The organism is Moritella viscosa, assembly GCF_900120065.1.
Taxonomy (GTDB): domain Bacteria; phylum Pseudomonadota; class Gammaproteobacteria; order Enterobacterales; family Moritellaceae; genus Moritella; species Moritella viscosa.
This window is the reverse complement of the sequence record NZ_FPLG01000047.1, coordinates 57,672-142,545: the sequence shown is the minus strand read 5'-3', so window position 1 is coordinate 142,545 and position 84,874 is coordinate 57,672. Positions and strand designations below refer to the sequence as shown.

Genomic DNA, 84,874 nt, shown 5'->3' with positions numbered 1-84,874 from the left:
GCACCACCACAGCGGTTTTCGACGTCTGACATAAGAAAAACCAATTCGCGTACAGCTTGTTGTGCCTTTCTAACAATTGCGTCTTTCTTATGGCGCGTAAGGCGGCGATCTGATTCAGCTTCTAAGATGTGGCGACTAATATCACCGGTCTGAATTGCTACGCTCATAGCGCTAAGCGTTAACGGCTTTGACTCGCCCTGTTTTGGTAGGCGAACAGCAACTAATCCAATGTCTAAAATTGCACTGTTGATAATGTCGTGATTATCAGTAGCCTTAGTGATTTTGATTAACTCTGTAACTGTTAGTTGGTGGGGTTGGTTGGGATTCAATTTATTACGAAGCATCTGACCGCGCATGCCACAGTCGTTTGCAATTGACTCTACGTTTTCAATATCCGTAAAACGGATGCAAGCCGCGTCAATTACGCTTTGTTTACTATCATTAATTTCAAACATTGAACAAATTTCCCTATTTGAGATGATCAAACTACGCAGTCACGACAGCAAAGAAAAGATAACCAGTAAGAACCAGTTGAACGACCGAAGGCGCTATTAAGCTCAATTCTTGTCGGTACTTAGATATGAAGTTGATGATCAACATATTTAAACCTCTAATTTGAAATGTCTGTATCTACAAGGCGTAGATGTCTTTTGGAGTGCGAACATCCCAACCAGCGGCTTCTAATGAACTCATTACCATTTGGGCTTGGTTCACATAGATGGTGCTACTTTTACCCACTTGCATGGTAGGCAAGACACCGCGAGTGGCTTGAGCACGAACGGCGCTAAGTGATTGATCTGTACGGCGAGCGTAGACTTCTAACGTGATCGGCAACATATCTGGCTGAATGTTAATCACTAAATTTTCTTGGGTATCTGATTTCTTAGGCATTTGATGTATCCTCTATAGGTTTAACTAATGAATGCTGTGGTGTAACACAGCATTACCAATCATACGATTGGTAAAATATACCAATCATACGTGGGGTGTGTCAATGCTTTTTAAAAAAAGACTAAAAGCAATAATTAGAGAAGAAGGCATGAGCCAAAAAGTTTTTGCTGAAGAAATCGATGTCAGCCTAGGTGCTGTAGAGCAATATCTATCGGGAAAAAGGATTCCAGCTGGCGATGTAATAATGAAAATTGTCTCGCACGAGCAATTTAAAAAATACACAATGTGGCTGTTAACAGGGGACGTTGAAGAAGATTCAGACCAAGTTAGTCCAAAACCATCTACTCAAGAAAAATGCGGTTTAGTGTCTGATGATTCAGAGAAGGAAGCTTGATATGTCAGACTGGCAAGAAAATCATTGTCACTGGGTCGGACAAGATGGATTTAACGATGAGGGCGAAATATCACTCGAAGAAATGTTAGAAGAAAGAGCAAAAGAGGACAAACTGTACCTCCAGCGTAACCCTTTTTGTACTGCTCTGTTTCATTGTGAACACTGTGATAACAAATTCGAGGCTAGAGCATCTGAAAGACATCGATGCCCCTGTGATAATACTTCTTATGCCAAAGAACTATGGATACTCAAAGGTAAAAGAAAAGGCGCAAATAGTTATGCAAAAATTCGAGAGTAAGTGAACGTTACTGATTTACAGTTTGTCAGCAAACTGTAAATAAAATTCATAACAAAAACATGAAATCCGACAGCTAATACTGTCTCATTTTTTGCAATAAACAAAATGGGCAAAATCTGCACTAGTATGCAGCGTTATAGGACTCTCGATGCTTATCTTAAAAATCAAATCTTTAGTTGAGAAATACATCCCAAATAAAAATGACTTATTCACTATGGCAATCGAAGGGGCTGACTCTGAATATCAAATATTAGAAGTAAATGAAAAACAATTTTACGAAGCGTTGGTTTTGTTTACTTTACAAATCATAGGTGTGTTTTTGACTGCATGGTTTGTTAATTTTCTTGGTCATATTTTCATTATTAATTTTGATTCAAGTTTTCTTTTTGGTGTTTTAGTTTTACCTTTATTAGCTATTTTAAAGGAATTTCCCGAAGTATTTTCTGTTCTATTTATAAAGGTTGGGTTATCCAACCAAAGCATTGCTGTTAAAACAGGTTTTCATTTCGAGAGTCTTGATAAGCTCGACTTAGATACTATAGAAAATATAGAAATTGTAACGACTCCTTTAGGAAATAAATTAGGTTACGGAACGCTAGATATTTATAGTTATGGTAGCAGTATTAGGGTTCCCTATATTAACGAACCTTATAAAACCAAAAATATCATTGAAGCGTACGTTAAAGAAATAAAAAAGGTTAAGGCTTAATACGTTGCTAGGCGTTAGGAGTAAGTGTGGTAACTGTTAAAAGGATTCAGGCTGGTCAGTATTCTGTATCAGACGGGCGTTTTATTATAAAAAGTGGCTCAAGTTGGTATGTGGTAAATAGTGAGGGTGAGCCTAATTTTGGCCCAGTTCCTACGCTAGGTTCAGCTAAGAAATATGTAAATACGGGTTTAACACCAATTGGTCAGCATAACCTTGGCTCAAAGCACGGAAGACAACAAAGCAAAAAAGAGTTCAATGCTTATTTAGCCTCCGAGGCTAAAAATGGAAATAACGCTCCAGCAATTTTATGGACGATTGTTATGTTTGCTGTTTGTATATTTGTTTTAATTGTTCGCGGTTATTAAAATTCTACGTTTTATTAATGGAATATAATCACTATTCCTAAATTGGTATCTCAAACTCATTAATTTGTAAATAATTATAATACCCTTTTCGGGTGAATAATTTCATTCACTACAAATTAAAGGTGACAAGATGTCTTTTGATACGAGATTACGCGCTATTATTCAAGAAGAGCGGTATAGCAATCAACAACTCGCTAATGCGTTACGTTTTAATCTATCCGCAACAGCGAACTATGTTACTGGACAAAAGGAACCATGCTGCCAATTTTTAATGCAATTTAGCCAGCATGACTGTTTTAAAAAATACACAATATGGCTATTAACCGGAAATGTTGAGCCGCGTTCAGGTCAAGTTTGTCCGGTTTTCTCAACTCAAGAGCCATGCGTTTAAATCAAAAGGAGGTGGACTCAACTACAATAAAAACGTTAGCAATACAATTTTACCCTAGGGAGGACAACTAGATGTCTATTAAATCTATTCCTAACGGGTATGAGGTCGATTGTCGTCCGCAAGGACGAAGTGGTAAACGATACAGAAAGAAGTTTAAAACGAAAGGCGAAGCGCAACAGTATGAACGCTGGTTATTATCAACTCAGAATCAAAAAGGCTGGGTAGAGAAATCAGCAGACAAGCGGCCGTTACGCGATTTAATTGATCTTTGGTATCACTACCATGGTCAACAGTTAAAACGCCCTGAAAAAGAGCTAAAACACCTGTTATCTATTGATAAAGACTTAGGGCACCCAAGGGCAGACCAGGTAACTAAACAGCGCGTTATGCAATTCCGAGCCGACAAAATGGCTATAGGGAATAAAGCAACAACGATCAATAGGAGCCAAGTCAGGCTAAGTGGTGTTTTTACTGTATTGATAAAAGCTGGTGAGTTTCATAACGAACACCCATTAAAAGGGATCGGCAAACTCAAGATACGCGCAACTGAAATGGGGTTTTTGAATAAAAAAGAAATCATTCAGTTGCTAGATAATCTTAGTGGCGATGAACTTAATATCGCTAAGTTGTGTTTATCGACAGGTGCGCGTTGGAGTGAAGCAGCAGAACTACGGGGAAATGATATTATTCATGGGCGAGTTACATTCAATGATACCAAAAATGGTAAAAATAGAACTGTACCTATAACGTCAGAATTAATGAATGATATCTACAAAGGAAAAACAGGTCGGTTGTTTAATGGTTCATACATGGAGTTTTATGATGTGCTGAAAGCGCAGGGCTTTGATTTACCTAAAGGTCAGGCAACGCATGTTTTACGGCATACTTTTGCGAGTCATTTTATGATGAACGGGGGCAATATTTTAACGTTGCAAAAAATCCTAGGTCATTCAACGATTATGCAAACAATGACTTATGCTCACCTTGCTCCGGATTATTTGAATGAAGCGATGACGCTAAACCCAATGTCCACATTGTGACCAAACTCGTAGTATATGATACATATCGCAGTATCAATCTAAATAGTTAAAGCTATGTTTTAAATAGAAAAACCACCTTAGAGCAACTTGTAGTAAGTCGCCCGAAGGTGGCTTTATTTTAAAAAAACAGCTGTTAACCTAATTTAGCTCGTAAAGCAGAACCAATATCAGCTAATGAACGTACCGTTGCTACACCAGCATCTTCTAGTGCCGCAAATTTCTCGTCTGCAGTACCTTTACCGCCAGCGATAATTGCGCCTGCATGACCCATTCGCTTACCTGCTGGCGCTGTAACGCCGGCAATGTAAGAAACAACAGGTTTAGTTACATTCGCTTTAATATAAGCTGCTGCTTCTTCTTCTGCCGTACCACCGATTTCACCAATCATTACAATTGCTTCAGTTTGTGGGTCATTTTCGAATAACTCAAGTACGTCAATAAAGTTGGTACCAGGGATCGGATCACCACCGATGCCAACACATGTTGATTGACCGTAACCTTCATCAGTAGTTTGTTTTACTGCTTCGTACGTAAGCGTACCAGAGCGTGAAACAATACCGATTTTGCCCGGCTTGTGAATGTGACCAGGCATAATACCAATTTTACATTCACCAGGAGTGATAACACCTGGACAGTTAGGACCGATCATACGAACATTTTGCTGATCAAGTTTAACTTTAACTTCGATCATATCTACAGTCGGTATACCTTCTGTAATACAAACGATAAGTTCGATACCTGCATCAATTGCTTCTAAGATAGCATCTTTACAGAACGGTGCTGGTACATAGATAACTGACGCAGTTGCGCCAGTTGTTTCTACTGCATCACGTACTGTGTTAAATACAGGCAAACCTAAATGTGTCGTGCCACCTTTACCAGGAGAAACACCACCAACCATTTGAGTTCCGTAATCAATAGCTTGCTCTGAGTGGAAAGTACCTTGACCACCAGTGAAACCTTGACAGATCACTTTCGTATCTTTATTAATTAAAACGCTCATTTATTTGCCCTCCGCTGCTGCAACAACTTGTTGCGCTGCATCCGTTAGGCTAGATGCTGCAATAATATTTAAGTCAGATTTAGCTAAAACTGCACGGCCTAATTCTGCATTGTTACCTTCAAGACGTACAACAACTGGCACTTGTACGCCAACTTCTTGTACTGCGCCAATAATACCTTCAGCGATCATATCGCAACGAACGATACCACCGAAAATATTAACAAGTACGGCTTTAACATTGTCATCAGAAAGAATGATTTTGAATGCTTCAGCAACTCGTTCTTTTGTTGCACCGCCGCCTACGTCAAGGAAGTTAGCTGGTTTGCCGCCATGGATGTTAACAATATCCATAGTGCCCATCGCTAGACCTGCGCCGTTTACCATACAACCAATGCTACCGTCTAATGCAACATAGTTTAACTCAAATTTAGCAGCGTGAGCTTCACGTGCATCTTCTTGAGTAATATCTTGCATAGTACGAAGTTTAGGTTGGCGATAAAGCGCATTCGAATCGATAGTAATTTTACCATCTAAACAAACAAGGTCACCTGCGCCAGTAATAATAAGCGGGTTGATTTCAAGTAACGCCATATCAGAATCAGTGAACATTTTAGCTAGACCCATAAAGATCTGTGTAAACTGTTTGATTTGAGCGCCTTGTAAACCAAGTTTGAATGCAAGCTCACGCGCTTGGAAAGGTTGTGCACCAACAAGTGGATCAATCGTTGCTTTGTGAATTAACTCAGGAGTTTGTTCAGCAACAGTCTCAATATCAACGCCACCTTCGGTTGATGCCATAAATACAACTTTACGCGAACCACGGTCGATAACAGCACCAAGGTAAAGTTCATTTGCGATATCACCCGCAGCTTCAACAAGAATTTGTGAAACCGGTTGACCATTTGCATCAGTTTGATAAGTAACTAAGTTCTTACCTAACCAATGCTCAGCAAATGCTGTAATTTCATCTTTAGAAGTTACAAGCTTAACACCACCTGCTTTACCACGCCCGCCGGCGTGAACTTGACACTTAACAACCCATTTATCGCCACCAATTTTGTCAGCGAAAGCTGCCGCTTCATGAGGTACGTTTGTTGCGTAACCTTCAGGAACTGGCAAACCATATTCAGCAAAAAGTTGTTTTGCCTGGTACTCATGCAGATTCATGCTCGTATATCCATGTTAATAGCCACAAGGGCTTGTCCCGAGAACCTACGCCTCAAGATAAGGCGTAAGCAACTAAATAAAACTAAATATTACACATCTAAAAGAAGACGAGTTGGGTCTTCTAATAATTCTTTGATTGTTACTAAGAAACCAACAGACTCTTTACCATCAACAATACGGTGATCGTAAGAAAGAGCAAGATACATCATAGGTAAGATAACAACGTTACCATCAACAGCCATTGGACGATCTTGGATTTTATGCATACCCAAAATTGCACTTTGTGGCGGGTTGATGATTGGCGTTGACATTAATGAACCAAATACACCACCGTTAGTGACAGTGAAGTTACCGCCAGTCAGATCTTCAATTGATAATTTTCCATCACGACCTTTTAGTGCTAATTCACGAATGTTCTTCTCGATATCAGCAAGACTCATCGTATCGCAATCACGTAATACAGGTGTTACTAAACCACGAGGCGTTGAGATAGCGATGCTTACATCAAAGTAGTTATGATAAACAATATCGGTACCATCAAGTGATGCATTCACTTCTGGGTAACGTTTTAACGCTTCAACTACTGCTTTAACGTAGAAAGACATGAAACCTAAACGGATACCATGACGCTCTTCAAATACGTCTTTATACTGTTTACGAATATCCATGATAGGTTTCATGTTAATTTCGTTAAACGTGGTAAGCATTGCCGTTGAGTTTTTAGCTTCTAATAAACGTTCAGCAATACGCTTACGTAATCGAGTCATAGGAACACGTTTTTCACTACGGCCAGCTTGAAGTTCAACGACAGGTGCAACTACTGGTGCTTTTGCTACTGGTGCGGCAGGTGCTAATACTTTTTCAACATCTTCTTTTGTGATTAGGCCATTTTTTCCTGTACCAGTAATCTTAGAAGCATCTAAACCTTTTTCAGCAATAAGACGACGAACAGCAGGACTTGCGTCTACTGTTGCTTCACTTGCTTCTGCAGGCTTGTCTTTTGTTTCTTCACCAGCAACAGCGCCAACTTTCAATTTACCAATGACTTGCTGACCAAGAACGGTTGCACCGTCATCTTCAAGAATTTCTTCAAGCACACCAGATTCAACAGCTGGCACTTCTAAAATAACTTTGTCAGTTTCAATCTCTACAATAATTTCATCACGCTCAACGGCATCGCCTGGGCGTTTATGCCATGTTGCAATAGATGCATCTGCTACAGATTCTGGCAGTACAGGTACCAAAATTTCAATTGTCATTTTCATAATTCCTTTAATAAACTATTTCTGTGCAACAGTTAAAGCATCTTCAATAAGTGCTAGCTGTTGTTTTGTATGTACAGACATGTAACCGACTGCAGGAGATGCTGATGCAGCACGTCCTGCATAACTTAATTTCGCCCCTTGCGGGATTACGCCCCAGAAATTATGCTGACTTGAATACCAAGCGCCCTGATTCTGAGGTTCTTCTTGACACCAAACAAACTGTTCTACGTGTTGATACTCTGCAAATATAGCTGCAATTTCCGCATGAGGGAAAGGATAAAGCTGTTCAATACGTACAATAGCAACATCCGTCTGACCCAATTTACGACGCGTTTCTAGTAAATCGAAATATACTTTACCACTACACATAACAACACGTTTGACTTGTGCTGCGTCGAGAGTATCAATTTCACCGATTGCATTTTGGAACGTGCCATCTGCTAATTCAGATAAACTAGAAATAGCTAATGGGTGACGTAATAACGATTTAGGTGTCATCACGATCAATGGACGACGCATTGGGCGAACTGTTTGACGACGGAGCATATGGTAAACCTGCGCAGGTGTACTAGGTACACACACTTGCCAGTTATGCTCTGCGCACATTTGCATGTAACGTTCTAAACGTGCAGATGAATGCTCAGGACCTTGCCCTTCATAGCCATGTGGTAACAATACTGTTAGGCCACACATACGACCCCATTTCTGTTCACCAGAAGAAAGGAACTGATCAAATACAACTTGTGCGCCATTGGCGAAATCACCAAACTGTGCTTCCCAAATAGTTAAACCACTTGGTTCAGTTGTCGCATAACCGTATTCAAACGCTAATACTGCAGCTTCAGATAATACTGAGTCGTGAATAGTTAGCTCACCTTGTTCAGGTTTTAAATTAGCTAATGGCGTATATGTACTCGCGTTTTCTTGATTATGTACAACTGCATGGCGGTGGAAGAAAGTACCACGACCAACATCTTGCCCTGTTAGACGGACTTTATAGTTATCATCAAGTAATGTTGCATATGCAAGCGTTTCAGCAAAACCCCAATCACATGGTTTCTCACCGTTTGCCATTAAAACACGGTCTGAATAAATCTTCTGTACACGAGACTGGATCTTATGTCCTTCGGGTACAGCCGTCATTTTCAATGCAAGGTCAGATAATTTATCCTGAGCGACTTGTGATTGATAAGACATATCCCATTCGTGTTTTAAGTAAGGATTCCAATCAACAGAGTGCTGCTGCATCGGACGCCATTCTTTAACAACACATTCACCATGGTCAAGTTGATCACGATATTCGTTAATAAAACCCGTTGCTTCAGAGGCATCAATAACGCCTTCATTGACAAGTTGATCTGCATATATCTTACGCGGTGTTGGGTGCTTTTTGATTTTTTTATACATTAATGGCTGCGTTGCACTCGGCTCATCAGCTTCATTATGGCCATGACGACGATAACAAACTAAATCAATAACAACATCACGCTTAAATGTATTACGGAAATCAAGTGCGATTTGTGTCACCAATACAACAGCTTCAGGGTCATCTGCATTTACATGGAAGATGGGAGCCTGAACCATTTTTGCGATATCCGTACAGTATTCTGTAGAACGCATATCTTTTGGATTTGATGTTGTAAAACCAACTTGGTTATTCACAACAATCCGAATTGTACCGCCAATACCGTAAGCGCGTGTTTGTGACATATTAAATGTCTCAGCAACAACACCTTGACCAGTAATTGCAGAATCTCCATGAATTGTAATCGCCAGTACTTCATCACCATCAGTGCTGCCATGACGTTCTTGACGTGCACGAACAGAGCCCATGACTACTGGGTTAACAATTTCTAAATGCGATGGATTAAAAGCAAGAGCTAAATGTACATTACCGCCTGGAGTGTTAAAATCAGAACTGAAACCCTGATGATATTTAACATCGCCCGCGCCCCAAGCATCGCTATGTTTGCCAGCAAATTCATCAAATAAGTCTGTTGGTTTTTTACCCAATACATTCACTAACATATTTAGTCTGCCGCGATGCGCCATACCAATAACTGCTTCTTTGATACCTTGCTCACCACTACGACGAATTAATTCTTTCATCATTGGAATTAGTGCATCACCGCCCTCAAGCGAGAAACGTTTTGCACCTGGGAACTTAGCACCTAGATATTTTTCCAGACCTTCAGCCGCGGTTAAGTTATCTAAAAATCGTAATTTATCTTCTTTTTCAAACTCAGGCGTACTTTCAACTGATTCTAAACGGCTTTGGATCCAACGTTTTTCTTCAGTAGAAACGATATGCATATACTCAGCTGCAATTGAGCCGCAATAGGTTTTTTGTAACGAAGTATAAAGCTCACTGAGTTTCATGCTTTCTTGGCCAATTGCATATGAACCAACATTAAAGCTAGCATCAAAATCAGCATCAGAAAGGTTGTGATATACAGGGTCTAGGTCTTGTACACGATCACGTGTCCATAGGCCTAATGGATCTAAGTTAGCATGTTGATGACCTCGAAAACGGAAAGCATTGATTAACTGTAATACTTTAACCTGTTTCGCATCATTATGTGGGTCGCTTACTTGAGCAGCATATCGAGATGTATCTTTCGCAAGGCGAATGAAATAATCCTTTACAGGACCATGTGGAACTTCTTTAGTATTATCAACTTTAGGGAGCCCTAAAAATACAGTTTGCCATTCTTCGCCAACTGAATCTGGATCTGCCAAAAATTGCTCATATAGATCTTCAATATATGTCTGGTTCGCACCGGCTAGATGAGAGGATTCTAACCAGGCTTTCATGACGTTATTCTGCATTCTCTGCCCTTTTCACTTTAAATGTCCACCGCGCCAGAGATGGTAGCAAAGATTTTAAATTACTGGCCATTCCCAACGGAATGACCATTGTAACTAAAAACTAACAAAAAACATTGCTACACCGCACGTTGTAGTAACATAGATTTAATATTACCGATTGCTTTTGTAGGATTTAGACCTTTAGGACACACGTTTACACAGTTCATAATACCGTGACAACGGAATACACTAAACGCATCGTCTAATTCTGATAAACGTTGTTCAGTTGCTGAGTCACGACTATCGACTAAGAAACGGTAAGCCGCCAATAAGCCTGCAGGACCAACGAACTTGTCAGGATTCCACCAGAATGATGGGCATGACGTAGAACAACACGCACACAAGATACACTCATACAGTCCATCTAACTTCTCACGCTCTTCAGGAGACTGAAGGTTTTCGCGAGCAGGTGGAATAGCACTGTCGTCTGTAATTAAGAACGGTTTAATACGTGCGTAATTATCATAAAATTGCGACATATCAATAACGAGATCTCGGACCACTGGCAAACCAGGTAACGGTCGAATAACAATCGTTTTGTTCACATTTAAATCAGACAATGGTGTGATACATGCGAGGCCATTTTTACCATTCATGTTAACACCATCAGAGCCACATACACCTTCACGACAAGAACGACGGAAAGCTAATGTCGCATCTGTTTCTTTTAACAAGATAAGTGCGTCAAGAACCATCATATCTGAACCTTCAGGTACTTCAAGGTTCATTTCTTGCATTTTAGGTTTGCTATCAACATCAGGGTTATAGCGATAAATTGAAAATTTAACTTGCATCTTGATCCCTTATGTTTAGTAAACGCGTGCTTTAGGCACAAAGTGCTTCAGCTGTTCTTCAGTTAACAAGTTAGGTGATAAATTCACTTCACGAGTTGTCATTTCTTCATTTGTAGGTAAGTACAATGAATGACATAACCAATTCGCATCATCACGATCTGGGTAATCGAAACGACTGTGTGCACCACGACTTTCTGTACGGAAGTTAGCAGCATGTGCAGTTGCATATGCAGTTTCCATTAGATTATCGAGCTCTAGACATTCAATACGCTGTGTATTAAATTCTGTTGACGTATCGTCTAAGCGTGCATTTTGTAAACGTTTACGAATAGCACGTAATTGCTCCAGACCTTCTGCCATTGACTCACCTTCACGGAATACCGAGAAATTAAGCTGCATACATTCTTGTAAATCTTTACGAATTTGAACTGGATCTTCACCGTCTTTATTATTTTCCCAACGGTTTAAACGTTCAAGTGACGTATCAACATTTGCATCAGTTGCTTCTTTTGGCTCTGGGATAGTATCCAGCACTGTACCAAGGTAATTACCTGCAGCACGACCAAATACAACAAGATCCAGCAGTGAATTACCACCTAAGCGGTTTGCACCATGTACAGATACACAAGCGATTTCACCAACAGCAAATAAACCAGCAACAACTTCCATGCTACCGTCTTCTTTACGTGTTAATACTTCACCGTTAATATTCGCAGGTAAACCACCCATCATATAGTGACAAGTAGGAATTACTGGAATTGGTTCTTTCACTGGATCAACGTGAGCGAATGTACGAGATAATTCACAAATACCAGGTAGACGTGACTCAAGTACTTCTTCACCAAGATGATCGAGTTTTAGTTTGATGTGTGGACCCCAAGGACCATCACACGCACGGCCTTCACGGATTTCAGTCATCATTGAACGAGCTACAACGTCACGGCCCGCAAGATCTTTCGCGTTAGGTGCATAACGTTCCATGAAACGTTCGCCATCTTTGTTTAGAAGATAACCACCTTCACCACGACAACCTTCTGTTACAAGCACACCTGCGCCAGCAATACCTGTTGGGTGGAACTGCCACATTTCCATATCTTGTAATGGAATACCAGCACGAATTGCCATACCAACACCGTCGCCAGTATTGATGTGTGCATTCGTTGTAGAAGAGTAGATACGACCCGCGCCACCTGTAGCAAATACGGTTGCTTTTGATTTGAAGTAACAGATTTCACCTGTTTCAATATCAATCGCCGTACAACCAGTGATAATACCATCGTCATTTTTAACGAGGTCTAGTGCATACCATTCAGAAAATACTTTCGTTTCGTTCTTTACGTTTTGTTGATAAAGAAGGTGAAGTAATGCATGACCTGTACGATCGGCTGCAGCTGCTGTACGAGCCGCTTGTGCGCCACCGTATGCAAGCGACTGACCACCAAATGGACGTTGATAAATAGTACCATCTTCAAAACGAGAGAATGGTAGACCCATATGCTCAAGTTCTAAAATTGCTTCAGGACCCGTTTTGCACATAAATTCGATAGCGTCTTGATCACCGATATAATCAGAGCCTTTAACAGTATCGTACATGTGCCATGTCCAATCATCTTCGTGTGAATTACCTAAAGCAACGGTAATACCACCTTGAGCAGATACGGTATGTGAACGAGTTGGAAAAACTTTAGATAAAAGTGCACAACTTTTACCTGACTTAGATATTGATAGCGCAGCACGCATACCAGCACCACCGGCACCAATAACTACTGCGTCAAATTCGCGAACTGGAATACTCACTTATAACCCCCAAAGAACAACAAAACCAACAAGCGCATAAACAAATGCTGTGGTTGTTAGAACAAACTGTAATGCACCACGTAAACCGGTTGATTTAACATAGTCAGTTAATACCTGCCATACACCAATCCATGCATGAATTACGATAGCGATAAGGGTAAGAAGAGTGAATACTTTATTGCCAGTACTTGCAAAAAATTCAGCCCATACTTGAAAAGTAAGGTCGTTAAATGCAACGAAACCAACAAAATAAAATGTATATAGTGCCATGATGATGGCGGTTGCCCGGATCATGATAAAATCATGAGTACCACTGCGGCCATAACTTGCTGCGTTAGTTACCATACCATTATCCCCGCTAGGATTGATAAAACAACGGTTGCAACAAAAGATACTTTCGCACTTAATGCACCCGATTCAAGCTCTTCAAAATACCCCATGTCCATCAATAAATGACGGATACCACCAGCAATATGATATGCAAGTGCGGTTAGGATTCCCCAAAGAATGAATGTACCAAAGAAACCAGACACAATTTCTTGTGCATTTTGGAAACCTTGTTCAGAAGATAATGATTCAGTCAGTAACCATAAAAGAATACCCACTGCAAACAACATTATTACACCAGAGACTCGGTGTAGGATAGATGCGATTGCTGTGATTGGCATGCTTATAGTCTGCAGATCTAAATTTACAGGTCTTTGCTTTTTCACGATATCGCTCACTCAGCTCCATTGAGCATAGTTATTATTATATTGATGTGGATCACAGAAATTTATTATTTTCATAACAAATTCTTTTCAAATGAAAGCCCTTGTTTATTTCTTGTTCGAAACGTAAATAAAATAATGATTATAATCACTTACATATCATGAACAAAATTAAAAGAAGGACTCTTGATCCGTGAATAAGTATACCTACATCACAATTTATTTACAATTATAAAAGGCCTGATAGCAACATTTACATCGAAATTGAAACATTGGTTAACCTTTTAATGTTTTTTAATTGATTATTTTGTAACAAAATTGACATTACTAATTATTAAAGGTAGCTTTAGCTTCGAATTTCATGAAGAAATCTAATTATAAATAAGCAAAGGAGACGTGCTATGGCTAATCAAAAAGCCACGTTAAACCTACCCGGCCAAGAGCCAGTTGAACTTCCGATTTTATCTGGTACAGCTGGTCACGATGTTATCGACATTCGTACCCTAGGTAGTAAAGGATATTTCACCCATGATCCAGGTTTTATGGCAACGTCATCATGTGAGTCAAAAATTACTTATATTGATGGTGTAGAGGGTATCCTACTACATCGTGGTTACGCTATTGATGACTTAGCATTTAATGCGGATTATTTAGAAGTTTGTTATATTATTCTTTACGGTGATGCACCAACGAAAGAACAATATGAACAATTCAAAGCGACAGTACATAAACACACCATGGTGCACGAACAATTTGCATCTTTCTTCAAAGGTTTCCGCCGTGACTCTCATCCAATGGCGATCCTCTGTGGTGTATCGGGCGCACTTGCAGCCTTTTATCATGATTCGCTAGATGTGACGAATCAACGTCACCGAGAAGTTTCAGCATTTCGTTTATTATCTAAAATGCCGACAATTGCTGCGATGTGTTACAAATATTCAATTGGGCAACCTTTTGTATATCCAGACAACAGCCTTTCGTACGCAGGTAACTTCCTTAAAATGATGTTCTCAGTACCGTGTGAGACATATGAGGTTAACCCTGTTGTAGAAACGGCAATGGACCGTATCTTTACGTTGCATGCAGATCATGAACAAAATGCATCGACATCAACAGTTCGACTTGCAGGTTCATCTGGTGCTAACCCATTTGCATGTATCGCAGCAGGTATTGCGTCACTATGGGGCCCTGCTCACGGTGGTGCGAATGAAGCTTGTCTAACAATGCTTGAAGAAATTGGTAGTGTTGATCGTATTCCTGAGTTCATCGCTCGAGCGAAAGACAAAGAAGACCCGTTCCGCCTAATGGGCTTCGGTCATCGTGTTTACAAAAATAAAGATCCTCGTGCTACAGTAATGCGTAAGAGCTGTCACGAAGTACTAAAAGAACTAAACATTAATGATCCTCTATTAGATGTAGCGATGGAACTTGAGCGTATTGCGCTTGAAGACCCTTACTTCATTGAAAAGAAACTCTATCCAAATGTAGATTTCTATTCAGGTATTACATTACGTGCTATTGGCATCCCAGTTTCTATGTTTACGGTTATTTTTGCATTAGGCCGTACCGTTGGTTGGATCGCTCACTGGAACGAAATGTTAAGTCAACCTGGACAGAAAATTGGTCGTCCTCGTCAGTTATATACTGGTGAAGCACACCGTCCATTTAAAAAAATTGACGATAAAGATTAATCTAAACATTAGTTATTAATCTTAATAAACAAAAAGGCTTCTGATTTATCTCAGAAGCCTTTTTTAATATCCATCTGAAAGAGCATCGACAATATAGAACCAGAAAAAAATGCTATCTACTGACGAATAAATTGTATTTGCAGTGTTTCCGTTAATTGTGCGCTCATCATAGCTCTTAATGATGCAGGTTTAACTAACTTACGTAATAAACCAACTTTAGCCACCGCAGCTTTATCTTCAATCCCAATTTCCGTTGTCGCCGTAATAAGAATAGCGGGTATAACTGGGTTTATTTCTCTTAACGCTGAGATTAATGTTAGTCCATCCTCATCATTATCTAATTGATAATCGACCAACAAGATATCAAAGTCGCATTGTTTAAATAATGTCGTCGCACTCGCAATTGAACTGGCGCCATAAACTTCACAATCCCAACTGCTGATTAGCTCTAGCATACCTTCTAAAATAGCAGGATTGTTATCTATACATAACACAGCGGTTCCCGTCAGGTCCGTTGGCACAATAACCGGAGTGGTGCGTTCTTGTTGCAACGCTGTTGCTTCACAAAGTTGTAGACTAAACCGACACCCCCTACCTTCTACTGAATCAAGCGTCAACTGATGCTGTAATAATGCTGATAAACTAGTACAAATACTCAACCCTAACCCTAACCCATCATTCGAACCATTATTGGCCCTCAATTGGCTAAACTGTTCAAAAACACGTTCTTGATCTTTTTCAGCAATCCCCGGACCATTATCTAATAATTGAATACTTAACTGACCATTTTTTCGACGACAACCGAGTAATACGCGCCCAGGACTCGCATAGCGAAATGCATTACCAATTAAATTTTGTAATATACGACGTAGTAAATGTTTATCTGTATTGACCCAATGTGTTGTCGGCATAATGGTAAAACAAATCCCATGCTGTTTAGCCGCTGCAGAAAATTCATTCTCAAGTTGACTAAATAGCTCATTTAACGCGAATGTTTCGATATGGGGTTTAATACTACCGCTCTCGATTCGTGCAACTTCAGCTAAATTAACAATCATTTCGTTAGCCACTTTTAACGACAAGTCAATACTACTCACTTGTCTCTGCTGATTTTTATTTAGCTTAGATTGACTAGCCAGAGCCGATGTAAACAAACGCGCGGCTTCAAGCGGTTGTAACAAGTCATGACTACACACTTGTAAATAATGATTTTTTTTACTAAGTGCCTCATCTGCAACTACCCTCGCTTTTGCCAGTTCTTTATTTGCCTTTTCGAGCTTTTTAGTTCGCTCTGCGACTCGGGTTTCTAGATCTTGATTAGCTTCTTTTAATACCTGTTCTGCTTTCCGGAATGCGGTAATATCTGAAAATACCATTAAAAAACCACCGTCCGGTAATGGATTCCCTTCAATACGAATCACTTTGCCATCTTCACGTAGACGTTCAGAACTATGGCTCTGTCTTAAACGCAAAAAATCTAGGCGTTTTTGTACATGCTCTTCAATATTACCCGAACCACACAGGCCACGCTTAGCGTTAAAGCGTATTAATGACTCGACCGGACTGCCAACATGAAGGACATCATCAGGATAATTAAACAACATCGTATACTGTTTATTCCAAGCAACGAGTTCGAGTTCATCATTGATAATTGAAATCCCCTCTCTGGTATTTGCTATCGCACTTTTCAGCAAGTTTTGACTAAACTCTTGTCGATGACTGGATGCATTACCCACTAAGGTAGCAAGTTCATCTAGCGCAAAATCATGCCCGCCTAAAGCAGAATTAAGCACCAACCGTGCAGACGAAGACCCCATCACACTCGATAATACTTTCTCTGTATGATCAAGAGCATGCTCAACGGTCTCCTTAGCGGTATAACCTAACGTGATTGCCACCTGTTCAAATATTTTAAAACTTGCAGACGCTTTATCATCACCAACAAATTGCGCTGTTAGCAATAACAATTCATCGACAGATATGGATTGTCGTTTAGCTTTACCTTTATCTTTACCTTTACTTTCTACTAACGATTCGGATAACTGCCGCTTTAAAAACAACGCGCCCTGTATTCGTTCTTGAATACTCGTTCTGGTAACCAATGAAATAATTATCATTGATATGGCATTCATCGCAAGACACAGCAAATTAATTGCTGTTGAACTCGCAATACTCGTTCCTTCCAATGGGCTTTGGTAAAAACCAAGTTGGGGTAAAAAATTAATCAGCATCCACAATGAAAAACCGATACAGATCCCAGAAAACACCCCCTTTAATGTTGCGCGTCGCCAATAGAAAGCGGCTATCAATGCTGGGGTTAATTGCGCCAATGCGCCTAACGCTGTTACACCTAAGCTTGATAGCGTTGTTGGTGGTAGAAATAGAAACACAAGATAACTTAACAGGCTCACAAACAGGACTAATAGCTTTCGAATGTTAAGAAGTTTTAATCTAAACGCGTTGTATTGTGTCGGATGTTTATTCTTCTTGAATAGGATTGGGAATACGATTTCATTACTTAGCATCGTACTTAATGCGATTGTCGATACGATCACCATTGAACTTGCTGCTGAAATAGCGCCTAAAAACGCAAACAATGTCAGCCATGTTTGATCTTGCCTCCAAGGTAATACCAATACATACATATCTGCAGGAACACTATTACCCAGTAGTAAGTAACCAGCTAAACCTAAAGGCGCTGAGAAAAATGCAAATATAAGTAAATACAACGGGAAAATACGACGACTTAACCATGCATCTTGTTCGTCACGTAACTCCACAATCATGACATGAAATTGTCGTGGCAAAACAAAAAATGCAGCCATGACAATAATAAGCATACCAAACATAGCGCCGAAATCAGGGAACTCAAATGCACTTTCTAAGTCAACATTCGAACGAGCTTGCTGCCAAATGTCTTGTGGTGAATCAAAAACGATATAACAAATGAAAATACCAACACTAGCAAAAGCAATAATTTTTACCACGGCTTCAAATGCAATCGCGAGCATAATTCCCGGGTGACGTTCTGTCACATCAATATTACGAATACCGAACAAGATACTAAAACCAGCCAGAACAAAACTAGTGACTAAGCCAAGCTGCCAAGGCATAAAATCTTGCTGAATTTGTAACTGCTGAAAAGAATATACGATGGCTTTAATTTGCAATGCAATATAGGGCATTGTACCGAGTAACGAAACGGCCGTGACTAAAATAGCGAGTGCATGTGATTTACCAAAACGGGCAGCGAGTAAATCAGCAATTGATGTTAAGTTAAAAGTGATACTGGTTTGAATTATTCGTTGCAAAAAAGGCCAAGCGAAGAACAGCAACAATATCGGGCCTAAGTAAATAGGTAAGTACGAATAAACACTACTTGCAGCCTGTCCCGTTGTACCAAGAAAGCTCCACGAAGTACAATAAACAGAAACAGCAAAAGCATAAATTAGCGCTTGCCGTTTTCCTTGGATAAGATGACGATATTTATCACCCAAATACGCAATTAAAAATAACAATGCGATATAAAAAAAACTTAATAGCATTAGCTGCCAATTTTCGAACATACTATAACCTACCCAGCGACAACCTACTCAACTGTAACCTATCGAACTACGACTGAATTAACTTATTCAAGAACAGAGAAAGCACGATACCCAAGCCACTCAAAGTGGACAAATTAAAAACCACAAAAGAGATATTCAAAACATGACTTGGATATATACAAAACGACTAAAGCGAGGTTTCAAATTCGCTAATGTAATCGCCCCCTTTAATTGAGGCGATCAACCTTAATTTATAACTTTTCGAGGTACGGGCTAATTCACGCAGTGGTGTTTGTGCTTGCCAGTAATAATTACTTTGTACCTGAGATAGGGGAAATGCAGTCGCTGTATTATCTTCACCGACTAGGAATAGCACCGCTTCATCAAGAGGGAAAGTAGAATTAACGATAGTTGAACCCGCTTTATCAAACACGTTTATTTTAAAGTCACCACTTATCAACACACACCCTCCAGCAAGTACTTCACAAGAAGATTCTGGTATTAATGTGATTAACTTAGTTTTATCCGCATCACTTTCAATGAAATAATCAGATGCTATATAGCCCAATACAGCTAATAATGGTGCGACAAGCACTGCCACTTTAGTATGTTTATTCATGCACTTATTCCTTTAAGCTATTACTATACTCTACGACGTCCAACTGACCCAACATCATTGCAGCTTGTGTCCGATTCCGCACATTTAACTTACGGAAAATAGCACTCGCATGGGCTTTAACCGTCGCTTCAGCGACACAAAGCTTATCCCCAATTTGCTTATTAAGGAGTCCTTCAGAAAACATCATTAATATTCGATACTCTTGAACGGTTAAACTCGCAATCGCTTCATCGGCTGTGCTATTCGTTTCTTCTTTGATTCTTTCATATGATCCAGGAACCCATAACTGACCAGCTAAAACCTGACTAATAGCCGAAATTATTGTCGGTACGGATTCAGATTTTGGCACAAAACCCGATGCGCCATGCTGCATTGCTTTACTTATGATAGCCTCATCACTGTAAGCAGAAATCACAACCACAGGAATATTCGGGTATTGTTTTCTGATACGGATTAAGTGATCGAATCCATGTGCACCAGGTATGTTTAGGTCCAACAACAATAAATCAGTATTTTCGTTAGCAATAAGGCACTCACTAACACTTTCGACAGTTTCAGCTTCCAGCCAATGCGTCGTTTTAAATTGTTCTTTTAATGCAATCAATAATGCTTGACGAAATAGAGGGTGATCGTCAGCAATGATGATTTTTTCTGGCATTACGTGCATATTCATCCATGTGTTGCTACAAATAATTTCCCCCACTATACATGACGCCATGTAATCAAACTGTGACGAACTTAACTTGCTCAGTTAGAGCTAAACAACGACATAACTAGCTAACTAAAAGCAGTAGAGATCAAAGATTTAAGTTTTGTATTTCCTTTGTGCTCTGAATATTGCACTTTTGCCATAAATAGTTCCGCAGTGGCAATCGCATCGTTCAATGCATTGTGTGCAGGATAGTGTGGTAAGCCATATTCATCACGTAAATTACTGAGATGCAGTGTAGATGGCGCATAAGCTTGGCTGCATCTATCATGTCGTTTTTTGGCTAATACTAGCGTGTCAATTATAGGAAAAACAGGTGCCATCCCATAAAGTTTTATACAGGCTTGTTCGAGAAATGTTTTTTCAATTTGAGCATAATGGACCAGCATTGTTTTTCCGGCCAATGCGGTTAATAAGTCTTCGACCACACTGGCTAATGGCCGCCCACCAGCTTTCTCTTGATCTGTAATGGTATGTATCATGACATTCTTCTCTTCGAGTGCACAATGCGCAGCAACAATTTGGTGATAACAGCTACCCAACCTAATTTGGTTTCCTGATAATTCAACATAACCAATACTCAAAATATCATCATGTTTTGCATTTAGCCCTGTAGTTTCAAAGTCGACAGCTAAAATATCACTGTGCATGATAGGCTTATCAAGATCGATAATTGGGACACTCAAATACTGCTTCAACGCCCCTTCCGGCGCTTTAGTTAATAATCGCTTTCGCTGTTTTTCCAAGCTAAAGAAAGATTGTATAAGATTCATCACACATCCTTATTAGTTGACCTACTGCTAAACCATTTGGCGATAGTTTTGCATTGCTTTAACGACTTTAAACGCATCTTTTAAATGTTCGCGTTCTAATCGAGATATCTCTTTTGGTAACAAATAGCTATCAGCCTCTTCACCTTTTTCTATCTGCTTGGCTTGATGCTCTGCGCGCAACATACCTAACAATTCAAACGCATCAATTAAGTTAGCCGACTCAGTTCGACTTAATGATGGCGTACCCGCCGCTAATCTTAATCGCATGATCGTATTAACATCTTCAATCCCCTCAGCCAGCGCGTAAATGCGAGCCAAATTAATAATAGGAGCCAATCCATTATGCTTAAGGTCGAGACCTTTTTTGTTATTTCCATCATGAATAAGTACAAAATCACGAAAGAAACCTAATGGTGGTTTCTGTAATAAGGCATTCCGAGATAAATGTGCTAAAAATAAGGTGTTCTTTTGGGTTTGTATGAGCATATTACGACGAACATCTTGCAATAACGAACTATCACCATGCACAGTAGTGAGATCAAAAAACACGCAACTATTCAACAATGCTTGAGGTTCAGGTTGCGTCACCCAATCGGTAAAGTACCCTTGCCAAACTTGCTTTTTTTGTCGCCACAGCTGATTCGTCGCCATAATATTACCCGGACAATAAATATAACCACAGGCCGCCAAACCATCACAGATGAAATGGGCGAAAGCTTCAAACCAGCCTTCTTGTTCAGGGGTAGCATGATCAGCAATGATTAACGCATTATCTTGATCTGAATAAACAAGTTGTTCCTGCCGCGCTTGTGAACCCGCACACAACCAAGCATAACTTACCGGAGCTCCCCCTAATTTTTGTTCTGCTAATTCTATCAACCGGATAGTAAATGCCATCGTCAGTGCACTAATGTTTTTACCTAAATAATCTGCGCTAGCGCCCAGTTTAGCCATGCTTACTTGTAGTTTAGGTAACATCGAACTAAGTTCAACCAGAGCATCGACAGAACTTGCTTTATGGATCACAGAACTTAAATTTACTGCATGATGGCCTTCTTGATTCATTAAATCCGTAGCCGTTAACATCCCAACTAACACCCCATGACTTGTCACTGGCAAATGATGAATTCGCTGACTTATCATCAATGCTAAAGCGTCATGTCCACACAGGTTGATATCAATTGTCGCCATTTTCTCGGTCATAATTTCTGTAACAGGGTCTTGACTACTCAATCCTGTAGCAACACAACGTCGTCTAATGTCTTTATCTGTCACTATCCCCGCAGGGTAGCCATCAGCCATAATAACAAGACAAGATACATTTTTTTCTGTCATGTATTTTGCAACATTTTGAATACTTGCTTGGCTTGATATCGTAATTGCAGGACTATTGTAATAATCCATAATTGGCGCATTGGTCAGACTAGACGCAATCAATGCAGATTCACTTACCGCTCCCATTTTATTCTGTAAACGCTGCGGAGCCGTTTGTAATAAAAATTGTAACGCATTAGGGTAGTCAATCAGTAATTCCTGCAATACTTTGAAATCAATAGAGTAGATTAAACTATCTTCTTCAATCCGTAAGGTTATCTGTAATTCCTCTATATTTTCTTGGCATAATACACTACACAAATCACCCTCAGAAAACTTAGCCTGAAGTTCGTTTATCTCGTTGTAATAAGCCACAACGCCCTTTTTAACCAGATAAAGCATGACTTGATCGTCGCGCAGTGTTTCTAACTTTGATTGATTTCGGTAATAACCAATTGAAACGCGTTTAGCAATGAGGTGACAATCCTGATCACTCAACAAATTAAAAGGAGGAATGATTTTAATAAAATCAACCATATCGTTTAATGCTGCATTCATATCTCAATCCCTACCCGTTAATCAAAGAACGCTAATTAAAGTCTACCCACTCGCTTTATATGTTTAGTTTTAACCTATCTACCTCTAAATCGTCAACGCCCTGAAATAATATATAGACGAAAGTTGTATAGGGTTAATTTTTAAAGATTGATAGATTTACAACATGCTAGTTGCGAGCACCAACAATTTGTCATTCAAGTTAAGGACAACTTATTAAGGTGATCAACCACTATCTAATTTACTTACTAAGATTTAATCGTTTTTTTTGGGAGAAAGGATATGGAACAAGAAAACGCCTATTGGCAAGCTAATATACGACTCATATTAACGTGTTTAGTTATTTGGTTTGTCGTGTCATTTGGCTGCGGTATTTTATTCGTCGAGCAGTTGAATGAGTTTAGACTTGGCGGATATAAACTCGGTTTCTGGTTCGCGCAACAAGGTTCAATTTATACCTTTGTTGGTTTGGTATTTTGGTATGCAGTGCAGATGAATAAACTGGACAAAAAACATAACGTTGAGGAAGAATAAATGAGTGAATTAAAACTCTATACCTATATCGCCGTATTTGGTTCATTTACCATTTATTTTGCTATTGCTTGGTTTGCACGTGCTAAAACAACCAGTGATTTTTATGCTGCGGGTGGCGGCATTAGCCCATTACAAAACGGTATGGCGATTGGTGCCGACTGGATGAGTGCCGCATCATTCTTATCAATGGCAGGTCTTATTGCCTTCTTAGGTTACGGCGGTTCAGTCTTCTTAATGGGTTGGACGGGTGGTTTTGTACTCCTTGCTACCCTACTTGCTCCCTACATGCGTAAACATGGTAAGTTTACTGTGCCAGAATTCATTGCCGACCGTTATGATTCAAAGACAGCACGCATCGTTGCCATTGTCTGTTTAATTGTCGCGTCAGTAACCTATATTATCGGTCAAATGAAAGGGGTTGGTGTTGCTTTTTCTCGTTTCTTAGAAGTTGATTACGACCTAGGTTTAGGCATAGGGATGATTGTAGTATGGGTTTATGCGGTACTTGGCGGTATGAAAGGGATCACTTACACACAAATCGCGCAATATTGTGTACTTATCTTTGCTTATACTATCCCAGCAGTATTTATTTCATTACAACTGACAGGTAATCCAATTCCTCAACTCGGTTTAGGCAGTACCCTTGCTGACGGTAGTGGTGTGTATCTACTTGATAAAATCGATATGGTTGTTACCGAGCTTGGATTTAAACAATATACCACTGATAACATGGGGGGCACATTAAACATGTTCGCTTACACCATGTCACTTATGATCGGTACAGCTGGTTTACCCCATGTAATTATGCGCTTCTTTACTGTTCCAACGGTTAAAGATGCACGCGCTTCAGCAGGTTATGCATTAGTATTCATCGCCTTACTTTATACTGTAGCGCCTGCAGTAGGTGCAATGGCACGTTTCAATTTAATGAACACAATTGAACCAACGGCTGGTCAACCGCTTGAATATGAAAAGCGTCCACAATGGTTTAAAGATTGGGAAAAAACAGGATTATTGAAATTTGAAGATAAAAATGGTGATGGTAAAATCCAATATGTAGCTGACCCAGCTAAAAATGAAATGGTTAAAGTTGACCGTGACATTATGGTACTGGCAAATCCTGCCATTGCAAATTTACCAAACTGGGTGATAGCACTGGTTGCAGCAGGTGGCTTAGCGGCTGCACTATCAACGGCTGCGGGTCTGTTATTGGCTATTTCATCAGCGATATCTCACGATTTAATGAAAGGCATATTAGTCCCGAATTTATCGGAAAAAAGTGAGCTAAAAGCCAGCCGTATTGTCATGACAATGGCAGTCATTGTTGCAGGCTATCTCGGACTTAATCCGCCTGGGTTTGCCGCAGGAACAGTTGCCCTCGCCTTTGGTTTAGCTGGTTCCTCTCTGTTTCCAGCGCTAATGATGGGGATTTTCTCTAAGAAAATTAATGGCCAAGCAGCTGTTGCTGGTATGTGTTCCGGTTTAGGTGTCACTATGCTGTATGTATTCCAACATAAAGGTATTATGTTCATCCCTGGTACATCATTCCTCGGCGGTATGGAAGAAAACTGGTTCTTTGGCATTTCACCAAATGCATTTGGTGTAGTTGGTGCGATAGTTAACTTCTCAGTTGCTTTCATTGTTACCAAAGTCACAGGTGATGCACCGTTACATATTCAACAACTGGTTGATAACCTACGCTTCCCTCGTGGTGCAGGAGCCGCAGCAGACCATTAGCAGTTACTTTATTCTGATATCGCTAACGTTAATAATCTTAGCGATATCTTTAACAAATACCTAAAGAATGAATAAAGCCCTGGACGCGGAAGCATTCAGGGCTTTTTAAGTTCAGGTCAATCACTTGTACTGTTGAATAAGACTTAACACTAGAGAAAGGTTCAATCAAAAGGTAATACATTGGTTAAAATATCGCGATAAACAGCATGAGTTCGCCTCGCCACATTATCAGAATGATACAAATCTAGCGCTAATTCTTTAGACTTCGCAGCCATTGCTAATTGTAATTCTTTACTATCTAAAATCTCTCTCAACTTGTCCGCAATATGTTGTTCATTAAATGGGTTAACTAAGTAACCTGTTTCACCATTTTTTACCATATAAGGCATACCGCATCGATTTGAAGTAACAACAGGAACACCTGCCGCCATCGCTTCTTCAATACCCATTGGCGAGTTTTCTTCTAAAGAGGTCAATGCATAAATTGATGCACGACTTAGTTCTTTCATTACTTCTTCAGTAGATATTCTCCCCAGCAGATGAACATGTTCAGTAAGGTTATTATCTAATATCCATTTCTGCTGTTCTTTGGCGTAAAGACTATTGCCCACGCTACCTGCAATTCTAAGCTGCACATTATATCCAGCACCAACCAACAAGCCCACAGCTTTCACCAACTGTAATGTATTTTTACGTGAGCAGATCACGGCTGAGGTAAAAATAGTGCCTACTTTTTCACTACGAACTAAGGCAAAGAACTTGTCTGAAATTGGGTTATCAATATCATAGACCATAGCGGAAGAAACAGATGAAACTCTCTCTCTCACATAAGGACTAATTGAAATTATATTTGGTTGCTTTGCCCAACTCCCCTTCTCTATATATTCCCATAATTTTGATCTTAATCGTTTGAACCTGCCATTTGCGAGTAAAGTGTCAGCATAAATAAAACCATGTACAGTAAACACTTTAGGCATAGGTAATTCATTGATCATAATGCCATAAGTATCATGAGCATGGATTAAGTCAGGCCCTAACGTGTTCACATAATCAGCAATCAGCACCTTACTTTTAGTAACCGCATTAATTAACTCACTACCTTTAGGCCTAGGCAGGCGGTGAATTGTCACTTTCCCCCAGTTATTTTTCGTTATTTTCTTTGTTTTCGCACAAAGGGTCACAACCTGAATATCTAGATCAGAAAATGCTGATAGTGCGTGAACTAAGTTAACACTCACGGCTTCAACACCACCGAAAGGACGATTAGTATCAGCAGGGAATTGTGTAACAAATGCAAGTTTTAGTAACGCCATGAGAAAGCCATCTAAACTTGAGCTGCAAGGTTAATAAAGATCTTTTCAAACTCATCCATTACGTGATCAACAGAATGATTTTCTTGATAATACCGACGGGCGTTAAACGAATACTCTAGCCATAATGTACGTTCAGAACAAAGCTTACGAATACCTGAAACTAAATCATCTTTATTCGCAGCACTTATTCCAAGATTTCTTTCTTGTATTAGGTAGTCAGGATCAAATGTGGAAACAATTGGTAAGCCTTGGCTCCAAGCTTCTAAAAAGGTATTCGGAAAACCCTCATACTTAGAAGAGCAGCAAAATATAGTACTCGAACGATACAGTTCAGGCATATCAGCCCGTGCAACCATACCCAAATAAGTTACATTTTCCATTTTATTCATTGTATCCATTAACCTTTGTGAATATACATCTTCTTTACTCGGGCTTCCCCCGACAGTAAAATTATATTCAGATAATTCAGCTGCAACCTGCAATAAAACCTCTAGGCGCTTACTTTCATGAATCCGTGCAACCCAAAGTATAGTCGGCTTATCTGTATACCACTCTAGTGGTTGATAATCACTATCATCAGGGCATGGCATAGGCATAACCGAAGAGTCTAAATTAAAGCCTTTTTTCAATGAATTCATTTGTGTTTTAGTTTGCGCAATGATCTTATCAGCATTTAACAAGCCATACTTATACAGCCAGCGATCTCTTAACGTATGCATAATTGGAAAACTAGGATCGGCATCGGCATCGTTAGCCAATGAATAGATAAATTGCCTATTATTTGCTTTACACCACATCGCGACCTGTCCGGTAATATATTCCCCACAATTTTGGTAATAGACATCAGCATCAGCACGTCTCATCGCTCTAATTAACCCGGACCATCTCGGATGGAAAAAGCGAACGCCTGGCAAGCCTGAATCTTGAGGACAGATTTTTATCACACGAATACCATCGACGACTTCATCATCAACGCCCCCTTCAGTCCAAGTCAATAAAGCGACATTATGACCTTTTTCCACTAAGCATTTAGCCATCAGACTGGTTTGTCTTTCAACCCCCCCAATAGAACCTTGGCTCCCCCCTTTAACTGCACCGTATGCAAAATGCGCCACAAGACAAATATTAGCCATGATATTTTAACCTTGAATTAAGTAAGTAGTAATATATTCACTACTAAGTAAGTCATTAAATGGTGTCAATATCTAACGAATTCTATTTCAGTATTTCCTAAATATAGAATATGCCTAGCGATTAAGCTGATAAATAATTTCATATTCTGTTTTATTTGAGGGGAAATTAAAGCGATTTAATTTCATTAAATCATCCTCAGCCTTGCACAATCCAGTGTTTGTTGAGAACGCTGCGCGATAACCATTTTGTTTAAGCAGGCTAATCGAGAGACTATTATAATTACCATTAGGATAACAAAAATAGCGACAGTGTATGGATAACTCTTGCTCGATACGCATTTTTGATTTTTGTAATTGTGACAATATTTGTGATTCGGACAAACTATCTAGTCGCCAATGATCAGTAGTATGGCTAGCGATATCTAAGCTACCACTTTTTACAGCTTCTCTTAATAATGACCAAGAAACGATACCAGACCAATCATCTTTCGCACAGATATCACGTAGTGCTTTCCCTGAACGTAATTCCAGCATTTCAGATAGCGAATCGAATAACTGGTTCATTGCTATATCATCAGTAAATCTTTGCTTACAAGTGTCTCTAAATCGCTTAAAACTCGTTTGTAAATCTCGACGGGATCTTGCATCAAAAGTATAAATGTTCTCTTGATATTCAAGCGATATTAATTCGCCCATGTTTTGCTGCAATGCATAATCTAAACGATCAAACCAGAATGGAAGTCCTGAATCTATATGTCCAGTGGCAACAAATAACACAGGTTTAATACCAAACTGCTGACAAATAGGTAATGCATAATCAATACTGTTACGATAACCATCATCGAAGGTAATAAGTAGTGCATTATTAATTGATGGTATTTTCCCTTCTAACATATCGACGCATTGCTCTATGGTGATAAATTGATAATAACGAGAGAGAATTTGAAGTGTTCGCCGTAGTTCGTTTGGAGGCAGTTGAGGTCTTAGTGGATTCCAAGTAACTTTTTTATGGCTAGTCATAACACCATGTAACATTATTACTGTAATGTGATGACGATTTTTAAAGTGTAAATATCGTAACATCCCAAATAAATTAAGAAAATAGAGAATATATTTTTTTAATAACGATTTCACTATCACCCCTTTTTACTTTCAAGTACGACGTTTATGTGGTGAGCAATTATTGCCGCTGTTTTTTCCCAAGTATAATTCTCAAGAAAGTATGCATAACCCCGACTGCCAAACTCTTTACATTTGTGAGGTTCAGACAACAAGGTTATCAAACGCTGTGCTAATAGATCTGTATCATTACATCCAACCAAATAACCCGTCACGCCTTCTTGAACAATATCAGGAAGCGCACCTAAATCATTAGAAACAACAGGTAATTTATGAGCAAACGCCTCGAGAAACACAATCCCAAAAGGCTCTCTTCTTGTTGGTAAACAAAACAATGATGCTTGTAAGTAATAATCTTGCACCTCAGCCAACGGTACTGCGCCAACAATTTTACAATTTTCGACGTCAACATCAGGAGAACAACCAACAATGGTCAATCTAGCATCAGGATGGACCTTTAAAACAGACTTAAATGCTTCAATTAACCTAGGTCCTCCTTTTCGTTCCCAATCAACCCCGACAAACAGAATATTTTTCATTTCATAACGCTGCTCTAAATAGTCAACATTATCAGGGGGATTAATATGACTACCACATCGAGCCATTACAACATCATGCGGATCACACCTGTATTGCTCAACAATGGATGTTAAAACATGACGACTCATAGTAAAGTTAATCGTAGCATGATGATAAATCTGTTTTTCAGCGTTAGTCCAACTATCTCGATACAACTGCTTTGGATCAAATCCGGGGTAGAATAAATTAGCTAAATGGGTATGATCTGTATATAAGAAATGAGGAACTGAATCAGTACTTGCATCGAACAATGATTGAGTTTGAAAAGTAAATAAATATTGATCTTGTGCTAATCTTTTCAATATTTTCAGGCGAATTCTCTTCATATAAAAACTTGTACGCGTCCTACATTTCATTAATTCCTTATTACCAAATAAAATTTCCTTTTTGTATTGAAAAAATGCAACAAGTAAGCACAACGGGTCTCGACGGCTGATTAAATCATTTACATCTATTACATCAAATTCATAGGAGGGAAATTTAACTTGCAATGCATCAAGTAATTTTTCATTGGTATGAGAAAAACTAGCCATCTTAATAAATGCTATTTTTTTTGGTCTCGTCATGTTATTTCCTTTTCATTACCCGCCATCGTTTAATAATAAGTCCATTAATATATTTAATGATAGTTATGCTAATCAATTGATAGATATACCCAATATTTCAGGAGGATTGGGACGTCCCGTCCGTTCACCTGTCAAATTTTGATTCTCATATGCCCCAATATCAATACCTCCAATCACGCGAACACCACCTTTTATATCTTTATCTAAAGTTGTAGAAAAGATTGCAGTATATTTATTTAAAATAAAATTAATCATTGTTCCAGAACCTATCGCAGGACTTAAAAGGCTTATTTCAAAGCTACCATTAATAAATTTAGGGGGATCATAAATACAGACAAGGCACATTGTATTCTTAAATTTATAATTAAATTTGGAGTGGTAGATTAGATTATTCGTAATTTTGTTACCCGCATTTGAAGTGCCAATATAGAGATCATATGCACTGCTTTCATTTCTTTCTACAATAATATTATTTATAAAAATTAAATTCGAGCCTTCACCTTCAAACCCTTTATCTGTATTTATTATTGTATTATTTATTGCTCCCCCCTTACTACCGCCACGAAAGTGAATCGCAGACCCTGTTGAATAAATACTACTAGAGGCCCAATTTTCGTCCCATATTGAATGCTTAATATTATGTATAACATTACCAATAACCCAAGTTTCAACAGAACTATCCGAAACTATCACGGCATCAACGGCATCAGATATATAGTTATTAACAATCCAAGTATTTTTAGCTTTGTTATGCACAACGATTGCTGCACCTGTAGAGGTATTCCCTCTATGCTGTCGCCAATCATATACAACATTACCCATAATTAAGGTGTTATTTGCTGTTTTTACATCGACTGCATTTTCTAAATTACTATAGAATTCATTATTAATAATAAAAACATCGCTGGGTCGATTATTATCACTCGTTGAAGCTCTACTAACTTGTACTGAATCACCACCTAAATTGTGAATTTTATTATTAAAAATCCAAACTCTATCTACATTTATATCAGGGTGAATACCGTGATAGTCATTTTCCTGTGATTCACCTAATGAAGTCTCACTATCGTCATAATCATTCCCTAAAAAAGAAATTTCATTATTATAAAGTAAAATATCATGAAACCGATTAGCTGATGAATTACTATAAATCGGTATAGCACTACCACTCCCATAACCAATTCCATCACCAGTAAAAGTTAAATTTCTAATCACAACATTAGACAGTGAGCTATTATCGTGTGTACGTAAGCTTAATGATTTTCTATTTTCAAATTTTAAATTTTCAATAAAAAGATACTGCCCTTTAGCAATTATTTCACCTGTAATAATTGCTTTGTTAGTTGAGTTCCCACCTCTAAACCACACTGGTTTCCCAGGCGTTCCATTTGCCTTAAAAATAATTTGGCCCCCACCACTATAAGGCCCACCATGAATTTCTACATAAGACCCTTCTGGATAAGTCGTTTCACTGATAGTTAATCGAGGTTGGCCTGGCGAGCCGTTAGGATTATCTTTATCTGTAGCCGAAGCATGAGTTGAATCAATATAATAAGTGGGCAATCCCATATTTTTGGCGGCTTGCCATGACACAGGCGCTTCACCTGTAATAGGGTGAATAACCTCCCCTTGATAACTGCTATCAACCCATGTCGACATTGGATTAGGTACACTAAGAGGTAATATGCTTGCTGCAGCGCCATAAGTTATAAAAAATATACTAACAAACCAAGATAAAATTCTAAGTTCTAATTTTTTACACATAATATCCATCCACAATAGTTATTAATTAACTATAATTTCATTTTTCACTGCTATATATTAAAGTTGATAATCACCAAAAAATCTAATCTGATCCGCCCGTTTACAACAAAAAATAATGAGTAATAAAGGTAGGTAAACTACATTTTTACAAAAAACCTATGATGCACAGCCTCAGAAGGACATATTAATTCACTTTTATCATTTGAATTTACCCTATCTCTCTCAACATATACCCTTAACATTAAGGTAATCGCAACCCACATCCCCACAGCACCTTCCCTAGGATAAAAAGTCTGGCTCCCTATAGAAGCTAATAAAAATGCAGCAACGAATGAAAAACAGACGCCACCCGTTACGATATAAATATTTTCAACCTTCTCTCTAAATAGAGACCAAGAATATTTTAGTACGATAAAATAGAATAAAAACACTGGTACAGCCCCTACAAAACCATTATCTTGCACCCATTGTAAATAAGCATTATGTGGATGTGGGAATACTTCCCCGACCCCATGCCTTTCAATTATCTGACGGGTAATACCTAATCGAATCATTGAACGTCTGCCATGACCAATTAACGGTTCGTCTAAAATAGATTCCCATACTAAAGGCCAAACGAGTGTTCGCCCAGAGGTCATTGAGTGCGTATCAACCTGCCCACCAGCAAAGTCAATATCTGTAAATGTCTTGATTACTCCTGAGTTATTTTTCAGAATCCCCTGACTAATTCGCTCTAGAGCTGAAGGCGCAGCCAGCATAATAGAAAACAGTACAATTGGTGCAAACAACAAATACTTCCTCCACTTCATTGAGCATATAATCGCACCTAAGACAAGCCAAGTAACATAACCTACACGACCTCCAGTCATCGCTATTGCAAGCAGGATCGCAAAACAAGCAGGTATAATTAAAAATAAATAAGTTTTACTACTAACATACTCTTTAAGACAAAAAATGGCCCAAAAAGCCCCACTCATCATCATAGACATATTAACTCGATGAAAACCTATGTTATTAGAAATCACCTTTAACGCTTTACGTTGTAGCGCCTCCCCACTCATTGTTAATGATCCAAATTTCATAGCTTGTATTACTTGTAATGCAAGTAGAAAAAACATCAGCATAAGGGTCATTAATGCGAAATTATACTGCTGCCGACTTCGGCACCCATCAAAAATAATCATTGAAGGGATAACCCATTTCACGCAATTAATTAAATATTCATTTACTGTATACATGCCTCCTGAATCACCTGATAAGTATAAAGAGATACCTTCTATATCAGCGAAATATCGCAGTACACTTATAAAAATAAATATAAAATAAAGGCAAAGTAAAATATTAATTTTGGATGGCATATCCCAAGAGATATTGTCTTTTTTTCGCCCACAGAGCCAAGACATAAAAACATTAATAAATAAAAAATTCCAATGATTAAAACCAGATATCCCTGCAATTGACTTCGGCATATCGGGGTGTTGAAAGACAGATATTAATAATACTAACCAACAAGCACCACGGAACCAATCTTTCCATGCATAAACAGATAAGTAGCTAATAAGTAATGTTAAAAGAGTAATTCTTATCATAATTAAAGCCTGGTTAATGACTACTAGAAAATTCAGAAAATATTTTAGACCATTGTACTTCAACATTTTCTACTGAAAATTTACGTGTATTTTGTAACGCATGATCAGAAAACTTTTTATATTGTTCATCATTTATTAACAACCGAACAAACTTATTCGAGAATTCCTCTGTCGATAATTCAGTAACTAAATATCCATTTTCATTATTTTGTAGTAAATCACCTAAATCTCCGACATCAGAAGTAATAGCAGGTAATCCACACATCATTGCTTGTATAAGAGCTTGTGATAAGCCTTCGGAATCTGAAGTTAAAACAAAGCACCGAGATTTTTGTAACCATGTGTGCACATTGTTTTGCCAGCCAACAAAGTGAATATCTGCGTCTATATGTAATTTTTGAGCTAGCCTTTGCAATTCTTTCTTACTTGGTCCATCACCAACAATAACTGCATTTAAATTTGGTAGTTTTTCTTTCGCTAGCTTTATTGCCTTTAATAATCTGTCTGCACGTTTTATTTCAGAAAGTCTGCCAATAAAAATCAAATCATATTTTTTTTCTATCTCTTGGTTAGGCATAAAAATAGTGGCATCAAAACCACCAGGTACTATTTCAAATTGACTATTTATGCCTCTTTCTTTAAAAAATTCGATTGCACTAGTACCCATCGAAACCACTAAATCAAACTCCTTAATAGCCTCAACAAGTAATTTTTCAATAAAAAAATCTTCTTTACCAATACGATTAAATATTCGATTTTCAGTCTCTATTCCTCCACGGCTAATCTCCCTAGGACCACCACCACAAATATACACAGACTTAGCACCAATCAACTTAGCTAAAATGACCACAAACAAGCCGTTAACTAAAATGTGGAATCCAACAAGTACATCAGGTCTTTCTTTGATAGCTACCCATGAGAAATAAATTAAACGCGAAGCCACCTTACCGAACAGTTTAGATAACCATGAAGGCGCGTACGCACCACATACATTATGCATTTCAGGTACTGGTGTAGATGCTATCATTTTTAAATGTTCACAATTTGATGCTTTAGCCATTGGCCGTAAATGTGTTATCAACCAATGGTCAGAATAAAATGTTCCTGTCGCTAATATTTTAAAAGGTTGTTGAACGTGTTTTTTGTGGGGTAATCTTTTAAACAATTTAACCAAAAAATAATGAAAAACTAGGATGATTCTTAATAAATATCTATAGCAACATTGGCAAATATTGGCTTTACTTTTCTCGTTCATCTAAAATATCCATATTAGGGAAAGTTAAACACTCCCATTTAATTGATATGCTCATTTTTCCTAAATAATCTTTTTCATTAATGATTAAGTTTTCATACTTAACTCCATTGACATACAAGTATGTTTTCTCAGGCTCACTTACATACCAAGTTAAGCCATTCAGATCCTCGCCAGCATACACAGTTTCTAAATAAATATGAGTTTCACCATTTATCATTTTCACGTCAAAACACAATTCTTCAATCGTACGGTTGTAGCCTAATAATCGGCGAGTGGTTGCCGTGAGTATTTGTTTATGACGTTGATAGTTTGCTAACAACTCAAAAGCATTTCGGGTTTTATCTTGAAACGGTACTTCTTTACTAAAAACCTTACCTAAATGACTATAAAGGACACTACAGCCTTTATTTTTCACTAGAGTGTCTAGCACTGGTTTCGTTAATACCTGATCAATACCGCGTACAGAATCAAAAACAGAAACACCACCCCAAGATGGGTTGCAACGCATAAATTCTATGACGTTAGTTCCATCTAATAACAGTGCTCTTCGTAATACTTTATTATCTTTATGCATTGCATACTTTTTACTACCAAAGCGTGCTAACCAACCTTTGATAAATTCGAGTAGAATGGTTTTTATCGACTGTATCTTATCGCCCTTATTAAAAAGACCGGCGTAGCATCGTCTTGTATTTTGCGCAACAATACTCGTCACCCTTCCCTTCCAAATAAAGGGAAGTGCGCCAGTTTGTACAGTAAGATCTGTATGGTATGCCTTAGCCCCTTTTATAGACCCACTCCCCTGCATAATATCGTGATCTAGATTCGTTGGCGCTTGCGCATGGTCGATCCAGACTTCGATTTTTCGCTCCCCTTTTTGAATCTCCGACCAACACACTTCTATACGAGATCGAGAGTCAACAAAATCACCAAACGAATGCAAACAGTCAATATGCCCAGACTCAATTAACAACTGTATTTTGTTTCGTCCATCATCATCCGCATTTGTATAAGAAAAATTATGATCAGGCATATCAAAATAAATAGTATTACCCACTTCTAAATCGACGCCTTTTCCAAGTAAGGTATCTTCGCTGGTATTTAAATATCGCGCCGTTTCAAAGTAGATCTCTTTATTCGGAGTTTCATCTAAATCACTGCAAATAGATAACATAGCTCTATAAGGATAGGGGTATTTTCGTAAACTAACATCCATATTTAACCAACCTTATTAATAATTTCATTTCAAAATATATGATTAAAATTTACAACAGGAGATAATTTTATGTTGCATATTTTTAGGGACTAAAAATATGAAATAGATAATACTCGTGACAATGCTAGCAAATAAAAAAGTGACTAATGCTGTGCTGTTATCATCCGAATCAAAGGCTTGACGCGACCAAAAAATGAATCCTAAAAATGGAGTGGCGTATATAACAGGCTTGATAAAACTACAATAGACATAATTTAACCATGGTAGCTTTAATTGTCTGCATGTATAAACAGGGATAATAAAGCCGTAAACAATATTCATGGGTACAACAAATAATATAGCGGCAGTGGTCAGTTCCCAGTTATCAAGACCAGTCCAAAGCAGGCCGATAACAAAGATAACAAATACTGCAATGCAAGCTGCGATAGAAATGACACCATGTCGATTCATCCCCATCAGTATTCGGATTGAGGTATCCTGCCCCATCGGCAGCAACTGTCCTGCAGCTAAAATCATGATCAACGGCCATTGCGCATACTCATTGCCCATCCAATATTGTAAAATAACATCCCCATAAATAAACAAAAAACCTAAACTCGGCAACGTGAATGCAAAACTAAGTGCCGTGGTATTAATAAAAAGATACTTAATTTCTTTAATATCACCGGTTCCAAGCATGGATCCCGTAGTCGGAGTTAACATTAAGGTAAACTTCGTCATGAACGTTGAAATTTGCTTAGTTAATGCCATAGACCTTGCAAAAACAGCTAAAGCAGCAGGCCCCGTAACACTAACCAGCATTATACTAATCGTTTGTAATAGAATGAGGGGGGGAATATTAGACAGCATGCTTTTTATACCAAATATCAACATTTCTAGACACGTTGACCAATTCACCATACGTAAATCAAAATGAAATTCTTTACATACTTTTCCCACAGAAATAAAACGAAGCACTTCAAAAACAGTTGTCGAAATTAAATAGCCTAGCGCCATCCCCACGACACCTAATTCTGTTAAATGTAGTGCAGAAACCATCAATATTAATGACAATATACTGTCGCCTGCATGTAATGCATTATGAATATCCCAACGGTGGTATCCCGTCAACAGTCCACATGCAGAACCTGTTAGCATCCGAACAGCGACACTAAAGCCTAAAAAAAGCACCACCCATTGCGCTGTTGTCGTATTTTCTTTTAATGCATCACTAAAATAATGGGGTAATAACACATAAAACAAAACAGTACATAGAACAGTAATAAGTGAAAAAATAACTTGTACGAACACAGCTGAGTTTGCCACCTTATTTAATAAAACAAACTCCCCTGCAGAACGGTGTTTTGCAATATAACGGTTAAAGCATGCCCCCATACCTAGCCCTACTAGAGTTAAGTAACTAACAAAAGACCAACCAAAATCCCAGACACCTAATGCGACTTGCCCAACTTTATCATCCACGAGTCTAGGCATAATAAAACCAGAAAAAACAAGAACAAGCTGGCTACTCCAACTCACCAAAAGATTCCATGCAAAACGATCCTGTCCTGTAAGATCTTCTTTTCTAGGCGCGCCTGAATTTGTTTCCATTCACTTTATTCCAAGTAGCCAAGTGAATGACAATATTCACCCGCTACTTGGGAAAACTTAACGAGCTCAGTGTCACTAAGTTCCTCTTTCCATCGATCATCTAGTTTTATCTCTTCACTTTCATCTAAACGCATACCATTGCCAACCACGTGATGATCTACAGTTTTAAAATCCAAACGTTTATTCTTTGAGTCAACACCAATAAATTCAAATAATTTATCAAGAGTCTCTTCAGTGTTATTACAAATATCTTCATAATGTACTTTAATCCACTTACGCTTATCCATCGTCGCGAGTACAGCTTGAGTCTCTTGATTACAGCGAACCCACTCATGAGCACCGACATCAACACCTCGCCGGCTTTCTTGGGTTTTACCAGAACCACCACCTCGAAATTGAGGATCTTTAGCATCCGCATATTTCGAAGGGTCCTTATATGCTAATGAGACACCTCTTCCATCCCGAACAACCCAAATCACTTTAAGATCAAGCTCTTTATTTTTTAGTAAGTATTTAAGGCGAATACCAATTTTTGACGAATCTATAACAGTATGTGCTCTAGCCTGTTCAGCAACAGCGCAGATGTAATCGGCGTTACGTTGTTGTAACTTTGGAAGCTGTTTACGCCATGTTGGTGACAGTAATAGCAAACAATCCCTTATTAGTTCCATAACCGGAGAGCGAACTAACGGCTTAAGTAATCTGAGCATGTACGGCGTTGCCCCAGTTCGGATATCCGTTCCAGCATCAGAAACGCAAAACTCTTGTCCTCTATTCGCCATATTTTCACTAACGCCTTGCCAGAAATTACACTCGGCAACTAATTTTTTGCAAGAACATAAATAGCTTTCCTTATCACCTAAATGTACTGCTTTTAATTCGCCAACACTGCATAAATCAGGATGGGCACCTAATAACATTGCCGTCATAGTCGTACCAGAATGACTAGCCGCAGCTAAATAGATAAGTTGTTGTTTTTTATTTTGCATAATTTTCATCAGTAAGAATTGATAGCTAATTCAAGTGACTAAAGAGGTTTACTCGGATAAAATATTTCTTTGGCTAACATTGCGAGAAACAAGGTGTTGGTGACCAAATAACGCTTCCACAACCGCGCAGGCTCTTGCTTCACTCGATACAGCCATTCCATACCATATTTTTGCCATACTAGCGGCGCTCGTTGAACTTTACCTGCAAGTACATCAAATGAGCCACCAACGCCATGAACCACAGGTACACGCATGGTGTTATTCCAGCGAACCATAAATTGTTCTTTTTTTGGAGAGGTGATAGCAACAAATAAAACATCCGCATTGGAATCTGCAATTGTCTGTGCAACGGTTGCTTCTTCGCTGTCAGTAAAGTAACCATGTTGCGAACCCGCAATTACCACACCAGGGTACTGCCGTTCTATTTCAGTGACCGTTTTAGCCACAATTTCAGGCGTTGCACCTAAACAGAATATCCGATAACCTTTTTTATCGCCTCGCGCTAAAATCCCATGCATCAGGTCAATACCGGCAACACGTTCTGGTAATGTTTTTCTCAGTATTTTACTTGCTTTGACGACAGAGCAGCCATCAGCAAGGATCATATTCGAAGCGCGGACGTCCTTATCTAACGCAGGGTTACGTTTCATATTCACAATCTTAGCCGCGTTTAACATACCAATGTGTAGTGATTGCCTATTTTTGATGGCTCGGTCAATATTATCTAAGGCCAGCACAGATGTTAAGGCATGAACCTTGATACCAAATATATTGACATATTCTTGTGACACCTCAAATTTAGAAAGAGATGAATAACGCTCACACTCCTCAAATAACAGCATTAATAACCACCTTAATCACAAATTCGACTTCAATTCGATGTTAATCATTCGATTTAAGAGCAACAAGGATTTGCATGTAATGACATTCTCACAAGCATAGTGCAAGCTTTGTCACTATGCCTATGCATTGTTAGTAATCAGACTAAATGATCGTAGCCCAGTTATTTTCATACAATTAATTATAGAAAAACAGTCTCTTACAATGTGAAACTATTCAAACAGATGCTTTAATGATGCGAATAATAATATCCTTAACTAAACTCAACAACGCTACTCTTACAAGTGTATTTAAATCTTACAATAAAAGTTAAAAAATGGTTTATGACTTAGTATCAACACCTTACGCGATACCAAAAGCAATGCTGCGTATTAATAATAACTTACCTATTAGTAAAATGATTATATTAGGAACATCCTATGAGGGCCTATAATCGAAAAATATTAATCTCATTTTTCCTGTTTAATTTTTTATTTGTGTTAGCGGTTAACTCAATTGTAGTTGTCAATCTCATTGAGGAGTGGTGGAGTACTGGCGCTTATAATCATGGTCTATTAGGGCTAGCACTTGCAATATATGTTTTTTGGACAAAAAGAGAGGATTTTTCATCACCGCAAAGTAACCTATTCGCCCTGGGTCTACTCATAGCAACGAGCCTATTACTCTTAGTCGCCAATCTAGCCAGCATTGGTCAACTACAAATACTTAGCTTATTTCTTGTCATATTAGCGTTATTGCTTTCTTTTGTTGGTTTTCAATCTGTCACTAAGCTATTACTGCCTTTGCTGATGATTTTATTAATACTACCTATCTGGAATATATTACAACTACCGCTAAGAGATATATCTACGTGGGTAAGTTTCCATGGTGTAAATCTATTAGGATTTGAAATAATTAGGCAAGGATATAAGCTGATAACACCCAATGGCATTTTTATGGTTGAAGAAGCCTGTTCCGGACTGAGCTTCTTCTTAGCCTCTGCCTTATATGCTGTTTTTGTCGCGCAAATTAATCATCTATCTCGGCGAGCAACGGCCATTTTTTTTACTTTAGCTATAATAGTTGCAGTCATCGCTAACTGGATCCGTATTACAGCTATCATCATCGTCGGAAGCCAAACCGCGATGCAGCATTTTATCATCCAAGACCATTTAACATTCGGCTGGTTAGTTTTTGCAGCTTGCTTCATACCTGTCATCATTGCAGGAAACACCTATTTTGGTGAACAATCCCCTCAAAATAGCAAGCAGAAGGAAGTAATAAAGCAACCACAACAAATAAGTGCATGGTATTTACTCGCAGTATCGACCATCACTCTATTTTTTGCGGCTGCGACAATAATACTCCCCTCCCGCTTCGACCCTCATTATAAATTCACTCTACCTATGATCCCATCCTATACACACTTATCATTAAATAATGTAACGAGTCAAAACTGGTACCCCATTTCACACGGTGCGACTAGCGAAGAGTTTAATTATTTTTTACAAGGTGATGATTTACTGCAAGTTTACTTGGCAAATTACGCTCGACAAAGACAAGGGAAAGAAATTATTTTTGTTGGAAATACCCTCTTTGATAAAAATCGCTGGCTCAATGTCAAGCAACAAACAACCCTATTAAACTCCACCTCTCTTAAGCAGGTCAATTTAATCACGCTCAAAAAAGACAACCAACGTTCTCGTTTAATTGCCTATTGGTACTTAGTCGACAGCCACTTTATAGCCGATAAAAAAACAGCTAAATGGCATGAGGTTCAAGCCGCGATTAAGGGCCAACCTGGTGCGACACTCATTGCGATTGCAATTGATTACAGTAATGAAAATGAAACGCGAGCCTTAAAAACGATGACTGATTTTGTCACTCTCTTTAGCTCACAAGCGACCAACATGAACAAATCAATATAAGAAGAATCTATGCAAGCACTATCTTGGTATATAAAACGCGTTAAAACGATGTCCGGAAAAGAAATCACTTGGCGTGTAACGTCATTATCCTCAGCACTTTATGAACATCTACGAGTGAGTATGAACCTCGTATCGCAAGCAGAATTTCATGATAACTACCAAGAAAATACACAATTCACCCCTCCATTTAACGTATTTATAGGTGATATATCAGCCTTTTGTCCTGAGTGGCGACAAGCGCTACTTAACAAAGCAGATAAAATCATACAACATAAACTCAGTTATTTTGATTTACAAGAGCAACATTTAGAAACCCCTATCAACTGGCATAAAGATCATGCAACAGGTCAACAAACAAGTCGTGCGGCTATCATGTCTGTTAATTATCGTGACATAAGTAAAAATGGCGATTGCAAGTTAGTTTGGGAGCCTAACCGCCACCATCAATTTGTAGTATTAGCGCGCGCATATAAAATAACTGGCGAAATAAAATATGCACAAAGTGTCGTTACTCAACTAACAAGCTGGCTAGATGCTAACCCTTACGGCTACGGCATGAATTGGAAAAGCCCCCTTGAATTAGGTATAAGAATGATTAATTGGGTGTGGGCAATTGATCTTATTCTCGACTCAGGGCTTTTTGTTGGTAACTTTAAAACACAGGTATTAAATAGCGTCTACCTTCATTGTCGTGATGTAAGTAGTAAGTTTTCACAAGGCTCTTCTGCTAACAACCATTTAGTTGGAGAAGCCGCAGGTGTCTATATAGCCAGTAGTTATTTTTCAATGTTAAAAAATGCTAATCATTGGCGCCATAAAAGTAAACATGTTTTAGAAACTGAAATACAAGCGCAAACCTTTGCTGATGGATGCTCAAAAGAGCACGGCTTCAGTTATCAATTTTTTGTATTTCAGCTCTACCTGTTCTCATCACAGGTTGGATATTGGCAAAAAGATAACTTTTCATCAGTCTACCAAGATACGCTAAATAAATTAGCCGCATTTATTGCTTTAATTGCACAAGGAGGAGAAAATTATCCCATGGTCGGTGATCAAGACGATGGTTATGCGCTTGATCTTGGTAATCATGTCCATGATATAAATGCACTTTGTGATTTGGCCGCCCACCTTTATGACAATCAAATATTTCGTATCAATTACCGAAAACCCTGTGAGTCTGCATTTTGGTTATTCAATCAACGCATAGAGCGTGAACACAAGGTTTTACAAGAAGTACCAGATTTAATTTCTCGAAAATTCCCAGAATCCAGTTATTTTTTATTACAAGCCGGTAGTGTAAATAATAATGATCAAGTCAGTATTTTATTCGATTGCGCAGAGCTAGGCTACACATCGATTGCAGCCCATGGTCATGCCGATGCACTAAGCTTAGTGATGCGTTTAAACGGCAAAGATCTATTCGTTGATACTGGTACATACGATTATTATAGCTTTCCACGTTGGCGTAATCAGTTTAGAAAAACGCAAGCACATAATACGCTCGAAATTGATGGATTAGATCAGTCGGTCATGACAGGTCCATTTATGTGGGAGCAACATGCACAAGCGCAGTGCACTCTCTGGAATCCCACTAAATCAGGAGGACAGGTAGCTGGTTTTCATAATGGCTACCAACGACTCTCATCGCCACTTATTCATGAACGTCACTTAGATTTGAATACTCAAAGAAATCGTTTAGCAATAACAGATAAAATACAGTCCCAAGGCAATCATAATATTGCGTTATATTTTCATCTATCAGAAAATTGCAGTAATATTAAAATAAAAGGTAACATTTGTACCCTTTACTTAAATAGTAATAAAGTACGCATCAGCCTGCCCAAAAACTTAACTCATGAAATAGTTAGCGGTAAATGGCATGAAGATACCGACCATACATCTTTAGGCTGGATAAGTCGTAGCTACCATCAGCGCACAGCGATTAATACATTGATTTCAAAAGGTAACACCATTGGTAATAAGCAATTTATGACTATAGTAACTTGGATTTAATAACGTATTATATTAACGTTAAATAGCGCCCTGTTGGCCAAATCTGTTTAACCTCAAAAGGTAAGTTCTTCATTTTTCTATGCCAAATAAAAAGGTTTAAACCGTGTTTTTTTTCTGCAAGCCAACGTCTTTTATGGTCTGTATAAACACCAAGAAAATCATAACAATACACGCCTTCTTCTTTGCACTTTTTGTATGAAAAATAGCGTAAAACCTGCCCAATTCCTGATAAGTAATCAGGGTTATAGCCTTCTTGTATGGCTAAAAATTGGTTGTTATACATATATCCAAGTTGCATAGCCTGTATTTCACCTTCACTCTCAAGTCTGAGTAACCTTAGCCAGCCTTTTTGTAATGCCAAAGGAACAAAGTCACGGTAAAAATCAACTAACTCAGGACGCCGCTGAAAGGAGCCTAAACCTAGATGTTGCCAGTGTTTATTGTGTAATGTAAACAGTATTTCAAGATGCTTCCCAATATCATCAAATTCATGGCTAACTTCAACCTGCCAAGGCCCAATCTTATCTAAGCGACGGCTAGTTTGACGTATATTAGTACGCAGACTCTTAGATAGGCTAGGTAGTATTTCTGCTGTTAGCCCTCCTAACGCCACCTGAGCAAACTCAACAGTTCGGTAATGATAATAGAGAGATTTAGAAGCTTCTAATGACTCTAATAGTGTTGTACCTCCAGTAGTCCAAGATGCAACATTAGTAAACCAAATAAAATCCCAATAGGGTTTAATACTAGGACTAAGCAAAGACTCCCAAAGCATGCTTTTAAGCTCACAGCTCCTCTCTGCTTTAACAATAAAATTCGAATATTCAGAACCAGAGCAGTGATCACCAACAAACCGTAAAGATTGATATGTTAATAAATTAGCTAATCGGTATTCTTGTATGTAGAAAGGGGCAATAGCGAGGGTCTGTTGACTATTTTTAATCACGACTACAAGTAGATTAATCGCTGTACTTTGACTTTTTCGCCAACTATCCATCCACTCCCAGGTTAGAAAAATATTATTCGCATCAGACTGTTCAAGAAGGTTTTGCCAATCCTCTTTCAAAGCCTCAAATTCACTCCACTCTTTTATTATTCTAATTTCGATAGATTTATCTTCACCGCTAACCATATAAACCACCTCATCATGCCCAATAAATTATTTAATTTTTTTATAAAAAATAATACCTTGAAAATCAAATTAATAGGAAATACAAGATATAAAAAAAACATCATAAAAACAAAACTTTAAAATTAAAAAACAATAAATTCAATTAATTACAATGACGTCTTCATAGACTAACAATCAATTTATTGCATTCTTTATCACGTTTGACTTATAGGGATTATGAACTAGACTGCACATCCGAATATCTAAGATCACGAAGAAATATGGAGTTAAAAATGAATGATTCAAAACAATGGAAAGTTTCAATTAGGCCCCCTCGTCTACTCATTTTTTATTGGTTATGTTTATCATTTTTAACAGCTTGTGATCAAGATTCAGCATCAAATGATGACACGAATCCAACTGTTGATTTAGGTCCGGACTTAACTGTCGATGTCGGTGAATCAGTTCACCTCGACCCAACAATCAAAAATTTAGACACGGATACGATCTCTTACCTATGGGTACAAACATCCGGAAATCCGATATCGTTACCAGACAATAACAGTTCATATATAGCATTTACGCCACTTGTAAATGACTTATTAGAATTCGAGCTAACAGTCACTGATAATCAAGAGCAGGAATATAAAGATGCAGTGTCGGTCACTGTATTACCAGAAAATGGGAAATATACAGCCCAGCTCAACTGGACAGCACCGACTGAAAACGAAGATGGCTCAATACTGACGAACTTAGCAGGATATAAAATATATTATGGCCAATCTATAACTAATCTCAACGTATCGATCGTAGTCAATGCCCCCTTAGAAACCTCATACGACATCAATAATTTAGACTCAGATAACAGTTACTTTTTTTGTATCTCAGCTTACAGTGCTGCTGGGTTTGAAAGTAAATGCAGTGATACAGTAAGTATATTGTAGAAATTATCAATATATTCATAACAAATAACGCCCCATGCCAGCTCAGTAAAACTCATGTAAGAACGATGGTCTAACATAGTTTACTGACTAGGCTTAAGCCCACTACTTACGGTTTTTGTCACTATTATTTTATGATATTAAGCACTCATACTCCCCACTCTGCTTCAAATAAGTCTATATGCATAATTTCCTATAAATGCTCAAAAATTTAATTATAAAACTAGAATAATTATTTCGAATTTAAAAAATCACATTTTCTATAAACAACTGATAATCGTTGTCTATACTTCATTGAAAATACTCACTGACAATATTACACCAAATACTTCAAACGGTAATTATCAATCGGACTACGCAAACTCTCAGCATCATTTACGTGGAGAGTTTTGAAAGTAGCGAAACGATTTTATGAAACTCATTCTTTGTAAGGTTAATTTATATACGTACTACAAGATAACAGCCCTAATACTTTTAGTATTAGGTATTACAATTCATACAGAATGTTGAAATTATCATGCCTATAAAAATATTAACCATCTTTGGTACTCGGCCGGAAGCAATTAAAATGGCCCCTCTTGTTAATGCGCTGAATGATCAACAAGGTATTGATGCTAAAGTCTGCGTCACAGCACAACACAGAGAAATGCTAGATCAAGTTCTTGATTTATTTTCCATTATACCTGACTACGACCTCAATATAATGAAACCAGGGCAAGTATTGTCAGAAGTTACTACGAATATACTATTAGGTTTAGAGCCGATTCTTAAAGAGTTTCAGCCCCAGTTGGTTTTAGTTCATGGGGATACATCCACTACTGTATCTGCAAGCTTAGCAGCCTTTTATCAACAGATTCCAATTGGACATGTTGAAGCCGGTTTACGTACACGAAACCTAAATTCCCCTTGGCCAGAAGAAGGAAATAGAAAGCTAACAGGCGCAATTACAAAACTTCATTTTCCACCGACTGTAAGCTCAAAAATGAACTTACTTAATGAAGGTGTACATCCTAATGACATTGAAGTAACAGGTAACACAGTCATCGATGCATTGATAGAAATAACAAATAAACTCAAGAATGACTATCAATTATCCAACACACTAGCAGACAGATTCTCACAACTAAGTAACGATAAAAAACTTATTTTAGTAACAGGCCATCGCAGAGAAAGCTTTGGCGGTGGATTTGAACGAATTTGCGAAGCGTTATCTGAAATTGCAAGTAAGCACCCTGATATTCAAATCGTTTATCCTGTGCACCTAAACCCAAACGTCCTAGAACCCGTAAATCGAATATTATCCGGCCTCAACAATATCTTTTTAATCGAGCCACAAGACTACCTTCCTTTCATATATTTAATGAATAAAGCATACTTAATTTTAACTGATTCTGGCGGTATCCAAGAAGAAGGCCCAAGCTTAGGTAAACCAGTTTTGGTCATGCGTGATGTGACGGAACGCCCTGAAGCAGTCAGTGAAGGAACCGTTTTACTTGTTGGTACTGATAAAAACAAAATTGTTAATGCAATAGAGCGCTTACTACAAGATGAGGTTCACTATAACCAAATGAGTCGTTCGCATAACCCCTATGGAGATGGGCAAGCGAGTCAGAAAATAATAGCTAAGATAAAACACTATTTCGAAAACCTCTAATACACGCCCTATTGGACCTGTTTAGGTATAAGAAATAATGGTGAATAGCAATAAGGACTTCAATGCATCAATCATGTGCAATAAAAGTTTAAAGGCAATCAATTATGGCGCTCGATAAAGTATCAGTAATTGGATTAGGTTACATAGGGCTTCCTACTGCAGCAATTATTGCTTCCAGTGGCTTGACTGTAATTGGGGTAGAAGTTGACCAAGATGCTATTGAAACCATTAACGCAGGAAAAATACATATCGTCGAGCCGAATCTAGATACAGTCGTTCGTAGTGTGGTTTCCACTGGTCATTTACGCGCAGTGGCAAAAGCAGAACCTGCAGACGTATTTATAGTCGCCGTGCCAACTCCTTTTATCCATAGTGATGATGGTAGCCATCAACCTGATATTAGTTATATTGAATCAACAACTAAAACAATAGCCCCCGTTCTTAAAAAAGGTAACCTAGTCATCCTAGAGTCAACATCTCCCGTGGGAACGACTGAAAAGTTAGCGGCTTGGTTAGCGAGAGCTCGTCCCGATCTTTCTTTTCCTCAGGATGCAGGCGATGCTGCAGACATCAATATCGCATATTGCCCAGAACGAGTATTACCAGGGTATGTTTTGCAAGAACTCGTCTCCAACGATCGTGTAATAGGAGGTATGAGCAAAGCTTGTAGTGCTAAAGCAATTGAACTTTATCGTACTTTCGTTCGCGGTGAATGCGTAGTGACAAATCCTAGAACAGCTGAAATGGCCAAGCTAACTGAAAACTCATTTCGTGATATGAATATTGCATTTGCTAATGAACTTTCTATTATTTGTGACAAATTAAAAATAAATGTCTGGGAGCTAATCAAACTATCCAACCGCCACCCTCGTGTTAATATTTTAAATCCAGGCCCCGGAGTTGGTGGACACTGCATTGCCGTCGATCCTTGGTTTATTATTGACAGCTGTCCCAAAGAGGCACAACTAATCAAACAAGCACGCTTGATCAACGATCACAAACCCCATTATGTTGTTGATCAAATAATACGTGCAGCCGATGAATTTAAACGTCCTATAATTGCCTGTTTAGGACTTACATTTAAAGCTGACATTGATGATCTTAGAGAAAGTCCAGCCTTGCACATCGTTGAATTCCTTGCCGATAAAAAAGTAGGTCGATTACTTACTGTCGAACCAAACGTAAGGTCGTTACCCCCACATTTATCACACTCAGACATAGAGCTAACAAGCTTAGACATTGCCTTAGAGATTGCTAATGTAGTCGTTATACTGGTAGACCATCAAGAATTTAAAGCGGCAGATAAAACCCAGTTTGCAAAAAAAATTGTTATTGATACTCGTGGGATCCTATGAGTTAAAGTTCCACCCGACTTCGATATTCAAACATTACAGTAGATAAAGGTTGCGAAAGATCCATGATGGGTTATTTATCCCAATTAACTACATTTGATTTTCTAGTAGCTTGCGTGGAACTCGCACTTGCTTTAACTGCGCTGATTAAAATAAAAAACGTAAAAATAAAGCTTAGTTTTTGTATTTTTTCTTGTTATTCAGCTATCTGGCATATCAGTTTAAGCCAAACCCCATTCACTAATCTAGCATCAAGTTACCAATTTCAACTGCTCGAAATAGTGCGTTATATTGGTTTATTTTTGGTGCTTATTTACCTATTAATGTATTCTCAAAAGACACGGCTTCCTACACATTACACAACTTTTATATATCTCCTTATCATTATCGCAAGTACCACTTATCTATTTAGTTTAAACGAACCGTTGTATCCATTTTTTCATCCAAAATCATGGCTGTATATAAAAATAATATTATGTTTGATGGCAATCGTTACCGCAGAACAAATCCTCAGGCATACGCATTCAAATAGAGTGAGTAAATTAGTGGCACTTGTTGCGATTACTCTACTTGCTTATGACATCCTCGTTTTTTCTAACTTATTACTATTTACCAGCAAGAATTATAACCTTTGGTATACAAGGGGCGTGCTTAGCACAACAACATCGCTAATATTCGCACTGTCAATTATCATATACCCATTTCAGCAGCTACAAGATAGTAAATTTAAATTATCTCGTTCGATAATAATGTTTAATGCAAGTTTCATATTGGCAGGAATATTCCTTATATGCATGGCGACATTGGGGCTTGTGGTTAATATATTTAATGCTGAATGGGCAGAAGTCTCTAAAATCCTTCTGTATGTCATGTCAATATTTGCCATCGCGGCCTTATCGTGTGTTGAAAAGTTCCGTTTGCTTATTACTGTTTGGATTAGTAAGAATTTCTTTGTTAATAAATATGACTATCAAAAACAATGGATTGAGTTAGATTCACTGCTGTCAAAAAAACGAGAAGATAACAATGGTTACGAAATAGCACTTTCAGCCATGACCACTTTATTTAAATGTAATAGCGGAGGGATTTGGTTAAAAGGCCAGCAATTTTACTCCCCCGTCGCCTTAAAGAATTTCGACTTACCTTCCTCTGGTGCAATTGAAGCAAACAACAGCCACTTTATACAATTAATGGATGAAAATGAATGGGTATTTAAAGCGCATAAAAATACCAATATTTATGATAAAGAAAAAAATAAACTTTTACCTCAATGGTACCTTAACGCTAAAGGCCCGTGGGTTATAGTGCCATTAAATGCAAACCAAGAATTAATAGGTTTTACCGTGCTGTGTGAGAACACAATTAATTCACCATTAACTTGGGAAGATCTAGATATATTAAAACTAACTGGACGCCAGATCGGCAGTTATATCATCAGTCATCAAACATCTGAAAAATTAATTCAAAATAAGCAGTTTGATTTATTTAATAAAATTACCGCCTTTGCTGTTCACGATATAAAAAACCTTATTTCACAACAAAGTTTGATCGTTAATAACGCTGAGAAATTTATGCACCACCCTGATTTTATTCATGATGTCATATTAACGATTACTAACTCAGTAGAAAAAATGGATCAATTATTAGTTAAACTAAAAGGTAATCCACACGGTAATATTGAGCCAGTCAATATAAATAAACTTCTTAAAAATGCGATAGAAATGAATATATCTAACTTTCCAGATCCAACTATATCCATACAAGGTAAAGATGCATTTGTAATGGCAGATAAAGATAAATTACAAATGGTGCTCTATCATTTAATTAGAAATGCGCAGGATGCAACCGAAGATAGTGGAACCATAGCAATAAATCTAGCGACGAAAGATGAAGAGCTTTGGTTAGAAATAAAAGATAGCGGATGTGGTATGGACAAAGTTTTTATTAAGGAACAATTATTTAAACCTTTTTCAAGTACGAAACAAGATAAAGGAATGGGCATTGGAGCATACCAAATAAGGGAGCTGATACATTCATTACAAGGAGAAATTTTTGTTGACAGTATCATAGGCAAAGGCACCACATTTTTAATTTTTTTACCTTTGAACAACAACAGAAATAAATAAAATAGTACATATTCATGATCATAACATAAAAACTGGCACGCTTTAGCTCAACTAAAAGAGGACTATATGCCAAACATTTTATCCATTGTATTAACAGTATTTATATTAACAAGTTGCTCTACATCTGGTTCACTCGAGACGATCGCTCCTGAACAGAATGTCAGTATTCCTGAATACAAAATAGGTGCAGGGGATCAATTATATATTAACGTTTGGAAAAATCAGGACTTATCACTAAATATGCTCGTTCGTCCTGATGGCAAAATATCCGTCCCACTTGTTGGTGATATTCACGCCGTAGGCCTTCCAGCAGAGACATTGGCAGCACAACTTAACGAACGCTTAAAGAAGTTTATTCGAGATCCAGAGGTAACGGTGATAGTTACATCGCCAATCAGTGCCGAGTTTTTAACTCGGGTTCGTATCACTGGCGCAGTTAACGCCCCTCAATCGACACAGCATAGACAGGGGATGACCGTACTCGATTTACTATTACAAGCAGGTAGCCTAACCCCTTTTGCCGACGGTGACGGTGCCATTTTATATCGAAAAACAGACGATGGTGTTAAACGTTACTCTGTAGAACTTGATCACATTATTAAGCAAGGGGATATATCTACTAATTATGAATTACGTCCATCAGATATTCTGATTGTCCCTGAAAGTCTATTTTAACGTGAATTTAATGAGGTATTTTAAACATGGAACAAAATGAAATATTAAAATACATACCCATTATATGGCAGAAAATTTGTTTAAAAAAATTCAAGTCGATACTGCTTATAACGTTAATCAGCTTTACTATTTTAGGGATTGGAATCTATAAACCGTCTGTATTTAACAGTGAAGTAACTATTTTTGCTGACACTCAAAATATCATCAAACCCTTACTAGGGAAGCAAACCTCAGTAACAAATGTAAAGCAAAGCAGAACCGCACAAATTCGTGATGTTATCTACTCTCCTAGACAATTAAATAAAGTGATTAATAATATTTATGGTAAAGGAACTTTCGCAACAGCGGCAGACCGAGAAAAAGAACTGGCTAGTATACGAGAAAAACTAGAAGTAAAAGGGTTATCAGGTAATTACATTAAAATAGTGTATCAAGATGATAGCCCAGATAAAACCTATCGATTACTTAATGAAATAGTCAGGCTTTTCATTGAAGATAGTGCGAATACTAAAAGAGATGAAAGTCGAAGCGCATATAATTTTATAAAACAACAAGTGACGAGTTATAAAAATCAATTAGTGTTAGCTGAAAATAAATTAAAGAAATTTAAATCATCACATTTAGATGGCACAGAAACAGGTGTCGAATCTAGAATTTCAGTGTTACGTAGTGATATTGAAGATATGAAAATAGAAAAACTGGAAAATTTAAATCGCATTTATTTACTTAAAAAACAATTAAGTTCACAAAAAAAATTCTCATCAAATGATTATGAAATATCCATTTACCACAATCAACTCAGGGAATTACAACTGCGCCTTGAAAACCTATTACTCGTGTATAAAGACGATTACCCTGAAGTATCTGACGTTAGATACCAAATTAGTGATCTAAAAAAGGTTATTCAAGATTTGAATTCAGGGAAAAAAGAAAAACGTAATATATCAAGTACGCTCAATCCATTATATCAAGAGCTAAAAATAAAACTGGCAGAAGCCACTATTTTACAAAGTACAATAGAAAATAGACTTAAAGCCTTTCATAAATTAATTGAAGATGCTTATGAACGACGTAAGCGAATTGCTAATAACCAGGCAGAGTTGTCTGAATTGACTAGGGATTACAATGTAGTTCGGACACTGTATGAAGACATGCTTGCAAATAAAGAAAAAGCACGCCTTTCCATGGTGCTAGATATTGAAGGACAAGGGGTTAACTACAAAATACAAGAGCCAGCAACTTATCCCATGACCCCATCTGGACTTCGCTTTGTACACTTCGTTATTGCAGGCCCCATCCTTGGATTATTATTGGTCATTGCCCTATTTGCAGTGAAAGTCGTATTCGATAATAAGATTCGCTTTGCCTCTCAATTGTCATCCCTCACTAATACACAACTTCTAATCAGTATTGATCATACTTCTAGTCGTTCTGAAAGAAAAAAACAAAAATTAGGCAATACTTTATTCACGTTGTACTTCTTATGCGCATTAACAATCTATATAGCAACTGCACTTACCCAAAAATATGACGTATCTATACCAACATTAATTACACCATTGTATTTTCAATTAATGGGATTAATAAAATGACACAGAACCCTTTAAATTTAAAAGCACAAAGTATTAGTAGTGGCCAATTGAACACTAATAATATAAATAGCGATGACGGTCAAAAAATTCAAAATATGAATGATGCTTGTCTATTCACTTCAGAAAAACTAGATGAACTAAAAATAATTTATCCCGGCTGTAAAAATGATAAATCTCTTAATTATTATCGCGAATTACGCACTAAACTATTAAAAATAGCCAATAACGAAAACTTTGTTTGTATGGTATCTAGCATCGCTCAGGGGGCTGGTACGAGTCATGTTGCAATTAACTTAGCTGCGAGTATTGCATTGGACCACAGTAAAACAGCGCTGATAATAGACTGTAATAGCTACAGCCCTCATCTACATCACTATTTAAAAGATAAAAACCCACTCGGCTTATCTAACTACCTTGAGCATAACACCCAAGAAATTGAAGATATTATCTATCCTTCAGGTATCCGTCGAGTCAGGATTATACCTACTGGCATTCAAACTGAATATGCAGCTGAAAACTTTTCATCCGACAAAATGAAATTGTTTATCGATACAGTAAAAAAACGTTATCCAGATCGTTTTATTATTTTAGACACTCCACCTATTAGTCTTTATGTAGAAAGCCAAATTTTAGCGTCAATTTGCGATATAGCGATTTTAGTCATTAGCTACGGACATGCGACAGCATCAGAAGTACAGACTGGAATTGATCTGATCAGCAGCGATAAATTGGCGGGTATTATTCTTAACAATAAGTAATATGTCTATGAATATGAGTAGCAATACTATTCGAATATGTATAACCATATCCTCGTTTAGTATCTTATACGGGAGTAACGCTCTCGCATCTGAATCCGACGTTCGAGACAGCTTTGTAGAGGTGGGCGCGGAGTATGAATACAGTGATAACATCTATAAATTACCTAATCGTAAGAAGGATGGGACGACGACGACAGCTGGAGTCGAACTCAGCTATAAGCAAAGTAAAGCCAACAACCGTATTACTCTTAACTACAACGCTGAATACTCAGAGACAAGTAACGCAGACTTACAAAGTAATAGTTATTGGATAGGTCACACAGCCGTTTCACAAGACGTTTTCAGTAAACATCTACTGTTTAATCTTGAGCATACTCGTCAACGTTACCTTATAGATCAAACAAAAACAGCGCTTGATAGCAACAAAGATGAAAGAGATCTTCTGACAGCTGGATTACAGTGGCGAATCCCTTATTCGCACCGAACAACCTTTACATTAGGCACCACACATACACAAACTTGGTTTAAAGAAGAGAAAATCAATGATAATAGTACGAATGAAGGTCAAGTCAGTTTGCAATATGCATTAGATGACATATCAGAAATTCAGCTCAGTTATGTTCGTAGCCAAAATAAATTTGATGATTTTGACTACACCTACGATGAGCATAAATTAGATGTCCGCTTAACACGTCAATATTTACGGGGAAATTACGCCTTTAACGCAGGAGGAAACTGGGTTGATACTTCCAGCGAAAAATATGATGGATATCATTATGGATTCACTATTGATGCAAGACTTCATCGGTATTTATTTATCTTTAGTGCGTCTCAAGTATTAACTAATACTTCAGCTCAAGTTGAGACTGATGATGAGTTAGACTTTTCAAATAATAAATTATTTTATAGAACTAATATTTCATTACAACAACAATATACGTCATTAAATAAGCGATTACTCAGCACTGTCCGCTTATATTATGATAATGATGATGCAATCGCATCCATTAACGGCTCTGATATCAGAGATCAAGATAGATATGGCGCTTACGGAGAGCTAACGTGGTCGTTTACAAATAAATTAAGCGCTAACTTATCCCTAAACTATTATAGTGCCGAGCTTTCAAGTAACGACACAAAACAATTTACAGAAGCAAAAATTGGCAGCCGTTATAGTTTAAATTCCTCAATATATATCCAATTTACGGCGTCTTTTGAAAAACAAAATAGCATGCAGAATTCTGCGGGTTATAAAGAGAAACACTATGCAACTAGAATAGCTTTCAGATACTAAACATTCTGATATTAGGGAGTTTATTTTGCAAAAAAACATCACTAAAACATTACTCATTGTTGAGGATGATATCGGACTTCAAACTCAACTTAAATGGCACTTTTCTAATTATAATGTAGTTGTAGCTGCGAATGTCAATGATGCTATTGCAGCTATACGTTTACATGAACCACAAGTTATGGTGCAAGATCTTGGCTTGCCACCCGAACCAGATGGCGTAATACAAGGTTTCAAATTACTACAACAATCCCTACGTATACATCCGCACATGAAATTAATCGTTATGACAGGTAATGATTGTAATGAGCATGCGCTAAAAGCGGTCAGCCTAGGGGCTTATGATTTCTATAGTAAACCAGCCCACCCTGAAACACTGGAACTTATCGTGCAACGTGCCTTTCATATGCATCAACTCGAAAGCAAAAATAGAGCCTTTAATTTATCTAAAAGTAGTAATCTGGAAGGGTTGATCACTACCGATGATAAAATGCTAAAGCTTTGTAAATTAGTCGAAAAAGTCGCGCCGACCAATGCAGCTTGCTTACTCCTTGGTGAAAGTGGAACAGGTAAAGAAGTATTAGCCAAGGCATTACATACTCTCAGTACTCGTAATGAGCATCCTTTTGTGGCAATAAATTGTGCAGCCCTACCCGAGAACTTATTTGAGAGTGAATTGTTCGGCTATGAGAAAGGTGCGTTTACCGGAGCAGTAAAAAGTACCCCCGGAAAGTTTGAGCTTGCCAATGGTGGAACCGTATTTCTTGATGAAATTGGGGAAATGCCTCTGCAGTTACAAGCTAAACTGCTACGCTTTTTGCAAGAGAAAGTAATAGAACGAGTTGGAGGAAGGAAGTTAATTCACCTAGATACTAGAATTGTTTGTGCCACCAATAGAAATTTAGAAGATATGATGGCTAACGCTACATTCCGGGAAGACCTCTATTATCGAATTGCAGAAATACAGATAGAAATTCCGCCATTAAGAGACCGAAGTTCAGACAAAACCTTACTCGCTCGTTATTTGTTAAAAAAATATGTTCACAAAGAACATTTAAACATAGTAGGTCTTAGTGAAGAAGCTATCAATGCTATCGAGGAATATTCATGGCCTGGCAATATTCGAGAACTTAGCAATAAAATCACTCGAGCCGCTATCATGTGTGATGATAAATACATTAGCGCTGAAGATCTTGGTTTAAAGTCAGCTGAAAACACCCAGCTAAATCTAAAAGTTATTAGGGAAAGTGCGGAAAAAAATGCACTAAAAACAACACTAAGTGCAACAGGGAATAATATCTCTGCGGCTGCAAAATTGCTTGGTGTCACTAGGCCTACATTATACGATTTAATGAAAAAACATAATTTGGATTCGAGCTTAAAAACAAACCTGATTTAATAACAAACTAAAATCAGTCAAACACATAAATCTTAATAAAGTTAGACTAGGAAGATATGTATGAAATTAATTGAACTTAATATTCAAATGGAAAGCGTCTTCACAGCAATATTACTATCAGGTGTAATTCTACTCGCAGGTTGCAGCGAATCAACTGATTTAAAGAGCAACACTGATCCAGACATATACATTCAACAGAGTAAAGCATACCTCGATGGGCATCAATTCAAATCCGCTTTTAATGCCGCAACCGAAGCAATTAATGCCGAACCTAACGGACTTGAGGGTTATCTTATTTTAGCGTCAATACAGCTACAATCAGGGCATCCGAAAGAGAGTATTAAAGTACTTGAGGCGTTTAGTGGCAGTAAAAATGTCGAGTACTATTTTGCACTACTGGATGCTTACCAAATGTCAAATAAATTGATTTCAGCACAAAAACTTATTGAACAGCAACAACAATTACTGTCAATACAAGCACAACGTTTACAACTATCCGTTGCACAGCAACTATTGCATACCGATAAGTTAAAACAAGCCAAAACAGCGTTTAGCCAATTATTAGAAGATCCAGATTACAAAGTTGGTAGCATGCTTGGCTTAGCCAAAATTGAACTTATCTCAGGCAATGAAATTAATGCAATCAGTATAATCGATAATATCATCGAAATAGCCCCTAAAAACACAGAAGCTCTTTTCTTAAAAAGTCTAATTTATATCAATATGGATGAGCTTAATAATGCAGAAGAAGCACTATCACAAACACTCGCTAGCCTTCCAAATGCTGATATATTTACAGTACAACGAATTAAAATATTTCAGAGCTTGGCACATGTATTAACACAGCAAGGGCGACTATCTGAAGCAAAGATATATACACGTATTTTATCTGATGAATTCCCAATGGCAGAATCACGATCTCTACAATATACTCAGGCACTTGATTTATATAAAAATAAAGAGTTCTCAGCGGCTAAAGAAGTATTATTAGAAATTTTAGATGAGGCTCCTGGACATAAAAAATCAACCACCTTATTGGGATTAATACTTTACAATGAAGGTAAACCACAAAATGCCGAAAAGTATCTCATAGATGTTGTTGACCCAGAAGTATCGCCAACAAAACTCACAGAGCTTTATATCAAAACCCTATTACAACAAAATAAATCTGACCATGTATTAGATCTACTCCAATATATACCTGAAACAAGTAGAGATACGGACACATGGATTCTTTATATAAGTGCAGCAATCCAGCAAAAAGAGTTTGGCAAAGCCAAAAAAGGTCTTGATAAAGCAATGTCATTAAGCCCTCAGGCAGAGCGTGTTGCATTACTTGCATTCCTTTATTACAGCAACTTACCAGAACCACAACCTGAGATGGCATTACAATCCCTATCTTCAAGCTTAATTTCTAATCCAGAAAGCCCAAAATTACAAGCATTGTACATTCGACAACTACTTGCACTTAATAAAACAACACAAGTAGATAACTACGTTGCAAGTTTAGAGGAAACATACAGTAAAAATACGAATACACAATTAATTGTCGCGAGCTACTACGTATATCAACAGAGATTACATAAGGCAATACAGATAATAGAAAATATTTTGATATCAGAGAATGATAATATCCAAGCACTTTATACCATGGCAAAAATCAATGATATAAATAGAGACTGGCAGTTATCTTTAAATAACTATAACGACATTATTAAGTTTTACCCCACTGAATTAACAGCCTATAAAAGGGCCGTACTGAGCTTAATTCGATTACAAAAAGATCCTTTGAAGGCAGCAGATTACCTTCCCGAAAATTATAACGCTAGCGTATTAGCACTCACCTTAGCCCATTTAAGCCTACGACAAAATAGGCTTGATTTAGCTGATAATTATGCAAAAGAAGCAAACAATGAGCTGCCTAAAAAATACCAAGTAAACCATGATGAATTAACGGTACAAGTTGCTTTATTGAGAGCACGTACCGCTTTCATAGAAAATAATTATTTAAAAGCGAGAGAAATAGTCATTTCAACAACTAACATTTCTGAAAATAATATTCGCCTCCTCAGTTTATTAACACACATAGAGATTGCTTCAGGTCAATATAATGAAGCCCAAAACCTAACTGAAAAAATAAACCAATTACTACCCAATAATTCATTAGCAACAGTACTCCATTCGTATATATTAAATGCCAAAGGAGAAAAAAATAAGGCGATAAAGCTATTACATTCATACTGGAATAAAGTAAAAGATAGAAACGTCGCTGAGCAATTATATTTACAATTAAAAACTAATAACTCAGAAAAAGCGTTCGCGTTCCTTGATGAATGGCAAAACGCATTTCCTGAAAGCCTGATACCAACTCGGTATAAGGCTATTTACTTGCAGGAACGAGGTGAAAATAAGCAAGCTATTGCCATCTATAATTCAATATTACAAAAAGCACCAAATGAGATAATCAGCTTAAACAATACCGCTTGGCTTTCTTTTGAAGCTGGTATTCCACAGGCTCTTTCTTTTGCTGAGCGAGCCTATAAATTAAAACCTAATAATGCGGCTATTCTAGATACTTATGGTTGGATATTATTTCATAATGGCGATAAAGACCGAGGAAAAGCATTAATCGAACAAGCCAGTAAATTATTACCTAATGATAAAAGCATTCAACAGCATTTAGAAAAGGTAAGTAAAGGATAACTGTCGAAATAATTTACATAAGTTTCAAGTAATCATGCTGTATATATTTAACACATTGAAAATAAAATCATATTAAAGTTGGTGTGGAATGTGCTTTATATTGAATATACATATTTTTAAGGCGATAACCATGAGAAAGTTTATATCTCTACTAACAGTGTTATTTTTATTAACAAGCACGACAACATCTGCAATGTTACTTGAAGGTAAAATAGACTTCACCGGTCTATCAACGACAACTGATGATGGTTCAGCAGTAACGTCATTAATGTTCTCTACCTTTGAAATTGATGCGGTAACAGGTAACTTTATTCCTGATGTTACACCAGGTGATACCGTCATATTTTCGGATCTCCCCACCATAGTTCCAACTATTGATTTATGGCATGTTGGAGGATTTGAATTTGACCTTGCTGCTATTACTATTAATACTGTTGTTGGTAGCGTAGCTATCATTGAAGGGACTGGTTTTGTTTCAAAGGCTGGTTATGAAACAACTCCCTTTCATTGGGCTTACAGTAGCATGCTAGGTAATAATACCTTCTCTGCAACAGCGGTTTCAGCACCTGCAGGTGCTGCACTATTAGGCTTAGCACTTTTAGGTTTTGGATTCACTCGTCGTAATCATCAAGTGTAATATAGCGGCCTATCAACCCTATAGAATTTTATGGCCTAAATAGCTAATAAGTCACTTTTTTTAACGGGAGTGAGTTAATGGAAAAAGTTCAAGTCAAATTAATACTCAGTTTAGATTATGAGCTTTTTTTTGGTGATAATACTGGCAGTATTGAAAACTGTATGATTAACCCAACACAACTGTTACTTCAGTTATTGAATAAGTATAATTGTAAAGTAAGCTTATTTGTTGATGCAGGATTTTTGGTTAAGCTAAAAGCGCAATCTTTTGACTTTCCAGTTTTAGAAAAACAATATCAAACGATTAAAACACAATTAAAATCACTTTCATCGCAAGGCCATGATATACAGCTTCATATTCACCCTCATTGGCAGGATAGCTATTATAATGGTAATACTTGGGTAATTAATACTGAACGCTATCGTTTGCATGATTTTAACCCAAAAGAAATCAACGATATAGTAAAAACATATAAACAAGAACTTGAATCATGCAGTGAACAAGCTGTATTCGCTTTTCGAGCTGGAGGTTGGTGCTTACAACCCTTTGAGCAAATCAAATCAGCGTTAAAAGCGAATGACATTTGGTTAGACAGTACAGTGTTTTCTCAAGGGCATTCAGACGAACCAAGCCGTTGGTTTAATTTTAATACCATACCTAAGCAAGCTTATTGGTACTTTGATAATGACCCTTTAAAACAACAACAAGACGGTTATTTTACCGAACTTCCCATCAGTGCAACTAAAACATCACCTCTATTTTTTTGGAAGCTCGCACTTCGCAAAAAACTCCCCAGCCGCCTATTTAGTTCCTTTGGCGACGGGCAAGCAATGATCGCAAAACGCAGTTATTATATTGAGCGATTAACAAAAACAACTTACGGGCCAGTCATGATTGATGGTTCCAAAGCTGGACAACTCGAGAAGGCATTCCAAGAACATCTAGAACAAGCAGATCAAGATAGTATATTTAATATAATGGGGCACCCAAAAAGTTTATCTCCCTACTCTTTAATAAAATTAGAGCAATTTTTACAGCTACATAGCGAGCTAGATTCCATTACCTATCAAGATCTTAAACACCTTAAAAAGCACCGAACGTTTCCACGCTAAGTGCTTTACATGCTACCAAATGCTTATTGAAAAAGATGTTTTACATTACTTAATCGACTAAAGCAGCTTGTTTTATTCGTAAACAATCAACCACTTACAATGTTACGTACAACAACAAGATCCTCTGGTGTATCAATGCCTGCAGCGGGTGCTTCAAGCGCTTCTTCAACATGAATTTTTTCACCATGCCAAAGTACACGTAATTGCTCTAACGATTCTATCTGCTCTAATTCTGTCTCCGCCCACTGAACGTAATCACGAATAAAACCAGCACGGTATGCGTAGATACCTATATGACGTTGGTACACAGGCTTAATCTCTGTCACTGGCGCATGCATAAAATTATCACGATGATACGGAATCGGCGCACGGCTGAAATACAAAGCATAACCTTGCTTGTCTGTGACAACTTTAACCGCATTAGGGTTAAAGACTTCTTCCACATCTGTAATAGCAACAGACAATGTCGCCATACGTGCTTCATTTTGTTTACCAAGGTTAGTCGCTACTTGCTCAATAATACGCGGTGGAATTAGTGGTTCATCACCTTGCACATTGACAATAATATCATCATCATTAAAACCTAACTTACTACATACCTCAGCTAAACGCTCTGTGCCAGAGTTATGCGTAGGTGAAGTCATACAGACTTCATAACCTAAAGCAGTAACGACCTGTTCAATACGCGCATCATCAGTAGCAACCACAACACGTGAAGCACCACTTTGCATAGCTTGTTCAGCAACACGTTGGATCATTGTTTTACCACAAATATCAACGAGCGGCTTACCGGGTAAGCGGCTAGATTGATAGCGTGATGGGATGATGACAATAAAACTCATTTAGCTAACTCTTCACTACTTAACTGACGCGCCTTAACCTCAAGTAGTACTGGAATACCTTCCGTAATTGGATAAGCAAGACGATCTGCATTGCAAATAAGTTCATTGCTGCTTTTGTCGTAGTGCAATTTTCCCTTACAAACAGGACAAGCAATAATTTCAAGTAAGTTATGATCCAGAGTCATGAGTTAATTCCTTTAATTTTAATAATAACGTCGGTAAAAAATCGCTATTTAAACTTGCGTTTACCGGTAAATAATACCAATTATCTTGAGCAAAAGATTGACACTTTACAGCATCTTTTTCGGTCATAATAACGGTTCGCCCTGCTGCAAACTGTTCAATCTCAACGGCAGTAAAGGCATGATGATCAGGAAATGAAAGATGTTCTTCAATCACATAATCGTGTTTATCTAATGTAGTATAAAAACGCTGGGGATTACCAATGCCGGCAATTGCAACCATAGATTTAGATTTATCCGATATCACCAACTCATTATTTGCTACTTTACGTAATGGTGCTGCAACGAGGCGCATATTCGCTTCCCCAGTTAACCCATTACCACCATTACAAACAACAAAATCGGCCGTTTTTAAACGCCAAGCCCCTTCTCGTAACGGTCCCATTGGTAATAAATGACCATTGCCAAGGCGACGTTTACCGTCAATCACAATTAATTCTATATCTCTTTGCATGGCATAATGCTGTAACCCGTCATCAGTAATAATAACATCGACATCAAAATTAGCTAACAAATGCGCAGCTGCCTCGACACGTACAGGACTAATCACCAAAGGACACTGCGTACGTTGCTGTAACATAAACGGCTCATCACCACTTTGCTCAACAGGCGACTCATCAGTAACAATATAAGGATATTGGGGTGCTTTAGATCCGTAACCTCGGCTAATAATACCAGGCTTATAACCCGCAGCGGTCAGTTGCTCACACAAATATACAACAAGCGGCGTTTTACCAGTACCACCAACCGTGATATTACCAACAACTATCGTCGGTACTGAAGGTTTGATACTGGCTTTAATACCCGATTTAAATAACGCGCGACGACAGCCTGTAATGGCTGCAAAAGTAACACTTAACGGCGCAAGTAACCATTTAGCCCAATGGTTACCATACCAAACATCCTCTTCTATTTTCACACTGAGTCCTATTTAGCCACCAAGTTGTAAACGGTGTAATTGTGCGTAATGTTCACCTTTAGCAAGTAATTCGCTATGTGAGCCACTTTCAATAATAGAGCCATTTTCAATTACTAAAATTCGGTCTGCTGCTTCAATCGTTGATAAGCGGTGAGCTATCACTAATGACGTTCTATCTTTTTGTAACGTTTCCAGTGCTTGCTGCACCTTCTTCTCAGATTCAGCATCCAGTGCAGACGTTGCTTCATCGAGAATTAAAATGGGAGCATCTTGTAGCAATGCTCGTGCAATGGCCAGACGTTGACGTTGACCACCCGATAACATTGCACCATTTTCACCAACTATAGTATCAAAGCCATTGTCAAATCCTTCAATAAACTCTAATGCATTGGCTTTAGTCGCGGCCTCAATAATCTCTTCACGTGTCACTTCGTTAATGCGGCCATAAGCAATATTAGCGGCGATCGAATCATTAAATAAATGTACATTTTGCGATACTAAGGCAATCTGGTTACGTAACGATTTCAATTCGTAGTCATGAAGAGGCATATCATCAATACTAATCTGGCCTTTCTCTATTTCATAAAAACGCGTAATTAAGCTGGCCAATGTTGATTTACCACTACCCGAGCGACCAACAAGAGCGATCATCTCACCGGGTTGTGCGGTAAAGTTCATATTCTCAATCAAACGCGAACTCGCTGTTGGGTAAGTAAAATCAACATTTGAGAAGGTAATTTTACCAGCAACACGTTCCGGTATATAAGTACCTGTATTTTTCTCTGCTTGAAGATCAAGAATATCAAATAAGCTGTTACAGGCCGAAATTGCTTTTTGTATTTCAGAGTTTACGTTAGTGATATCACGTAATGGACGTAATAACGCCATCATAGAACCGACAATAGCCACGAATTTACCAGGCGTAAGTTCCGCACGAATGGACTCAAAAGACGCAAGATATAAAACAACACCAAGTGCAAATGAAGCCACGATCTGTACTAGCGCATTACTTGCTGCACTGGTTGTCGCCATTTTCATTTGTTGCTGACGAATATGGTTACTCACAGTGCCAAAACGTTCACGCTCTGTTTCATGTCCTGCTGACATTAATACGTCTTTATGACCATGCAACATTTGCTGCGCTGTTGATGACACATTACCCATTGCTTGCTGGAGGCGTCGACTGATCACACGAAAACGACGACTCACAGTACCAATAATGATACCGACCAGTGGAGCAATAAATAATAAAACAAGGGATAACTGCCAGCTTTGGTAGAACATCCAAATCAGCAAACCAAGAATAAACGCACCACTACGGAACACGTTTACGATTGTTTTAGATGCAGCGCCTGAAACTTGGCTGGAATCATAGATAATTTTTGATACTAATTCACCGGATGGCGTTTTATCAAAGAAGCTCACAGGTAAATGCATAAGATGATCAAATAACTGACGCTGTAAACGCATGACTACGGTATGGCCCGCTTTCGCCATGCAATAGCTTGAACCAAATGAAGCTAAACCACGTAAACAAACCATACCGACAACAAAGAGTGGCATCCACTTTAAGAATGCTGACGTTTCGGCGTTAAAGCCATCATCGACAAGCGGCTGTAGAATATTAAGTAATGTTGCATCGACAATTCCGTAACCAAACATAGCGAGGATACCAAAACCTAAGGTGGTTTTTAAGTCGAGAACATATATAGAAAATCGCTTAACCGTTTGCCAAGCTGTACGCTGTTGATCCATGAAAACTGTCTTGTTATTGAGATAGGTGATCATTTTAAACCTAGGTTAACTAAAACAGCAAACTTTCAATGCATAGAACCTCATAATAACTATTTTTTAACCATATAAATAAAAAGGCTGCCCCAAATGGAGCAGCCTTTTAAATAATAATGATTAAGTCAATGAAAATAACGAGCATAAGTTTACGCCTCGTTATTTTTATCCCCCTCTATTCTAGCGGGTGACTTGTGTTACGACTTGAGTCTTACCGCCAATATTTAACAACCATGCTAGCGCAGGTAGGAAACATAAAGCACCAATCATATTCCAGATAAACATGAAAGTAAGCATTAAGCCCATGTCAGCTTGAAATTTAATGGGTGACAATACCCAAGTACATACACCAATCGCTAAGGTAATACCAGTAAATGCAACCGCTTTACCTGTACTTGATAATGCGTATTTATAAGCGTCTTGTAAGTTATAACCCATTTTTAAACGTGCTGATAACTGACTATAGATATAGATACCATAGTCCACACCAATTCCCACACCTAATGCAATGACTGGCAATGTCGCAACTTTAACGCCAATACCTAAAGTGGCCATTAACGCTTGCCCTAAAATAGAAGTCAGTGCTAACGGTAAAATAATACATATGAGTGTTTTGACTGAGCGGAATGTGAGGAAACAAAGCAACCCAACCACACCATATACCCACATCAACATTTGATATTGTGCTTTTTCAATCACACTGTTTGTGGCCGCTTCAATACCCGCGTTACCAGCCGCAAGCGCAAAGTTAACACCTTCAGTTTTATTCGCTGCTGTATAAGTGGTGATATCAGCAATCACTGTTTCGAGTGTATTTGCTTTATGATCATCAAGATAGATAATAAGCGGTAACATGCTACACGTATTATTCATAAACGCAGCAGGCGCACGACCTACGGCAGCATTTAGTACTAATTGATTAGGGCTTAATCCTTGCCATTTTGGATTACCTTCATTCATACCCACAATGGCCTTTTTAGCAATCGTCGCCACAGAAAGCGTTGATTGCACACCAGGAATACCTTCAACATGTGCTTGTAATTGATTTACTGCATTCAATGTATGGTAACTACTACATTGTTCAGCGGGTGTCTCGACCATTAACACCATAATGTCAGTGCTCGCTTGATAATTGTTTGCAACATACGCATTATCTAAATTATAGCGACTGTCTGCACGTAACTCAGGCGCGCCAGCATCGAGATCACCAATTTTTAATGATTGGCCTTGGTACAAACCAACAGCAAGACAAAACACACCGAACATTAATGCAGACTTAGCCCATTTAGCGTCAGCAAAACGGCTAAATACAGTGACAATTAGAGGCGTTTTTGATTGTTCAGCCAGCAAATATTTAATGCCCGCAGGAGACACTCCTGTCCAAGACATTAAAATGGGTAACAGCACTAAGTTAGTTAACAAAATAACCGCAACACCCACACTCGCTGCAGTGGCCAAATCTTGAATAACCTGAATTTCAATCACATTCAAGGTAATAAAACCAAGACCATCACTTAGCAATGCAATCAGACCTGGAATTGCGAGTGCTCTAAACGCAAGACGCGCAGCTTGCTCTGCTTTATTGCCAGCAGCCATATGTTGACCGATTGCACTAATTAACTGAACACCATGGCTCACCGCAATCGCAAATACCAAAAATGGCACTAACATAGAGTAAGGATCTAGGCCCTGCCCTAATAAGTTAAGTAATCCTAATTGCCAAATAACCGCAACCAGTGCGCAAGTAACCGTCACTATCGTGCTTCTTAAGCAACGACTATAAAGATATAGTAAAGCGAAAGTAATGATAATGGCGGTGATAAAGAAGATAACGACTTCTGCAGCACCAGCAATAAGATCACCAACAACCTTAGCAAATCCAGTTATATGTACTTTAACGCCGCCTACTTCATATTTACTACGTATGTCTTCTAACGTATTTGATAATTGATCGTAATCTAATGCCTTGCCTGTATCTGGGTTGACGCTCATTAAAGGTAATAAGAATACCGCTGATTTAAAATCATCACCAACCAAATAACCAACTTGCCCTGATAGCATCACATTACGACGTAATCTGTCTAGCGTACGCTGGCTACCATCATAATCGCTTGGTATAACGGTACCACCAACAAAACCATCTTCAGTTACTTCTGCCCAAGTTACATTTGAGGTCCAAATTGATTTCATCCCAGAGCGATCTACACCCGAAATAAAAAACAATTCATCGTTCAATGCGCGCATCTGGTCTTGAAATTTGGCATTAAAGATATCGCCTTTTTCATTTTCAATAACAACACGGACGCTATTGCCTAAACTGGCCAACTCTTGTTTATAATTTAAATAATTTTGAATATATTCATGCTGTACTGGGATCATCTTTTCGAATGATGCACTCGGTCTCACTAAACTTGCGTTATAAGCTAAAAAAGCAGTGAGCAATACGATGAATGCAAACACCACATATTTAAAACCAAATAACTGTTTTTCGATCCAAATAGTAAGTTTTTCCATGTTATTTTAGACCTCCCTGTACTAATTCATTTTTCAGACTACTTTGCCAACCACGAAGACCCGTTGTAACAACATTCCCATCAATTATTTTAACTGATGTAATATCAATACGTTGATTAGATTTTGAAATATCATTAAAGACATGTCCGTCATAAACGAGTTTTAGGCCACCAGCACCCACTAATAACAGTTCCTTGTTATTTAGCCAATCAGCAGAAAATATATGATTTGTCACCCCTGTATCAAGGTGTTTCCAAGTTTCTCCTTGGTTTTTCGAAACAAACATGTTGCCACGCAATCCATAACTATAGAGTGTCTTTCCTTGCACTTCGATACCAAATAATGACCCCAGATAATCAATATCTAATGAACGCCAAGTTTGACCTTGATCTGATGTTGCAATACCAAGACCGGCCTCACCAATAACATAAATATTATTTTCTGCATCTGTTGTTAATGCATTAAGATGGAAACCTTCAGGATTCGGCACTTTAAAACCAATATATTCCCAGCTATTACCGCCATCTTTAGTCTCTAACATTGCACCATAAGCACCAATAACGAGACCATAATCAGCCGTACTAAATAGCACATCAAAGAATGAAATTTCAATGCCCGAATTAATCGTTAAATCTTCTAATTTATACAACGTATCATCAAGTTGCATTTCAAGTTCATCCAACATATCTTCATCTAGGCTCGCAGCTTCGGCCTGTTCAAATGCAGCAGTTAACGTTACAACTTGAGTTTCTAAACTTGATTTAAGCAGGCTCGTTAATTGAAGACCATCAAAAACCTTACTCCAATTATGACCACCATCCGTTGTTTTTAATATGACACCTTGATGCCCCACCGCCCAAGCAACTTGACCATCAATAAAGTCTACAGCGGTTATCGTCGTTTGCACGGGAACATTAGCCTGAAGCCAAGTGGAATCACTATTTTCTCGAACCAAAATACGGCCGTACTCACCAACTAATATTTGTCGATTAGCATAATTATCAATTTCTAAAAAAACACTTTTCTCTGCAAGATTATTCATTTCAGCTGCGACCAATAGCACATTATTATCTACATAATCGTTTGCTGTGTTTAACACTTGCTCCTCGCCTGCACTATGTACTGGTAAACTTAATGTACATAATAGCGCCAACAATTTTTTATCCATATTTGGCATTTGTACTCCCTAATCCCTTAAGTTTACGACGTCTTTTCACTAAGACCCCCAAATTTGCAATCAAGTGGCTATACGCCTCCACTTGATATAAAAAATTCAACAGTTGCGAACCAACAACTATTTACGAATGATAATGTTCTCCTCGATATGCACCTGGTGTGACCCCTTTCCAGCGCTTAAAAGCACGAGAAAAATTGGCCACATTAGAAAAGCCCAATAAATAACTTATTTCCCCCAAAGATAAGAGGTTTTGATTTAGGTGTTGCTCGGCTATGGTTTGACGAATATTTTCAACTAAGTCCTTATAACTCGTCCCTGAATCATTCAATTTTCGCTGTAAGCTACGCTGACTGAAATTTAATTTTTCAGCCACCAGGTCAATATTTGGTATGCCAGTCGCCATCCGTGAAACGACTTCTGAACGTACTTTACTTACAACATTATTACTCGTCAGCCCTGCGAGATAATCATCTGCCGCCTGATCACTTAATAACATGAGATCAGGCGCAAAATTAGGAAGACGTTTTGATAACAGTTCACGATCCATGACCAGCATAGATTTACTCGAATTAAATTCAATCGAACATCCAGTATGGGCTTCAAATTGTTCACGACAACGACTGTCGACAGTCGTGTATATCTTAGTTGGTGCAAAGCCTGGATTAGAAAGATCACGACATATTTTGATGATGGACAGCAGCATGGTTAATTCAAGTTGGTCGCCAATACGATTAATATCACTTTCGGTCTCATTCAGGTTTAACGCAAGGTAACAATACGTTTCATCCTCGCTTAAATTAATGCGGCATGTACTACTCAAAACATGGTCATAATGAACTAGACGGGTAAATGCATCTTGTAAAGACGAGGATGCTTGTAATGCATAACCAAGTGCGTGAAATGTTGTCGCGACAATACATTGGCTAACTTTGATTGGTAATAATGGATCATCTGTTAACACTACAGATTGATCGAAGAGTTTATTACACAGACTAACCGGCACACGGCTGCCTACATGTGTAATTTCATTCATGTTAATGTCTGATTTAGATAGCAGTTCGAGAGGTTCTATACCTTTCCATTGTAAGGCTTTATAGAGCGCAACAAGCCAACCACCAATAACATCCCCTTGTCCGTCCATTGCCAGCACTCCTTTGCTTTTATTCATCATTACAGATAGTTTAAAGATTGAAATTAAAAAATCAGAAAACGTATAACAAATATTCCATACAGGCAACATATTCGCAACAAGGTTAATTCAAAAATAAGAGCTTAGTATCATAATAATTCAAACGTTTGATTAAATTCTCACAAAGGCTTTATCTTATCAATAGATTTAATGCTTTCATAAATATCACTTAATGGTTAAAGGATCTCACTAAATATATCAGCAGCTTCAATATCAAGAATACCAGATCGATTAACTGTTATTTTATGGCGCTGGTAAAGGACTTTAGCACTATCATCCTTTAACCCGACAACTACGTTGACTTGATAACGCCTTTCAATCGCTTCTTTACTGATTTTACTATCATGTTCTGTATAGACTGCACCAGTTCCACGCTCTAAATAACGAATAAGTGGACGCACACTAAAATAGATCTGCTCTTGCATACGATCATAGCCCGCTTGGAAACCTTTGTGACTTACTCGAGTATCAAGGCGATAGTGTAATAGAATTGATTCTTGCTTGTTTTGCGGACGACGACGATATAATACGTCACGTACAACAATTGGTAATTTACTCTGTTTAATGTAGTCCAGCCATATACGCTGCTTGGAAATAATTTGTTTATTTGATGTGTCAATTAGATTTCTTGACCATTTTGGGCGCCCCTTACGGATCCAACGCCATAACGTGTTATTAAATTCATCTTTAAAGATCTCCCTGAAACCATAAATGACCGATAACACAGCAATTAAAGCATAGGTTAAACCTTTCAATTCACCTTGAGCAAAAAAGATCATGCTTAATACAATCACCATCACGAGTGACGTTGCTGTACCTTTTACGATTTTTTGTTGATGTTTACCCAATTGCTGAGTTGCTTCTTTAAAAATCACGCCATGTTCAATCAAACGACGTAATAAACGCATTTTATTCGCAATTCGATTCGGGTCTAATAAAGTATTTGCTGAGTTATAGCCATTTTCTAAACGGTACTTAGCTTCACCACGACAGAAACCTATGATTTCAGCCCGTTCATCAAGAAATTCATTACTCTTTTTCCGTTTTGATAAAGCCTTATAGCAGCATTGTTCACTAAACCATGACAAATAATTGTCCACATTATTGAAGTAAGCTTTTAATTTTTCATCTGCTGGGGCATTACGACGAAACTTCTTAATAATTGATTTTGCGACATCATTAAGCTCAATTAACGCAGAATAGAATAATTGCGGTTCGATTTGCTGTTGAATATTACTAATATCTTTTTCGAAGGCTTTAGCAAATTGATAAGCAAATAGATTTAAGTTAACGCGATATTCGTCTGGAGAACGTTTCATACGACTTGCAAAACGGCTTTGTACTAACGGGAGGTGTAAACCTTCAGAATAATACGCGCGCTTACCTTGAATTCCACGATAGAAATAATCTTCTTCCGTCAATGTCTGCGGATTGATTCCCATCTCATTAGGTAATAAAAAATACACATCAACACGACGATAACCACCTTGTGGGATAAGGTGATTAAGTTTAAATGATAATTTATCTTCTTGCTTTAAAACAATCTTAGCCACGCGTTGTACACCCTTTAATTATTACACGTACTCCTTGCTCCACTTAACATAGACATACGATAAAAGTACCCACTGCGAAATGTAACGTTTCATTGAAATTTAATAGAGTATTTATGGCTAAGTATATTATCCTTTACAACGCTAAATAAGAAGTTAAATCCAAATAGTTGGCTGATTTTTCCTGTTTATCTTCAATTGATGACAAATAAGGCATTTTTCCCATTAGCGGAGCAGGTAATGCCACCGTTAATGTTTCTATCATTTCATCATAATTAGCAATATCGGCCGTCAAACTGTTCGCAACCCAACCAACAAAATTAGCGCCTGAATGTTGAATCGCTTGCGCTGATAGTATCGCATGATTCAAACAACCTAACTTAACCCCTACTACAAGAATAACATCTAACTTATTTTCAGCTACCCAAGAGGAAAAATAGTAACTGCTATCAACAGGAAGATGCCAGCCTCCAGCACCTTCAATAACGGTAAAATCGATATCATCCGGCACCTTAGTGAGAGCAGTATCTACTAACGTGAGATCAATAAACTCACCTTTTTTCTGTGCTGCGATATGCGGTGCAATCGGTTCCTGATAAGCAATGGGATTGATGATATCGTAATCTAGGTTATGTGATGCATGTTGCTGTAACAACAAGGCATCTTCATTACGTAAACCCACAGAGGTTAATTCACAACCGGCAGAAATAGGCTTTAACCCCACAGTTTTAAAACCTAAATTATTGGCGTATTCAAGGATCGCACAACTAATCACCGTCTTACCAACGTCCGTATCAGTACCGGTAATAAATACTTTTTTCCTATGATTTGTCATTGATGCCTTTCTTGCTTTGTTTTAAATGAGCGTGTTTAAAATTAAAATGTCTTTAGTTCAGGTATATTAACGTTTACGCAATAAGCAGTAAGCCAGCTTATAGCTAAGCGGTAACAAGCCTTGGTTATCACGTCGCTTTTCATAATTAGATTTGAATGCCCTCAGCTCACCCTGCGTTGTGGGTTTCGCGTCTTTGTTATGTACATGGTTAGCACCAATGCCTTTTAAACTTAACATGACTTTTTTAACACTTGAGTAATGCATCGTTTGAGTTTCAATTTGAAAACTCTCAACAGTCAAACCCGATTTTAATAGCGCTGCTTTAATTTCACCTTCAGACAAAAAACGATTTACATGACGATGCGCATTCACGGTTATCCATGATTGTGTCAGTTCATCAAGACTGCCCGCGACTAAGGTACTGAATAACATCAAGCCTCCTCGTTTTAAGCAACGCGATGTTTCAAGTAACGGCGTAGCTAAATCATCGCACCACTGCAATGCTAAATTAGAGACACACAAGTCAATGCTATTAGACTTTAATGGTAGCGCCTCCGCATCACCATTAAGCCAATAAGTAGGTGTGGTTAATTGATGATGCTCTTGGGCGTGAGAAAGCATGCCAAAAGATAAATCAACCGCAATCAACTTTTCACTACACTCCGCTAATGTTGGTAATAATGCCCCGCTACCACAGCCAAGATCGACAGTCGTCATATAGGGGCTCATCATATCCGGCACCACAGGTAAGTACTGCAATAACTTATCGCTGGATAATCGCTGTAATAGTGCATGTTGGTCATAACTCGCAGCCGCTTTACCAAAACAACGTGCAACAGCATTTTTATCAATCATGCAGCCCCCTTGTACTATCATCTAGCGCATCCTTTAGACAGTTCAGTAATAAATCAATATCTTCAATACGATGACTGGCTGATAGGGCAATACGCAAACGAGATGAACCTGCCGGCACCGTCGGCGGTCGAATGGCTTTTACTAACAAACCTTTGCTCGCTAGATATTGACTGATCTTCATTGCTTTATTTGCATCACCAATAATGAGTGGTTGAATGGCTGTATCAGATGGCATTAAGGTGATATTACGTAAAAAACATTGCTGTTTAAAATAAGTAATAAGTTGACTTAAATGTGCAACACGCCATGTTTCTGTTGCCATGATCGTCAAGGCTTTATCAATACATACCGCCATAGCCGCTGGCATAGCTGTCGAGTAAATATACGGTTTTGAAAAATTAACCAGGTATTCGATAACGTCTTTGGAAGCAGCAACAAATGCGCCCGATACACCAACCGCCTTTCCAAAAGTCGCCATATATAAATCAACATCATGGGCTAATAAGCTATGCTGCTTTAGGCTATTTTGTCCCTTTGGAAGAGCACCAAAACCATGAGCATCATCAACTAACAACCAGCTGTCATGCATTTTACATTGCTGACTAATCGCATGTAAATTAGACTTATCACCATCCATGCTAAACACACCTTCAGTCACCACAAGTGAATTCGTATGTTGATGGCGGTTTTGAGTCAAGATTTGAGCAAGATGCTCACAGTCGTTATGTTTAAAACGTTTCATGGTAGCAGGCGAATAAACACCCGCTTCAATTAACGAAGCATGATTTAGTTTATCCTGAACCAATAAATCATTTTTACCTAACAAGGCCTTGATTAACGCTTGATTGGCAGTGTAGCCTGAATTAAATAGTAGACTAGATTCATACCCTGTTATTTCAGCTAAATTTCCTTCCAGTGCGGCATGAGCGTTAGTATAACCTGTGACTAAAAAAGAGCCGCCGCTACCAACGCCATATTCGTTTGCCCCACTCTGCCACGCACTGATTAGCTCTGGATGTGTCGATAACCCTAAATAATCATTCGCAGAAAAATTAATAGCACCATTACTGATCGCCCGCGTGCGTAACAAGGAATTTACTTGCTGCTGGCGTAATGCTTGTGTAATAAATTCAAACGCCATTAATGTGTAGCACTCGTCGCGCCAACATTTTTTGTATTAACAGCTGTCGCATCATAAAACAGTGACGGTGATGCCTGCTCTGCTATTTCATCAAGTAACTGCGCTGATTGTGCTTCGTCACTGGCTTCGCGAATACGCGCAGGTTGTAAGCCAAGTTTTCTAAACAGACGCTTATCACTGTCTTCATCTGGGTTGTCCGTTGTTAACAACTTACAACCGTAGAAAATAGAGTTTGCGCCTGCCATGAAACATAATGTTTGTGTTTGTTCACTCATCGCTTCACGACCAGCCGATAAACGCACATAAGATTTAGGCATTAAGATACGTGCTGTCGCAATGGTACGTACAAACTCTAATTCGTCTAAATCTGGCGTATCTTCCAGCGGTGTACCCGCCACTTTAACTAACATGTTAATTGGCACACTTTCTGGGTGATGTGGTAAATTAGCAAGTGACCTAAGCAAACCGATTCGATCAAGTTGTTGCTCACCCATCCCAACGATCCCACCAGAACATACTTTCATACCTGCTTCACGAACATGGTCTAAGGTGTTTAAACGATCTTGGTAGGTACGCGTGGTAATAATCTGTTCGTAGTATTCTTCTGACGTATCTAAGTTATGGTTGTAATAGTCTAAGCCCGCAGCAGAAAGAGATTGCGCTTGTTCCGGCGCTAACATGCCTAACGTCATGCAAGTTTCAAGTCCCATTGCTTTAACACCTTTAACCATATCAATTAAATACGGCATATCACGCTTATGTGGGTTTTTCCAAGCTGCCCCCATACAGAAACGACTCGCACCATTATCTCTTGCTTCAGCTGCACGTTTAAGCACAGTTTCGACTTGCATCAAGCGTTCTTTCTCAATACCCGTTGTATAGCGTGCACTCTGTGGGCAATACTTACAATCTTCAGGGCAAGCGCCGGTCTTGATTGATAACAGCGTACTGATTTGTACACTGTTTGGATCAAAATTCTGACGATGAACCGTTTGAGCCTGAAACATCAAATTGTTAAACGGTTGGTTAAATAGTGCTTCAATCTCATCAAGTTGCCAATCATGGCGAACGCTATTAGTCATCTAAAATCCTTTATTTGAATTTATTCTTAAACTCGATTAGTCTATCCAGCATAGCCGCAAGGTCAACCAAATGCTAAAACCAAGGTTTACAATGACTCAAAAAACAAACAAAAATTTAGTGAAGTTCGACCAGCAGCACATCTGGCACCCTTACACATCGATGACAAACCCCCTGCCTTGTTACCATGTTGATAGTGCTGAAGGAGTTTATCTCACATTAAATGACGGTACACGATTAATCGATGGTATGTCTTCTTGGTGGGCATCAATTCATGGCTATAACGTACCAGCGCTAAATCAAGCAATGCAAAAACAAGCCAGTAAAATGTCACATGTGATGTTTGGTGGCATCACCCACGAACCAGCAATAAATTTATGCCAAAAACTAGTCGATATTACACCCGACGGTCTCGAATGTGTGTTCTTGTCCGATTCAGGGTCAGTCAGTGTTGAAGTCGCAATGAAAATGGCAATTCAATATTGGCACCATCAACAACCGGCGAAAAAGAAATTTGTCACTATTCGTAATGGTTATCACGGCGATACATTTGGCGCGATGTCAGTTTGCGACCCAGATAATGGCATGCACGAATTGTTCACAGGATTTTTAGCGCCACAGTTCTTTATTAGCGCACCAAGCATCAAATTTAATGAGCAATGGCAGCAAAGTGCCATGCAAGAGCTAGAGCAAGCGTTAGTAGAAAACCATCAGCACATAGCAGCACTTATTTTAGAACCTATCGTGCAGGGTGCTGGCGGTATGAAGTTCTATCATCCGGAGTTTTTACGTCAAGCTAAATTACTTTGCGAGCATTATAAGGTATTACTGATTGCCGATGAAATTGCGACAGGTTTTGGTCGAACAGGAAAATTATTTGCTTGTGAGCATGCAGGCATCACACCTGACATCATGTGTTTGGGTAAAGGCATCACAGGCGGTTACATGACATTAGCAGCAACATTAACCACTCGCCATGTTGCAGAAACAATCAGTAATGGGCCAAGTGGCGTATTGATGCACGGGCCTACATTTATGGGTAACCCATTAGCCTGTGCAGTGGCAAATGCCAGTATCGATTTATTAATGGCAAGTAATTGGCAACAACAAGTTAAACGAATAGAAGATCAGTTACAACAAACATTACTACCGCTCGTTACACATAAAAATGTTGCAGATACACGTGTGCTCGGCAGTATTGGCGTTATCGAAACCAAACAAGCAATTGACCTCGCTAAAGCACAAGTATTATTTGTTGAATTGGGTGTATGGATCAGGCCTTTTGGGAAACTCTTGTATATTATGCCCCCTTACATCATTTCAAATTCAGAGCTCACCACATTATGCCATGTGATCAGACAAGTGCTTGATGCTGACATTTGGGCTAAATAACGTATTAACCAATATGTATTTAGCTTTATCCTGTTTTCACTTGCAATATAATCAAAATAGTCTTTGCTAAACTAAGGGTACCGAGTCAGTGCTTATGACCTGCGTACTTAATTGTTATTAATGTAACAAGCTGAATATTGAGTTTGTTACATTAATTTAATCTTAGTTTTCGGGGTCATTTATGCTCAATAATTTATTGATATTTAGTTTAAGTCTAATCAGTTTTTCCACTATCTCGTATATTATTTATATTAAAATAATTGAGCCCCTGAGCAGTATCAAAGGATATATCCAGGAAGCTCAATTTGAGCATAACATCATCAATGAACTTGAAAATGCAACCGGTACACAAGGGTTGTCAGAGCGCTACAACTCGATGCTTGATAATAATATTAGTAGTTCAAGTTATTTTGATAAATTACAACACACGTTAAAACAACGCGAAATGAGCCCTACATATACCTCCCCAATTAAATTAAATAACAGTATTTTAAACCAAGCCCGTTTACTACAACAAAAGAAAAAGCAAATTAATTACCACTAGAATCCTCAATCATTTGCAATTATCAGTGTTAATTTACTAAATATTAAGCAAACAAAATGATTTTTCATTGTTTTTACTTGTATCCTACAACTGCAAAGGTAATATATCCTTACTTAAATAATCATCATTCGCTCAGCAAGAGCTTTTTATGCTGGAGAGCAATAATCCTATGACGCATACGTCAGTTAAAGATATTTTTGCCGGTAAATTCCCGGTAGGCAGCACAGTTACAACGAAAGGCTGGATCCGCACACGTCGTGATTCTAAAGCTGGTATTTCTTTCTTAGCTATTTACGATGGTTCGTGCTTCGATCCGATCCAAGCAGTTGTAAGTAAAGATTTACCGAACTACGAAGCAGACGTTTTAAACCTTACTGCTAGTTGTTCAGTTGAAGTTACGGGTGTTGTAGTTGAATCACCTGGTAAAGGTCAAGCATTCGAAATCCAAGCAACAGAAGTAATTGTACTTGGCTTAGTTGAAGACCCTGACACTTACCCTATGTCAGCTAAACGCCACAGCATCGAATACCTTCGTGAGCACGCACACCTACGTGGCCGTACTAACGTTATGGGTGCCGTTATGCGTGTTCGTAACTGTTTATCCCAAGCTATTCACCGCTTTTACCATGAAAATGGTTATAACTGGTTAAGCACACCACTTATCACTGGTAGTGATTGTGAAGGTGCTGGTGAAATGTTCCGTGTAAGTACACTGGATATGAATAACCTGCCTTTAACTGATAAAGGTGACGTTGATTACAAAGAAGACTTCTTTGGTAAAGAAACCTTTCTAACGGTATCTGGTCAACTTAACGCTGAAACGTATGCTTGTGCGATTGGTAAAGTTTATACCTTCGGTCCAACTTTCCGTGCTGAAAACTCAAATACAACGCGTCATCTTGCAGAATTCTGGATGGTTGAACCTGAGATTGCATTTGCTGATTTAGACGATGCAGCAAAACTAGCTGAAGATATGCTTAAGTATTGCTTTAGAGCAGTACTAGAAGAGCGTATGGATGATATGCAGTTCTTTGCACAACGTATCAACAAAGAAGCAATTACTCGTTTAGAAAGCTTTGTAGATTCTGACTTTGCACAAATTGATTATACTGACGCAATTAAGATCTTAGAAGAATGTGGTAAAGAATTCGAATTCCCAGTTTCTTGGGGTATCGATATGTCTTCTGAACACGAACGTTACCTTGCTGAAGAACACTTCAAAGCACCTGTTGTTGTTAAAAACTATCCGAAAGATATTAAATCATTCTACATGCGCATGAATGAAGATGGTAAAACAGTTGCAGCAATGGACGTACTTGCACCAGGTATTGGCGAAATCATCGGCGGTAGCCAACGTGAAGAACGTTTAGATATGCTTGATAAGCGTATGGAAGAAATGGGCTTAAACAAAGAAGATTACTGGTGGTACCGCGACCTACGTCGTTTCGGTACAGTCCCACACTCTGGCTTTGGTCTAGGTTTCGAACGCTTAGTGTCTTATGTAACTGGTATGCAAAATATCCGTGACGTAATTCCTTTCCCGCGTGCACCACGTACAGCTGAATTCTAATTTAAGTGTACAGTTAGTTTTTAAAATAGAAAGCTAACCGCTTAAAACAACAAGGCTGGTGAGATAATTATTTATCTTACCAGCCTTTTTTTTACTGTTATACCCAAGTTACTTCAAGATGCTGGGTATATAACATTTATTTTCGCAATCTTAGTTACATTAGTTAAAGAGCAAAATTCTTTAATAATTCAATTATTTAGCTTGCAGACTTTATGAAACAACCCCTACTTAAGATTTATTTAGATGCTTCTTTATAAAGTCCACAATTTGAATCAGTGCCGCCTTACTTTCAGGAAGTTGTTCAAATAATGGAAAGACATGCGGCATTTGGTGCCATATTTGTAAATGAGCATCAACGCCCTTGGCCTGCATAAAGTCAGCAAGTCGCGTTGAATCATCGCGCATTAGCTCTGCACTTCCAGCATGGAACATAAAAGGAGGAAATCCAGTGAAATCACCAAATAAAGGGGAAATTTCATCATTATGCAGGTCCGTACTATTCCCCTCTAAATATAAATTACGACAATGCAACATGACTTCCAAACTAAATAACGCATCACTATAGCGATTCTCTACAGAAGACAAACCACTTTGAGTCATATCCGCCACTGGTGATAATAAAACGCAGCAACTCGGCATGGGTAAACCATTACGTTTAGCGCGTAACAATAAAGATAGCGCAATATTACCACCCGCAGAATCCCCCGCGACAACGATATCTTCAGGTAAAGTACCTTCATCTAATAATGACTGGTAAATATCATAACAACAGTTAAGTGCAGTAGGGAAAGGGTGTTCAGGGGCAAGTGGATAATCAGGAATTATGGCGTGTAAATCTAATGGTTCAGCTAAACGAGCTATCAAATTATTATGTAATCCCGGTGTTTTAAATACAAAAGCGCCACCATGTACATATAATAGCTTTTTCTTACTAGTAGAGAGCTTAACTTTGATCTCATCACACAAAGTACCAGCACGCATTGATTGCGAACGTTCAATTTGAGAGCTAGTTCCGAATACAAATTTGTCTAATGCTCGCATCTGAAAACGTAATTTATGTACGTCTTTGGTATTTTCAATCGAACGCTTCACTGTTTGTTTCAAAAATAAATTCAGCGCCTTAGCTTGCCAACTAATCAAAATAACCTCGACAAAATTTATACGTGTAAAAATATAGCAATACAAATTAGGTACTTTACCTAAGATATAAAACTAACAATGGAGTTCATGTTTTATTAGTTACATCTATATGTAACAAATCTGTAACCTATAAAAGTAGCATGAAATAAGCAGAAGGGATAGATAAAGATGGCAACCTAGCCACCATCTTTATCTTTATCGTGAAGAGATTAGCACTGAGTGTTGCTTAGCATTGTCGAGAATTTCATCGGATAGAATGTCACAGGCAGCTTCAACATGACGAGATAGCATATCTAAATCAGGTAATTCATTCTTACAACCGACTAGACCAAAAAAAACTTTTTCATGATAGCTATATAGCGTAATGTTTAATGCCGTACCAGCAGAGAGTACTGACACAGGGTACACTTCTGTTAATTTAGCGCCAGCTAGATAAGCAAACTCTTGCTGACCACGCACGTTAGATACAAGCACTGAACCTAATGGAGGTAAGAACTTTGATATACCCAACCATTCAGAAATAGACGCTGTTGCTTGAATCAGTAATGAGAAATTAACTACAGATTCCGCAGGTAAACTGAATAAATCTTCTTTCACACTGCTCGTACGTTTAAAAATGGTTTCTAAATGATCTAATGCATCAGCATCAATATTACCCAATTCAACGCCTGTTAATGCATTTCTACGCCCATTACCAATACGAACAGGGACCTGAGCAACTAACGGCTTGCGTAATAAAATGCCCTTCTCTTTTAAATAACGGTTAAGACCGATATCAACACAACATAAGATCACGTCATTCAACGTTACCCCTGTTATCTTACTAATTGAACGCATTCTTTCAAAAGGTAAGCTACCAAAAGAAACAATACGAGATCGCGTCGCAGGGACAGAGAATGGCGTCCTTGGTGCACAAAATGGTAATGCAGGCCCTTTGTCACGTAAGTGTAGAAATTTTAATCCCATACGGGTGCCGAGTTTGACAAGACCTGGGATTGATTTCAGCTGCTTTAGTCCACTCACATAAGCTGATAACGTACTTTCAATTACACCCGCAGATTCTTTATAACCAGGACGGAAAGATGGGATCTGCCAAAATGGGCGGTAGTCATTTACCGATTGTTCACTTTGTAAATACCCAGACAGCCAACTATTTGCCATTTTACCATCTGCCATTGCATAATGGATTTTGGTGAAGATAGCAAAACGATCGTCTGACAGACCTTCAATAAGATAAACCTCCCATAACGGTCGCGAGCGATCGATTAGATGTGAATGTAAACGCTCAACTAAATCACGTAATTGTTCATCAGAACCATCACCCGGTAACATTGACATGCGGATATGATAATTAAAATCAAATTGACTATCATGGACCCAATAATACAAGCCACCAATGCTTTTTTTAAGCTTAAAATTAAACGGGGTCGCAACAGCCGGATCCATAATCAATTTTTGAAAAAGATCGCGCGCGAAATTACCTTCATAGTCCTTTGGTGGTTCAAATATTTGCAGTCCAGAAAAATGCTTAGGACTTGCTGTACTCTCACTTAATAAAAATGAGGTTTCAACCAGTGATAATTGTTCCATAATATCAAGCCTTAATCATACTTTATTTATGTGAGCACGCAGCACTTGGCAGCAGTTCATCAAGCGTTTCTTCAATGCTTTGTTTTAAAACAAAACTAACAGGAAATAACAGTATTCCCAATTTTAATTTAATTTTGATACTTTCGGAATCAGCATGTAAATACCCTCTGGTATGTGCATGCTTAATATGAAGTTTATCACCTTGCCACTTAAGTTTAAGGTCATACTCTTCTGCTATATCAAGCATAACTTTGTCTGCGATACGGATAATTTGCTGATGTGGCAAACTATGACCGCGAATGATTTCAATGTTACCCACAATTCACCTTACTCGCTAAGTTAGAACCCCTGACGAGTGTTAAGTCTAATGGCCGATATTATAGATAAAATAACTAGAAAGCGCTTACTAAAGAAGTAAGCGCTTAAAGGACAGTAACTAGATATAAATAGGTATTAATCAGGGGTTTTATCTTCAATATCTTGATTGCTATTCGTTAATAACACTAACCAAAATCCGGTTGACGTAAAAATAGCATGCTTCCACCAAGACAGTGACGCCTCATTTAGATGCGATAATTGCGAGGCGATACTCCACAGTAGTGCAGAGCGTAGTCGACCACTTGAGTAGCGATCAACTAACAAGGTAGCAATTAAAATTAAGGCTCGACGTAACTGAGGACTAGTGATTTTAACACCGCAAACCTCATGTACGAAATGTTCACAATTGTTCTTCAACAGATGATAACGCTTTTTATCTGCAATCAATTGCTTGGCATTTATTATGATATCACTGGCAGATAAGCTCCCAGGTAAAAAGCCATGGTCGATAATGACTTTATCATCAGAAAAATCAAGCAAGCTAACCAAGCCTCGCCCAGATCGCGCACGCGAATTTTCATAAACATGACCACAACCATCCGAGATACCAACATGATGGTAAAGTGGAAATTGTACACTGAGTAAATGTCCTTTCGGATAGTGTGTTGTCATCTTAATTCCTCAGTTTTTATTTAAGTGCTAATTCCAAATTCAATAGCATTAATTATCCATTCGCGTAACAAAATTATCAGTGTTTAAATGACGATTTTTTTTGCATGATATATCGGGCGTACCTAAATATAAAAAACCAACAATTTCATCTTTTTCTTCTAACTCAAGTTTTTGTTTTATATGACTATCATAAGCAAACCAGCCTGTACGCCAAATACCATTAAAACCTTGTGCTTGCGCAGCCATTTGCATTGCCATTACCACACAACCTGCTGACATTAACTGCTCCGACTCTGGGATCTTTGGATGATTTTCAATTTTAGCAATAACAGTAATAATTTGTGGTGCTCTAAACGGCGCATTTGTCGCCTTTAATACATCCTTTTCTGACTTTCCAAGGTTAAATGCCGCATCTTGAAAATAGTGCGATAAAGTGTTTAAACCTTCACCTTCGGTGATAATAAAACGCCAAGGGGTTAATCCACCGTGATCAGGTGCACGTAATCCAGCATTAATAATATTATCCAATGCTTCACCACTTGGGGCTGGTGCAGAAAGCTGATTACAAGAATGGCGATTTATTAATAGGTCAATTGCGTTCATTATTTACTACTTTGAACAATGAGTGATAGCTAAAGTATTCAATGTAGTCAATTAAATATCAAGTCATTAATTTATTAAGATCAAAAAAGCCCATGCATAAGATGGGCTTCTTTTAATAATAACAGTCATAATAACAGTCACTACAATAGCAACTTTGATTGTCTTATGTTGGTATTAACTAACGTTAAATCGACGCGGCAAGTTCAGCACCTTGACGAATTGCACGTTTTGCATCAAGCTCACCCGCTTCAAATGCACCACCAATAAGGTGTGTTGTCACTTTTTCAGATTGTAGTTGCTCAAACAATTCTCTAAAAGGTTCTTGTCCAGCACATAAAATCACATTATCAACATCTAATATTTTTTTCACACCATCAACGGTAATATGTAAACCTTGATCATCAATAAGATCATAAGAAGCGCCTTTGATCATTTCTACATTTTTTTTCTGTAATGTTGCTCTGTGTACCCAGCCACTCGTTTTACCTAGACCTGCACCAACTTTAGTATCTTTTCGTTGTAATAAGAATACTTCACGCGCTGGCGCAGTATTTTTAGCAGGGGTTAAACCACCGACAGTTTGACTATCTTCTGTTACGCCCCACTCGCTTAACCACTGTTTAGTATTGGTCGATGGTGAAGCACCTTCTTCTTCAACTAAATATTCTGAAACATCAAAGCCAATACCACCCGCTCCAATAACAGCAACACGCTTACCAACCGGTTTATGATCACGTAACACTTCAATGTAACTTAATACTTTTTCATGTTTAATTCCGGGAATGGCAGGTGTTCTTGGTTTAATGCCCGTTGCCACAACTACATCATCATAACCCTTACCCTGAAGGGTCTTAACTGTCACTAACTGATTTAAATGTAAGTTAATACCAAGTACGTCAATTTTCTTCGCATAATAACGCAGGGTTTCGTAAAACTCTTCTTTACCCGGGATCTGTTTCGCATAGTTAAACTGACCACCGATTTCTGATCGACTATCAAAAATATCAATTTTATGACCACGTTCAGCCGCATAACAAGCAAATGCTAAGCCTGCCGGTCCTGCGCCAACAACCGCAATTCGTTTTGATTTTGATGCAGTGTCAAATTTTAGCTCAGTTTCAAAACAAGCTTGTGGATTAACCAAACAAGATGCACGTTTAGCTTTAAATACATGATCTAAACATGCTTGATTACAGGCAATACAAGTATTAATTTCATCAGCCTTACCCGCTGTCGCTTTCTCTACAAACTTAGGATCTGCCAACATTGGGCGTGCCATCGATACCATATCTGCTTGCCCAGAAGCTAAAATCTGTTCTGCAACCTCTGGTGTATTAATACGGTTAGTTGTCACTAAAGGAACATTGACGTGTTCCTTCATTTTCTCTGTAACCCAGCTAAATGCGGCACGAGGTACACTGGTTACAATGGTTGGTACACGCGCTTCATGCCAGCCAATACCTGTATTAATAATCGTCACACCGGCTTTTTCAAGTTCTTTCGCAAGCTCAACCGCTTCTTCAAACGTACTTCCATCTTCAACAAGATCAAGCATTGAAAGGCGGAAAATAATAATAAAATCATTACCAACACGCTGACGAATCGCTTTTACAATTTCAATAGGAAAACGCATACGATGTTGATAACTACCACCCCATTCATCAGTTCGCTTATTACTGCGTCTACAAATAAATTGATTGATAAGGTACCCCTCAGAACCCATTACTTCCACACCATCATAGCCAGCAAACTTGGCCAATTCTGCGGTTTTTGCAAAATCATAAATAGTACAACGAATAGAACGTTTTGACATGGCTCTAGGTGTAAACGGGTTAATCGGTGCTTTATTTTTACTCGCGCTCACACTAAATGGGTGATAAGCATAACGACCCGCATGCAGAATTTGTAGCGCTATTTTACTGCCATTGTCATGAACCGCTTGTGTAACGACTTGGTGTTTCTTCGCTTGCCATTTATAAGACAGTTGCATGCCGTGTGGCATGAGCCGACCACGTAAGTTTGGTGAAATACCGCCCGTCACAATTAAACCAACACCACCTTTGGCACGCTCAGCATAAAAAGCTGCCAGTTTTTGAAATCCATTTTTTTCTTCTTCTAAGCCAGTATGCATCGAACCCATTAATACTCGATTTTTCAATGTTGTAAAACCTAGATCTAACGGTGCCAACATATTCGGATAATTGCTTGCAGACATAACTCCACTCCCAGTGGTTACACAATTGCTATATAATTGTTATCTATTTTAATTTTAGAGTAATTAATTTAATCGTTCATTTCAAACGCTATTTTAACTAATACAGCGTACAAGTGTAGTCGTAAATTAATGATTTCGTTGAATTTCAACACTTAACCATACATTTTGTCGTGTTTATACTAAGCTTAATTTTTCATTATTTATTATTAATGAGAACTAGATCCGCTACGTACTGTCACACCTCCGTATTCTAAGTGCTTTAATCTAAACTAGATTTATGGCTTAATATACAAAATAACAGTCTA

70 protein-coding genes and 1 pseudogene are annotated in these 84,874 nt (G+C 38.2%); 26 read left to right on the top strand and 45 right to left on the bottom strand.

Going from position 1 to position 84,874, the window contains the following annotated elements:
• Positions 1 to 455 (bottom strand): phage regulatory CII family protein (locus BT797_RS07735; protein WP_075471568.1); only part of this gene is annotated, 455 nt, incomplete at its 3' end.
• A gap of 175 nt (positions 456 to 630) precedes the next feature.
• Positions 631 to 891, bottom strand: coding sequence for a hypothetical protein (locus BT797_RS07730; protein WP_045110243.1), 261 nt, complete (start codon positions 889 to 891; stop codon positions 631 to 633).
• Positions 892 to 994: 103 nt separating this feature from the next.
• On the opposite strand from BT797_RS07730, the gene BT797_RS07725 reads away from it, so the two are divergent.
• The 6 genes from BT797_RS07725 (at position 995) to BT797_RS07700 (ending at position 4,088) form a co-directional block, all read left to right on the top strand.
• A complete protein-coding gene (locus tag BT797_RS07725) occupies positions 995 to 1,285 on the top strand; it encodes a helix-turn-helix domain-containing protein (RefSeq protein WP_067043332.1) in 291 nt (96 codons plus the stop codon).
• A gap of 1 nt (position 1,286) precedes the next feature.
• A complete protein-coding gene (locus tag BT797_RS07720) occupies positions 1,287 to 1,583 on the top strand; it encodes a hypothetical protein (RefSeq protein ID WP_067043334.1) in 297 nt (98 codons plus the stop codon).
• Between the two features lie 148 nt (positions 1,584 to 1,731).
• A complete protein-coding gene (locus BT797_RS07715; RefSeq protein ID WP_075471567.1) occupies positions 1,732 to 2,292 on the top strand; it encodes a PH domain-containing protein in 561 nt (186 codons plus the stop codon).
• Between the two features lie 26 nt (positions 2,293 to 2,318).
• Positions 2,319 to 2,657, top strand: a complete 339-nt coding sequence (locus BT797_RS07710) for a hypothetical protein (protein ID WP_170860728.1) — start codon at positions 2,319 to 2,321, stop codon at positions 2,655 to 2,657.
• A 130-nt stretch (positions 2,658 to 2,787) separates the two neighbouring features.
• The gene (locus tag BT797_RS07705) at positions 2,788 to 3,048 is read left to right on the top strand and encodes a hypothetical protein (RefSeq protein WP_075471565.1); all 261 of its coding nucleotides are present in this window, start codon (positions 2,788 to 2,790) and stop codon (positions 3,046 to 3,048) included.
• Positions 3,049 to 3,119: 71 nt separating this feature from the next.
• Complete coding sequence (locus BT797_RS07700) at positions 3,120 to 4,088, top strand: phage integrase (protein ID WP_075471564.1); 969 nt, start codon at positions 3,120 to 3,122, stop codon at positions 4,086 to 4,088.
• A 133-nt stretch (positions 4,089 to 4,221) separates the two neighbouring features.
• Here the strand turns inward: BT797_RS07700 and sucD are convergent, their stop codons facing one another.
• From sucD to sdhC, 8 genes are all read right to left on the bottom strand, one after another.
• Positions 4,222 to 5,091 carry a succinate--CoA ligase subunit alpha gene (gene sucD, locus BT797_RS07695; protein ID WP_045110233.1) on the bottom strand — a complete coding sequence of 290 codons (870 nt, stop codon included), beginning with the start codon at positions 5,089 to 5,091 and terminating at the stop codon, positions 4,222 to 4,224.
• A complete protein-coding gene (gene sucC / locus BT797_RS07690) occupies positions 5,092 to 6,258 on the bottom strand; it encodes an ADP-forming succinate--CoA ligase subunit beta (protein ID WP_045110232.1) in 1,167 nt (388 codons plus the stop codon). It lies immediately after the preceding gene.
• A gap of 89 nt (positions 6,259 to 6,347) precedes the next feature.
• Positions 6,348 to 7,517: a 2-oxoglutarate dehydrogenase complex dihydrolipoyllysine-residue succinyltransferase gene (gene odhB / locus BT797_RS07685; RefSeq protein ID WP_045110231.1), complete on the bottom strand. Its 1,170-nt coding sequence runs from the start codon at positions 7,515 to 7,517 to the stop codon at positions 6,348 to 6,350.
• 21 nt (positions 7,518 to 7,538) lie between these two features.
• Positions 7,539 to 10,352 (bottom strand): 2-oxoglutarate dehydrogenase E1 component, encoded by a 2,814-nt coding sequence (gene sucA / locus BT797_RS07680; protein ID WP_045110230.1) that lies wholly within the window; start codon positions 10,350 to 10,352, stop codon positions 7,539 to 7,541.
• A 116-nt stretch (positions 10,353 to 10,468) separates the two neighbouring features.
• Entirely contained in the window at positions 10,469 to 11,185 is a 717-nt protein-coding gene (locus tag BT797_RS07675) for a succinate dehydrogenase iron-sulfur subunit (protein WP_045110229.1), read from the bottom strand.
• Positions 11,186 to 11,200: 15 nt separating this feature from the next.
• Positions 11,201 to 12,982 (bottom strand): succinate dehydrogenase flavoprotein subunit, encoded by a 1,782-nt coding sequence (gene sdhA / locus BT797_RS07670; protein ID WP_045110228.1) that lies wholly within the window; start codon positions 12,980 to 12,982, stop codon positions 11,201 to 11,203.
• Entirely contained in the window at positions 12,983 to 13,327 is a 345-nt protein-coding gene (gene sdhD, locus BT797_RS07665) for a succinate dehydrogenase, hydrophobic membrane anchor protein (protein WP_045110227.1), read from the bottom strand.
• On the bottom strand, positions 13,321 to 13,707 hold the full coding sequence (gene sdhC / locus BT797_RS07660; RefSeq protein WP_045110226.1) for a succinate dehydrogenase cytochrome b556 subunit: 387 nt from the start codon (positions 13,705 to 13,707) through the stop codon (positions 13,321 to 13,323). Before sdhC ends, sdhD begins: the two co-directional genes overlap by 7 nt.
• 386 nt (positions 13,708 to 14,093) lie before the next feature.
• On the opposite strand from sdhC, the gene BT797_RS07655 reads away from it, so the two are divergent.
• Positions 14,094 to 15,383 carry a citrate synthase gene (locus BT797_RS07655; protein WP_045110225.1) on the top strand — a complete coding sequence of 430 codons (1,290 nt, stop codon included), beginning with the start codon at positions 14,094 to 14,096 and terminating at the stop codon, positions 15,381 to 15,383.
• Positions 15,384 to 15,499: 116 nt separating this feature from the next.
• Here the strand turns inward: BT797_RS07655 and BT797_RS07650 are convergent, their stop codons facing one another.
• The 5 genes from BT797_RS07650 to BT797_RS07630 form a co-directional block, all read right to left on the bottom strand.
• Complete coding sequence (locus BT797_RS07650) at positions 15,500 to 18,949, bottom strand: PAS domain-containing hybrid sensor histidine kinase/response regulator (protein WP_075471562.1); 3,450 nt, start codon at positions 18,947 to 18,949, stop codon at positions 15,500 to 15,502.
• 166 nt (positions 18,950 to 19,115) lie between these two features.
• Positions 19,116 to 19,547 (bottom strand): hypothetical protein, encoded by a 432-nt coding sequence (locus tag BT797_RS07645; protein WP_045110223.1) that lies wholly within the window; start codon positions 19,545 to 19,547, stop codon positions 19,116 to 19,118.
• A gap of 4 nt (positions 19,548 to 19,551) precedes the next feature.
• On the bottom strand, positions 19,552 to 20,214 hold the full coding sequence (locus BT797_RS07640; RefSeq protein ID WP_045110222.1) for a response regulator: 663 nt from the start codon (positions 20,212 to 20,214) through the stop codon (positions 19,552 to 19,554).
• 110 nt (positions 20,215 to 20,324) lie between these two features.
• Entirely contained in the window at positions 20,325 to 21,029 is a 705-nt protein-coding gene (locus BT797_RS07635; RefSeq protein ID WP_045110221.1) for an exonuclease domain-containing protein, read from the bottom strand.
• Between the two features lie 27 nt (positions 21,030 to 21,056).
• Positions 21,057 to 22,901 carry a DUF294 nucleotidyltransferase-like domain-containing protein gene (locus tag BT797_RS07630; RefSeq protein WP_075471560.1) on the bottom strand — a complete coding sequence of 615 codons (1,845 nt, stop codon included), beginning with the start codon at positions 22,899 to 22,901 and terminating at the stop codon, positions 21,057 to 21,059.
• A gap of 279 nt (positions 22,902 to 23,180) precedes the next feature.
• Here BT797_RS07630 and BT797_RS07625 point away from each other — a divergent pair, with 279 nt between their 5' ends.
• Both BT797_RS07625 and BT797_RS07620 read left to right on the top strand, forming a co-directional pair.
• On the top strand, positions 23,181 to 23,432 hold the full coding sequence (locus tag BT797_RS07625; RefSeq protein WP_045110219.1) for a DUF4212 domain-containing protein: 252 nt from the start codon (positions 23,181 to 23,183) through the stop codon (positions 23,430 to 23,432).
• The gene (locus BT797_RS07620; RefSeq protein WP_045110218.1) at positions 23,433 to 25,169 is read left to right on the top strand and encodes a sodium:solute symporter family protein; all 1,737 of its coding nucleotides are present in this window, start codon (positions 23,433 to 23,435) and stop codon (positions 25,167 to 25,169) included.
• A 161-nt stretch (positions 25,170 to 25,330) separates the two neighbouring features.
• Here the strand turns inward: BT797_RS07620 and BT797_RS07615 are convergent, their stop codons facing one another.
• The 11 genes from BT797_RS07615 to BT797_RS07565 all read right to left on the bottom strand — a co-directional run bounded on the left by BT797_RS07615 (position 25,331) and on the right by BT797_RS07565 (position 39,124).
• Positions 25,331 to 26,482 carry a glycosyltransferase family 4 protein gene (locus tag BT797_RS07615; RefSeq protein ID WP_045110217.1) on the bottom strand — a complete coding sequence of 384 codons (1,152 nt, stop codon included), beginning with the start codon at positions 26,480 to 26,482 and terminating at the stop codon, positions 25,331 to 25,333.
• A gap of 11 nt (positions 26,483 to 26,493) precedes the next feature.
• Complete coding sequence (locus tag BT797_RS07610) at positions 26,494 to 27,615, bottom strand: glycosyltransferase family 4 protein (protein WP_045110216.1); 1,122 nt, start codon at positions 27,613 to 27,615, stop codon at positions 26,494 to 26,496.
• A gap of 114 nt (positions 27,616 to 27,729) precedes the next feature.
• Positions 27,730 to 28,635, bottom strand: a complete 906-nt coding sequence (locus BT797_RS07605) for a polysaccharide deacetylase family protein (RefSeq protein ID WP_244534148.1) — start codon at positions 28,633 to 28,635, stop codon at positions 27,730 to 27,732.
• A 116-nt stretch (positions 28,636 to 28,751) separates the two neighbouring features.
• A complete protein-coding gene (locus tag BT797_RS07600) occupies positions 28,752 to 29,879 on the bottom strand; it encodes a glycosyltransferase family 4 protein (RefSeq protein WP_052678308.1) in 1,128 nt (375 codons plus the stop codon).
• A gap of 72 nt (positions 29,880 to 29,951) precedes the next feature.
• Positions 29,952 to 31,643, bottom strand: coding sequence for a right-handed parallel beta-helix repeat-containing protein (locus tag BT797_RS07595; protein ID WP_075471558.1), 1,692 nt, complete (start codon positions 31,641 to 31,643; stop codon positions 29,952 to 29,954).
• 137 nt (positions 31,644 to 31,780) lie between these two features.
• The gene (locus BT797_RS07590) at positions 31,781 to 33,232 is read right to left on the bottom strand and encodes an O-antigen ligase family protein (protein WP_045112508.1); all 1,452 of its coding nucleotides are present in this window, start codon (positions 33,230 to 33,232) and stop codon (positions 31,781 to 31,783) included.
• Positions 33,233 to 33,245: 13 nt separating this feature from the next.
• Entirely contained in the window at positions 33,246 to 34,487 is a 1,242-nt protein-coding gene (locus BT797_RS07585) for a glycosyltransferase family 4 protein (protein ID WP_045110213.1), read from the bottom strand.
• A complete protein-coding gene (locus tag BT797_RS07580; protein WP_045110212.1) occupies positions 34,471 to 35,703 on the bottom strand; it encodes a hypothetical protein in 1,233 nt (410 codons plus the stop codon). The genes BT797_RS07585 and BT797_RS07580 overlap by 17 nt, the downstream gene beginning before the upstream one ends.
• A gap of 42 nt (positions 35,704 to 35,745) precedes the next feature.
• Positions 35,746 to 37,293, bottom strand: coding sequence for a lipopolysaccharide biosynthesis protein (locus tag BT797_RS07575; protein WP_045110211.1), 1,548 nt, complete (start codon positions 37,291 to 37,293; stop codon positions 35,746 to 35,748).
• A 5-nt stretch (positions 37,294 to 37,298) separates the two neighbouring features.
• Entirely contained in the window at positions 37,299 to 38,282 is a 984-nt protein-coding gene (locus BT797_RS07570; RefSeq protein WP_075471556.1) for a sulfotransferase domain-containing protein, read from the bottom strand.
• A gap of 38 nt (positions 38,283 to 38,320) precedes the next feature.
• A complete protein-coding gene (locus BT797_RS07565; protein ID WP_082293682.1) occupies positions 38,321 to 39,124 on the bottom strand; it encodes a WecB/TagA/CpsF family glycosyltransferase in 804 nt (267 codons plus the stop codon).
• A 417-nt stretch (positions 39,125 to 39,541) separates the two neighbouring features.
• Between BT797_RS07565 and BT797_RS07560 the strand changes: the two genes are divergently transcribed.
• Together BT797_RS07560 and BT797_RS07555 are read left to right on the top strand one after the other, a co-directional pair.
• Complete coding sequence (locus BT797_RS07560) at positions 39,542 to 41,029, top strand: exosortase C-terminal domain/associated protein EpsI (protein WP_075471554.1); 1,488 nt, start codon at positions 39,542 to 39,544, stop codon at positions 41,027 to 41,029.
• A gap of 9 nt (positions 41,030 to 41,038) precedes the next feature.
• The gene (locus tag BT797_RS07555; protein WP_075471553.1) at positions 41,039 to 43,042 is read left to right on the top strand and encodes an alginate lyase family protein; all 2,004 of its coding nucleotides are present in this window, start codon (positions 41,039 to 41,041) and stop codon (positions 43,040 to 43,042) included.
• Between the two features lie 7 nt (positions 43,043 to 43,049).
• Here BT797_RS07555 and BT797_RS07550 read toward each other — a convergent pair whose 3' ends face one another.
• Positions 43,050 to 44,174: a GNAT family N-acetyltransferase gene (locus BT797_RS07550; protein WP_075471551.1), complete on the bottom strand. Its 1,125-nt coding sequence runs from the start codon at positions 44,172 to 44,174 to the stop codon at positions 43,050 to 43,052.
• A gap of 272 nt (positions 44,175 to 44,446) precedes the next feature.
• Between BT797_RS07550 and BT797_RS07545 the strand changes: the two genes are divergently transcribed.
• The 12 genes from BT797_RS07545 to BT797_RS07490 all read left to right on the top strand — a co-directional run bounded on the left by BT797_RS07545 (position 44,447) and on the right by BT797_RS07490 (position 60,393).
• Positions 44,447 to 45,097, top strand: a complete 651-nt coding sequence (locus tag BT797_RS07545; protein ID WP_075471549.1) for a fibronectin type III domain-containing protein — start codon at positions 44,447 to 44,449, stop codon at positions 45,095 to 45,097.
• Between the two features lie 514 nt (positions 45,098 to 45,611).
• The gene (gene wecB / locus BT797_RS07540) at positions 45,612 to 46,748 is read left to right on the top strand and encodes a non-hydrolyzing UDP-N-acetylglucosamine 2-epimerase (protein ID WP_045110205.1); all 1,137 of its coding nucleotides are present in this window, start codon (positions 45,612 to 45,614) and stop codon (positions 46,746 to 46,748) included.
• 104 nt (positions 46,749 to 46,852) lie between these two features.
• A complete protein-coding gene (gene wecC, locus BT797_RS07535; protein ID WP_045110204.1) occupies positions 46,853 to 48,103 on the top strand; it encodes a UDP-N-acetyl-D-mannosamine dehydrogenase in 1,251 nt (416 codons plus the stop codon).
• A 62-nt stretch (positions 48,104 to 48,165) separates the two neighbouring features.
• On the top strand, positions 48,166 to 50,226 hold the full coding sequence (prsK, locus tag BT797_RS07530; RefSeq protein ID WP_075471547.1) for an XrtA/PEP-CTERM system histidine kinase PrsK: 2,061 nt from the start codon (positions 48,166 to 48,168) through the stop codon (positions 50,224 to 50,226).
• Between the two features lie 66 nt (positions 50,227 to 50,292).
• A complete protein-coding gene (locus BT797_RS07525; RefSeq protein WP_082276030.1) occupies positions 50,293 to 50,901 on the top strand; it encodes an XrtA/PEP-CTERM system exopolysaccharide export protein in 609 nt (202 codons plus the stop codon).
• A gap of 26 nt (positions 50,902 to 50,927) precedes the next feature.
• Complete coding sequence (locus tag BT797_RS07520; protein WP_075471545.1) at positions 50,928 to 52,493, top strand: XrtA system polysaccharide chain length determinant; 1,566 nt, start codon at positions 50,928 to 50,930, stop codon at positions 52,491 to 52,493.
• The gene (locus BT797_RS07515) at positions 52,490 to 53,251 is read left to right on the top strand and encodes an AAA family ATPase (RefSeq protein WP_075471543.1); all 762 of its coding nucleotides are present in this window, start codon (positions 52,490 to 52,492) and stop codon (positions 53,249 to 53,251) included. The genes BT797_RS07520 and BT797_RS07515 overlap by 4 nt, the downstream gene beginning before the upstream one ends.
• A 13-nt stretch (positions 53,252 to 53,264) precedes the next feature.
• The gene (locus tag BT797_RS07510) at positions 53,265 to 54,545 is read left to right on the top strand and encodes a TonB-dependent receptor (RefSeq protein ID WP_139291647.1); all 1,281 of its coding nucleotides are present in this window, start codon (positions 53,265 to 53,267) and stop codon (positions 54,543 to 54,545) included.
• A gap of 25 nt (positions 54,546 to 54,570) precedes the next feature.
• A complete protein-coding gene (gene prsR / locus BT797_RS07505) occupies positions 54,571 to 55,941 on the top strand; it encodes a PEP-CTERM-box response regulator transcription factor (RefSeq protein ID WP_139291646.1) in 1,371 nt (456 codons plus the stop codon).
• A 60-nt stretch (positions 55,942 to 56,001) separates the two neighbouring features.
• A complete protein-coding gene (locus tag BT797_RS07500; protein WP_045110198.1) occupies positions 56,002 to 58,644 on the top strand; it encodes a tetratricopeptide repeat protein in 2,643 nt (880 codons plus the stop codon).
• Positions 58,645 to 58,774: 130 nt separating this feature from the next.
• The gene (locus BT797_RS07495; RefSeq protein WP_045110197.1) at positions 58,775 to 59,281 is read left to right on the top strand and encodes a hypothetical protein; all 507 of its coding nucleotides are present in this window, start codon (positions 58,775 to 58,777) and stop codon (positions 59,279 to 59,281) included.
• A gap of 77 nt (positions 59,282 to 59,358) precedes the next feature.
• Positions 59,359 to 60,393 (top strand): polysaccharide deacetylase family protein, encoded by a 1,035-nt coding sequence (locus BT797_RS07490; RefSeq protein ID WP_045110196.1) that lies wholly within the window; start codon positions 59,359 to 59,361, stop codon positions 60,391 to 60,393.
• Positions 60,394 to 60,479: 86 nt separating this feature from the next.
• On the opposite strand, the gene kdsB is transcribed toward BT797_RS07490, so the two are convergent.
• From kdsB to bioB, 12 genes and pseudogenes are all read right to left on the bottom strand, one after another.
• Complete coding sequence (kdsB, locus tag BT797_RS07485) at positions 60,480 to 61,235, bottom strand: 3-deoxy-manno-octulosonate cytidylyltransferase (RefSeq protein ID WP_045110195.1); 756 nt, start codon at positions 61,233 to 61,235, stop codon at positions 60,480 to 60,482.
• On the bottom strand, positions 61,232 to 61,420 hold the full coding sequence (locus BT797_RS07480) for a Trm112 family protein (protein WP_082276029.1): 189 nt from the start codon (positions 61,418 to 61,420) through the stop codon (positions 61,232 to 61,234). Before BT797_RS07480 ends, kdsB begins: the two co-directional genes overlap by 4 nt.
• A complete protein-coding gene (gene lpxK, locus BT797_RS07475) occupies positions 61,404 to 62,396 on the bottom strand; it encodes a tetraacyldisaccharide 4'-kinase (RefSeq protein WP_045110194.1) in 993 nt (330 codons plus the stop codon). The genes BT797_RS07480 and lpxK overlap by 17 nt, the downstream gene beginning before the upstream one ends.
• Positions 62,397 to 62,408: 12 nt before the next feature.
• The gene (msbA, locus tag BT797_RS07470) at positions 62,409 to 64,184 is read right to left on the bottom strand and encodes a lipid A export permease/ATP-binding protein MsbA (protein ID WP_045110193.1); all 1,776 of its coding nucleotides are present in this window, start codon (positions 64,182 to 64,184) and stop codon (positions 62,409 to 62,411) included.
• A 149-nt stretch (positions 64,185 to 64,333) separates the two neighbouring features.
• Positions 64,334 to 66,698, bottom strand: a pseudogene (locus BT797_RS07465) (efflux RND transporter permease subunit).
• A gap of 1 nt (position 66,699) precedes the next feature.
• Complete coding sequence (locus tag BT797_RS07460; RefSeq protein ID WP_045110191.1) at positions 66,700 to 67,875, bottom strand: WD40/YVTN/BNR-like repeat-containing protein; 1,176 nt, start codon at positions 67,873 to 67,875, stop codon at positions 66,700 to 66,702.
• 121 nt (positions 67,876 to 67,996) lie between these two features.
• Complete coding sequence (locus tag BT797_RS07455; protein WP_045110190.1) at positions 67,997 to 69,016, bottom strand: AraC family transcriptional regulator; 1,020 nt, start codon at positions 69,014 to 69,016, stop codon at positions 67,997 to 67,999.
• 224 nt (positions 69,017 to 69,240) lie between these two features.
• Positions 69,241 to 70,617 carry a hypothetical protein gene (locus tag BT797_RS07450; RefSeq protein ID WP_045110189.1) on the bottom strand — a complete coding sequence of 459 codons (1,377 nt, stop codon included), beginning with the start codon at positions 70,615 to 70,617 and terminating at the stop codon, positions 69,241 to 69,243.
• 133 nt (positions 70,618 to 70,750) lie between these two features.
• Positions 70,751 to 71,449: a dethiobiotin synthase gene (gene bioD / locus BT797_RS07445; protein ID WP_045110188.1), complete on the bottom strand. Its 699-nt coding sequence runs from the start codon at positions 71,447 to 71,449 to the stop codon at positions 70,751 to 70,753.
• A gap of 66 nt (positions 71,450 to 71,515) precedes the next feature.
• A complete protein-coding gene (gene bioC / locus BT797_RS07440) occupies positions 71,516 to 72,325 on the bottom strand; it encodes a malonyl-ACP O-methyltransferase BioC (protein ID WP_244893720.1) in 810 nt (269 codons plus the stop codon).
• Complete coding sequence (locus tag BT797_RS07435) at positions 72,297 to 73,445, bottom strand: 8-amino-7-oxononanoate synthase (protein ID WP_075471538.1); 1,149 nt, start codon at positions 73,443 to 73,445, stop codon at positions 72,297 to 72,299. The genes bioC and BT797_RS07435 overlap by 29 nt, the downstream gene beginning before the upstream one ends.
• Entirely contained in the window at positions 73,445 to 74,527 is a 1,083-nt protein-coding gene (bioB, locus tag BT797_RS07430) for a biotin synthase BioB (RefSeq protein WP_075471537.1), read from the bottom strand. Before bioB ends, BT797_RS07435 begins: the two co-directional genes overlap by 1 nt.
• A 91-nt stretch (positions 74,528 to 74,618) precedes the next feature.
• Between bioB and bioA the strand changes: the two genes are divergently transcribed.
• From bioA to asnS, 3 genes are all read left to right on the top strand, one after another.
• Positions 74,619 to 75,917 carry an adenosylmethionine--8-amino-7-oxononanoate transaminase gene (gene bioA / locus BT797_RS07425; RefSeq protein ID WP_075471535.1) on the top strand — a complete coding sequence of 433 codons (1,299 nt, stop codon included), beginning with the start codon at positions 74,619 to 74,621 and terminating at the stop codon, positions 75,915 to 75,917.
• Positions 75,918 to 76,098: 181 nt separating this feature from the next.
• A complete protein-coding gene (locus tag BT797_RS07420) occupies positions 76,099 to 76,461 on the top strand; it encodes a hypothetical protein (RefSeq protein ID WP_045110183.1) in 363 nt (120 codons plus the stop codon).
• 169 nt (positions 76,462 to 76,630) lie between these two features.
• Positions 76,631 to 78,031: an asparagine--tRNA ligase gene (gene asnS, locus BT797_RS07415; protein ID WP_045112504.1), complete on the top strand. Its 1,401-nt coding sequence runs from the start codon at positions 76,631 to 76,633 to the stop codon at positions 78,029 to 78,031.
• Between the two features lie 228 nt (positions 78,032 to 78,259).
• Here asnS and BT797_RS07410 read toward each other — a convergent pair whose 3' ends face one another.
• The 6 genes from BT797_RS07410 to BT797_RS07385 form a co-directional block, all read right to left on the bottom strand.
• Positions 78,260 to 79,171, bottom strand: coding sequence for an alpha/beta hydrolase (locus BT797_RS07410; protein WP_045110182.1), 912 nt, complete (start codon positions 79,169 to 79,171; stop codon positions 78,260 to 78,262).
• Between the two features lie 195 nt (positions 79,172 to 79,366).
• Positions 79,367 to 80,761, bottom strand: a complete 1,395-nt coding sequence (locus BT797_RS07405; protein ID WP_075471533.1) for a wax ester/triacylglycerol synthase domain-containing protein — start codon at positions 80,759 to 80,761, stop codon at positions 79,367 to 79,369.
• Between the two features lie 22 nt (positions 80,762 to 80,783).
• On the bottom strand, positions 80,784 to 81,080 hold the full coding sequence (locus tag BT797_RS07400) for a polyhydroxyalkanoic acid system family protein (protein ID WP_045110180.1): 297 nt from the start codon (positions 81,078 to 81,080) through the stop codon (positions 80,784 to 80,786).
• A gap of 134 nt (positions 81,081 to 81,214) precedes the next feature.
• On the bottom strand, positions 81,215 to 81,751 hold the full coding sequence (locus tag BT797_RS07395; RefSeq protein ID WP_045110179.1) for a lecithin retinol acyltransferase family protein: 537 nt from the start codon (positions 81,749 to 81,751) through the stop codon (positions 81,215 to 81,217).
• A gap of 48 nt (positions 81,752 to 81,799) precedes the next feature.
• On the bottom strand, positions 81,800 to 82,354 hold the full coding sequence (locus tag BT797_RS07390) for an NAD(P)H nitroreductase (RefSeq protein WP_075471531.1): 555 nt from the start codon (positions 82,352 to 82,354) through the stop codon (positions 81,800 to 81,802).
• A gap of 184 nt (positions 82,355 to 82,538) precedes the next feature.
• Positions 82,539 to 84,569 (bottom strand): NADPH-dependent 2,4-dienoyl-CoA reductase, encoded by a 2,031-nt coding sequence (locus BT797_RS07385; RefSeq protein ID WP_075471529.1) that lies wholly within the window; start codon positions 84,567 to 84,569, stop codon positions 82,539 to 82,541.
• Positions 84,570 to 84,874 lie beyond the last annotated feature (305 nt).

Coding starts and splice junctions, on each gene's coding strand:
- BT797_RS07730 (WP_045110243.1), bottom strand. CDS start 891: ATGCCTAAGAAATCAGATACCCAAGAAAATTTAGTGATTAACATTCAG.
- BT797_RS07725 (WP_067043332.1), top strand. CDS start 995: ATGCTTTTTAAAAAAAGACTAAAAGCAATAATTAGAGAAGAAGGCATG.
- BT797_RS07720 (WP_067043334.1), top strand. CDS start 1,287: ATGTCAGACTGGCAAGAAAATCATTGTCACTGGGTCGGACAAGATGGA.
- BT797_RS07715 (WP_075471567.1), top strand. CDS start 1,732: ATGCTTATCTTAAAAATCAAATCTTTAGTTGAGAAATACATCCCAAAT.
- BT797_RS07705 (WP_075471565.1), top strand. CDS start 2,788: ATGTCTTTTGATACGAGATTACGCGCTATTATTCAAGAAGAGCGGTAT.
- BT797_RS07700 (WP_075471564.1), top strand. CDS start 3,120: ATGTCTATTAAATCTATTCCTAACGGGTATGAGGTCGATTGTCGTCCG.
- sucD (WP_045110233.1), bottom strand. CDS start 5,091: ATGAGCGTTTTAATTAATAAAGATACGAAAGTGATCTGTCAAGGTTTC.
- sucC (WP_045110232.1), bottom strand. CDS start 6,258: ATGAATCTGCATGAGTACCAGGCAAAACAACTTTTTGCTGAATATGGT.
- odhB (WP_045110231.1), bottom strand. CDS start 7,517: ATGACAATTGAAATTTTGGTACCTGTACTGCCAGAATCTGTAGCAGAT.
- sucA (WP_045110230.1), bottom strand. CDS start 10,352: ATGCAGAATAACGTCATGAAAGCCTGGTTAGAATCCTCTCATCTAGCC.
- BT797_RS07675 (WP_045110229.1), bottom strand. CDS start 11,185: ATGCAAGTTAAATTTTCAATTTATCGCTATAACCCTGATGTTGATAGC.
- sdhD (WP_045110227.1), bottom strand. CDS start 13,327: ATGGTAACTAACGCAGCAAGTTATGGCCGCAGTGGTACTCATGATTTT.
- BT797_RS07655 (WP_045110225.1), top strand. CDS start 14,094: ATGGCTAATCAAAAAGCCACGTTAAACCTACCCGGCCAAGAGCCAGTT.
- BT797_RS07650 (WP_075471562.1), bottom strand. CDS start 18,949: ATGTTCGAAAATTGGCAGCTAATGCTATTAAGTTTTTTTTATATCGCA.
- BT797_RS07645 (WP_045110223.1), bottom strand. CDS start 19,547: ATGAATAAACATACTAAAGTGGCAGTGCTTGTCGCACCATTATTAGCT.
- BT797_RS07640 (WP_045110222.1), bottom strand. CDS start 20,214: ATGCACGTAATGCCAGAAAAAATCATCATTGCTGACGATCACCCTCTA.
- BT797_RS07635 (WP_045110221.1), bottom strand. CDS start 21,029: ATGAATCTTATACAATCTTTCTTTAGCTTGGAAAAACAGCGAAAGCGA.
- BT797_RS07630 (WP_075471560.1), bottom strand. CDS start 22,901: ATGAATGCAGCATTAAACGATATGGTTGATTTTATTAAAATCATTCCT.
- BT797_RS07625 (WP_045110219.1), top strand. CDS start 23,181: ATGGAACAAGAAAACGCCTATTGGCAAGCTAATATACGACTCATATTA.
- BT797_RS07620 (WP_045110218.1), top strand. CDS start 23,433: ATGAGTGAATTAAAACTCTATACCTATATCGCCGTATTTGGTTCATTT.
- BT797_RS07615 (WP_045110217.1), bottom strand. CDS start 26,482: ATGGCGTTACTAAAACTTGCATTTGTTACACAATTCCCTGCTGATACT.
- BT797_RS07610 (WP_045110216.1), bottom strand. CDS start 27,615: ATGGCTAATATTTGTCTTGTGGCGCATTTTGCATACGGTGCAGTTAAA.
- BT797_RS07605 (WP_244534148.1), bottom strand. CDS start 28,635: ATGACTAGCCATAAAAAAGTTACTTGGAATCCACTAAGACCTCAACTG.
- BT797_RS07600 (WP_052678308.1), bottom strand. CDS start 29,879: ATGACGAGACCAAAAAAAATAGCATTTATTAAGATGGCTAGTTTTTCT.
- BT797_RS07595 (WP_075471558.1), bottom strand. CDS start 31,643: ATGTGTAAAAAATTAGAACTTAGAATTTTATCTTGGTTTGTTAGTATA.
- BT797_RS07590 (WP_045112508.1), bottom strand. CDS start 33,232: ATGATAAGAATTACTCTTTTAACATTACTTATTAGCTACTTATCTGTT.
- BT797_RS07585 (WP_045110213.1), bottom strand. CDS start 34,487: ATGAACGAGAAAAGTAAAGCCAATATTTGCCAATGTTGCTATAGATAT.
- BT797_RS07580 (WP_045110212.1), bottom strand. CDS start 35,703: ATGGATGTTAGTTTACGAAAATACCCCTATCCTTATAGAGCTATGTTA.
- BT797_RS07575 (WP_045110211.1), bottom strand. CDS start 37,293: ATGGAAACAAATTCAGGCGCGCCTAGAAAAGAAGATCTTACAGGACAG.
- BT797_RS07570 (WP_075471556.1), bottom strand. CDS start 38,282: ATGCAAAATAAAAAACAACAACTTATCTATTTAGCTGCGGCTAGTCAT.
- BT797_RS07565 (WP_082293682.1), bottom strand. CDS start 39,124: ATGCTGTTATTTGAGGAGTGTGAGCGTTATTCATCTCTTTCTAAATTT.
- BT797_RS07560 (WP_075471554.1), top strand. CDS start 39,542: ATGAGGGCCTATAATCGAAAAATATTAATCTCATTTTTCCTGTTTAAT.
- BT797_RS07555 (WP_075471553.1), top strand. CDS start 41,039: ATGCAAGCACTATCTTGGTATATAAAACGCGTTAAAACGATGTCCGGA.
- BT797_RS07550 (WP_075471551.1), bottom strand. CDS start 44,174: ATGGTTAGCGGTGAAGATAAATCTATCGAAATTAGAATAATAAAAGAG.
- BT797_RS07545 (WP_075471549.1), top strand. CDS start 44,447: ATGAATGATTCAAAACAATGGAAAGTTTCAATTAGGCCCCCTCGTCTA.
- wecB (WP_045110205.1), top strand. CDS start 45,612: ATGCCTATAAAAATATTAACCATCTTTGGTACTCGGCCGGAAGCAATT.
- wecC (WP_045110204.1), top strand. CDS start 46,853: ATGGCGCTCGATAAAGTATCAGTAATTGGATTAGGTTACATAGGGCTT.
- prsK (WP_075471547.1), top strand. CDS start 48,166: ATGATGGGTTATTTATCCCAATTAACTACATTTGATTTTCTAGTAGCT.
- BT797_RS07525 (WP_082276030.1), top strand. CDS start 50,293: ATGCCAAACATTTTATCCATTGTATTAACAGTATTTATATTAACAAGT.
- BT797_RS07520 (WP_075471545.1), top strand. CDS start 50,928: ATGGAACAAAATGAAATATTAAAATACATACCCATTATATGGCAGAAA.
- BT797_RS07515 (WP_075471543.1), top strand. CDS start 52,490: ATGACACAGAACCCTTTAAATTTAAAAGCACAAAGTATTAGTAGTGGC.
- BT797_RS07510 (WP_139291647.1), top strand. CDS start 53,265: ATGAGTAGCAATACTATTCGAATATGTATAACCATATCCTCGTTTAGT.
- BT797_RS07500 (WP_045110198.1), top strand. CDS start 56,002: ATGAAATTAATTGAACTTAATATTCAAATGGAAAGCGTCTTCACAGCA.
- BT797_RS07495 (WP_045110197.1), top strand. CDS start 58,775: ATGAGAAAGTTTATATCTCTACTAACAGTGTTATTTTTATTAACAAGC.
- BT797_RS07490 (WP_045110196.1), top strand. CDS start 59,359: ATGGAAAAAGTTCAAGTCAAATTAATACTCAGTTTAGATTATGAGCTT.
- kdsB (WP_045110195.1), bottom strand. CDS start 61,235: ATGAGTTTTATTGTCATCATCCCATCACGCTATCAATCTAGCCGCTTA.
- BT797_RS07480 (WP_082276029.1), bottom strand. CDS start 61,420: ATGACTCTGGATCATAACTTACTTGAAATTATTGCTTGTCCTGTTTGT.
- msbA (WP_045110193.1), bottom strand. CDS start 64,184: ATGATCACCTATCTCAATAACAAGACAGTTTTCATGGATCAACAGCGT.
- BT797_RS07460 (WP_045110191.1), bottom strand. CDS start 67,875: ATGCCAAATATGGATAAAAAATTGTTGGCGCTATTATGTACATTAAGT.
- BT797_RS07455 (WP_045110190.1), bottom strand. CDS start 69,016: ATGGACGGACAAGGGGATGTTATTGGTGGTTGGCTTGTTGCGCTCTAT.
- bioD (WP_045110188.1), bottom strand. CDS start 71,449: ATGACAAATCATAGGAAAAAAGTATTTATTACCGGTACTGATACGGAC.
- bioC (WP_244893720.1), bottom strand. CDS start 72,325: ATGATAGTACAAGGGGGCTGCATGATTGATAAAAATGCTGTTGCACGT.
- BT797_RS07435 (WP_075471538.1), bottom strand. CDS start 73,445: ATGGCGTTTGAATTTATTACACAAGCATTACGCCAGCAGCAAGTAAAT.
- bioB (WP_075471537.1), bottom strand. CDS start 74,527: ATGACTAATAGCGTTCGCCATGATTGGCAACTTGATGAGATTGAAGCA.
- bioA (WP_075471535.1), top strand. CDS start 74,619: ATGACTCAAAAAACAAACAAAAATTTAGTGAAGTTCGACCAGCAGCAC.
- BT797_RS07420 (WP_045110183.1), top strand. CDS start 76,099: ATGCTCAATAATTTATTGATATTTAGTTTAAGTCTAATCAGTTTTTCC.
- asnS (WP_045112504.1), top strand. CDS start 76,631: ATGACGCATACGTCAGTTAAAGATATTTTTGCCGGTAAATTCCCGGTA.
- BT797_RS07405 (WP_075471533.1), bottom strand. CDS start 80,761: ATGGAACAATTATCACTGGTTGAAACCTCATTTTTATTAAGTGAGAGT.
- BT797_RS07395 (WP_045110179.1), bottom strand. CDS start 81,751: ATGACAACACACTATCCGAAAGGACATTTACTCAGTGTACAATTTCCA.
- BT797_RS07390 (WP_075471531.1), bottom strand. CDS start 82,354: ATGAACGCAATTGACCTATTAATAAATCGCCATTCTTGTAATCAGCTT.
- BT797_RS07385 (WP_075471529.1), bottom strand. CDS start 84,569: ATGTCTGCAAGCAATTATCCGAATATGTTGGCACCGTTAGATCTAGGT.